Raw genomic sequence first — 93,173 nt, forward strand, 5'->3', positions numbered from 1 at the left:
AGGGATGGCTGTCGTAAGGTTTGCGGTCGCCGGTCAGTCGCGCGGCGAGGCAGCGGGCGTGGTCGGTGGCGTTCTGCACCGATTCCAGCCGCAGCGATCCGCCGAAGCGGGGGCTTGCGAACAGTGCGCAATCGCCGATCGCGGAGATGTCAGGGTCAGCCGTCGAAAGATATTCGTCGACAATGATCCCGGCGGCGACCGGCAGCCCGGCTTCCGCGGCAAGCTCGATGTTGGGCAGCACACCGACGCCGACCACGACGAGGCCGGCGGGCAGATGCCGACCGTCGCTCAGGGAGACCCCGGTGACCTTGCCGCCTTCTGCCTCGATCGAGGTCGCCTGCACGCCGAGATGGACGCGGATACCGGCCTCGCGATGGCGTTCCTGAAAATACTCCGACACCTCCGCCGTCACCGCCCGCGCCATCACGCGCGGGGCGAGCTCGAGCACGTCGACCTCGAGGCCCTTGATCCGCGCGGTGGCGGCGAATTCCAGGCCGATGAAGCCGGCGCCGATCACCACGACCCGTGACTTCGAGGGCATGATCGCACGCAGCGCCTCGCTCTCGTCGAGGATGCGCAAATACTTCACGTCGGGCAGATTCGCATTCGGCAGATCAAGCAGCCGGTTGCGCGCGCCCGTCGCCAGCACGAGATGACCGTAGGCCAGCGTCTCGCCCGAGGCGAGCAGCACCTTGTGGCCGGCGCGGTCGATCGACACTGCACGGCCCGCGATCAGCTCGATCTTCTGGTCCTGATAAAATTTCTCCGGCCGGAACATCAGGCTCTCCGGCCCGGCCGAGCCCTTGATATAGGCCTTGGACAAAGGCGGCCGCTGATAGGGCAGATGCGCCTCGTCATTGATCAGGCAAATGCGCTGCGAAAAGCCCGCCTGGCGCAGCGATGCCGCGACCTGATAGCCGCCATGGCCGGCACCGACGATGATCACCCGACCGTCGCTCATTGGACAGCCCATTTCCGGAAGACACGAGCGTGACCCATGCCGTCTCCTCTCTCGCTGATTTTGGTTGCTGGCCTTACGAGGAGCCGGCGCTCGTGTCCGTCCCTTGGCAAAGGCAGCCCCATTTGAGCCTATCGTTTCGCCCCGCGCAAGGGCGGCGGTCGGGGATTGTCACCCCTGCCCTTCTGCGATTTAGTTGCAGCAACCACCTCCTGCCGGAGACTCTCTCAGATGCCAGCTCCCATCTCCCAGCCCGATGATCCCGCCCTGCTGCGGATCGACGGCCCGATCGCGACCATCACGCTCAACCGTCCCGCCGCGTTCAACTCCATCAATCTCGCCATCGCGCAGAAGCTAGAGCAGCTTGCGGCCTATCTCGAAGGCGACGACGACATCAAGGTCGTCGTGCTCGAAGGCGAAGGCCGTGCGTTCTCGGCCGGCGGCGATCTGCAGACGATTGGTGCCGCCGCCGAAGCGGGCACGGTGACGCCTGTTGTCGGCGAGCTCCTGAAGCACTATCACGCCTTCATCGAAATCATCCGGCGCATGCCGAAAATCTCGTTGTCCAGCGTTCACGGCTCGGCCGCCGGTGCCGGCATGGGCCTGGCCTTCGTCACCGATCTCTGCATCGCCGCGGACGACGCCAAATTCACGCCGGCTTATGCCAAGATCGGGGTGTCGCCGGACGGCGGCTCGACGGTCGGCATCGTCGGCACGGTCGGCTCCCGCCGGGCGCTGCAGATCTTTCTCGCCGAGGACAATTTTACCGCGCAGCAGGCCTATGAATGGGGCCTCGTCGCCAAGACGGTTCCGGCCGCCGAACTGAAAGCGGCCACACGAAAACTCGCGGAGCGTCTGGCGCAGAACCCGCCGGCGGCGATATCAGGCACCAAATCGCTGGTCTATCAGGCCGCCACCACGCCGGTGAAGCAGCAGCTCGATGCCGAGGAGCACAAGATTATCATGGCGATGAATACGGAGGAATTTCGCAGCGCCGTGAAGAAATTCACGAGCAAGTCGAAGTGACGACACCAGCGCGTACGTTCTACGGCCTTCGCCACGGCGCGACCGACTGGAATCGCGAGGGACGATTCCAGGGGCGGACCGACAATCCGCTGAACGAGGACGGCCTCAGGCAGGCGCACGAGGCCGCGGGCATGCTGCGCGGCGCAGGCATCAGCCGCATCGTCGCAAGTCCCTTGGCCCGCGCGGCGCGAACGGCCGAGATCATCGCGGCCGCGATCTCGGTGCCGCTGGCGATTGACGACGGCATCATCGAGTTCGACTTCGGGAGCTTTGAAGGCCTGCCAGTTCGCGACCTCATGATCAAGCACGGGGTCAAGTCGGCGACGGGCCTCGTCTCGATCCTGCCGGCCGACGGCGAGAGCTGGGACGCCATGACGAAACGGTCGCTGGCTTGCGTCTCGGCGTGGCTCGACCGTCATCCCGGCGACGATCTCCTGTTCGTCTGCCATGACGCGGTGATGCAGGGGATGGCCAACGCGCTGTGCGGCAGTTACTTCAAGAATAGCCATGGCACGCCGTTCCGTTACCTGCGCGAGCAGGCCCAATGGCGCGTCGAGCAAGTCGTTACTTCGGACAGATATAGCCCGTCCCCGCCGGCGACTTGAAGCAGCCGACCGATTCCGGCAGCACCTTCTGCGGCAGCCACAGCACCACGCTCGGAAAGTAGATCGCGAATGCGATCGTCCCCAGGAACACCAGATAGATCGGCAACGCAGCGCGTAGCGCTTTCGCGAAACTTATGCCGACGAATTTCGAGGCCATCAGCAGCACCAGCCCGTAAGGCGGCGTGATCAGGCCGAAGGCCAGCGTGGCGATCAGCACCACGCCCATATGGACGCTATTGATGTCACCCGCCTCCGTCAGTGTGTTGACCAGCGGCATGAAGATGATGATGGTCGGCACCGGCTCGATGAAGTCGCCGACCACGGTGAAGAGCAGCACCATCAGCAGCATGATCAGGTGCGGATCGTTACCTGCCATCGAGGTGATGATTTCGGCGATGTAGCTCGCCCCACGCAGATAAGCGAGCATCCAGCCGAAGGCATTGGCTGCGCCGATGGTGACCAGCGGCAGCGAGAAGATCAGTCCGGCAATGCAGAAATCGTAAGGGATATTCTTGATGTGCCCGCGATTGAGCGCGGGGATCACGACAAAGACGATCCAGACGACGGCGACCACGCCGGCTTCCGTCGGCGTGAACCAGCCGGTCAGGATGCCGCCGAGCAGGATCACCGGGATCATCAGCGGCAGCGCCGCATCGCCGGCGGCGAACACCACCTGCCGAAGCGGCGCGCGCGGCTTGCGCAGGCCGGAGGGGCCGAAGAAGTAGCAATAAAGCATCAGACCGAAGCCGATCATCAGGCCGGGCACCACGCCCGCCATGAACAGGCCCGCGATCGAGACGTTGCCGACCGCGCCATAGACCACGGCGGTGATGCTCGGCGGCACCAGCGCGGCGATTGTGGAGGCCGAGGCAATGATGGCGGCGATGAAGGCCGGCTCGTAACCCTCTCGCTTCATCGGTCCGCCAAGCGCGCGGCTCATCACGGCGACGTCGGCGGTGGTCGAGCCCGACATCTCCGAGAAGAACATGCTGAAGACGACGACGACCTGCGACAGCCCGCCCCTGATATGCCCGACCAGCGACACCGAGAGGTTCGCGATCCGCACCACCACATTCGCCGAGCTCATGAGCTCGCCGACCAGCAGGAAGAACGGGATCGCCAGCAGCGCCTCGGAATCGACGCCGTCAAAGATCTTCTGGATGATGGCCGCGAGCGAAACGTCGGAGAGGATCGCGCCGATGAAAACGCCGGCCATCAGCGAGAACGGCACGGGCACGCCGAGATAGCCGAACGACAGGAAGCAGATCGTCATCAACGCCAGAACAACAGGTGCGCTCATAGCTGCGCCCTCGCCTGCGCGTCGGTGACGATGGGCGTTCCATCCTCCTCTGGCGGCTCGGGATGATCGAAGCCGTTGCGCAGCCCGTTGACCAGCTGCTCGATGGTGAACAGGCCGATCAGCACGCCCGACAGCGGGATGATCGCATAGAGCGAGGCGATCGGCGTACCTGACGGCAGGCGAAAGCTGCCGAAGCCGCGCAGATAATTCTGATAGCCGTACCAGATCAGGCAGAAGGCGACACCGAGCACGACGAGGCGGATGATCAGCTCGACGATCAGCCGCGAGGTGCCGTGCAAGGCCTCGGAGATCGCGGTGAGATAGAGGTGGTCGTTGCGGCGCGTCGCAGCGGCCGTGCCGATGAAGATCGCGTAGATGAACAGCGTCGAGGTGACCTCCTGCAGCCACAGCCAGGGATGACCGATGGTCCGGGTGACGATGTCCGCGGTGACCGACAGCGAGAAGCCGAAGCAGAGCACGCCGCAGAGGATCATCAGCGCCAGCTCAAGCCAGTCGAGCCAGCGCCATTTCAGGTGGCGTTGGCGATGCACAAGCAGTTTGTCGGCGATGGCCATTAGTCCCCCGTCCCAAAGCTATCGGATGAGACAGCTGGGAAGCTGCCGATCACGCTCGGCCTGCATGGTTCGAGACGCCCGCTTCGCGGGCTCCTCACCATGAGGGTCTAAAATCTCGCCGCGAAACGAGACCTCATCCTGAGGGCCCGCCGCAAGGCGGGCGTCTCGAAGGATGGCCGCAAGCGACCTAATTGATTGACCGGATCAAGTCCTTGATCTTCTCGGCGTGCGGCCCGAGCTCCTTGGCGAGCTTGTCGAGATAGGGATCGGCGACCGCAACAAAGCTCTTCTTGTCGACGTTATCGACGACCTTCACGCCCATCTTCTTCAGCTTTTCGGCGGCGGTGCGCTCCAGCTCGAACGCCTTCGCCGGCTCCTTGGTGCTGATCTCGTTGGCCGCCGTCTGTACCCAGCCCTTCTGCTCGGCCGACAGGCTCTGCCAGAGCTTGTCGGAGATGAACACCAGCGCGTTGTTGGCCTCGTGCTCGGTGATGTTGAGGACCGGCGCCACCTCGTAATGCTTGTTGACGAGGTAGACGTTGATGCTGTTCTCGGCGACGTCGACGACCCCGGTCTGCAAGCTGGTGTAAACGCTGCCGAACGGCATGTGCACGGTCTGGGCGCCATAGGCCGGGAACATGGTGTCCTCGGTCGCGGTCGCCTGCACGCGGACCTTTGCGCCCTTGATGTCGCCGACGTTGTGGATCTCCTTCCTGGCGTACATGTGGCGCACGCCCTGCGATCCGGTCGCGATCACGTGCAGCCCCTGCGTGGTCTCGTCGATCATCGTCTTGAGCGCTTCAAACACGCGGGGATCGGCCAGCCCCTTGACCACGTGCTTCTCGTCACGGAACAAATAGTGCAGCGACATCACGCCGGCCTGCGGCGAGATCGTCGCGGTGTTGGCGGAGGAGATGATCGAAAATTCGACGTCTCCGGCTTTCACGAGCTGGAGCACCTGCGGCTCCTGCCCGAGCTGCGCGCCCGGATACTGGTCGATGATCATGGTGCCTTTGCTCAACTCCTTGAGCTTTTCGGCAAAGATGTCGCCCGCGATGGAATAGCCGGTGTTGCGCGGCTGGTCGTAGGCGAAACGATAATGCTTCACCTCCTGCGCCCCCGCCCCGGTCACGAACAGCACGGCGGCCGCAGCCGCCAACCCATGTAAGAATCCTGGCATGGATCGTGCAATCATCGTTTCCCCCTATGTTATCGCCCGCCGCTTGTGCGGTCTGAGCGCTCGTCGTTCGGTCAGCTTGTCTCGGTCTTCCCAGTCCTCTGCATGAAATCGAAGTCGCAGCCCTCGTCGGCCTGCATGATGGTTTCGTTGAACAGCCAGGCATAGCCGCGCCGCGCCTCATCGGGCGCAGCCGCCGGCTTCAAGGCAGCGCGCCGGCGCTCCAGTTCGGCCGCATCGACCAAGAGCTCGATGCTGCGCTTGGCTACGTCCAGGCTGATCTTGTCGCCGTTCTTCACCAGCGCCAGCGGCCCGCCGACGGCGGATTCCGGAGTGATGTGCAGAACGATGGTGCCGAACGCGGTGCCGCTCATGCGCGCATCCGAAATGCGCACCATGTCCTTGGTGCCGCCGCGCGCGAGCTTCTTCGGGATCGGCAGATAGCCGGCCTCCGGCATGCCCGGCGCGCCCTTGGGGCCGGCATTGCGCAGCACCAGCACGTCGTCGGCCGTCACGTCGAGATCGGGATCGTCGACCCGCAAGGTCATGTCCTCGACGGATTCGAACACGACGGCCCGCCCGGTATGCTTCAACAGCTTCGGACTCGCGGCCGATTGCTTGATCACCGCGCCGCGCGGCGCGAGGTTGCCGTGCAACACGGCAAGGCCGCCCTCTTTCTTAATCGGATTGTCACGCGAGCGAATGGCGTCCTGACCGGGCACGTCCTCGGCATTGGCGACGACATCGCGCAGCGTCTGGCCCGAGATGGTCTTGGCGTCGAGATCGACGAGGTCGCCGAGTTGCGCGAGCAGCTTCGGCACGCCGCCGGCGTGATGGAAATGCTCCATATAGTGCTCGCCCGACGGCTTGAGGTCGACCAGCACCGGCACCTCGCGGCCGATCTGGTCGAACACTTCGAGATCGAGCCGATGCGGCGAGCGATGCGCCATCGCGGTGAGATGGATCAGGCCGTTGGTGGAGCCACCGATCGCCTGGAGCACGACCTGCGCGTTCTTGAAAGATGCGGGTGTCAAAAGCTCGCTCGGCTTCGGCCCCTTGGTCTTGGCCATCTCGGCGGCGACCTTGCCGCTCGCCTCGGCAAGGCGGAATCGTTCGGCATGCGGCGCCGGGATCGTCGCGCTCATCGGCAGCGACAGGCCCATGGCTTCGATCATACAGGCCATGGTCGAGGCCGTACCCATCACCATGCAGGTGCCGACCGACGGCGCGAGACGGCCGTTCACTGCTTCGATTTCGACATCGTCGATTTCGCCGGCGCGATACTTGCCCCATAGACGGCGGCAATCGGTGCAGGCGCCCAGCACCTCGCCCTTGTGATGGCCGACCACCATGGGACCGACCGGAATGACCACGGTCGGCAAATCGGCGCTGATCGCCGCCATCACCTGCGCCGGAAGGGTCTTGTCGCAGCCGCCGATCACGATCACCGAATCCATCGGCTGGGCCCGGATCATCTCCTCGGTATCCATCGCCATCAGGTTGCGCAGATACATCGAGGTCGGATGGGCAAAGCTCTCGGCGATCGAGATGGTCGGGAACACGAACGGCATCGCGCCCGACAGCATCACGCCGCGCTTGGCGGCTTCGATGATCTGCGGAACGTTGCCGTGGCAGGGATTGTAGTCGCTATAGGTATTGGTGATCCCGACGATCGGACGCTCCAGCGCGTCGTCGGAATAGCCCATGGCCTTGATGAATGCCTTGCGCAGGAACAGCGAGAAGCCGGCATCGCCATAGCTCGTCAGACCCTTGCGCAAACCACTCGTCATCATGCCACTCCTTCAGTTGCCATTGTGGTACAGCCTGACCCTCGATTGTCAATAAGCTTGAGCCATATTGTCGCATTTTCCGCAAAAAGGCGCTCTCTCCGGCACAAATTATTGACAATCCGTCCCTTCCCTGCTCCACAGGGCGAGCCGGCCAGACGCCGGGAGGCCGAGGGCATGTCCGACATTCGCACCGCAGACAGCATGCCGGTCCGGCACGACGATCCGGACGACGTCGTCGCGCGGCTGGAGGAGGACATCATCTTCGGCCGCCTGCCGCCCGGCGCGCGCCTCACCGAGGACGCGCTGATGTCGCGCTACGGCACCTCGCGCCACTTCGTGCGCCAAGCCTTGGTGGATGCCGAGCGCCGCGGCATCGTCCGCCGCGAGAAGAACGTCGGCGCCACCGTGCGGTTCTACTCGGCCGAGGAGGTTCGGCAGATCTACGAGGTCCGGGAGATGCTGACGCGACAGGCCGCGCTGATGATCCCGCTGCCGGCGCCGCAAGCCCTGATCGACGAGCTCTCCGCGCTGCAACGACAATATTGCGCGAGAGCCGATGCACAGGATCTACGCGGCATCCACGAAGCCAATGACGCCTTCCACCTCGCGCTGTTCTCGGCCTGCGGCAATCCCTACCTGGTGGGCTCGCTCCAGGACTACATGAACCTGACCCTGCCGATGCGCGCCAAGAACCTCGCCGACCGCGATGGCCTCGCGCAATCGCGGCGGCAGCATGAGATGATGGTCGAGCTGTTGAGGGGGCGCGACAGCTGGGCGCTGGCGCAGCTGTGTGTTGATCACATGCAGTTCAGCAAGAGGGATTATCTGGCGAGGATTGGTGATGGCTAGCGCGTAGACCGATCGAGCTGCCGTTGGAACGATGCTGAAGACCCGTTCAATACCGCCTCAACAGTCCGCGATCCACGCTAGCCTCGCCATAATCGGCGCAGGCCCTTTTCGGGTTTCTGATCAAGTCCGTGCGGATGCGCCTGAATGTCTTGCTGGCCGCATCCAACACCTCGGGACGGAATTTGCCGGGATCGTAGCTCACGCCGTCGCGGGCCTTGATGGCAGCGGCATAGGCGTCGATCATCGCCATTGCCGCATCGGGACTGCCAAGGAGTCGGGCGCCGAGCTGAACGCTGCCGCTGCCATCGACCTCGTAACCGTCGCATCGCTGTTCGAGCACCACGGATGCCGTGACCATCTGGTCGAGGAACGTCGCTTCGGCGTCGCTGAGCGCCGCGGCTCGCGTTGGCCCTGGCAAGATCGCCGCGAGCATCGCGACGACTGACAATTTGACTCTCATTGTCGTGGCTCTCGCTGCCGGCGGTCGAACTACGATCGCACTTATCGAGAGCCAGACGACGAGAGGAAGGTTGATCTAGATCAATGGACCGTCATGCCCGGGCTTGTCCGGCGCATGACGACAGGCGCTACCGCTCATTCCAATCGATAATCCGGCTCGGATCCGCATCGAACTCCATGCTGCAGAACGTGCCGCCCTGGAAATAATCGCCGACCGGATCGGGCTTCAGCTTGGCCTGCTCGGCCATCGCGTGCTCGCGGAAATCCTCGGCGCGCCCCGTGGGGCGGTAGCCGAATTCGTAGGCGCGGCTGTTGTCCCACCAGGCGCGCTCGTTGAGGGATGCGCCGTAGAAGATTTCGAAATGGATGTCGGGATGCTCGAGCCCGATGCGGCAGAGCTGCACGAGGTCGTCGGGCTTGAGCCAGATCGAGAGCCGGCGCTGGTCGAGCGGCATGTCGCCGAAATTGCCGATGCGCAGGCACGTCACCTTCATCCCGTGCTTGTCGGCATAGAGCGCGCCGACGGCTTCGCCGAACACCTTGCTGACGCCATAGCGACCGTCTGGGCGCGGGGTCACGTCGGTGCCGATCTTGTGGTGGCGCGGATAGAAGCCGACGGCGTGGTTCGACGAGGCGAACACCACGCGCTTGACGCCCTTGCGGTAGGCCGCCTCGAACAGATTATAGCCGCCGATAATGTTGGCCTGGAGGATCTGGTCCCAGGTGCCTTCGACCGAATAGCCGCCGAAATGAATGATGCCGTCGACGCCCTCGCAGATCGCCTCGCACTGCGCGAGATCGGCGAGGTCCGCTGCCTTGAACTTCTCGTTCGCGCCGAGATCGGCCGGCGGCTTGATGTCGGACAGCAGGAGATCCGAATAGATCGGCGGCAGCAGTCTTCGCAGGCTCGTGCCGATTCCGCCCGAAGCTCCCGTCATCAAAATACGCGGCATGTCTTCCCTCGCCGTTGGTGACCGATTTGCGGTCACGTGTCTCTAATGATAGCAGCATTGTCCAGAGGGAACGAAACGAGAGAACCGACATGAATGAGGCATCGTCCCACACCAAGGAGCGGCCAGGCTGGCGGCCGGCGACGTATTACCCCGACCCGGCCATTCGTGCACTCGATCCCCGGTTCGAAAAATACTGGCTGAAGCTGTCCGCGGTGGAGCGGCTCGCGACCGGCCTGCGCTGGGCCGAGGGTCCCGTGTGGTTCGGCGACGGGCGCTATCTCTTGTGCAGCGACATCCCGAACCAGCGCATCGTCAAATGGGAGGAGGAGACCGGCGCGGTCTCCGTGTTCCGCAAGCCTTCGAACTTCGCCAACGGCAACACGCGCGACCGGCAGGGCCGGCTCGTCACCTGCGAGCATGGCGGGCGCCGCGTGACCCGCACTGAGTATGACGGCAGCGTCAGCGTGCTGATGGATCAATTCAACGGCAAGCGGTTGAACTCGCCGAACGATGTCGTTGTTAAATCGGACGGCTCGATCTGGTTCACCGATCCGACCTTCGGCCTGCTCGGCAATTATGAGGGCTACAAGGCCGAGCCCGAGATCGAGCCGAATGTCTACCGGCTCGATCCCGAGACGCGCAAGGCGGCCATTGTCGCCGAGGGGGTGCTCGGGCCGAACGGGCTGTGCTTCTCGCCGGATGAGAAGATCCTCTATGTCGTGGAATCCCGCGGCGTGCCAAACCGAAAAATCCTCGCCTATGACGTCTCGGCTGACGGCACCGAGATTTCCAACAAGCGCGTCCACATCGATGCAGGTCCTGGCACGCCGGACGGCATGCGCTGCGACATCGACGGCAATCTCTGGTGCGGCTGGGGCATGGGAGATCCCGAGCTCGACGGCGTGGTGGTGTTCGCGCCCGACGGCGTCATGATCGGCCGCATTGCCCTGCCCGAGCGCTGCGCCAATCTCTGCTTCGGCGGCGTCAAGCGCAACCGCCTGTTCATGGCGGCGAGCCAGTCGATCTACGCGCTGTATGTGAACACGCAGGGTGCGGTGGGGGGATAGGCGCTCCACAAATGACGGTCTCGTAGGGTGGGCAAAGGAGCGTAAGCGACGTGCCCACCACCGCGCCGTCGCGGTCGCGAAGACGTGGGCACGCTTCGCTTTGCCCACCCTACGGAACCTCGCCTTGTCGCGACACGCCGCCCGAAACAAAAACGCCGGAGCGGTTGCCCGCTCCGGCGTCATTTGTTCACGCGCTAAAACTTACGCCGCGTTGAAACCGGCGACGGCCTTCACTTCGAGGAAGTCCTCGAGGCCGTACTTGCCCCACTCGCGTCCGTTGCCCGACTGCTTGTAGCCGCCGAACGGCGCGGTGCGGTCGTTCGGCACGCCCTGGAGGTTGACGTTGCCGGCGCGGATCTGGCGGCCGACGCGCTTGGCGTCTTCGACCGAGGCACCCGTGACGTAGCCGGCAAGGCCATACGGCGTGTCGTTGGCGATCTGCACCGCTTCGGCTTCGTCCTTGGCGCCGATGATGGTCAGCACCGGCCCGAAGATTTCTTCGCGAGCGATCGTCATGTCGGGGGTGACGTCGGCGAAGATGGTCGGACGGACATAGAAGCCCTTGTTGACGCCTTCGGGCAAGCCCGGGCCGCCGGCGACGAGCGTTGCGCCCTCGTCGATGCCCTTCTTGATCAGGCCCTGGATCTTGTCCCACTGGCCGCGGTTGACGACGGGGCCGATGGTGGTGCCTTCAGCGCGGGGATCGCCGGCCTTGGTCTTGTCGGCGACGGCCTTCGCGATCGCGGCGACGTCCTTCATCTTGGACAGCGGCACGATCATGCGCGAGGGCGCGTTGCAGGACTGCCCGGAGTTGTTGAACATGTGCATCACGCCGCCGGTCACCGCCTTCGTGAGGTCGGCGCCTTCGAGGATGACGTTCGGCGACTTGCCGCCGAGCTCCTGGCTGACGCGCTTCACGGTCGGCGCGGCGCGCTTGGCCACGTCGATGCCGGCGCGGGTCGAGCCGGTGAAGGAGATCATGTCGATGTCGGGGTGCTCGCTCATGGCGGCGCCGACCTCGGGGCCGAGGCCGTTGACGAGGTTGAACACGCCCTTGGGCACGCCAGCTTCATGGAGGATTTCCGCGAAGATCAGCGCCGAGGTCGGCGTGAACTCCGACGGCTTCAGGATCATGGTGCAGCCGGCGGCGAGCGCGGGCGCGACCTTGCAGGCGATCTGGTTGAGCGGCCAGTTCCAGGGCGTGATCATGCCGACCACACCGATCGGCTCGCGCAGCACCATGGCGGTGCCGACCGGCTCTTCGAATTGGTAGTTCTTGAGCACGTCGAGCGTGGTCATGAGATGGCCGAGGCCGGCGCCGGCCTGGAGCTTCTCCGCCATCGGCAGTGGTGCGCCCATCTCGTCGGAGACGGCCGCGCCGATCTCCTTGAGGCGGCCCTTGTAGACCTCGATGACCTTGGTGAGCAGCGCGACGCGCTCCTCGCGGCTGGTCTGGGAGAAGGTTGCGAAGGCGCGCTTGGCGGCGGCAACCGCCTTGTCCACGTCGGCCTTGGAGCCCAGCGCAACCTCGTACATCGCCTCTTCCGTCGCGGGATTGACCACGGCGGTGGACTTCTTGACGGCGGGATCGACCCAGGCGCCGTCGATGTAGAATTGCATGCGATTGACCATCGTTAACCTCTTCTTGGGGGCATGTGGGGGCGTTTCGGCAGGCATCCTTGCACGAAAGCACCGGCAATTGAACCCGCCATATGCGGGGCCAGCGTTGCGGCGGACGCGCGGAATATGGGCGGAGAGACGGAGCGGGGCAAGCGGCCTGGGTCCCGGCTCTGCGCCGCGACATTTCATGTCGCGCCTTGTCCGGGACACGAGATTGGAGCGAGTCCTGCCCCGGACGCAGCGCAGCTGCTATCCTGGCGATGCGAAGCATCGTCCAGAGCAGCGGTGCGTTGCAGAGCCGGGGCCCATGCGACCGGTTACCTCGACTACACCGCCATCTTCCGGTGCAGCACCGGCGCGCCGGTGGTGAGGCTTTCGGCCGCATCGATGATGGCGTTCGCGTCGATGCCGTAGTGCCGATAAAGGTCCGCGATCGTGCCGGTCTGGCCGAACTGCTCGACGCCGAGCGCCTCGACGCGGTGGCCGCGGACACTGCCGAGCCAGCCGAGTGCTGACGGATGGCCGTCGATCACGGTCACGATGCCGCAGTCGCGCGGCAGCGGCGCCAGCAGCTTTTCGATGTGGCTGAGATGCTGCACGCCGCGGCGATCCCGCCGCAATTTCCGCGCGGCGGTCCAGCCCGCATGGAGGCGGTCCGCCGAGGTGATCGCGAGCAGGCCGATATCGCGCCGGCTCTCGCCGATGAAGCCGGTCGCCTCGATCGCCTCAGGTGCCACCGCGCCGGTATAGGCGATCACGACTTCGGCATTCGGGCCCGGCTTGCGCAGCCAATAAGCGCCGTCGGTGATGCCCTGCTGCAGCTCCGGCGTCATGATCCGCTGCGCCTGCTCGATGCTGCGCGTCGACAGCCGCAGGTACACCGAGCCGCCCTCGCCCGCTTCGCGCTGCATGTGCTCAAACCCGAAAGCCATGATCACGGCGAGCTCGTCGACGAAGGCCGGCTCGAACGAGGCGAGCCCATCCTGCGCCATGCCGATCAGGGGCGTTGCGATCGACTGGTGCGCGCCGCCCTCGGGTGCGAGCGTGATGCCTGATGGCGTCGCCGCCACCATGAAGCGCGCGTCCTGGTAGCAGGCGTAGTTCAGCGCATCGAGCCCGCGCTCGATGAAGGGATCATAGAGCGTGCCGACCGGCAGCAGCCGCTCGCCGTTGATCTGGTGCGACAGCCCAAGCGCCGAGAGCATGATGAACAGGTTCATCTCGGCAATTCCAAGCTCGAGATGCTGGCCCTTGGGCGAAAAGTCCCAGTTGAACGTGGAGGGAATTTTCTCGCTGCGGAATAAGTCCGCCTTCTCGGCGCGCGCGAACAGGCCGCGCCGGTTCACCCACGGACCGAGATTGGTCGACACCGTGACGTCGGGCGAGGTCGTGACGATGCGCCTTGCCAACTCACTGTCGCTGCGCGCGATCTCGTTCAACACGAGGCCAAAGCCCTGCTGGGTCGACATCTGCGGTGACGGCTTGAACGCGAGCTGCTGGGGCACCTCGACGACGGGCGCGGTCAGCCGGCGGCCGTCCTGGTTGAACGGCACGCGCGCGAGGAACGCGTCGAGCTCGGCGGCGGATTGCGCGAGCCCTTCGTACCTCTCCCATTCGTGACCGGGCCGGATGTTCTGGCTGTCGCGATATTTCTCCATCTGCGCGACCGTCATCAGGCCGGCGTGATTGTCCTTGTGACCCTGGAACGGCAGGCCGACGCCCTTGATGGTGTAGGCGATGAAGCAGACCGGACGGTCGTGATCGATGGACTCGAACGCCTCCAGCATACTCGCCATGTCGTGGCCGCCGAGATTCGACATCAGCGCCAGCAATTCGTCGTCGCTGCGCTTGTCGATCAACCTGGTGATCGGGCCCTGGTCGCCGATCTCGTCATGCAGATGCTTGCGGAACGCGGCGCCGCCCTGGAAGCAGAGCGCGGCGTAGAGCGCATTCGGGCAATTGTCGATCCAGGTCTTTAGCGCCTCGCCGCCGGGCTCGGCGAAGGCCTCGCGCATCAGGCGGCCGTATTTCACGATGACGACGTCCCAGCCGAAATTGCGGAACATGGTCTCGAACTTTTCCCAGAGCCCTTCGCGCACGACGGCATCGAGCGACTGGCGGTTATAGTCGACCACCCACCAGGTGTTGCGCAGGCCGTGCTTCCAGCCCTCGGCGAGCGCCTCGAAAATGTTGCCTTCGTCCATCTCGGCATCGCCGACGAGCGCAATCATCCGCCCTTCGCGGCGATCCTTCATCCAGCCATGCGCCTTGACGTAGTCCTGCACCACCGAAGCGAAGAGCGTCTGCGCAACGCCGAGGCCGACCGAACCGGTGGAGAAATCGACGTCGTCGACGTCCTTGGTCCGCGAGGGATAGGACTGCGCGCCCTTGAAGCCGCGAAAGTTCTCCAGCTTCTCGCGGCTCTGCCGGCCGAACAGATACTGGATGGCGTGGAACACCGGGCTCGCATGCGGCTTCACCGCGACGCGATCCTCAGGGCGCAGCACATGGAAATACAGCGCCGACATGATGGTGGCGAGCGAGGCGGACGAGGCCTGATGTCCCCCAACCTTCAAGCCGTCGGCATTGGGGCGGATGTGGTTGGCGTGGTGGATGGTCCAGGACGACAGCCACAGCGCCTTGCGGCTCAGCGCGGTCAAGGTGTCGAGGCGGGCGGTATCGACGGGCATGGCAAGGCTCCCGGGAACAGGTGGCGCGATGATACGCCCGTGGGAGGCGCCAAACTTCTCAATTCTTCGCGCAATACGCGCCGATATTGGGATACCATACTAATAATTGCCCGAAATTTGAAGGTCTATCCCAATGCCAGAGCTCGATGCCATCGACCGTAAAATCCTCGCGCTGCTTCAGGCCGACAGCCGGCTAACCATGCAGGAACTCGCCGACAAGGTCGGGCTCTCGGTCTCGCCCTGCCATCGCCGGGTCAAGCTGCTGGAGGAGCGCGGCGTCATCAGCCGCTATGTTGCGACCGTGGATCAGAAGGCGCTCGGCCTGCATGTCAGCGTCTTCATCTCGATCAAGCTGGCGCGGCAGAAGGAGGAGGATCTCAACCGCTTCGCGCGCGCGATCTCGAAATGGGACGAGGTGCTGGAATGCTATCTGATGACCGGCAACCGCGACTATCTGCTCCGCGTCGTTGCGGCCGATCTCGCTTCCTATGAGACCTTCCTGAAGACCAAGCTGACCCGGCTCGACGGCATCGCCTCGATCGAGTCCAGCTTTGCGCTGAGCCAGGTGAAATATTCGATCGCGCTGCCGGTGTGACCTGCCTCCGCAGGACAGAGCGGCTGTCACATGGACGCAACAAACCCCGCCGATGGTCGTTGGTAACACTGGCACCCCAGCCGAGAGAAGAAGCCCATGACCGCATCCGACCGCACCTTCCAAACCGCCAAGCGCGAGCGCATCATTCAGGAGATGGCCGACGACCTCGACGAGGAGCTGGAGATGGAGCTCGATGACACGAGGCTCGACGAGCTCCTGGACGAAACCGACACACCGGGTCCGACGGTCGATCGCAAGCTCTATTTCCGGGAGCTGCTGCGGCTCCAGGGCGAGCTGGTCAAGCTGCAGGACTGGGTGCAAAGCGAGCGCAAGAAGGTTGTCGTGCTGTTCGAGGGCCGCGACTCCGCCGGCAAGGGCGGCGTCATCAAGCGTATTACCCAGCGCCTCAATCCGCGCATCTGCCGCGTCGCGGCGCTTCCCGCCCCGAGCGAGCGCGAGCGCACGCAATGGTACTTCCAGCGCTACGTGTCGCACCTGCCGGCCGGCGGCGAGATCGTGCTGTTCGACCGCAGCTGGTACAACCGCGCCGGCGTCGAGCGCGTGATGGGCTTCTGCTCGGAGGAGGAGTACCAGGAATTCTTCAAGACGGTGCCCGAGTTCGAGCGCATGCTGATCCGCTCCGGCATCATCCTGGTCAAATACTGGTTCTCGATCACCGACGACGAGCAGCAGTTCCGCTTCACCATGCGCATCAAGGATCCGCTCAAGCAGTGGAAGCTGAGCCCGATGGACGTCGAGGCGCGCAGCCGCTGGGAGGCATACACCAAGGCCAAGGAGACGATGCTCGAGCACACGCACCTGCCGGACTCGCCGTGGTGGATCGTCGATGCCGTCGACAAGAAGCGCGCGCGGCTCAACTGCATCGCGCATCTCCTCAGCCAGATCCCGTATCAGGAGGTCGCTCGCGCGCCGGTGATGCTGCCGCCGCGCGTCCGCCACCCCGACTATCAGCGCGGCCCGGTTCCGCCGGAGATGTACGTGCCGGAGAAGTATTGACGGGGGCCAACGAATTCGGCCTGCATGGGTATGGACTCAGGTCTCGTAGGGTGGGCAAAGCGAAGCGTGCCCACCATGTGCGTTTGAATCGGGAAAGATGGTGGGCACGGCGCTTTGGGCCTTTGCCCACCCTACGAGACCGTCACCGCCACGGCTGCACGATGATCTTGGTGTGGGCTTCAGGATTGGCGAGATCGGCGAACGCCTTGGCGACGCCGTCGATGCCGACCTCGGCCGTGACCATCGCCGCCGCATCCACCTGCCCTTCCGCGATCAGCCGAAGTGACGCGGCGAATTCCTCCGGCGTATAGCCGAGCACGTATTGGACGTTCAGCTCCTTCATGATGCCGAGCATGGGTTCGCTCTTGTCGGTCTCCATGCAGACACCGACCACCACGATGCGCGCGTCACGCGGTGCACCTTCGAACACCTGCTGCAGCAGGCCTGGCACACCCACGCATTCGAAGATGATCGCGGGCTTCAGCGCCGGCAGCATGGCCTGGAACGGCGGCCTCGCCGCCTTTTCGGCGTCCGACATCTGCGCGTGCTCGGCCCAGGTCGCATAGGGCTGCGACACCCTGGGATCGACGACGACGTCGGCGCCGAGCTTTGCCGCGAGCGCGCGCCGCGCCGGTGAATAGTCGGCGGCGACGATCGGGTGCAGCCCCTTGATCTTCATCGCCGCGATCACCGCGAGCCCGACAGGGCCGCAACCGATGACGAGCGGCACTTCGCCGCCCCGGATATTGGCCTTTGCCACGGCGTGAATGCCGACTGCGAGCGGCTCGGTCAACGCCGCATGTTCCGGCACAAGACCGTTGGGCACTTCGAGCAGGAGCGGCTCGCTCAAAATCATCTGCTCCGCATAGCCGCCGACGAAGTCGTTGGAGTAGCCGATCCCCTTGATGCCTTCCGGCGTCACCAGCGCAGGCAGCGAGCAGACATGCGTCCCCGGTTTGAACTTGCGTTCCGTGCCGGGGCCGTAATCGACGATCTCGCAGCAGAATTCGTGACCGAACACGACGTCACGCGACAGATCCATCGGCGTGCGACCGGTCTTCCTGGCCATCTCCACCATCCGCGGCGCATGCTGGCGCGCATGCAGGTCGGAGCCGCAGATGCCGCAGGCGAGCGTCTTGACCAGCACCTGGCCGGGGCCCGGCTTCGGCTCGGCCATCCTGTCGACGACAATCTCACCGTTCCTGAAAATCGCAGCGCGCATCCGGCTCCTCCCGTATTGTTGGAGCCGTTGATAGCACGTAACGGGGCGCGCGAACTTGCGTCAGGGGTTCGGGGAACGCTCTTCCAGCACCAGCAGCTGGGCGCGGCGGATACGCTCGCGATGGGCGATGTAGAGACCGCTTGCGACAATGAAGGCGGCACCGACGACCGTCCAGAGGTCGGGGACCTCGCCGAAGATGAAGAAGCCAAGAATGCTGACCCACAGCAACTGGGTGTAGGAGAACGGCGCCAGCACCGAGGCATCGCCATAGCGATAGGCCAGCACGATGATCCACTGGCCGACGGTCGAGGCGACGCCGATCACGATGCCAAGCCCGATCGCGGTCCAGCTCGGCGTGACCCAGACGAACGGCACCATCACGGAAAGGATCGCAACGCCCGTGAGCGCGGAATACGCCATCGTGGTGAGCACGGCTTCACGTCCGCTCATCATGCGCGTCAGGATCAGCGCCGCCGCCCAGCAGAACGCCGAGATGATCGGGAAGAACGCGGCGGCGTGGAACGCGCTGGTGCCCGGCCGCAGGATGATCAGCACGCCCGTCAGGCCGATCCCGGTCGCGATCCAGCGTCGCAGGCCCACTTTCTCGCTCAGGAAGACGATCGACAGCGCAGTGACGAACAGCGGCGAAACGAAGCCGGTGGCGGAAGCTTCCGCGATGGGCAGGAAACTCAGGCCGGTGATGAAGAACAGCGAGGAGCCGAGCAGCGCGACGCCGCGCATCAGCTGCAGGCCGAGCCGCTCGGTGCGCATCGCATGCAGCGGCGAGCCCGGCAGCATCACCGGCGTGAACATCAGCGCGAACGTGACGAAGCGGATCCAGGTGATCTCGATCGACGGCAGGCTGGTCGAGAGATATTTCGCGGTGGTGTCGGAGCAGCCGAGGAAGATCGTCGACAGCAGCACCAGCGCAATGCCCTTGAAGGGATGGTCGACGCGCGCAGGCGCACGGCGAGCCGTCTGCTTCTTCTCCGGCGCGGGCATGGGAATACTGTCGAGCCTTGCGGCTGCGGCGGGCGGCGGTGTCACGGCTGGAACCCGGGAAAATGCGAATCGAGAACAGTTGTAAAAAACGACAAATGCGGCGCGTTCACAACTTCCGAAAACAGGATGCCGATATGCGCGAGCCGCCGCGCGCGTCAATGCTCCGTTAATAATGGCCGTTTGTGCGTTACAGCATGGGCAGGCTGCGCGGCTTCGCCCCGCGCGGAAACGCCGCATCTAACGCCGAAATCTCGTCTTTCGTCAGCACGAGATCACCGGCCGCCGCATTCTCGCCGGCATGTTCGGCGGACGAGGCCTTCGGAATCGCGAACACCGTAGTCGCACGGGTGAGGAAGCTGAGTGCGACCTGACGCGGCGTCACGCGACGAGCCTCTGCGATGCGCGCCAGCACGGCACCGCCCTTGCTGCGCGCATCAGGGAAATCGTCATGACCGAACGGGGAATAGGCGACCACAGCGACACCATGCCGCTCGCACCACGGGATCACCGCGTGCTCGATCGCGCGTTCCCTCAGATGATACAGCACCTGATTGCAGGCGATACGATCCTCGCCGGCGACATCGAGAATCTCGTCGAGATCGTCGGCGTCGAAATTGGAAACGCCCCAGGATTTGATCTTGCCTGATTTCACCAGCTCCTCGAACGCGGCGACGGTGTCTTCGAGCGGATAGGAACCGCGCCAGTGCAGGAGATAGCAATCGAGACGGTCGGTCTTCAGCCGCTTCAGCGACCGCTCGCAGGCGGTGATGGTTCCGCCGCGCGACGCGTTGCTCGGCAACACCTTGGAGACGAGAAACACTTCATCACGACGACCCGTGATCGCATCGGCAATGACGAGCTCGGCATCGCCATACATCTCGGCGGTGTCGATGTGCGTCATGCCGAGATCGAGCCCGCGCTGGAGCGCCGCGATCGCGCGCTTGCGATCGCCATGGTCGAGATACCAGGTGCCCTGCCCGATGACGGAGACGTTGGCACCGGTCTTGCCGAAAGGGTTTGTGTTCATGTTCGTCTCCGCTGTCGCTCTTCCGCTCGGGCAACTGCCACGAAGCTCAGGAGTTCAATCCGCTGATATCAGCAACCAGCACGCTGCCGGTCGATGACTCCGTGATATAGAGACGGTCCTTGCTTTCGCCACCGATCGCGACATTGGTGCAATTCGGCCCCGCACATGACTTGATCCGCGCAATCAGCTCGCCGTTCGGCGCGAACACGAAGACGTGGCCGAGCGAGGCATGACCGACGAACAGGCGGCCCTTGGCGTCCATGGTCAGGCCATCGGGACCGCTGGTGCCGAACAGCGAGCAGAAGCGGCCGACCTTGGACACACTGCCGTCCTTCATGAACGGCAACCGCCACACCGCGTTGTCGCGCGTCATCGCGACGAACAGCACGGTTTCTGTTGGGTCGAGCACCAGGCCATTCGGGCTGATACCGGTGTCGATCAGGCAATCGAGCCGGCCATTCGATGCGAGACGATAGACGCGACCGCTGGGGTCGTGCAGGCCGGTCTGGCCCTGATCGGTGAAATAGATGTCGCCGTTGGAAGCAAGATGCAGATCGTTGCAGCCGCGAAACGATTCCGAATTGCGCGCAGTCAGGATGGGCTTGATGCGGCCAGCCTTGGCGTCGAGCTCCATGATGCCGTGCCTGTAGTCGGCCACCAGGATGCGCCCGTCCGCGGCGATCTTCAGTCCGTTCGGCCAGCCCTCATATTCGACGACCTGCGACCACTCACCGTCAGGCGCGATGCGAAAGATGCGGCCGAAGGGAATGTCGACGATGTAGAGATTGCCGTCCGTGTCGAAAGACGGTCCTTCGATGAAGCTATCGGTCGGCACGTTCGGCCGGTTGGCATCGGCCCAATCCGTCCGCACGCCCTTGCGGCGGAACTTTTCGGGCATGGTGGAAAAGATTTTCGTCTCGATCAGGCGCGGCGGCGTTTCCAGGTACATCATTGTTGTTTTGGACGTGTTGAGGGGGAGCGCGCAGCATAGGGCACAATCGACGGCGCGTCGATTGAGGCGGAGGCATGGCGCCTCGCCCTCACTGTCATTCCCCGCGAAAGCGGGGAATCCAGTACGCCGCGGCCTCACCGCTTCATCACAGATGTCTCGGCGTACTGGATCGCCCGGTCAAGCCGGGCGATGACAGCCGAGCCTATGCGACGACCTTCGCCTGCTTCACCGGCGCCACGTCCGTCGTCGCGATCAGGCGCTTCAGTTCCGGAATGCAGGAGCCGCAATTGGTGCCGGCCTTGAGCTTGGCACCGATCTCGGCAGCCGAGCGCGCGCCGGCCGCGATGGTGTCGCAGATGGTGCCGCGGCCGACACCGAAGCAGGCGCAGACGATCGGCCCGGTCGAGGCGGCGCCCTCGCCGGACTTGCCTGACAGCAACATGCGGCGCTGATCGTCGCTGACGTGGTCGGCCACGAACAGGCTCTTCACCACCTCCCAATCGCCGGCATCATGCGCGGGACCGACGAACAAGCAAGTTTCGATTTGATCACCCGCGAACGAGGCCGCACGATAGACCCCGCCGCCGAAATCACGGTAGTCGGCGACGTCCTCGCCGGCGACGCTCTCGACCCAAGCCGGCCAGCGCGAAAGGTCGGCGTTGTCGGCGAAAAGATAGCCGAAACCGCCGGTGACCGTGACGCGGGTCCACAACAGGTTCGGCGGCAGATCGAGCTGCTTCCGCGACAGCGCAAAGCCGCGGAAGACGAATTCGTAAGGCGCGATCGCAGCCGGCGTCGCCTTGGATTCCGGCTGCCCCGAGAACGGATCGGTGAAGGACTGAACCAGTGCTCCGACGCGGCCATGCGAGGCATTCATCGCGCTCCAATGGATCGGTGCGAACAACGTGCCACGCTGAGTGCCGTCACTGACGACGACCTTCAGGATGCACTGACCGTAATCGGTGGTAACGCGGGCATAGCCGTCGTGAACGATGCCGTATTTGCCGGCATCATCGGGATGGATCTCGACGAAGGGTTCCGGCAGATGCGCGCCCAGCCGCTGGCTGAGACCCGTGCGCGTCATGGTGTGCCACTGGTCGCGGATGCGTCCGGTATTGAGCCTGAGCGGGCGCGAGGCGCCGGTCTCGCCGCGCAGCGACGGCACCTCCGGCGCGACGAAGCGGCCCTTGCCGTCATTGGTGAAGAAGCCGCCCTTTGTAAAGAAGCGCTCGCTGGACGTCTCGCCTTCGCGCACCGGCCACTGCACCGGCTTCAAGGCGTCGAAGGCCTCGTTCGACAGCCCGGTGAGCGCGCCGATGTCGAAATCGCGGCTACCGTCGTTCTCGAACGCCGAGAGCGCAGCATGCTCGCGGAAAATCTCCGCGGCGGATTTGTAGTTGAAGCTGTCGCCGAAGCCGAGACGCTTTGCCGTCTCGCTCAGGATCCACCAGTCCGGCCGCGCCTCTCCCGGAGCCGGCAGGAATGAGCGCTGGCGCGAGATGCGGCGCTCGGAATTGGTCACGGTACCCGACTTCTCACCCCAGGCGAGCGCCGGCAGCAGCACATGCGGACCGGCATCGACCGTGTCGTTGGAGAGCACGTTCTCGGAGACCACGAACAGCTCGAGCTTCTTCAACGCCTCGCGCACGAAGTCCGCATCGGGCAGCGACACCGCGGGATTGGTGCCCATCACCCAGAGCGCCTTGACCTCGCCGCGATGGATGGCCTCGAACAGCTGCACCGCCTTCAAGCCCTCATGGGTGGCGATGCGCGGCGCCTTCCAGAACCGCCTGACACGATCGATGTCGGGCGGCGTGAAGCCCATATGCGCGGCGAGCATATTGGCGAGACCGCCGACCTCGCGGCCGCCCATCGCGTTGGGCTGGCCGGTGAGCGAGAACGGCGAGGCGCCGGGCTTGCCGATGCGTCCCGTCGCGAGGTGACAGTTCAGGATCGCGTTGACCTTGTCAGTGCCCTGTGCCGACTGGTTGACGCCCTGCGAATACAGCGTGACGACGCGGTCCGTGTCGCGGAACATCTTGAAGAAGGTGGCGACGTCCTGCTCGGAGAGGCCCGTCGCGAGCGCCGTCGCAGTGACGCTGCCGGCGATGCTGCGCGCACGCGTCAGCGCATCGTCGAAACCGCTCGTGTTCTGCGCGATGTAGTCCTGGTCCAGCGCGCCATTGTCGGCGAGATGGACGAACAGGCCGGAGAACAGCGCGGTATCGGTGCCGGGCTTGAGGCCGAGGAACAGATCGACATCGCTCGCAGTGTCGGTGCGGCGCGGGTCGATCACGATCATGCGCGCACCGCGCTCCCCACGGTTCTTCAGCATGCGCTGGAACAGCACCGGATGGCACCAGGCCGCGTTCGAGCCGACGAAGACCAGCAGATCGGCCTGGTCGAGATCCTCGTAGCAGCCGGGGACTGTGTCGGCGCCAAAGGCGCGGCGATGGCCCGCGACCGAGGACGACATGCAGAGCCGTGAATTGGTGTCGACATTCGCCGTGCCGACAAAGCCCTTCATCAGCTTGTTGGCGACGTAATAATCCTCGGTGAGGAGCTGACCGGAGAGATAGAACGCGACCGCGTCGGCGCCGTCACGCGCCACGATGTGCTGCATGCGATGGGCGACGTGATCGAGCGCATCGCTCCAGGCGACGCGTTCGAGCACGCCCTTGCAGCGGATCATTGGATAGAGCAGACGGCTTTCGAGGCCAACGGTCTCGCCGAGCGCTGAGCCTTTCGAGCACAACCGGCCGAAATTGGCGGGATGGTCGGGATCGCCAGCGATCGCCGCACCGCCCTTGCCATCCGGCGTCGCCAGCACGCCGCAGCCGACGCCGCAATAGGGACAGGTCGTCTTGGTGGCACGAAGCGCGGGATCGATCGCCGTCATATCAAGCTGCCTTGTCACGCCGGCTCTATCAAGCCGCCTCGGAAGAACGCGCAAGCGCGCGGCCGAACATCATGTCGGTGCGGATCGCCGCCACCTTGTCGCGATTGCGGATCAGCTCGAGATACCAGAGCGCATCGACGGTATCGCCGATCAGCACCGCGCCGGTGAGCCGGCCGTCGGCGATCACGAGCTTCTTGTAGGTGCCGCGCCTGCGGTCGGTCAGCACCAGGCTCTCGCTGCCCTCCCCGCCCATGAAGTCGCCGGCGGAGAACACGCTGACGCCGGAGACCTTCAAATTGGTCGAGACCACGCTGCCCTGATAGGCGGCGGGCCGGCCGGCCAGATGCCGTGCCAGCACCCGCGCCTGCTCATAGGCGGGCTCGACCAGGCCATAGCAGGTGCCGCGATGCTCGGCACATTCGCCGAGCGCGAAGATGTCGGGCGATGCCGTCTGCATCACATCGTTGACGACGATGCCGCGGTTGACCGCGATTCCGGCGTCCTTGGCAAGCGCCACGTTCGGCTTGATCCCGGCGGCGAAGATCACCGCATCGGCCTCGATGCGGCTGCCATCGGCAAGCTCGACGGCCTCGACATGACCATCGCCATGGATGCGGGCCGTCGAGGCATTGAGCAGGATGCGGATGCCCTTGCGCTCGACCAGCGTCTTGAGCAGGTCGGCGGCCGGCCCATCGAGCTGACGCTCCATCAGCCGGTCCATCAGATGCAGCAGCGTCACCGGCGCACCGGCCTTGGCAAGGCCGTAGGCTGCCTCGAGCCCGAGCAGGCCGCCGCCGACCACGACGACGCGCTTCTTCGCAGCGGCCAGCGTCAGCAAAAGGTCGACGTCGCGCGTATCGCGAAACGTGTGCACGCCGGCGAGATCGGCACCCGGCAAATTGAGCCGCAGCGGCGTCGACCCGGTGGCGAGCACGAGCTTGGAATATTCCATGCTCTCTTCGCCTTCGATCTTGAGCTCGCGGCGGCCGGTGTCGATCTCGGTGACGCGATAGCCGTAGCGCACCGTGACGCCGCGATGGCGCCACCAATCGGCCGGCCGGAGCTCGATCTCGTGCGAGCCGGTCTCGCCGGCCAGCACGGATGAGAGCAGCACGCGATTGTAAGCGAGCCGCGGTTCCTCGCCGATCACGGCGACCGCGTAGCGGCCGAGTGCGGACTTGGCGAGCTCGTCGACCAGACGCGCGGCTGCCATACCGTTACCGACGATGACCAGCGGTTCACTCACGAGGCATCTCCTATTCAGCGGCCTGCGCTTGCGCGCCATAGGCCTCGGACATCATGTAGCCGGACAGCACGCCGTAAGCGTCGGTCCAGGCGTTTGCCAATTCCGGCGTCCAGGCGTCGCCAAGACCCTTCTCAAGGGTCCACAGCAGGGTCGCGCCGACCACGGGGTAGTGCTCGGCGGTGGCGCCGTAGGCGACGTGGCGCTTGGCGAGCGCGGAGGCCGCGGGAAGAATCGTCTCCAGGTTCGAGAGGCCGCTGACGACGGCGGCGAGCATGCCCATCAGCTTCTTGCGCTGCTCGGTCATGTCTTCAGGGAACATCGCACGCACGGACGGCGCCACTTCGAACAGACGATCGTAGAACAACACGGAGGCAGCTTGCGAAATCGGCGCGACCTTGGCGAAGCTCTGCTGGATGAGGGTGATCTGTTCTGGCGTCATGATGTTCTCCTGCCTGTTGGGTTTGCCTTGGTGCGCGCCATTGCGAACCAGGTTCATGGTCAAACTGTCGGGCAATGCTTCTCCCCGCGTACGGGGAGAAGCGAGATTCGTACCAAGTGTCAGACTCGCGCCTCCGCGAGGCTTGACGCGCCCTCACCCTGCGGGCCGCGACGCAGGTAGAACCACCACGTCAAGCCGAGGCAGCTGGCGTAGAAGCCGAGATAGATCGCGAGCGCGAGCTGGGGGCCTCCGGTCAGGGCGATCGACTTGCCGAAACCAGTCGGGATCAGGTAGCCGCCAACGGCGCCGATCGCGCCGATGAAGCCGACCGCCGCACCACTCTCGATGCTCGCCGTCTTCAGCGCGAGCGCGCGCGCCGCATCGCCCTTGCCGCGCACCTTGAACAGGTTCTCTTCGCGGAAGATCGAGGGGATCATGCGATAGGTCGATCCGTTGCCGATGCCCGTCGTCACGAACAGGATCAGGAACATCGACAGGAAGCCGATGAAATCCTTTTGCCCGACGAAGTAGAGCACGCCGACCGTTGCGCCCGCCATCACGATGAAGTTCCAGAAGGTGATGACGGAGCCACCGATCTTGTCGGCAAGCCAGCCGCCGAGCGGCCGCGACAGCGAGCCGACCAGCGGCCCCAGGAACGCGATCGCAATCGTGATTTGCGGGAACTGGGTCTTGATCAGCAGCGGAAACGCAGCCGAATAGCCGATGAACGAGCCGAACGTGCCGATATAGAGATACGCCATGATCCAGGTGTGCTTGCGCTTGACGATCGCAAGCTGGTTCTTCACCGACGACTTCGCCGTGGTCAGGTTGTTCATGAAGAACACGGCACCGAACACCGCGATCGCGATCGGCAGCACCCACATCAGGCCGGCGTTCTGCAGGAAGATGCCGTCGACCGGCGTCGCCTGGAACAGGTTGAAGACGGCGAGCGTCATCAGGATCGGGGTCAGGAGCTGCACGCTGGAGACGCCGATATTGCCGCCGGCCGCGTTCAGGCCGAGCGCCCAGCCCTTCATCCGGTCGGGGAAGAAGAAGGAGATGTTGGTCATGCTGGAGGCGAAGTTGCCGCCGCCGAGACCCGCGGTCGAGGCGATCAGCAGCATCAGCCAGAACGGCGTATCGGGCTGGCTCACGAAATAGGCAAGCGACAAGGTCGGAATGAACAGGATCGCCGCGCTGAAGATGGTCCAGTCGCGACCGCCGAACGTGGTCACCGCGAAAGTGTAGGGAAAGCGCATCAGGGCGCCGATCAGCCCCGGCACCGCGATCAGCTGGAACAGCTGGTCGGTCGAGTAGTGAAAGCCCGCCTGCGGCAGCTTGGTGGTGACGATGCTCCAGATCAGCCAGACCGAGAAACCGATATGCTCGGCCACGATCGACCAGATCAGGTTGCGTCGCGCGATAGTCTTGCCAGTCGCATTCCAGAACGCCTCATCTTCGGGGCGCCAGTCTGAAATCCAAGTAGGATTCTTCGTCATTGAGTATCCCTTCCAGGCTCACCGCTGCGTCGTTGCAGGCTCTGCCTCACATGGAGGCGCGCTCCGAGGCTTCACCCCGGTGGCGAGTTCACGATGCTGATTGATGATGTTGAGGGACGTCGTCGTTGGCGTCGCGCAAAGACACTTCAATTTCCGTGCCAGTTGCGCGCACGCTGGAAATACAGGGATTTCAGGACGTTATTCGTATTGCCAGAAATGTCTGCAGGGCTTTTTCGCACGCAAAATTTGCGATTCGCTCAATCCTTGTGCGACGCACAAGGATTGAGCGGGATGTCGATTATTTGTGCGCAGGCATCCGCTTGCGTTAACTCTTCGTTACGCGGCTTCGACGAAGCGATGACGCTCATAGAGGAATTCGAGCACGCGCTGGCGGCACTTCAGATAGGTGGTGTTGGTGGCGAGCTCGAGCCGCTTGCGCGGGCGCACCAACGGCACCTCCAGCACCTCGCCGATGCGCGCGCTCGGCCCATTGGTCATCATCACGATGCGGTCGGACAGCAGCACGGCCTCGTCGACGTCGTGAGTGATCATCAAAATGGTGTTGCCGAGCTTCTGATGCAGCGCCATCACCGAGTCCTGCAAGTGAGCACGGGTCAGTGCGTCGAGCGCGCCGAACGGCTCATCCAGCAGCAGCACCTTCGGCTCCATCGCCAGCGCCCGCGCAATGCCGACGCGCTGTTTCATGCCGCCGGAGATTTCGGAAGGACGCTTGTCCTTGGCATGGGCCATCTGCACCAGATTGAGATTGTGCATGACCCAGGCGTCGCGCTCGGCACGGGACTTGGTCCTGGCAAAGACCTTGTCGACGCCGAGTCTGACGTTCTCGTACACGGTGAGCCACGGCAGCAGGCTGTGGTTCTGGAACACCACGGCGCGGTCGGGCCCCGGCGAGTTGACCTCGCGATTCTCCAGCAGCACGCCGCCGGTGGTGGCGTTGGTCAGCCCCGCGATGATGTTGAGCAGGGTCGACTTGCCGCAGCCGGAATGGCCGATGATCGAGACGTATTCGCCCTTCTCGATCGTGAGATTGATCTCCTTCAGCACCTCCGTGGTGGCGGCACCGCGGGTGAAGACCTTGTCGATGTGGTCGAGCTTCAGATAGGCGGTCATGTGCTCTTCTCCTTCAGTTCAGCGCGGTGCCGCGGGTGACGACCTTGCCGAGGCCCGCGATCACGCGGTCCAGCACGAAGCCGACGATGCCGACATAGAACAGCGCCAGGATGATCTCGCTGATATGCGAGGAGTTCCAGGCGTCCCAGATGAAGAAACCGATGCCAACACCGCCGATCAGCATTTCCGCCGCGACGATCGCCAGCCACGACAGGCCGATGCCGATGCGAAGGCCGGTGAAGATGTAGGGCGCGGCCGCCGGGATCATGATCTTGGCGAAGAATTCCAGCGGATTGAGCTGCACCACCGCGGCGACGTTGCGATAGTCCTGCGGGATGTTGCGGATGCCGACCGCAGTGTTGATGATGATCGGCCAGATCGAGGTGATGAAGATGACGAAGATCGCCGAGGGCTGACCGTCGCGGAAGGCCGCGAGCGACAGCGGCAGCCAGGCCAGCGGCGGAATCGTGCGCAGGACCTGGAATAGCGGATCGAGCCCGCGCATGGCCCAGACCGACTGTCCGACCAGGACGCCGAGCGCGATGCCGGCGATCGCCGAGAGCGAATAGCCCAGGGCAACGCGCTGCAGACTGGCGGACAGATGCCAGAACAGGCCCTTGTCGATGCCGCCATGGTCGAAGAACGGATCGAGGATCAGCTCCTTGGTGTCCTTGAATACTTTCGACGGCGGCGGCAGTGCCGAGCCGGCGCGGCGGCAGACCAGTTCCCAGACCAGCGTCAAAAGCGCGATCACGACCAGCGGTGGGATCACGCGCACGGCAGTTTCCCGCGCCATCCGTGCATAGGCTTCCGTGCGCGGCGGGCGCTTCGGCGTCAGCGCGACGACCGGCGCGGCAACGGCCGCAGGCGACGCGATCTCAAGCTCAATCTTGGTGGCAGGCATGTTCATCGAAAATCCCTCTCCGGCTTCAAAGGACGAAGCGGCCGCCTGACGGCGGCCGCAGGCTCCATCAGACTTCGACGCGCTTGATCGCGAGCGACTTCAGATAGGCTGCCGGATTTTCGGGATCGAACACCTTGCCGTCGAAGAAGGTCTCCTTGCCACGCGAGGTGGAGGTTGGAATTTCCGCGGCGGCGACGCCCAGAGTCTTGGCCGCATCGCGCCACATGTCCTCGCGATTGACCTTGGCGATCAGCGCCTTGGTGTCGAAGCCAGGCTCGTACTTGCCCCAGCGGATGTCCTCGGTGAGAAACCAGAGGTCGTGGCTCTGGAACGGGTAAGAAGCGAAGTCGCGCCAGTACTTCATGATGTGCGGCGAGTTTTCGACCACCTTGCCGGGGATGCCGTAGTCGAACTTGCCGGCGCTGCGATCGAGCACGTCCTCGACCGGGCAGTTCATCCACTGCCGTTTGCCCATGATGGCGGCGAGCTCGGCCTTGTTCTCGGCCTTGTCGGCCCATTGCTGGGCTTCCATCACGGCCATCAGCAGCGCCTTGGCGGCCTTCGGATATTTGTCGACGAAGGCGGCGCGCATGCCGAAGGACTTTTCCGGATGCTTGTTCCAGAGCTCGCCGGTGTTGACCGCGGTGTAGCCGATCTTCTGATTGATCAGCTGCAGATTCCAGGGCTCGCCGACGCAGAAGCAGTCCATGGTGCCGACCTTCATGTTGGCCACCATCTGCGGCGGCGGCACCACGATGGTCTCGATGTCCTTGTCGGGATCGATGCCACCGGCGGCGAGCCAATAGCGGATCCAGAGATCATGCGTGCCGCCGGGGAAGGTCATCGCGGCCTTCACGGCCTTGCCGGAGGCTTTCTTCTTCTCCAGCGCCGCCTTGAACGGCGATGCGTCGACGCCGAGCTTGAGATCGGCATATTCGTTGGCGACCGAAATGCACTGACTGTCGAGGTTGAGCCGCGCCAGGATGTACATCGGCGTCGGCTGGTTGTTCTGCGTCACCTTGCCGGCCGAGATCAGGTAAGGCATCGGGGTCAGGATGTGCGCGCCGTCGATGCCGTTGCCTTCGGAGCCGAGCACGAGATTGTCGCGCGTGGTGCCCCAGGAGGCCTGCTTCTGCACGTCGGTGTCGGGCATGCCGTATTTGGCGAACAGGCCCTTGTCCTTGGCGACGAAGAGTGGGCCGGCATCGCTCAGCGCGATGAAGCCGAGCTTGGCACCCTTGACCTCGGGGCCTGAATCCTGCGCGAAAGCGCCGGCGGGGAAATTCAGTTTTGCGGCGGCGAGAAGTGCGGCGGTCGAGCCGGTGGCCTTCAACAATTGACGGCGGCTGAGGCCACTCTCCGAGGGCCGGCGGGTGCGCTTGGTCATAGGCTGTATCGTCCTTTGCGTCGTTGCAGAATTGATGGCGTCAGTGCACACGAGCAGCCCGTCCGTCCGGCGGCGCCGTCTTTGGCGCATGCGAACGCACGACGGGGGGACCCCCGTCTGGTGGCGTCGGCAAGTCGGATGAGAAGTCTCGCGGGACGGCTTCAATGGCGTCGGCATGGAACTATTCAAGCTTCATGCCAAGCCCGCAACAGCGAAAACTTATTATAGATCAGTACATTAAAGAGACTGCGCGCGACTGTCGCAGGTCCAGCCCGCATGCGAAAGTTGCGGCCTGCTTAATTCTTGTGCGGCGCACAAACCTTGTGCAACCGATCAAGCAACAGGCCGCCAAGTGCTGTGACGCCGGATCGGGCCGAGATCCATGCTATTGATGTGACTATATTTTTCTTGCCGGACGGCGCGGCACGCAACTTGCTTCTCTATGGACGTCAACGAAGACTGCGGCTCGCCGCATTGTGCAGCCTCTGGCGGCTGCATCCGGAAGCTCAACTGCCTCGCGGCCCTTCCCGGCTTTAGTCCTCGTGACGCGATTCCCAAGGCTTCCAGACCTTCCATAGCCCTCGTGCGCGGCAGGCCAGCCGGCACGGCCCATGACGTTGCAGCCGCGCTCCCGGGCGCGTCGATCTCTCTTACGAAGCAAAAGGAACCATTGATGTCGTATCTCGCGCCTTCGGAATTCGTCACCAAGATGGTGGATGCGGGCGAGTCCAAGATCTTCATGTCCACCCGGGATACCATCATCCGCGCCTACATGGCCGGCGCCATCCTCACGCTCGCCGCATGGTTCGCCGTCACGATCAACGTCAACACGGGTCAGCCGCTGGTCGGCGCGCTCTTGTTTCCGGTCGGCTTCGTCATGTTGTACCTCCTCGGCTTCGACCTCCTGACCGGCGTGTTCGTGCTCTCGCCGCTTGCCCTGATCGACAAGCGTCCTGGCGTCACGATCGGCGGCGTGCTGCGCAACTGGGGCCTTGTCTTCATCGGTAATTTCGCCGGCGCGTTCACGGTCGCCTTCATGATGGCCTTCGTCACCACCTTCGGCTTCACGCAGCCGCCGGACAAGGTCGGCACCGCCATCGGAATCATCGGCGAGAGCCGGACGCTCGGCTACGCCGCGCACGGTGCGGCCGGCATGGCGACGCTGTTCATGCGCGGCATGCTCTGCAACTGGATGGTCTCGACCGGCGTCGTCGGCGCCATGATCTCGACGTCGGTCCCCGGCAAGGTCATCGCGATGTGGATGCCGATCCTGGTGTTCTTCTACATGGTGTTCGAGCATTCCGTCGTGAACATGTTCCTGTTCCCGTCCGGCCTGCTGCTCGGCGCAAAGTTCTCGATCCTGGACTATCTGATCTGGAACGAGATCCCGACTGTGCTCGGCAACCTCGTCGGCGGCCTCGCCTTCACCGGCATGACCCTTTACGCCACGCACGTCATGACCCTGCCGAAGCGGCAGGTCGACAAGGCCGCGAAGCCCCGCGTTGCGGCCTGATCAAACACGTCTCGACAGGGGAGCCTCGCCCAGCCAAGGTGAGGCTCCTCTCTCCTGGTGATGACGATGACCCGCGGACTCCTGATCTCGGTGGGCCAGCACTCCGACAAGGGCCGCAAGCCGGTCAATCAGGATTTCCACGGCGTCCTGATTCCGGAGGAGCCGCTGCTCGGCCTGAAGGGCATCGCGGCGGTCCTCGCCGACGGCATCTCCTCTAGCACGGTGAGCCAGATCGCCAGCGAGTCGGCGGTCAAGAGCTTCCTGATGGACTATTACTGCACGTCGGAATCCTGGACGGTGAAGACGTCCGCCCGCCGCGTGCTGGATGCGACCAATTCCTGGCTGCACGCGCAGACGCGCAAGAGCCAATACGCCTATGACCGCGACAAGGGTTATGTCTGCACGCTGAGTGCCATGGTCATCAAGGCGACCACAGCGCACATCTTCCATGTCGGCGACTGCCGCATCTACCGCGTCGCGGGCAAGGCGCTCGAGCAGCTGACCGACGATCACCGGATCATCGTGTCGTCGGAGCAGACCTATCTCGGCCGCGCGCTCGGCATCAATCCGCAGCTCGAGATCGATTACCTGGCGTTCGAGGTCGAGGCCGGCGACACGTTCCTGCTGGCGACCGACGGCGCCTACGAGTTCGTCGACGCGCGCTTCATCACGAGCGCGCTGAACGAGCACGCAGGCGAGCTCGACGGAGCGGCCAAGGCGATCGTCGACGAGGCCTACCGGCGCGGCAGTGACGACAACATCACCGTCCAGATTATCCGCATCGACGCGGTGCCGCAGCGCGAGCCGGCCGGCATCTTCAATCAGACCTCACAATTGCCGCTGCCTCCGCTGCCGGAGCCGCGCGCGATGTTCGACGGCTACCGCATCGTCCGCGAGATCCACGGCAGCAGCCGCAGCCACATCTATCTCGCCGTCGACGTGGAGACCGAGGAACCGGTCGCGCTCAAGCTGCCGTCGGTCGATTTGCGCGACAATGCCGCCTATCTCAAGCGCTTCCTGATGGAGGAGTGGATCGCGCGCCGGATCGACAGCCCGCACGTGCTGAAGCCGCTGTCACAGTCCCGGCGCCGCAATTATCTCTATGTCGCGACCGAGTTCGTCGAGGGGCAGACCCTGAAACAGTGGATGACCGACAATCCGCGCCCCGATCTCGAGACGGTGCGTGGCATCATTGAGCAGATCGCCGCGGGCCTGCGCGCCTTCCACCGCATGGAGATGCTGCATCAGGATCTCAGGCCCGACAACATCCTGATCGACAAGACCGGCACCGCGAAGATCATCGACTTCGGATCGGTCAGGGTCGCGGGCGTCGCGGAGGCTGCGCCACGGGACGAGGCCGACGAGATCCTGGGCACGGTCCAGTACACGGCGCCGGAGTATTTTCTCGGGCAAGGCGGCTCGCCGCGCTCCGACATGTTTTCGCTGGCGGTGATCTGCTACCAGATGCTGACGGGAAAGCTTCCCTACGGCGCCCAAATTGCCAGGATCCGGCGTAAGGCGGACGTGCGGAAGCTCAAATATCGCTCCGCGGACGACGACCGCAGCGTGCCGGCCTGGATCGACGGCGCGCTCCGCCGCGCGCTTCATCCCGATCCCTACAAGCGGCACGAGGACCTGTCCGAATTCGTCTTCGAGCTTCGTACGCCCAATCCGGCCTATCTGGACACGCGGATCACGCCGCTATTGGAGCGCAGCCCGCTGATGTTCTGGAAGCTGACCTCGGCCGCTCTCGCCTGCGCCGTCGTCGTGCTGCTGGCGCTGCTGCACGCCCGCTAGGGCCGAAGCGTCGACTCTTGACGGTCATGCGGGAACTTTATCGAGCTCTCCCTAGATCAATCTTTTGTCGGACGCGTCCATCGGCGCCGATTATCCGCCAGCGTGATAGCGCCTGCAGCCACTAGGACAATGATGATGACCGTAGCAAGCGCCTCCACTGACGCCAGGGTGTCGTACCAGCTGTTCCAAAGCTCAAGCATGCGCTGACCTCTATCGAGCGCCGCCCATCAGCGATAGAATACACTTTCTCAAAAGGACGCGCCTTCGCGCGCAAGTACAATGCTGCGTTTCGTCGCGTGCCTTTTGATCGCGCGGCAACGTGACCCATGCCGGGGCCGGAATAACGAGCGAACGTAGTCTGCGGTCGCCGCGTAGTGAGATGGGCCGCGGCTATGTCGAAGATGTTGACCAACTGTGAAGTGGTTTACATCCTTGGGTCTTGGCTCGAGCTAAAGTGACGAAGGCTTCTTGCTTTGAAGGAGGCATCCAATGCTCGCGGCAATCAAATGGAACTCCCGATATAACGCTCGCGAATGGGTGATGAAGGCTGGGGCGCTCGTCGTCCAACTCCGCGCACCGAATGCAAACCGACAGAGCGGTGAGAGTAAGTCAAGGCGGCCACTCTGGAAACAGTTCGACGACACCCATCATTGGGACTCAACCGCGGAGGAATGGGTCCCAAACCCTGATCGGTGATCGTGCAACGCATCGTGCGCGCACCGGCCGAATTCCGAGACTTCAAGATCCCCGTCGCTGACGGGCCCATCTAGCGGTGAGGCCGCGTCTTGAGTTTTGTTTGCACATCCGTATCACGGACAGACGCAGTCGGCCCTACGGGGCTTGATCGTAGGCCTGCAGGATCCTGACAAAATCAGCCATGCTGGATCGATCATGGTTTTCAGCGATAGCCGCAATCTGAGTATTGGACGCGGGTCGGCTTCCCTGCCAGAACCGCATCAGGAGATCGGCGATGTTTCTCATGGCGTACTCTCTGCACCAACCATGGCAATCAGCAGCAATTGAGCGGCAAAGCGCCGGTTAGTTCGGGAGAAGGGCCGGCGGGCGCTACGCCGCCGGCCTTGTCCCGCAACTGCCGGCTCGCAGACCGGTTCCGTTGCTTTTCACTCTGGATGCATCGGTACCACCAAGCACCTGGTCGGCGCCATCGCGCGCAGGTATGAAGTGACCATACCTAGGTAGACTTGGGTGAGTGACTCGGGATCAGTCGACCAAGTGCCGGCTTAATCTCTGGTAGGTTGACGACTTCCATGGATGGCCCAACTCCGAACGCTCAGGTCCGTTATTGTGCCGCTATCGGAAACACAGCGGACGTCGTACGCGCCCGGAGTGCCGCAGCATCCCGGCGGGCCATCAGGCCCGCTCCACAGCCTTCACACCAAGCGGCGTCGGCGCCATGCCGCCACCGGGCTTGAGGTGGAATTCATAGCGCATCAAATGCCACTGACCGTCCGCCTTGGAGCCGTCAGGCATCGCGGGATTGTTGCGCGGCTCGACCTTGGCGACGAGATCATCCTTGACCCCGAACACCACGTCGGAATCCAGATATTTGTCGCCGTCCATGAAGACGTGCGTGATCAGCGGCTCGTATCCCTTCGCGTTGACCAGGAAGTGCACATGCGCCGGGCGCATCGGATGACGCTTGGTCTGCATGATCATCTCGCCGACCGGGCCATCGGTCGGGATCGGATAGCTGCATGGCAAGATGGTACGGAAGAAGAAGCGGCCGTCGTCATCGGTGATGAAGCGCGCCCGCGCCGAAGCGCCGACCTCGTCATAGTTCGGCTTCTGGGAATCGTAGAAGCCGTCGTCATCGGCATGCCAGACGTCGACGGGGACATTGGCCAGCGGCTTGCCCTTGAGATCGGTAACGCGGCTCTGCACGAACATCCGCTCGCCGGTTTGATTGTTCGGCGAGATGTCGGTGCCGTGCGCGGTCACCTTGTGCTCGCCGACATAGAACGGGCCGAGCACGGTTGTCTGGGTGGCGCCCTCGCGGTCGCGATGGTTGACCGCGTCGACCAGCATGGAGACACCGAGCACGTCGGACAGCAGGATGAACTCCTGGCGGGTGTCGGTGCATTTCTGCCCGGTGCGGGTCAGGAAATCGATGGCGTAGTCCCATTCTTCGAAAGTGAGACCCGTCTTGCTCACGTAATCGTGCAGCGACTTCACCAATTCCTGGAGCAGGAATTTCGCGCGCGGATCGGGCGTGCTGTCGAAGCTTTTGACGACGGCCTGGGTGAGATCAGTCTCGTTGAACTGGGTCATGATGGTTTGCCCTGCGTTTTCTCATTGGCCCCGGGGGGGCCTGGAGGCGTTCCAGGGGCCAGCCTACACCAGCCGGCCCGCTCGCGTTAAGCGCGAGCGGCTTGGAATGGGGCCGTCATTTGGCTATCAACGGACCGACAAAACTGCCCGGAGGAACTGATGCTCGCCCCCACCCCCGCCTCGCCCGAATCCGTCGGCATGTCCAAGGCCGCGCTCGACCGCATCGATGCGCATCTGAAGAACCGGTACATCGATGCCGGCCGCTTCCCGGGCACGCATCTTCTGGTCTACCGCCGCGGCAAGGTCGCGCACAGCTCGGTTCAAGGCTTTGCCGACGTCGAGCGCAAGCTGGCGGTCAAGGACGACACCATCTACCGCATCTATTCCATGACCAAGCCGCTCACCAGCGTCGCCTTCATGATGCTGGTCGAGGAAGGCCTGGTCGCGATCGACGAACCCGTCGCCAAATTCATTCCGGAATGGAAGGATCTCGGCGTGTTCGTCGCCGGCACTTCGCCGGCCTTCCTGACCCGTCCGCCGTCCCGGCCGATGCTGATCGTCGACCTCCTGCGCCACACCTCCGGCCTCACCTACGGCTTCCAGCAACGCTCCAATGTCGATGCCGCCTACCGCGCCGAGAAAATCGGCGAGGTCGAGAAGTCAGGCACGCTCCAGACCATGATCGAGAGCCTCGCAAAAATCCCGCTGGAGTTCTCACCGGGCGAGGCCTGGAACTATTCGGTCTCGACCGACGTGCTCGGCTATCTCATCGGCAAGATCTCGGGAATCCCCTTCGAGCAATTCCTGAAGCAACGCGTTCTCGACCCGCTCGGCATGACCGACACCGATTTCCACGTGCCTGCTTCCAAGGCCCACCGGTTCGCCGCCTGCTACTCGGCCGACCCCGGTGGCGGCATGACCTTCCATGCCGGCCAGCGGCGCGAGGGCCTGACGCTTCAGGACGACCCCGCAACGAGCTCATTCCTCACCCCGCCCTCGTTCATCTCCGGGGGCGGCGGCCTCTGCTCGACAGTGGCAGACTATCTCACCTTCTGCCGTGCCTTGCTCAATGGCGGCGAGCTCGGCGGCGTCAGGCTGATCGGGCCGAAGACGCTGGCGCTGATGACCAGCAACCACATTCCGGGCGGCGGTGCCCTGCCCGAAGTGTCGCGCTCGCTCTTCTCCGAGGCCACCTATAACGGCATCGGCTTCGGCCTCGGCTTCGCGGTGACCATGCGCCCGTCCGAAACGCTGATCGCCGGCAGCCCCGGCGAATACAATTGGGGCGGCGCAGCCACGACCTCGTTCTGGATCGATCCGGCCGAAGAGCTGATCGCGATCTTCATGACGCAGGTGCTGCCGTCAAGCGCCTACCCGATCCGGCGCGAGCTGCGCAGCATGGTCTACGCCGCGATCACCGAGAGCAATCTGTAACCAATCCAACCGATCCCGCGGCCCACCGCCGCGGGATCGCGCCATCAGACGCTCATTTAAGCATCTCCGGCACGATCAGACGCGGCAGGAACAGCGACACGCTGGGCCAGACGATGACTGCCGCGAGCACGAGCAGCATCGGAATCAGCATGATGACCGTGTCCTTCAGCGCATAGCGCAGCCGCACGCCCGCGATCGAGCAGGCGATCATCAGACACAGACCGTAGGGCGGCGTCACCAGTCCGAAGGCCAGCGATACGATGGAGATGATCGCGAACTGGACCGGATGGAGATCGACCGACTTGGCGAGCGGCTCCAGCACGGTGCCGACGATGATAATGGCCGGGATGGCGTCGAGAAAGCAGCCGACCACCAGAAAGCAGAAGGAGATGAAGAAGCCGGCCGCAACAGCGCCCATGCCCCATGTCGAGACATTGGCCAGCAGTTCGTGAGGGATCTTGTAGTAGGCGAGCAGCCAGCCAAACGCACTTGCGGTGCCGACGCAGAACAGTGCCACGCCGGCGAGGCGCCCGGTATCGAGCAACGCCTTGTACAATTCGCGTAGACCCGTCTCGCGATAGAAGAATGCTGAGAGCACGACAGAATAGAGCACCGCAACACAGGCGGACTCGGTCGCGGTGAACCAGCCGAGCAGGATGCCGCCAACGATGATGAACGGCGTCATCATGGCCGGTATCGACTGCCAGATGGCGCATCGCATCTCGACCCAGGTCGCCTTCGGATAGGTCGGGTAGCCGCGGCGCACGGCATAGACATGCACCGTCGCCATCTGCGCACCCGCGATCAGCAGGCCCGGCACGATGCCGGCCAGATACATCGCCGCAATCGAGGTCGAGATCAGCCCGCCCCAGACGATCATCAGGATCGACGGCGGGATGATTACCGCCAGAACCGCCGACACCGCCGTGATGGCAATGGAGAACGAGAGGTCGTAGCCCTCCTTGGTCTGCGCATCGATGAAGATCTTTGACTGGCTCGCCGCGTCGGCGGTCGAGGAGCCGGAGATACCGGCAAAGAACACCGATAGCACGACGTTGATTTGCGCCAGCGACCCCGGCCAGTGACCGACCATCGAGCGCGACAGCGCAACCAGGCGGTCGGTGATGCCGCCGATGCTCATCAGGTTCGCCGTCAGCAGGAAGAACGGCACCGCCAGCAGGATGAATGAATTGTACGCATTGAAGGTCTCCTGCGCGAGCGTCATCAGCGACAGATGCGGCTCGATCAGCAGGATCGGCACGCAGGCAAGGCCGAGCGCGAAGGCCACCGGCACGCGCGCGATGAGCAGGCCGATGAAAACCCCGAACAGCACCATCGCGGCCTGTCCGGCGGAGAGTACATTGCCGCTCATCGCCCTGCCCCAACCAGAATGCGCATTTCATCGACGATCTGTTCACCCGCGAAAACGATCCACGTGACTCCGGCAACGGGCCAGGCGACGTGAATCAGCCAAAGCGGCAGATCGGCCAGCTCCGACGTTCTGTTCCAGGCAAAGCGGGTGAACTCGAGGCCGGCCGACACGAACACCAGCGCCAGCGCCAGCACGCCGAGACGCGCGAGGATTCGCACTGCAGCCTCCGACCGCCGCGACAAATCGGGCCACACATCGACCTCGAAATGCTGCGCTTCGCGCACGCCGACCATGGCACCGATCATGATCGTCCAGACGAACAGGAAGCGGGCCATCTCCTCCGTCCAGATGTAGGACGGAATGAAGGGCGTGTAGCGTGAGATGATTTGCAGCGTGACCGGAACAACCAGGACGCCGACGCAGACGGCCAGCAGGAATTCCAGCAGCTTCGCATAGGCCGCCGAGACGCGACGCCACAGCGACGGTGTGGACGGGACGGGCATTTCAGACATTGGGGCTCCGTGCAGCAACTCATCCGCCAGCTCCGGGCAAGAAGCGGGGCTTGCCCGGAGATGCTGTCGGCGGACGCAAAGACCTCAGACGACGTTGATCTTCTCGAAAATGCCCTCCGCACCGATTTCCTTGGCGTAGGTGGCCATCACGGGGTCGGCGAGCTTCTTCATGGCGTCCCGCTCCTCGAAGGGAACGCGCTTGAGCTTGCCGGCCTTCTCGAGCGTGTCGAGCTTGACGACCTCTTCGCTCGACTCGAGCTGACGGCCGTAGTCGCCGGCCTCCTTGCCGGCCTTCATGATCGCGTCCTGCAACTCCTTCGGCAGGGTCTTCAGCGTCTTCACCGAGAAGCAGATCGGCCGGATCGACACGGCGTGCTGGGTCAGGTTGAGATGCGGAGCGACTTCGTAGAACTTCATCGCCTCGACGCCGGCCGCCTCGTTTTCGCCGGCCGATATCACGCCGTTCTGGATCGCGTTGTAGATCTCGTTATAGGCGATCACCGTCGGGCTCATGCCGACCGCCGCAAAGGTCTTCGACCAGATCGGTGCGCCCTGCACGCGAACCTTGAGTCCCTTGAGATCGGCGAGATTCTTGAGCGGCTTGTTGGCGAAGATGTTGCGGATGCCGCCGCCGGCATAACCGATCAGGACGACCTCGGCCTTCGCCGCGACCTCGTCAGCGATCGGCGCCAGGATGTTGGCTTCGACGACCTTGTTCATGTGCTCGATGCCCTTGAACACGAAGGGCGCGTCGATGAAGGGGGCCGCCTTGGCGAAGGTCGACATGTGAGCCGGCGAGACGATGCCGTAATCGACCGCCTTGCCCTGCGACATGTACTCGAAATACTGCTTCTCGAGGCCGAGCGAGGAGTTCCTGTGCAGCGTGAAGTTGACGGGCTTGCCGTAATACTTCTTCACCAACTCCTCGAACCGGAGCAGTGCTCGGTTGAAGGCGTGGTCGTCGTTGAACTGGACCGCGCCGTTCAGCGAGATCGGCGCTTGCGCCCTGAGGATCGACGGCATCCCAATCGTAGCCGCCGCAGTGGTCGCACCGATACCAGCGAGAAATGACCTTCGCTTCATCGTCTCCCCTCCCTTTTGATGCTCCGGCCCTGTAGCCGGGCCGTGAGCGCAGCCGGTATGCGGCTGGCGAAGGGGAAGCGTATGAAAAACGTCGGCCGGACGGAAGTCATTTCGCGTGCGCTGGAGGTATTCTTCGTCGCAGGGCTACGCCCGGCACACCTGCTGCACTGCAACTCGCGCTCCTGCCGGCGCGGCCAGTCCGCATGGGCGCAGTAGCACTCTCGCAGGAGGCGGACCAAGAGCGGACCTGTGCGCTGCCCGCACGGACCCGCTCGCCCGCACAGCCCACAAGATCAATACTGGCATTTGTCATCCTCCTCAGTTTGACGTGCAGACCTTCACTTCGCGCAATCCACCGTGGTGACCACCACCGGAACCGATCACGCGGCAGCGGTTCAGATCGAGCCGCAATACCGGACCAGGATCAAATCCTACGTCACCGAGCATCACCTTCGCCCGATCACGACAAAGGAAAAGATCATCGTCGGCGCGACAGTGCCGGGCGACGTCGAGCTGGAGGCCGTGCCGTCCGATTGGGGTCCCTCGCTCACCAAGTATCGCTACGTGTATTCCGGCGATCGCGTGATGCTTGTGGACCCAGGCTCGCGCACAGTGGTTCAGGAAATCGATTGATCAAGTCGTGAGGCGGCCGTCTTGAAGGCGGTCGCCAACCCGGACTTAACCCGCATTGAGAGGCCCGGATCGCCACTCCTGACCGCACTCCGCATGAGCTGAAGTGCGGGTATCCCGGACTGCGCTGCAACATCTCGTTGCTCGCCAACTGCGAAAAGCATGGCGCCGCGCAAGTCCCGCACGTATGGTCTGCCCAAAATCATAATCCGGCGCCGCTGCGCCGGAACCGGGACGCCCGCGTTTGTCAAAGCTCACCCTGCCGGTCCGGCTCGCTCTTCTGGTGACGGGAACGATGTTGCCGCTGATCGTCTTTGCGGTTGGCATTGTGCTCTACAATTACAAACAGGATCGAAGCGACGCGACCCGCCGGGTGCTGGAGAACGTGCGTAGCATGCGCCTCGTGCTCGACTCCGAGGTGCAGCGGATGACCGGCGGCTTGCAAGTCCTTGCATTGACGAATTCGTTGCGTAACGACGACTTCCAGAACTTCCGCCGCATCGCGCTCGGCTTCGTCGACCAATATGGCAAGGGCGGGTTGGTGCTGATCTCCGATCGCAAGGGCCAGCTGCTGTTCTCCTCCGCAACGGAAGACACCGCAAGCCTGCCGCCACGCGGCCATCTCGAGATCATCGAAAAGGTCTTTGCGACTAGGTCGCCGCAATATTCCGACCTGTTCACCGGCGCGATCAACGGGCGGCAGGTGCTCACCGTCGAGGTTCCGGTGTTCCGCGACGGCGAGGTGATCTACGACCTCTGCTTCAGCCCGCCGATCAGTATCTTTCAGGAGCTGGTGGAGAAGCAACGGCCCGACCCGCTCTGGACCGTGACTCTGCTCGACACCAAGGGCATCGTGTTTGCGCGCGCGCCGAACCCCAGCGAGACTTTTGGCAAGCGCGCCTCGCCCTCGCTCTATGCCGAGATGTTTCGCCGCAGCGAGGCATCGCTCCCGACGGTGTCACTCGACGGCGTCGCTCTGGCCGCGGCCTACACACGATCGCGGCTGACGGGCTGGACGATCGCCGCCGGCGTCGACGAAAGCTCGCTGATCGCGCCGCTCTGGCGCAACATCGCGATCACCAGCCTGATCGGCGGCATCCTGCTACTGACCGGCCTGACCTTCGCGGTCAGGATGGCGACCACGATCGCGCGCGGCGAGATGCTGCACAATCTCCTGATCGATGAGCTCAACCATCGCGTCAAGAACACGCTTGCCTTGATGCAGGCGATCGCCGTGCAGACCTTCCGCAGCGCCAGCCGGGACGAGCGGATGAAATTCGAGGGACGGCTTGGCGCACTGGCCGAAGCGCATAATTTGCTGAGCCAGGAGAAATGGGCGGGCTCCGAGCTGCGGGAGGTGATCGCCCGCGCGCTTCAGCCGTTCCTGATGAACAGTCCCGACCGCATCCGCATGGCCGGACCCGCCGTACCGCTGTCGCCGCGGCTCGCCGTGGTGCTGTCGATGATCGTGCACGAGATCGCCACCAACGCCGCGAAATATGGCGCGCTGTCCAACGAGACCGGCCGGGTGACGCTGGACTGGGAGATCGTCGCCGATGCTCCGAAACCGCGGCTGCGCCTGATCTGGACCGAGATCGGCGGACCGCCGGTGACCGCGCCGGTACAGCGCGGCTTCGGCTCGCGCCTGATCGAGCGCAGCGCACGCGACCAGCTCGGCGGCGAGGCCACCGTCGATTTCCTGCCGCGCGGCGTGGTCTGCACGGTGGTCTGTACGCTGGACGAGGCGCGGTAGCCGCTCCGGGCCCGGGCCATATCGCAGCGCAATACGACCCATCCTGCGACAATTGCGCTCGCCCCACGCAATCATCCGATGTTAAACATCGGATGAATGTGAAGCTGCCGGCGGCAGCCAGGACAAATGAACCGGCCGGGACAGGCCGGCGGGGAGAAACAAACCGGTGGCAAGAGCGCGGCCGAGCCCAGCCGACAAACTGATCAAGCCCGGCCGCATCCGCGCCGTGCTGACGACGCTTGGCCGCGAGATCGCCCAGGATCTCATTCCCGTCGGCACCACCCTGCCGCCGGAGCCGGAACTCGAAGCCCGTTTCGGCGTCGGGCGCGGCGTGGTGCGCGAGGCGATCAAGACGCTCGCCGCAAAGGGCCTCGTCAGCGTGCGGCCGCGCCACGGCACGCAAGTGCTGCCGCGCCACGAATGGAGCCTGCTCGATCGCGACGTGCTGAGCTGGCTCGTCGGCCAGGACGAACCGGATCGCGACCTCCTGCTGGCAATCCAGGAGGTGCGCTCGATCATCGAGCCTGCAGCCGCAGCGCTTGCGGCCGAACGCGCGACCAGGAACGATCGCTGGCGGATCGATACGGCCCTGGCCGCGATGCAGACCGCAAAGGACCAGGCCAGTGCCCTGGCGGCCGACAAGGCCTTCCATCTTGCCATCCTTGATGCGACCCACAACCCGGTACTGCAGGGCTTTCGCAGCGCGATCGACACCATCCTGAGCACCGTCTTCACCGTTGCCGTCGGAAGCCCCGGCGGCTGGTTCAAGGACAATTTGCCGAACCACGTGGCGGCGGCGCGGGCCATCGAGAGCGCCAACCCGGAGAAGGCGCGCGCCGCGATGGAACGCCTGCTCGGCTACACCCGGTTGAAGCTCTCGAACCGGAAGACAGTCATCGCCGCGGCAACTCGGAAAACGGACGGATCGGCCGTGCGCGCGACCAGGACGTCGAGCGTCAAGAGCAGGAGGCAACGTCGTGGACCATGACAGGAAGGGCTCGTCCCACATCCTCGCTCCGCCCGAGGTCGCGGTCGTGGCAACCGACGGGCAACCGCGATCGCGCGAGACACGGCGACGATGTTAGGAATGATCAGCGTGAAATGCCGGCACAGGCATAGCTGAACGTCAGGGAGGTCAAATGCAGGTGACGGGCAGTCTGAAAGGTCGATCGTCGCGATTGATCCGCAGCGTCAATTCGCTGGCGGGCGCTGCGATGTTCGTCGCACCGCTGCTTGCGCTGGTGGCGATCTGGGCGATCGTGGTCCCGCTGTTCAACGTCAATCCGCGCGTGTTTCCCTCGGTCGGTGCGGTCGGCGCGGCCGCCATGGAGTCGATCCGCGACGGCACGCTGTTCGCCCATGTCGGCGCCAGCCTGCTTCGCGTCGGCCTCGGCACGCTGATTGGCATCGCCACCGCCGTACCGCTCGGCATCGCCATGGGCGTGAGCCCGACGGTGGCGGCTTTTCTCACGCCATTATTCCGCTTCTTCTCGGTGCTCGCCGGCATCGCCTGGATCCCGATCGCAACCTTGTGGTTCGGCTACGGCTTCGGCGCGATCGTCTTCGTGATCTTCAACGCCGTGTTCTTCGTCGTCGCCTACAACACCCTGCTCGGCGTCAGGACCATTCCACACACGCTGCGCAATGCTGCCGCCTCGCTCGGCGCCGGCCGCTGGGCGCTACTGACCGAAGTGCTGCTGCCGGGCGCGCTGCCCAACATCGTCACCGGCATCCGCACCGGCCTGGGCTTTGCGTGGCGCGGCCTGATCGCCGCCGAGATGATCGCGACCAATGTCGGGCTCGGCTACATGCTGTTCGTGGCGCGCGACTTCTACCGCACCGAGGTGATCGTGTTCGGCATGATCGTGATCGGCGTGCTCTGGCTACTGATCGACCGTCTGCTGCTGGTCCCGCTGGAACGGGCGACCATCGAACGCTGGGGCTTGGTGAGGCGCGCATGAACCTGCTGCTGCAAATCTGGGGCGGCTACACCCGCCTGACCCGGCGCTGGCCGGGGATCGCCGCCATCATTCCCTTCATCCCGGTGCTCGCGCTGTGGACCGCGGTCAGCGAGGCCGGGGTGTTTCCGCGCGCGTTCTTCCCGGGCCCCGCCGACGTAGTACGCGCGTTCTTCACGCTCACCTACAAGGGGATCCTGCCCGACTATCTCCAGGACAGCCTGATCCGGCTCGCGACCGGCGCCGCCCTCGGCATGGCGCTCGGCATTCCCTTGGGCATCCTGATCGGCACGAGCCGCTGGGCGCACCGGATCTGCTGGCCGGTGCTGCTGTTCTTCCAGGCGATCGGCGACATCGCCTGGCTGCCGATCCTCTTGATCTGGTTCGGCTTCGGACTGACGACGATGACCTTCGTCATCGTCTACACTGTGCTGTTCCCGGTCGTGCTCAACACCGTGCTCGGGGTCGAATCCGTGCCGCGCGACCTCGCGCGCGCCGCCCTGAGCCTCGGTGCCTCGCGCGCGCGGGTGCTCTGGGAGGTGACGCTGCCGGGCGCGCTGCCCAACATCATCACGGGCCTGCGCAACGGCCTCGGTTATGGCTGGCGCGCGCTGATTGCAGTCGAGATGATCGTCGGCACATCGGGCATCGGCTTCATGATGTTCGATGCCCGCCGCGCCGGCTCCACCGTCGAGATTCTGCTCGGCATGATCATTCTCGGATTGCTCTGGTACATCGTGGACGCCTGGGTCCTCGCGCCGCTCGAGCGCGTGACCGGCCAACGCTGGGGATTGGTGACATCATGAAGACGCTTTCGCTGCGCAATCTCGGCAAGACCTATTTCGATCCTTACGCAGGCGCGCATGTCACCGCCGTTCACGACGTCTCGCTGGACGTCGAACCCGGCGAGTTCATCTCCGTGGTCGGCCCGTCCGGCTGCGGCAAGACGACGATCCTCAACATGATCGCCGGCTTCATTCCCTATTCGAAGGGCGACATCCTGCTCGACGGCAAGCCGGTGCACGGGCCCGGCCCCGAGCGTGGCGTCGTGTTCCAGTCGTTCGCGCTGTTTCCCTGGAAGACGGTGCTCGACAATGTCGGCTTCGGCCCGAAGATGCGCGGCGTTCCGAAGGCCGAGCGCGACCGCATCGCGCGCGAATATCTCGCGCTGGCGGGGCTGTCGCATGCGGCGCACCGCTATCCCAACGAGCTCTCCGGCGGCATGCAGCAGCGCGTCGGCGTGGTGCGCGCGCTCGCCAACAATCCCGACGTCCTGCTGATGGACGAACCGTTCGCCAGCGTCGACGCGCAGACGCGCATGACGCTCCAGGAGGAGCTGACCCGGATCTGGCAGGAGCGCAAGCCGACGGTGATCTTCATCACCCATGACGTGCCGGAAGCGGTGTTTCTCGCCAACCGCGTGGTCGTGCTGTCGAAGGGACGCGTGCTCGACGAGATCGCGGTCGACCTGCCGCGTCCCCGCGTCTGGGACGACCTCGTCAAGGACGACCACTTCAAGCAGCTCTCGGCGCGCGTGCTTCAGATGGTGCGCGCGGCATGAGCATCGCTTCCGACGCCCTGCGCTCGCCCAAGGGCCGCATCGTGCTCGGCGCGATTGCCGCATGGGCGCTGTTTCAACTCTGGTTGACGGTCGCCGCGCCGGGAAAGATCTCGCCGGAGCTAACGGGAACCTCGGAAAAAGTGAACGTGCAGATCGAGCTGCCGTTCACGCCGGAGCGCTTCCACGTACTCGCATTCCAGCAATATGGACGCGTCTCGGGAACAGACGAGCATTCGATCGAACTGCGCGGTGTCAAACGAACGGACCTCAACGCCGTCGCCCGCCCCTATTGGGTGACGGCGGTGGGGCCGATAAAAGAGGGAGGCTGAGAATATGAAACGACTCTTGCTGCTCGGAATCGCGCTCTTGGCCGGCATGGTGCCGGCGAGCGCCCAGACCCCGACGAAACTGAAGGCCGGCATGGTCACCGGCATCGACCAGATCGGCCTGCCGATCGCACTCGAGCGCGGCTTCTTCGAGAAGTACGGGCTCGATGTCACGATCGCACGCCCCTACGCGACCGGCGTCGACGCGCTGAACGCATTGCAGGCCGGCGAGAGCGAGATCGTGCAGGTCGGCGTGCCCATGATCGGCGCCGTGCTGCGCGGCATGGACCTTGTCGCACTCGGCAATTACAGCGGCAACGCCACCAAGGCCGGCTCCGATGCCACCATGGCGATCATTGCGCGTGAAGGTTCAGGCATCGTCAAGGGTGACCTCTCGACGCTCAAGGGCAAGAAGATCGCGGCCTCCTTCGGCACGATCAACCACCTCTACATCCTGGCGACGCTGGAGAAGGCCGGGCTGAAGCCCGATGACGTGACGCTGGTCAACACGCCGCCGCCGGACATGACCGTCGCCCTGCTCGCGAAGGGCATCGACGCGTTCTCGGGCTGGGATCCCTGGCCGATCGTTGCAGGCAAGGATGTGCCCGGCGCGGTCGAGATCATCAGGGGCGGCGACGTGATCTCCTATATCGGATTCAACGTCGCGCTTCGCCCCTGGGTGCAGGCCAACGGCGAGACCATCGAGAAATTCCTCGCCGCGGTCTCCGAAGCCGATCAATGGATGCGCAAGAACCCGAAGCAGGCGGCGCAAGTCGCCACGCGCTGGATTCCGGGGCTGAAGCAGGACGTCGCCGAGGCTGCGATGCAGTTCAACATCCAGCAGGCGGACCGCCGGCTGTCGGCGAACAATTACCGCGCGCTGTGGAGCGCCGAGGATCGGCTCTCCCGCCTCGGCATCCTCAAATCGACCTTCGACGTCAATGCGCATATCGAGCCGAAGCACATTCTCAAGGTCATGAAGGATCGTCCCGAACTGTTCGCCGATCTGCCGCCGATCCCGGAGACGGCGGCGATCTCGCCGGGCTACGTGTTCAAACCCTAAGCAGTTGCACACGACGAGGCCGGCGCGATCAGCGCGCCGGCATTTTCCGGATTGCGCCCTACCCGATGGTCTGCAGCGCCGGGAACGTCTCCAGCAGCCAGATGCTCACATTCGAGACCGCGCCGGTGAGAAAGCCGATGCCGGTGATCACCATCAGGACGCCCATGGCGCGCTCGACATTGACGAGATGGCCCTTCATGCGCGCGAACAGCGCGGAGAACTGCTCGATCATCAGCGCGGCGATCAGGAAGGGAATGCCGAGACCGGCCGAATAGACCGCGAGCAGGCCCGCGCCCTTCGCCACCGTGGCCTCAGCGGCGGCGATCGACAGGATCGCGGCGAGGATCGGGCCGATGCAGGGCGTCCAGCCGAAGGCGAAGGCGAGCCCCATGATATAGGCGCCCCAGAGGCCGACCGGCTTGGGGATCGGCAGCCGTCCCTCGCGCATCAACAGGCCGATGCGGGTCAGCCCGAGGAAGTGCAGGCCCATGATGATGATGACGATGCCGGCGAGGATCGACAGCTCCGCCGACCAGGCACGGATCAGCCCGCCGATCAGCGAGGCGCTGGCGCCGAGGGCGACGAACACCGTGGAGAAGCCGAGCACGAACAGGAGCGCCGACATCATGATCGCGCGCTTGGAGGCCGAGCCCGGCTCGTCGCTCTCGACATGCTCGATCGTGGCGCCCGTCAGGTAGATCAGATAGGGCGGGACCAGGGGCAGGACGCAGGGCGAGAGGAAGCTGACGAGGCCGGCAATCAGCGCCGCCGGGATCGAAACATTTTGCATGATGCCGTCTGAGCCATCTCAGGCACCGGTGCGGCGCGCCGGGAATGCGCGCGGCCAGGAGCCGAACCGGCTCTGGTGTAACCGATGCCGGAGAATGCGCAACAGAGGCGCACCAAACCAGGGCTCCTCCCGATGCCGCCTGCGATCACAGGTGCGGCATCGGGACGCGCACAAACCTCGCCAAAAAGCGAGATTCGGCGGCGTGGCTACTTCACCACGCGGAGCAGCGGACGCCGGGGCTGGTCCTGCGTCTGCTTGGAAGGGGACGGCGGCTCGCTCGCAGCGCTCCGCAACATTTCGTCGCACAGTGCCTTGAGTTCGGCACTGTCAATTCCTTTGAGTTTCATCCTGACGTCGAGGATGACAATCGACAGCAGCTCGGCCGACTCACGGCTGTCGCACGCGTTGAGAACCCTGCGGCACCCCTCGAGCGTTTCCAGCACCGACTGCAATTGTTCGTCTGAATGCGACACCGGCGTTCTTTCCGTTAATTCGGCCTGCGAGACGTGTTGGTGACGACCCCTTCGGCCCCCATGGAATACGGAGGATAGCACGAGGCCACAGCGCCTCTGAACCTGATTTCAGTGGGTTTCTGCCGCGGAACAGCGGTTCTGGCTAACTTCGCCGCGCTGCGCCGTTGGCCGCGATCGAAGCAGTCCGAGAGCAAACGCCCGGCCCGCTGTGATTGATCCATTGAAGGAGACGGCGCCGGCTTTCGCGCAAGCACATTCATTACGGACAGCGCCTGCAATCCCGCAGCCATTTCACGGCTCGCAACGGAACTCACGCCACACCCCTCATCCGGGCGATGGTCCGCCCGATTCCCAGCCTTGGCAGCATTCAGATACCACCCACGACGTAGTAAGGATGACGTTCAAAACTCATCATCCCCCAACTCGCAGTAGTTGTGGTTTGCGCCAGATTCTGCCAGTTTAGCCACCCGAAGGAAATTGTATGCACTCCTTGGCGGAAAGGGGCGTTCCTGTGGCGGAACGCCCAAAGACAAATCTCAGCGGCCTCTCTGATTGGGATGCCGCTCGCATATTCCTTGAAGTCGTCCGATGCGGAAGTTTCCGATCGGCGGCTGAGCGCCTGTCGCTGTCGATCAACGCCGTGCGCCGGCGAATCGACGATTTCGAACGCCAGACCGGCACCACACTGTTCACGCGTGACGTCCACGGCACCCATCTGACCGATGAAGGCGCGCTGGTGGTCTCCGCCGTCGAGCGCATGGAGGCCGCCACCTTCGACGTGCTGCGCGCCAGCGATTCGATGGCCAACGCCCTGTCCGGCGAGGTGCGCGTCGCCGTCACCGAGGGGCTCGGCACGTTCTGGCTCGCCCCGCGCCTGGTTGAATTCCAGCAGGCCTATCCGAAGATCCTGGTCGACCTGCATTGCGCGATGCGCTCGGCCGACGTCTCGCGCCACGAGGCCGACGTCGCCATCCATCTGTCGCGTCCCTCCGCGCTCGACATCAAGCTGGTGCGGCTCGGCCGCATGCACCTGATGTTTTGGGCCTCCGAGAAATACATCGAGAAGCATGGCGCGCCGCGCACGGCGGCGGAATTGATCAAGCATCGCCTGGTGCTGCAATTCGCCGACCAGCTTGCCGCCAAGGAATCCTTCGAGAGCTTCTTCCCGGGCGTGTCGGAACGTGACCTTCTGGTCATGAAGACCAACGTCTCAAGCGCCAACTACTGGGCGGTCGCGAATGGCGCCGGCATCGGCGTCTTTCCGAGCTACGCCATTGCGCTTGGCGGGAAGTTGATTCCACTGGAGGTCGAGTTGAACCGACCGCTGGATATCTGGTTGTCCTACCATCCCGGTAGCGGCCGTATTCCGCGCGTGCGGCACATGATTGATTGGCTGATCGAAGCTTTCAGTCCAGCTCGCTTCCCGTGGTTTAAGGAAGAGTTCGTGCATCCGCATGAATTCAAGGACTCGTATATGGGCGAACCCCTGACCCAGCTCTTCGGGGGATTTTCAACCGAAGAACAAAGGTGAAAACGAAGATGAAAGCAGCGGCGAAAAGAATGAAGCAGCGCAGCGCTGGCAAGCCGGACATCGAGCTTGGCAAGCGGATTCGTCTGCGGCGCGTCGAGATGAAGATCTCGCAGGCCGAGCTCGGCGAGAAGCTTGGCGTCAGCTTCCAGCAGGTCCAGAAATACGAGAAGGGCGTCAATCGCGTCGGCGCGGCTCGTCTGCAGCAGATCGCTTCCGCCCTCGACGTGCCCGTGACCTTCTTCTACGACGGTGACAACAAGGCGCGCGAAGTCGAGAGCCTGCTGTTCCTCGATTCGGCCTTCAGCCTCCGCTTGCTGCGCGCGTACAGCAAGATCAAGGACCAGACCGTGCAGCGTCAGCTGGTCTCGCTGATGGAATCGATCGCGGCGAACGAGAGCTGAGACCGGTCGACGGTCTGGCCTTTACGGCCGATCTTCAATCCGCCGCGTCGCGGGGACGCGGCCGGATTGAACGATCATATTCCGGCTCGCGCGCTTGCGCGCGGCCTTTGCGGGGCGGCACGACCGCCCCTTTTCTTTGCACGCGCGACACTCGGGACGACGCGCCATGCAATCCCGGTACAGGCGGATGCAGACTCGCCCACCCTGCCGCGGTTGACCCCGGAAGCGCCACCGCAGCACATTGCCCCTCGCACATGACGAGCGAGCGCGCGATGTCCGACATATTCAGCACGACCGGTACCCCCTACGCGGACGGCAAGATTTTCCAGCACACCACCGACGGCGTCGGCGTGATCACCTTCAACAATCCCGACAAGCGCAACGCGATGTCGCTGGAGATGTGGGAGGGATTTGGCGAGGCGCTGACCGCCTTGCGCGACGACGAGACGGTGCGCGTCGTGGTCCTGCGCGGAGCCGGCGGTAAGGCCTTCGTCTCCGGCGCCGACATCAGCCAGTTCGAGAAGACCCGGCACAACGCGGCGGCCTCTGAGGAATATGCCAGGCGCAGCGCCGCCCAGCGCGCACTGCTCGCAGACTATCCCAAGCCGACGATTGCCTGCATCGAGGGTTTTTGCCTCGGCGGCGGCATGCAGGTCGCGATGCTCGCCGACATCCGCATCGCCGCGCACGGCAGCCAGTTCGGCATTCCCGCGGCCAAGCTCGGCATCGCCTATGGCTTTGACGGCCTCCGCCACCTGGTGTCGCTGGTCGGCCCGTCCTGGGCGCGGCTCCTGATGTACACGGGCATGCGCATCGATTCCGCCGAAGCGCTGCGCATTGGCCTTATCGAGCGCGTGTTCCCGGTCGACGAGCTCTGGGGCGAGACCATGACGATTGCCGAGACGATCTCGCAGAACGCCCCGCTCGCGATCAAGGCCGCCAAGATCACCATCGCACAGGTGCTGAAGGATGAGAGCCAGCGCGACATGGACGCGATCAAGGCGATCGGCAACGCCTGCATGGATTCCCGGGATTTTCGCGAGGGCCGGCAGGCCTTCATGGAAAAGCGCAGACCGCAGTTCCAGGGGCGTTGAAGCTGAACCGACGTTCAGGAAGATTAAATTCCTCGTGCAACTCCGCGCGGTTGCAACCAGTTGATCTGACGAAAGTTCTCCCGCCACAACGAGGGAGATCGCGATGACACTGAAATCTGCTGTTCTTGCTCTGGTTGCCATCGGCGGTGTGACGCTCGCGTCGGGCGAGGCGCTCGCGGCCATGCCGAATGGCATCCCGCAGGCGGACAAGATTGCAAGCGGTCCGGCCGCTGACGTCGATCAGGTGCGCTGGGTATGCAACCCCTGGGGTCGCTGCTTCTGGCGTCCGAACTATTACGGCGCCTACGGCTATTACGGCGGCCCGCGACGCTTCTACGGCCCGCGCCCGTGGGGCTGGGGCCATCGCCACCATCATTGGCGCCGCTGGTGAACGACAAAGGGGCCGCGAGGCCCCTTTTTCTTTTGAGATGAACTGGCGCCGCGACTCGGCTGCTTCTCAGAGCGCCCCTAGCACCGCCTTCGTGATATCGGCGGTGCCGTTGTTGCCGCCGAACTCCATCGGCTTGATGCCGCCGGCATAGATCTGATCCACCGCACGCTCGATCGTCTCGCCGGCTTCCGCCGCACTCTCGACGCCGTGCTTGTCGGCGAGCCAGTCCAGCATCATCGCTGCCGACAGGATCATGCCGGTAGGATTGGCCTTGCCCTGCCCCATGATGTCGGGCGCGGTGCCGTGGCAGGGCTGGAACACGGCATATTTGTCGCCGATGTCCGCCGACGGCGCCATGCCGAGGCCGCCGATCAGGCTCGCGGTGATGTCGGAGACGATGTCGCCGAACATGTTCTCCATCACCATCACGTCGAAATCCCAGGGCCGCTTCACCAGCATCGCCGAGCAGGCATCGACATAGAGCCGGTCGGTCTTCACCTCCGGATGCTTCTTCGCGATCTCGTCGAAAATGCCGCGAAAGAACGCGAACGCCTTGAACACGTTCGCCTTGTCGACGCAGGCAAGCGCGCCGGGCTTGCCGCGCGCCTTGCGCCGCTCGGCGAGGCGAAACGAGAAGTCGAACAGGCGCTCGGATGTCCTGCGTGTGATCACCATGGTCTCGCGCGCGTCCTCATGGGTGACGACGCCCTTGCCCATCGAGGCGAACAGGCCTTCGGTCGATTCCCGGATCACGACGAGATCGATGCCGCGCGCATCAGCGCCGACGATCGGGCTCGGCACGCCCGGAATAAGGCGCGCCGGTCGCACGCCGGCATAGAGATCGAAGATGAAGCGCAGCTCGATCTGCGGCGCGATCTCGGTATTGTCGGGGTAGCGCACCGACGGCAGGCCGCAGGCGCCGAGCAGGATCGCATCCGCCTCCTCGCACAGCTTGATGGTCGAGTCAGGCATCGACTTGCCAGAGGCAAGATAATTGTTGGCGCCGGCGGCTGCCTCGGTGAAGCGAAAGCGCAAATCCGATTTCTGCTCGATCTTGCGCAGCACCTCGAGGGCCGGCGCCATGACTTCGGGACCGATGCCGTCACCGGCGAGCACGGCAATGTGGAAGGCGTTGTTTGCGGACATTTAGGGCCTCAAGGAAAGGAGCTAGCCAAGTCGTCATTGCGAGCGAAGCGAAGCAATCCAGAAATCCATCCGCAGAGGCAGTCTGGATTGCTTCGTCGCTTCGTTCCTCGCAATGACGGAGGAGAGAGTGTTCACTACGGCGTCAGCACTGTGCGCCCGACCACCGCGCCCTGCTGCAATTGCACCAGCGCGTCGTTGGCCTTGGCGAGCGGTGCCGTCGTCACCGGGATCGGCGGCACCTTCTTGGTGCGGACGAGATCGAGCAATTCCTGCGTCTCGCGCAGGTTTCCGACATAGCTGCCCTGAATCGTCACTGCCTTGATCGGAATCAGCGGCAGCGCCCAGGTCGCCCCGCCGCCGAACAGGCCAACGATCACGAGCTTGCCGCCCTTGGTCAGGCAGTCGAATCCAAGCTGCGTCGTCGCGGCATTGCCGACGAGGTCGATCACGGCGCGGATCGGCCCGCCCGCCTTCTTGGCAAGCTGCTCCAGCGCATCCGGCGCCTTGGGGTCGACGGTGGCGAGCGCGCCGGCCTTCTCCGCCGCCTCACGCTTCCTGGCATCGATATCGACCATGATAGCGCCCTTGCCGCCCATCGCCTTCAGCAGCGACAGCGCCATCAGGCCAAGCCCGCCCGCGCCGAACATCACGATCGGGGTGTCGAAATGCTGCTCGACCTTCTTGAGCGCGCTGTAGGTGGTGACGCCCGAGCAGGCATAGGGCGCGGTCGTCGCCGGGTCGAGCCCTTTCAGATTGAGCAGGTAGCGCGGATGCGGCACCAGCATGTGATCGGAATAGCCGCCGTCGCAATAGACGCCGAGCGAGCGCGGCGTCAGGCACATGTTCTCGTCACCGGCCAGGCACGTCGCGCATTTGCCGCAGCCGATCCAGGGATAGACCAGGCCGACTTCGCCGGGCTTGAGGTCGCCCTGGTCGGTCGGTTTCACGTCGGGGCCGAAGGCCAGGATTTCGCCGACCGTCTCGTGACCCATGGTCAGCGGCAGGTTGATGCCGCGGTCCTTCAGCGACAGCGGCTTGCGGCCGTGGCCGAGATCGTAGCCGCCCTCCCAGATGTGGAGGTCGCTGTGGCAGACGCCGGCGGCCTTTACCTTGATCAGCACCTGCGTGCCCGACGGCTGCGGCGTCGCCTCGTCGAACTCCTGCAGCGGCGCCTTGAAATCGGCAACCTTGAAACTCTTCATCGGCGTTCTCCCGCATTCTTCTTGTCGCCGCGCCACCATGCCATGGCCGGCAAGGCGAGACAAACCGGTCTTAGTTCAGGCCAGCGGATGATGGCAAGCCGCGAACTGGCCGGGTGCGATTTCGCGCAACTCCGGTATCTCAGCGCTGCATCGCTGGTCGGCCCGCGGGCAACGGGTGCGGAAGCGGCAGCCGGACGGCGGCGCAATCGGCGATGGTGGCTCACCCGCTGCCACACTCTCGGCGGGACGCATATCCGGATCGGGCACCGGGATCGCCTGCAACAAGAGCCCGGTATAGGGATGCGCCGGATTTGCAAACAATTGCTCCGACGGACCTACCTCGCAAAGCCGGCCGAGATACATCACCGCGACGCGGTCGCTGACCGCTTTGACCACCGCGAGATCATGCGCGATGAACAACAGCGTCAGGCCGAAGCGCGCTTTCATCTCCTCCAGCAAATTGAGGATTTGAGCGCGGATGGAGACGTCCAGCGCCGAGACCGGCTCGTCGCAGACGATGAACTCGGGGTTAAGCACCAGCGATCGCGCGATACAGATGCGCTGGCACTGCCCGCCGGAGAACTCATGCGGCAGGCGGCCCGCGACGAGATCAGGATCGAGCCCGACCGCAGAGAGCACCTCGTAAACCCTACGCTTGCGCTCGGCGGCATCCCTGACGCCGGCGATGATCAGCGGTTCGGCCACGATGTCGCCGATGCGACGGCGCGGATTGAGCGAGGCGATCGGATCCTGAAAAATCAGTTGCACGCGGCGCCGCATCTTGCGCAGCGCCTCGCCCTCCATCGCGGTCAGGTCCTCGCCGTCGAACAGCACCCGGCCGGATTTGGCGCGGCGCAATTGCAGCACGGCGCGCCCCAGCGTCGACTTGCCGCAGCCGGATTCTCCGACCAGCCCGAGCGTCTCGCCGCGCGCGACCTGGAGGCTGACGCCGGAGACGGCGTGCACCGTCTTGTTGCCGAGGCCATATTCGACGACGAGATTGTCGACGTTCAGCAGCGGCTCGACGCGCGCGGCAAGCTGCATCATGCGCCGATTCCTTCCGCCATCTGGATCGGATGGAAGCAGGCATAGAGATGATCGGGCCTCTCAGCGCTTTTCAGGTCGGGCTTGGCCTCATGACAGCGGCTAGCGGCATAGCGGCAGCGCGGCGCGAAGGAGCAGCCCTTGGGCGGTCGTGTCGGATCGGGCGGACGGCCGGAGATCGCCGGCAGCGGCGTATGCGGCGCGGCATCCAGCTTCGGGATCGCCGCCAGCAGCGCTTCGGTGTAGGGCATGTGCATACGCTTGAACAAGGCTTGCGTCGGCGCGCGCTCCACCACCCTGCCCGCGTACATCACCGCGACCTCGTCGGCCCGGCCGGCGACGACGCCGAGATCGTGGGTGATGATGATCATGGCCATGTGGCGGCGGCGCTGCTCGCGCGCGAGCAGATCGAGGATCTGCGCCTGGATGGTGACGTCGAGCGCCGTGGTCGGCTCGTCCGCAATCAAGAGCTTCGGCTCGCAGGACAGCGCGATCGCAATCGCAATGCGCTGGCGCATGCCACCGGAACATTGATGCGGATATTGCGCGAGCCGCTGCTCCGGCGCGGGAATGCCGACGGCCGCCAGCAGCTCGATGCTGCGCTTCCGTGCCGCGGAGACGTCAAGCTCGAGATGCTCCTGGATCGTCTCCATCAACTGCGTGCCGATGGTCAGCACCGGGTTGAGCGAGGTCATGGGGTCCTGGAACACGACTGCGAGATCGCGCCCGCGCAAGCGACGCAAGCGTTCCGCATCGAGTCGCACCAGGTCCTGGCCGTCGAACATCACGCGTCCCGTGAGCCTTGCTTTTTTCGGCAGCAGTTGAAGCACCGCGCGCGACAGCATGGTCTTGCCGCAACCGGATTCGCCGACGATCCCGAGCGTGCGGCCCGCCTCCAGCGACAGGTCGACATGATCCACGGCGCGCAGATTGCCGCGAGGCGTCGGTAGCTCGACTGCAACGTCCTCGATGGTCAGCAGCGCAGCGCTCACAGCGCCCCCTGACGCGGGTCGGTCAGTGCCCGCAAGGTGTCGCCGACCAGATTGAAGGCCAGCACGGTGAGGAACAGTCCGGCCGCCGGCAGGAACGCCAGCCGCGGCGCGACGTCGAGGCTGTCGCGCCCCTCGCCGATCATGCTGCCCCAGCTCGCCATCGGCGGCGGCACGCCGAGACCGAGGAAGGACAGCGCACCCTCGACCACGATGGTGACGGCGACGCCGAGCAGGAAGAAGGCCAGCAGCGGCAGGATCACGTTCGGCAACAGCTCGCGCATGAGGATGCGCGCATGGCTGGCACCTAATGCCTCGGCCGCGATCACGAACTCGCGGCGAGCCAAGCTCAGCGTCGCCGCGCGCGCCACGCGCATAAACGCGGGAATGCCGAGCACACCGAGAATCAAGGTGAGGTTGGGAACGGACTGGCCGAGATAGGCGGTCACGGCGAGCGCGAAGATCAGCGGCGGAAAAGCGAGCAGCACGTCCATGCTGCCCACCACCAATGTCTCGAACCGGCCACGGAAATAGCCGGCGAGCAGCCCAAGCGCGCCGCCGAGCGTAAGGCCGATCATCGGCGCGATCAGCCCGACAGTCAGCGACACCCGCGCCCCGAAAATCAGGCGGGAGAGCTCGTCGCGGCCGAGCCCATCGGTGCCGAGCCAGTGCTCGGAAGAGAACGCCGCACGGCGCTCCAGCATGTCCATGTCTACAGGGTTCTGCAGCGGCAGCACCGGCGCGAGGATCGCGAGCGTCAGGATGATCGCGAGCCAGGCACTCGCGATCCAGAACAACAGGCCGAGCCTGCGCTTGCGGCCGACCGGCACGGGCACCGCCTCGTCCTGCATCGAGAGCTCAAGCGTGGCCATGGCGGATCCTGGGGTCGAGCACGGCGTAGAGCATGTCGACGATGAAATTCACGATGACGAAGCCGCAGGCGACCAGCAGCACCACGCCCTGGAGGATGACGAGGTCGCGGGTATAGATCGCCCCGACTAGAAGTCGGCCGATGCCCGGTAGCGCGAAGATCGATTCCACGATCAGCGTGCCGCCGAGCAGGCGGCCGATATTGATGCCTGTGACCGTCACCAGCGTCAGCGACGAGGGCTTGAGCGCATGCACGAACAGGATACGCGCGGGCTTGAGACCCTTGGCCTTGGCGAGCGCGATATAATCCTCCTGCAAGGTCGCGATCATGTCGGAGCGCAGCACCCGCATGATTCCCGGCCATTCCGCCAGTGCCAGCGTCAGTGCCGGCAGCACGAAGAAGCGCAGATTGCTGAGCGGCTCCTCGGTGAACGGCACGTAGCCGGTCGCCGGCAGCCAGTGCAGCTCGACCGCGAACAGATAGATCAGCAGGATCGCCACCAGGAACGACGGCATCGACAGCATCGCAAACGCACTGCCCGTCATGAAGCGGTCGAACGCGCCGCCGGCGCGCGCGGCGCAGGCGATCGCAACTGGGACGCCGATCAAGAGGCCGATGAACTCGGCCATCAGCATCAATTGCAGCGAGACCGGAATGCGCTCGGCGACCGCCTGAAGCACCGTCTGCCCGGTACGGAACGAGCGGCCGAGATCGCCCTGCAAGACGTGACCGAGCCAGCTCAGGTAACGCCACCACAGCGGCTGGTCGAGCCCCATGTCCCGGCGTAGCGCCGCGACATTCTCCGGCGTCGCCTGATCGCCGAGGATGACGAGAGCGAGATCACCCGGCAGCAGCGAGGCGATCAGGAATGTCAGCAGCGAGACGGCGAGCAGCACCGGCAGCATGGCAAGCAGCCGCCGAACGACGAAGTTCAGCATCGCGCCATCATTCCAGCCAGGTCGTCGAAACGTCGATCACGCCATTGTAGATCTTCGGGAAGCCCTTCAGCTTGGCGCTCGATAGCGCGTAGTAAGTATTCTGGAAGGTCCAGAACCAGATTGCCTCCTTGTTGATCAGGCGGCTGATGGCGCAGTAATCCTCGGTGCGTTGGCCGAGGTCGGCGGTGACGCGCGCGTGGTCCAGCAGCTTGTCGAGCTCGGGATTCGAGAAACCGGCCAGTGCCAGCGGGCTGCCGCTGCGAAAATTCGCGTACATCTGCGGGTCGGGATCGGCGAGATCGACGATGCGCCATGGCGTCATCTGGAACTGGCGTGTAAAGGCGCGCGAGGGAATGGTGGCCTGATCGACCTGCTCGATCTCCATGCTGGCGCCGACGCGCTTCCAGAATTGCTGGAGCACCTGGCCGATCATGCGGCCGCGCGGCGTCGCGGTCACCAGCATCTTGAACTCGACCGGCTTGCCGTACTCCTTGATCAGCGCCTTGGCCTTCTCGACGTCGAACGGCAGCGCGCCGTCGTCCTTGCATTTGACCCAGGAGCCATCGCCATAGGGATTGGTCGCGGGCCGGCTCAAGCCGTTGCTGATCGCCTGCGACATTTTCGGGCGGTCGAGCGCCATCACCAGCGCCTGACGCACGCGGACATCGTCGAACGGCGCGACCTTGGTGTTGAAGGCGTAGACCTGGGCGCCCGAGCCCTTGTAGGTGTGCACCGTGAGCTTGGAGTCCTTCTGCGCCCTCATGATGTTGTCGGCGTCGTTCTCGTCGTCCCAGATGATGTCGGCCTCGCCCGATTGCAGCGAGGCGAAGCGCGATTGCGCGTCAGGCAACGGCTTCAGGATGATGCGATCGAGATAGGGCCGGCCCTTGTCCCAGTAATTGGGATTCTTCTCCAGCACCATGCGGTCGCCTGCGGTCCATGATTTCAGGATGTAGGGACCAGTGCCGACGGGATTGCGATTGTAGTCGTCACCCTTGGTCTTCCACGCGGTCGGCGAATGAATGACGTTGTTGGAGCTCTGGATTGTGATCACCGCCGGCCAGTTCACCGAGGGATCGGTCAGATTGAAGACAACGGTGGTTTCGTCCGGCGCCAGCACTTCCTTGACGTTGGTGATGTAGAAGGCACAGCGGCACTTGTTGGCGGGGTCCTTCTGTCGGTCGAAATTCTCCTTGAAGGCCTGCGCATTGAACGGCGTGCCGTCGTGGAATGTCACGCCCTGGCGCAACTTGAAGGTCCAGCTCTTGTAATCGTCGGAATGAGTCCAGGACATCGCGAGCTTTGGCGCGGCTTCGCCCTTGTCGTCGAGCGTGGTCAGCGTATCGAAGATCGCGGCGGCCGCGGTGAAGGTGGAGGTGTCGTAGACGCCGACCTTGAGCGGATCGAAGCCCGCAATCTCCAGCTCCTGGCCGACTGTGATGCTGCCGCCCGGCTTCTGTGCCTGCACCGGCCCGGCCAGCGGAAGGAGGGCAAATGCCGCAACAAGGAAAATCGGCGCGTGTTTGCGCGCTGCGGCAGCGATGTTCGTCATGGTTCCTCCCGGGATCCCTCGTCCGATGTTTCGGATCGTTGAATGACTGAGGACGAGATTGGCGACAAAAGCTCGCCACGGCAAGAGGAACGCGCGACAGATCACACGCCGCACGTGCGGGCGTAATGGTGCTCAGCCTGTCGCGGCAGTTTTGCCTGTCGGAATTGATGCATCATCGCCGAGGCTGATCTCCTCGCGCAGCGCATCCGTATGCTCGCCGAGCACGGCCATCGTCTTGGCCGGCGTGATGTCGGCACCCGACATCCGGAATGGCAGGTTGAGCACCTGAAAGGAGCCGCCCTCGTCCCGCACCTCGGAGAGCGCCTGCCGGTGCGCGAGCTGCGGATCGGCCAGCGCCTCGGACACGGTGCGATAAGCCGACGCCGGCACGCCGGCAGCCCCTAGCGCTGCGAGACACGCATCGGTCGTGAGTTCCCGCGACCAGGCTTCGACGCCGTCCATCACCTCCGCCCAATTCTCGCGGCGCGCGGCATAGGTCGCAAAGCGCGGATCGGAGATCCATTCGGGGTGACCGATAACGCCCATCAATCCCTGGAACGTCTTCTCGCTGGCGACCGTGATCATGACATAGCCGCTTGCCGTCTCGGTCGGGCCGAACATCGGGCGCGGCGGTGGCTTCACGGCGAATTGTGCGCTCTGCAATTCGGTCAGCGTCAGTGACAGCATCGATTCCAGCATGGACACATCGATGTGCTGGCCGAGGCCGGTCACGGTCCGCTGATAGAGCGCGGACGCGATCGCGCCGAAGCCATAGGTGCCGGTGACGACGTCGGCGTGATAGATGCCGCAATAATCAGGGCGATTGCGGCCAGGCTGGTAGGCCAGATGCGCCATATCGTAGCCCGAGGCGGCATGGATCACCGGGGCATAGGCCGGCAGCTCGGCCGAAGGGCCGGTCTGGCCGTAGCCTGAGATCGAGCAGTAGATCAGCCTCGGGTTGACGATGCGCAGGCTGTCGTAGTCGAGCCGCAGTCGGTGCATCACGCCGGGACGAAAGTTCTCGACCAGGATGTCTGACGTCGCGGCCAGACGGCGCACCGCCTCCTTGCCGTCCTCGGACTTGAGGTCGAGCACGACGCTCTTCTTGCCGACATTGAGCTGGCCGAACGCGGTGCTGCACCCCTTGCGCAGCGGCGGCCGGGTCCGCATCGTCTCCCCGCCGTCGGTCTCGATCTTGATGACCTCGGCGCCCATGTCGGAAGCATCCGCGCGCAGTGCGGGCCGGCGATGGTGGTCGAAAAATCCAGGACCCTGAGCCCGGCGAAGGCTTTTGTCGTCGTCCCCTCATGCTTATCTGCTAGCTGCATGCCTACTCACGTCCTTGGGTCTCAGGAACTCTCGAAGTTCTCTGTTGTTGATGCGGCGACCCTAGAGGGCGGCGGCCGAGTAGGAAAGTGTTTACCGAACCGATGCGCCGCGTAGGCGGGCTTTAAGAATTCCCGGACAACTGGACCCGTTCTTGCATAGCAAGCGAACGGGATCGACAGAGGGCAGCTGTTCTTGAGGGTCTTGTTCGTCACCACGGAGTTGGACGACTTCGTCCGCGTCGGCGGCCTTGGAGCCGTGTCCGCTGCGCTGCCCCGCGCCCTTCGCTCCTTTGCCGATATCCGGATCATGCTGCCCGGCTATCGCGACATCATCGAGCAACTCACGCATATTCAGATCGTTGGGCGCTGCCCGGCGCTCGCGGAGATGCCGGCCTGCTCGCTCGGACGGGCAGCGACCAAGGACGGCCTGCCGGTCTACGTGCTGCTCTGCTCGCAACTCTACGACAGGCCCGGTAACCCCTATGGCGACGAGTCCGGGCGTGACTGGCCGGACAACGACGTCCGCTTCGCGCGCTTTGCCTCGGCCGCCGCTGAGCTGGCCATGGGCAAGCTGGACAAGAATTGGGCAGCAGACCTGATCCATGCCAATGACTGGCAGGCCTCGCTCGTGCCGGCCTATCTCGCCTGGCGCGGCTCCAAGCTGCCCTCGATCCTGACCATTCACAACCTCGCCTACCAGGGCCTCTTCCCGAAGGACTCGTTGCGGCGGATCGGCGCACCGGAAAGCTCTTTCCACATCGACGGCGTCGAGTTCTACGACCAGCTCTCGTTCCTCAAGGCCGGCCTCGTCTACGCCTCGCACCTCACCACCGTGAGCGGCACCTATGCGCGCGAGATCACCACGGCCGAATTCGGCTGCGGCCTGGAGGGCCTGCTCCGCCTGCGCTCGGACGCATCCGAGCTCACCGGCATCCTCAACGGCATCGACGAGAGCTGGGACCCGCGCTCCTGCGCCCAGCTCGCCCAGCAGTTCGGCGCCGGCGACTGGGTCGGCAAGAGGGCCAATGCGGATTACGTCCGCAAGCAGTTCGGCTTAGCGGTGTCGCGCGGCCCCATGTTCGGCATCGTCGCGCGTCTCGTGCATCAGAAGGGCATCGACCTCGTGCTGTCAGCGGCCGACGAGATCGTCGATGCCGGCGGACAGATCGTGGTCACCGGCTCCGGCGAGCTGGCGCTCGAGCAGGCTCTGATCGACGCGCATCGCCGCCGACCAGATGCCATCGGCGTGGTGATCGGCTTCAACGACGCCCAGGCCCGCCGTATCTTTGCCGGCAGCGATTTCACCCTGATGCCCTCGCGCTTCGAGCCGTGCGGGCTTAGCCAGATGTACGCCCAGCGCTTCGGCTCGCTGCCGATCGGTCACCAGACCGGCGGCCTTGCCGAAACCATCACCGACGGCGAGACCGGCTTCCTGTTCTCGAGGCCCTCGCGCGAGTCCTTCCTTGGCGGTGTCCGCCGGGCTTTCTCCGCTTTCATGGCCCAGGACCAGCTCGACACCATGCGCCGCAGCGCCATGGGACGGTCGTTCTCCTGGAGCATCTCGGCGGGGAGCTACAGCGCGCTGTACCGGAAGCTGGCTTCGGTGTGAGAGAGGCGCTTCCGCACGCTCGGTCATTGCGAGGCTTATCTCTCCCCGTCACCCTGAGGTGGCCGCTTCTTCAGCGGCCCTCGAAGGGCGACGGCCCGGCTGCAGCAGCGGGGCCGTGCATCCTTCGAGGCTCCCGGCGCGATGCTTTTGCATCGCGCCATTCGCACCTCAGGATGACGGGGCTAAAGGCAGCGAACCTCACCCTCTCCCGCGCACATCCATTTGCGGCCGCCCGATCCACGCCCTGTTGAGACAGCGCGTCATCCAGTCCGGCTGCGCTTCGCCTCGCAGCCGCGCCTGCGCTTCCTGGTAGGGGCCGACATAGCGCAGCCGGTCCGGCAATGTCGGATAGATGCGCCGGATCCATCGCAGCGCGTTGTCGGCCGATCTGACCTCCCGCTCGCCGAGCTCAAACCCGAAGCCGGCGCGCAATCGTTCCGGCAACAGGCTCGCCGTGAGCGCGCGATACCATCGCGGCGGCCGCAACCACGGACGCGCGCCGTCAAAAATCTGCGCCGCGATCTCGCGCGCCGCCGGGCTCACGGTCAGCGTATCCGACTGCGCCATCGCCGCGGTGTAGGCCGTAAAGCCGGCCCAGTCCGCGGGCAGATCATCCGCCGTCAATCCAAACAACGCACCGAACATCCGGCTCTCGGTCCAGTAGCGCTCGCGCTCCTCCACCGCGAATGGCGGTAGAACCAGCTCGTGCGCCATCAGTGCCGTCTCGACCAGCGTCGCATGGACCCAACGCAGCGAGGGGATATCGTTGGCGCAGTAGCGCGAGCCTGCCGCAAAGGGGCCGACCGTCTCGGGCATCTCTCCGACGATCATGCCGTGCCGCCGGTGCAGCTGCCGGGACGAGCGCAAGGCACGGTCGAGCGAGCCGAACACCATGGCAAAGACGATATCGAAGGTGCGATGGAAGCGGCCGATCGGATCGGCCAGGGTTTTCGAATGCTCGGCGATGGCGGCGGCGACCCAGGGATGCGCCAGTTGCAGCAACAACGCGCGGCCGGCGCCGAGAAAGATGACGGCCTCCCGGTCGATCCGCCAGGTCAGCGTATCAGGACCGAACACGCCCGCCACCGGCCCCGCCGCGTTGGCGCGGACCAGATCGAGCGTTGCCTCGAGATCCTTTTCAGCGACCAATTGCAAGCCTCGCGACGAAGACGGCGCAACAATAGCCCAGACCGCTCCGCCGGGAAATCGTCACTGCGCCAGACAATAACGCGCAAGGCCCTCACTCCGCCGCAATCGGCATCTCCTCCATATGCTCGTGCAGCACCACGCCGGCGAGCGGGTCGAATTCGCCGATCCAAGGCTTGCGCGCAAGCACCGACTTCGTGTGCGCATAACCAGCGTGCCAGCGCCGCGTGATTCCCGACGGGCTGAAGTCGATATCCTTGGTATGGGTCTCGCGCTCGAGCTGCGGCGCGAGCAGCCGCACCACGTGCATGCGGGTCGGACAGCCGTAGCTCGTCAACTCCCTCACAGCAGGATCGTTGCGCTCGGCCTCCGAAAGCCGTGCCGCGAGCTGGTTGATGACATGACGCAGACGATGGGCCTGCTGCTGGCGCGCAATCTGGCTCGAAATTCGGCTGGAATACTGCACGTCCTTGTGCCGGTTCAGCACCTCCGCCATGGTGCTCGGCTCGGCCCCGACGGGATTCCACAAATGCACCGAGAAGATCAGCGAATCCCTGCGCGGGTTGTCATCGAACACCGCTTCCGTCGGCGTGTTCGACAGGATGCCGCCGTCCCAGTAGAGCTCGCCGTCGATGCGCACCGCCGGGAAAGCCGGCGGCAACGCGCCCGACGCCATAATATGCTTGACCGTCAATTCGCCGTCGCGGCTGTCGAAATAGCGCATTTCACTGGTCCCGACATGGGCCGCACCGACCGTCAGGCGCGGCGCGCAGCGATTGGCGAGGTCGAAATCGACCAGCTCGCGCAGAGTCTTCTCCAGCGGTACGGTCGAATAATAGCCCGCATTGTCGGCACCGAGCGGGTAGGAATCGCCGGCATGCGCCAGCGGGTTGGGTCGAAAGAAACCTGGAATGCCGTGAGTGACCGTCGACCAATAGGCCAGCTTCTCATTGAAGCCTGGAAACGCGGCGCGCCAGTCCCAGACTGGATTTTGCTCCATCCGCTTCCAGAATTCCCTCAAGCGCGCGACCCGATGCTCCGGTGCGTTGCCTGCGATGAGGCTCGCATTGATGGCACCGATCGAGGTGCCGATGACCCAGTCCGGCTCGATGCCGGCCTCATGCAGCGCCTGGTAGACACCCGCCTGATAGGAGCCAAGCGCACCGCCGCCTTGCAGCACGAGGACGACCTGACCCGGCAGGTCGTGGCTCTCGCCTCGTGCGTTGTCCTGTGTGCCGTTCATATCTCGCTCCTGATGAGCTTGCATTGGCTGAAGATTCGACTTGTTGCGCTGGCTCATGTCAATGGGCGGTCCAGCCGCCGTCGACTGGCAGCGCAACGCCGGTGATCGAAGCCGCCGCATCCGTCGACAGGAACACCGCGAGCCCGCCGAGCTCCTCGACCGTGGCAAAACGCTTGTTCGGCTGCTGCGCCAGCAGCACGTCGCGGATCACCTGATCGCGGGAGATGCCGTGCGCCTTGGCCTGCCCGTCGATCTGCGCTTCGACCAGCGGCGTATAGACGTAGCCGGGACAGATTGCGTTGCAGGTGATGGCTTCTTCAGCAGTTTCGAGCGCCGTCACCTTGGTCAGGCCGACGATGCCGTGCTTGGCCGCGACATAGGCGGCCTTGAACGGCGAGCCGACCAGGCCATGCGCCGAGGCGATGTTGATGATCCGGCCAAAACCGGTCTGGCGCATCGCCGGCAGCGCGAGCCGCGTGGTGTGGAACGCCGAGGACAGGTTGATCGCCAGGATCTGGTCCCATTTCTCGACCGGAAACTGGTCCAGCGGCGCGACATGCTGGATGCCGGCATTGTTGACGAGGATGTCGAGCCGACCGGATTGGGCGATCGTCGCAGCGACCATCTCGGCGATCGATTTCGGCCTCGTCATGTCGGCCGGCGAGTAGCTTGCTTTGACGCCGAACTCGGCGGCGATCTGCTCGCGCGTCCGGCCGATCTCGCTGGCAACCCCGAGGCCGTTCAGCACGATGTGGGCGCCGGCCGCCGCCAGCGCATGTGCGATGCCGAGACCGATGCCGCTGGTCGAGCCCGTGACGAGCGCCACCTTGCCGGCTAGCACGCGTGACGAAGCGGGCGCCTGCGTCTTGATGGGGATATTCATGATCCAGACCTCTTCTGGGAGCGATACCGCGCCGTGATTGGAGCGAAATCTGCGGGATCATCCCCTTTCACGGAAATGCCAGTTGGCTTCCGACTCCATACGTCCGCGCTATCGCCGCCGGGATGTCATTTCCCGCTCCGATCGGTTAGATTTGGGCCGATTTCGCCGGGAGCCGATCCATGGAAATGCATCAGGTCCGCTATTTCCTCGCGGTGGCGCAGCTGCTCAATTTCACGCGCGCGGCGGAGGAGTGCAACGTCACGCAACCCTCGCTCACGCGCGCGATCAAGCAGCTCGAGGCCGAGCTTGGCGGCGACCTGTTCCGCCGCGAGCGGCCGGCCGCGCAACTGACCGAGCTCGGCCAGCGCATGCATCCGCTCCTGAAGCAATGCTTCGACGCCGCCGCCGGCGCGCGCTCGCTCGCCTCTTCGTTCAAAAGCGGAGAGGTCGGCGCGCTCCGTATCGCTCTGACGCATTCGATCGATCTGGCATTGCTCATTCCCCACCTCAACGAGATCAGGCGGCAGTTCAACCGGCTCGAGCTGCGCTTCCTGCGCGGGACGAGCCGCGAGGTCGGTGAATTCCTCAAGAAGGGCGAGGCCGAGCTCGGCATCGCCGCCGAGATCGACGAGGCCTGGGACCGGCTCGACGCCTGGCCGCTGTTCACGGAGAGCTTCGAGCTCGTCGTTGGCGACGGGCATCGGCTGGCCGGGCGCAGCAGCATCGAACTGGACGATCTGCGCTCGGAGCAATTGCTGGGCCGGACCTTCTGCGAGCACTCGCGCCGCATCTCCGCCAGCCTGCGCGAGCACGGCATCGAGCATGGCCACGAGATTTCGAGCGAGCGCGACCTGATCGAGCTGGTCGAGGCCGACATCGGCGTCGCCATGATTCCGCACACCTCGCCCCTGCCGCAGACACTGACGCGTGCCACGGTCACCGGGCTCGACGCCCGCCGCACCGTCAGCCTTTACGGGGTCGCCGGGCGGCAGCGCACGGCGGTCGCCAACGCCGTGATGCGTATGCTGCGCGGCGCCGACTGGCGGGAAACTGCAGGATAAGCCCGCGTCGCGAGCGCTCAGTTCTCCCTGCCCGCGCTCTCCAGCGCTGCGAGCAGATCATCGATCTCCATGCGCTTGCGGAAATCGGGATCGACGAAGCGGGCCTTCACGATCCCGTCGCGGCCGACCACGAACACGGCCGGGATCGGCAGCATCCAGCCGTCATTGCCGTGGAACTTCGCCATGTCCTGGTAGGACAACAGGTCCTGGATCTCGGCGCCGAGCCAGATCGCGAGATTGAGCGACAGCGCATAGCCGTTATCGAGATCGGTCAGGATCGGAAACGGCGCGCCGGATTCAGACTTGAGCTGCCTCGTGTATTCCTGCGTCTCCGGCATCACTGCAACGATCTGCGCACCCATGGCCTCGATGCGATCGAGCGCCTGAACCACCGCGCGGACATTGAGCCGGCAATAGGGACACCAATGGCCGCGGAAGAACATCACGGCGAGCGGACCGCGCTCCAGCAGCGACGCCAACGTGACGAGACGCCCGGACTCGTCCGGCAGCATGAACGGCGGCATCGCATCGCCCGGGCGCGGCGCGGTTTCACCACCGCCGTTCCCGCCCAATCTCGCCACCAGTCGATCGACGGCCTCACCATACGCCGGAAAGACCTCACGGCTGGCATCGGCATAGGCGCGGAGCTGATCGTTCAGCGTACCGTCCATGTCGCGGCAGCGCTGGAAGGCAAGCCTGAGCTGTTCCGCGTCGGCTGGCGAGAGAGCTGTCATCTTTCTGCTCCGGCATTCCCTTCGGCGAATATTAGTTTCCCGGTTCGGCCGCCCGCAAGGGGGCGGCCACGATGCCAGGGCCGTTCAGTTCACGTAGAAATTGCCGGTCGGATCGAGCCGTCCCGAGGTGGTGTACATCGACCCATTGCTCATGAAGAAGACGGTGTTGTCGGGCACCTTCTTGGCGTTCTTCATCATCGCCTCGTGGTTCTTCTCGGCCGGCGCCATGGCCATCGCCGACATCTTGCCGGGGCCGCCATAGACATAGGCCATCCCGGCCTTGAAGTCCCAGGCGGCCTCCGAAAAGGCCGAGGTGGCGATGACCGCAAACGCGGCGGTGGCGATCAGGGTCTTGGACAATTTCGGCATGGGGTGCTTCTCCGGATTGACGTGAACGCCCGCCAATCGGGCGCCCTGTCATCGGACGCCGAATGCCGCGAAAGCGGAAATGCCATTGCCCAATCGGATCGATAGCCGCTGCGCATCGACATAGCGCGCCGCTATCGCATCGAGAGCAAGCCGGCATTTCAGGATGGACGCGATCTCGATGAAGCTCCCGTCATCGCCGGCGACCAGCGGGGTTGCGGCCAACACAGGAGACCTTTCCATGTCCAAGAGCCATGCCTTGTCGCGTCTGATCTGGCCGGGCCTTGCCATCGTCGGCGCGCTGACGCTCTCGGCGCAGCCGGTCGTTGCCGGCGAATGTCCGGCCGGCAAGATCAAGCCGAACGCCCAGCAGATGGTCGACTACAAACCCGTCGGGGTGACCGACGTCACACTGGGCGCGATCGACCTCGGCAAGCAGCCGGCGCATATCGAGGGCCGCGAGTTGCGCTTCCGCAAGCTGACCATCGAGCCCGGCGGCATCGTGCCCTGGCATAGCCATGACGACCGCCCCGCTCTCATTTTCGTGCAACAGGGCGAGATCGTCGAATACGCCTCCAACTGCGTCGATCCGATCGTGCACAAGGCCGGCGACATCCGCCCCGAGGTTCACGGCACCTCGCATTGGTGGAAGAATCTCGGCAAGGAGACCGTCATTCTCTATGTCGGCGACGTCCGCAAGGATCCCAACGACCACCACATGTAACCGAGTGCCCCCCGGCCCCATCGCATTTCGTTACGAGAGGTGGCGCCCGGACTTTCCCCGAGCGCCGCATCCCTACAGGACAATCGCCATGACCGATCTTTCCGCGCCGATCAAACCGGCCGCCATGACGATGGAGGCGCAGGCGCCGGGTCTGGCGCTACGCTCGCTCGTGATCGGCCTCACCGCGTTCCTGACCGTCGTCGATCTCTTCGCAACGCAGGCGATCCTGCCCTCCCTGGCGCGCCATTACGATGTCACGCCCGCAGCGATGAGCTTTGCCGTCAACGCCAGCACGTTCGGCATGGCCGCAGCCAGCCTCGTGATTGGCTTTCTTAGCCCGCATATCGACCGCCGGACCGGCATCCTGCTCAGCCTGGCGCTGCTCGCGCTTCCGACCGGCCTGCTGGCGATCGCGCCAAATCTCGCCGTCTTCACCGCCCTGCGCGTCGCGCAGGGCCTGTGCATGGCCTCTGCCTTCGCGCTGACACTGGCTCATCTCGGCGAGCAATGCAGCGCGATAGATGCGGGCGGCGCTTTTGCCGCCTACATCACCGGAAATGTCGCCAGCAACCTCGTCGGCCGGCTGATCTCGGCCGCAATTGCCGACGGCCTGGGCCTCGCCTGGAATTTCTATCTGTTCGCAGCGCTCAATCTCGCCGGCGCAGTGCTGGTCTATTTCACGATCAGGCGCGTGCCGCCGATGCATGCGGCGGCGCCGGCGGCATCGCCGCTGGCCGCCACGATGGCGCATTGGCGCAATCCGCGATTGCGCGCGGCCTACGGCATCGGCTTCTGCATTCTGTTCGCCTTCATCGGCACCTTCACCTTCGTCAATTTCGTTCTGGTCCGGCCGCCGCTGTCGCTCGGGATGATGGATCTCGGCCTCGTCTACCTGGTGTTCCTGCCCTCGGTCGTCACGACATTGCTGGCGGGGCGGATTGCCTCACGCATCGGAGCACGCCCGACGATCTGGGGCTCGCTCGCCGTTGCCGGCATCGGGCTGCCACTGATGCTGACTGGACAGCTACCCGAAGTGCTCACCGGGATGGTGCTGGTCGCGGTCGGAACCTTCTTTGCGCAAGCGGCAGCGACCGGCTTCGTCGGACAGACGGCGACCGAGCGCCGCGGCGTCGCAAGCGGCATCTATCTAGCGTGCTACTTCTGTGGGGGGCTCGTCGGCACCGCCGTGCTCGGCCGACTGTTCGATGCCTTCGGCTGGCACGCTTGCGTGACTGGCGTGGGCATAGCCCTTGTGGCCGCTGGCCTGCTCGCACTGAACTTGAAGCGCTAGCGCTTGGCAGGCACTTCCTGCGGCGGTTCGTCGTCGGCGATGGCGCGCCAGGCGGCGCCGTCGAGATCATCGTACTGGCCGCTTCTGAGCGACCACAGGAAGGCGACGAGACCGGCGCCGCCGAGCATCAGCGCCAGCGGGACCAGGATGACCAGGATCTCCATCACAATATCTCCCGCGAGGCGCTACGCGCGCGCAGCGAATTCAGCATCACCAGGATCGACGATCCGCTCATGGCCGCAGCCGCGATCAGGGGCGTCACGACGCCGCTGATCGCAACCGGCACCGCGAGCACATTGTAGCCGATCGCAAGCCAGAGATTCTGCCGCATCAGATGCAGCGCCTTGCGCGAGGCGTCGATGGCGGCAACCACCGGTGCCAGCGGCCGGCCGAGGAAGACGAGATCGGCGGTGGCCTGGCTCAAATGCGCCGCCGAAATCGGCGACATCGAAACATGGGCTGCCGCCAGCGAAGGCGCGTCGTTCATGCCGTCGCCAACCATCAGCACCTTGGCGCCGCGCCGCTTCAACTCCTCGATCCGTGCGATCTTGTCGGCCGGCGTGACGCCGGCACGCCATTCCGCGATGCCAAGCGCATGGGCCGCCGCGATCACTGCCGGCTCCCGATCGCCGGATAGAATCTCGATGCCGATGTTGCGCGCCTTCAGCGCCGCGATCACGGCCTGCGCATCCGGACGCAGGCCCTGGCGGACCGAGAGGATGAACCTTTCGCTGCCCTTGCTGAAAGCGACGATGGAAGCTTCGGGATCGACAACGGCGCTTCCAACCAACGCCTCGGCACCGCAGAAGGAGGGGCGGCCGAGGCGAAGCTCGACGCCCTCCACGGTCGCACGGACGCCCTGCCCGGCCTCTTCGACCGCACCGACAACAGGCGATCTGGCGCCGGCCGCCTGCGCCACGGCGGCGGCGACCGGATGATGGCTCGACAGCGCGAGCCGGCCGGCGAGCTCGAAGATGTCGGCGGGGATGTTGGCGGCATTCATCACTTCGAGATCGGGCAGCGTCAGCGTGCCGGTCTTGTCGAAGATGACATGATCGGCTTCGGCCAGCCGCTCGATCGCATCGCCGGAATTCAGCAGCACGCCGGATTTGAACATCGCGCCGGAGGCGACCGTCTGCACGGTCGGAATGGCGAGCCCCAGCGCGCAGGGACAGGTGATGATCAGCACGGCAACGCCTGTCACGATCGCATCATGCCAGGACGCGCCGGCGATGACCCAACCGAGGATGGTCAGAAGCGCGGTCGCATGCACCACCGGCGCGTAGAGACGCGAAGCACGGTCGGCAAGCCGCATGTAGCGCGAGCGCGCCTGCAGCGCGTTGTCGAGCAGCCGCGTGATCTCGGCGAGCAGCGTCGCCTCGGACGCCGCCGAGACCCGCACCCGCAACGTGCCAGAGATGTTCATCGAGCCCGCATAGACCGGCGTGCCCTGCCCGGCCGTGACATAGAGCGTCTCGCCGGTGATCAGGCTCTGGTCGATCTCCGAACGGCCCTCGATCACGGTGCCGTCGACCGCACAGCGCTCGCCGGGCCTGAGCAGCACGATGTCGCCCGGATGGATCGCGGCCACCGGCACCTGCGAGATCTCGTCGGAGCCAACAAACTTCGCGGCCGTCTCCGCCTTCAGCGCCGCAAGATTGCCCGCGACCGCGCGGGTCCGCCGCCGCATGTTCTGGTCGAGGAAGCGGCCGACGAGCAGGAAGGTCAGCAGCATGATCGCCGCGTCGAAATAGGCGTGCTCGGCGTGGTGGATGGTCTCGACTACGGACATGCCGAGCGCGAGGATCACGCCGATCGAGATCGGCACGTCCATGTTGGTCGTCTTCGCCGACAGCGCACGCCAGGCCGAGCGAAAGAACGGCTGGCCGGCATAGGCTGCCGCCGGCAATGCGATCAGCGCCGACAGCCAGTGGAAGAAGTCGCGCTGCTCGGGCAGCATGTCCGAGACGTTGCCCGACCACACCGGGATCGACAGCATCATCACGTTCATGGTGGCAAAGGCGGCGACCCCGAGGCAGCGCAGCAGGAAACGCGATTCGGCGACCTCGGACGCTTCCGCGCTCTCGGTCTCGAACGGATAGGCCTTGTAGCCGAGCTCCTCGAGACGATCGATGAAGCGGCCGGGGTCGAGCGTGCCCGCCTTCCATTCCAGCGCGACGCGGCGGTCGGTGAGGTTGACGCGCGCCAGCGTGACGTCAGGAATGGCGGACAGGCCGCGTTCGATCTTGGCCATGCATCCGGCGCAGTGAACGCCTTCGACCGCGAGATCGATGTGCTGGACGCCCTCGCCCGCAGCCCGGACGTAGTGCGAAAAGTCCCGCGTGACGTGCATGTCGAAATCCTTCAGTTCAGGATCACGCGATTACGCGACAGGAACACGCGCGTCCCCCGCGCCTCGCCCTCGATCACCAGATCCCATTGCCCGGGCGCGACGGAGGCGGCATTGCCGCGATAGAGGCCGATGCCGGTTTCGGTGAGCTCGACGGCGAGATCGGCGCGCTTGTCGGTCGGCCGCTCCAGCCGGCCGCCGAATTTAAGTCCGGCGATCGGCTGGCCGCCGGCATCGCGTGCTTCGACCTGAAGCAAGGCACCGCCGTCGTTGCGGCGCTCGATATGGGCGTTGACCTTCCATTTGCGCGCGGTCTGGTCCTGCGCTGCCGAGATCTCGCGATCATAGGTCAGTCCCGCGGCATAGGGGCTGTCGACCTCGGTGCCGGGCAGCGTCGCGATCGCGAGCTTCATCATGGTGACGTTGACGCCGATCACGAGGCCGAAAAAGGCGACCAGCATCAGGAAGACTTTGGTTCCGGTCAGCGGCTTCGGGGCGGATGCCATGATAGTCTCCTGGATCTACGGCGCGACGAAATTGTCGACGGCGCTCGCGGCGACGCCGAGGCCAATGTCCATGACGTGAAAGCGGACCGGAATCGACTTCTCCGGATTGTTCTCGGCCGGCGCGGTGACGAGCAGCCGCAGCTCGCTGGTGGCATCGCGCGGAATCACGATGATCGGCCTATCAGGCGTCACCGAATCGACGCCGACGACATGCATCGTGGGGTTGGCTGGCCCCTCCACGTCGATGGCGATGGCGCGGTCGTAGCCGCTCTTGTTCAGCAGGCGCACCGTGTAGGCGTTGCGGATCGAGCCGTCGCTGAGCTTGACCGCAACCGGATTGCGATCGTGCAGCACGTTGACGTCGAGCAGGCGGCGCGTCGCCAGCGTGTAGACCATGAAGCCGCCGATGGCCGCGATGATCGCGCTGTAGACGATGGTGCGGGGCCGGACGATCCGGTAGATCGGCGCCTTGCCCTCCTGGCGGCGATGGATGTTGATGTCGTTGTCGTAACCGATCAGTCGCTTCGGCCGGCCGATCTTGGTCATGACGTTGTCGCAAGCGTCGATGCACAGGCCGCACTGGATGCATTCCATCTGCGGTCCGTTGCGGATATCGATGCCGGTCGGGCAAACCGCGACGCATTGGTAGCAATCGACGCAATCGCCAACCTGCTCGCCGAGCGCGCGCAGTTCGGCGGCCTTCTTGACCGAGGTGCGCTTCTCGCCGCGATCGTAGCGGTAGGTGACATTCAGCGCCCATTCGTCGGTGAGCGCGGCCTGGATGCGCGGCCACGGGCACATATAGGTACAGACCTGCTCGCGCATGTAGCCGGCGAGCAGATAGGTCGTCGCCGTGAGGATTCCGATCCAGACATAGGCAATCATCGGGCCCTGGAAGGTGACGAGCTCCTTCACCAGGGTTGGCGCGTCGTTGAAGTAGAGCACCCAGGCGCCGCCGGTCCACCAGGCGATCATGAGCCAGATCGAATGCTTGAGCACGATCTCGGAGATCCGCTCGAGCTTCAACGGGTCGGACGATTTGTCCTTCTTCATCCGCTCGCGCCGGTCACCCTCGACCAGGCGTTCGACGGCATAGAACAAGTCGGTCCAGACCGTCTGCGGACAGAGATAGCCGCACCAGATGCGACCGCCGACCGAGTTCATCAGGAACAGCGCCACCGCGGCCACGATCAACAGGCCGGTAAAGTAGTAGACCTCCTGCGGCCACAGCTCGATGAAGAAGAAGTAGAAGCGGCTATTGGGAAGATCGATCAGCACCGCCTGGCTGGGGGCGCCGAGACCGCGGTTCCAGCGCACGAACGGCAGGAAATAATAGACGCCGAGGCAGATCGCCATCAGGCTCCATTTGATCCGGCGGAACGTGCCGGAGACGCTCTGGGGATAGACCTTCTTGTGGGCTGCGTAGAGCGGCCCGACGTCATCTTCCGATGTGAGGTCTTTGGGGTTCACGGTCTTGTTCATCGCCTGGAGCTTCTCGAAAAGGTGCGATTGAACCTAGACCCGACACCGCCGCGTCAGTTGATCCAGCGCAAACGGGGGCATTTTTGTTCACCCCCGTCTGCAGCGAGATCTGCTATTTTCCACCGCCCAGCGAGTGGACGTAGACCGCCATTGCCTTGATGGTGGCGGGATCGAGCCGCCCTTCCCAGGCCGGCATCACGCCGGCGCGGCCCTGGCTGATGGTCTCGATCAGAGCCGCTTCGTCGGAGCCGTAGAGCCAGATCTTGTCGGTGAGGTTCGGGGCGCCCATTTCCAAATTGCCCTTGCCGCCGTCGCCGTGGCAGGCGACGCAATTCTCCGCAAAGATCTTCTCGCCCTTGGCGGCATCAAAGCCGTTGCGGGTCGAAAGGCCCGACAGCGACCGCACGTAGTTGGCGACCGTGACGATCTCGTCGGCCTTCAGCACGCCGTCCTTGCCGAAGGCGAGCATCTGGCCCTCATGGGTCTTGGCATGACCGGAGCGCGCGCCGAACTGGATGGTCTGCATGATCTGGTCGAGCGTGCCGCCCCACAGCCAGTCGTCGTCGTTCAGGTTCGGATAGCCCTTGGCGCCGGCGGCGCCGGAGCCGTGGCAAGGCGCGCAATTGTCGCCGAACACGGTCTTGCCCTTGGCGCGGGCGAGCGCCAGCAAGGCTGGGTCCTTCTCGATGTCGGCGAGCGAGGCGACGCCCAGCGCCGCCATCTTGTCACCTCGGATCTTCTCGAGGTTGGCGAGCTCGACCGCGACGTCGGCGCGCGAGGAGTAGCCGAACATGCCCGTGGTATTGCTGGAGATCAGCGGCCAGGCCGGATAGACGATCCAGTAGCCGATCGACCAGATGATGGTGAGGTAGAACGAGATCACCCACCAGCGCGGCAGCGGTGTGTTGAGCTCCTTGATACCGTCCCACTCGTGTCCAGTCGTGGACTTGCCGGAGACGGAGTCGATGTCGCTATGATGATCGGTCATGGTCTCTCACTCCTCCCGCAACGGCAGGTGCGCTGCTTCGTCGAAGACAGGCTTGTTACGGGGCCAAAATGCGTAGGCGATGATCGCGAGAAAGATCGCGACGAACACCGGGGTCCAGATCGTCGTCACGAGCTCGGACGCTAGATTATGGACTGACAGGATAGCTTTCATCGTTCATGCCTTCTCAGCGAAGATTGGCTTTCTCGTTGTAGATCTTGAAGTCGACCAGCGTGCCGAGCATCTGCAGGTACGCGACCAGCGCGTCCATCTCGGTCGGCGTGCCGGCCTTGCCGTCGAAATTGCGCACGACGGCTTTGGCGTAGCGCTTGTTGAAGGCGTCGCCGCCGGAATTGTCCGGGTCGGCCTGGGCCTTCATGTCGGCGCCCGCGTTGGCGATCTGGTCGTCCGTATAAGGCGTGCCGACGGCCTTCAGCGTGCGCATGTGGTCGGAGATCGTGTCCGGATCGACCTCGGTCTGGCTGAGGAACGGATAGCCCGGCATCACCGACTGCGGCACGATCGCGCGCGGGTTGGTCAGATGGGTGACGTGCCAGTCGTCGGAATACTTTGCGCCGACTCGGGCAAGGTCGGGACCGGTGCGCTTCGAGCCCCACTGGAACGGATGGTCGTACATGCTCTCCGCGGCGAGCGAGAAGTGGCCGTAGCGCTCGACCTCGTCGCGCAGCGGGCGGACCATCTGCGAGTGGCAGAGATAGCAGCCCTCGCGGACATAGACGTTGCGGCCCGCCAGCTCCAGCGGCGTGTAGGGCCTGACCCCGTCGACCTTCTCGATCGTGCTCTTGAGGTAGAACAGCGGGGTGATCTCGACGAGCCCGCCGATCGCGATCACCAGCAGAATGCCGACGATCAGGATGATCGAGTTCTTTTCGAAGATTTGGTGGCGTGTCCAGAACGACATGGTGGAGCTCCTCATTCCGCCGGCTGAAGAGCGACGGGCATCTGGACTTCCGCCTCGCCGACGCGAACGGTCATCCAGAGGTTATAGGCCATGATCAACGAGCCGATCAGGAACAGCCCGCCGCCGGCGGCGCGGATGATGTAGAAGGGATGCATCGCCTCGACGGTCTCGATGAAGGAATATTCGAGGAAGCCGAGCGAGGTGTAGGCGCGCCACATCAGGCCCTGGAGGATGCCGGACACCCACATCGCCGAGATGTAGAGGACGATGCCGAGGGTCGCGACCCAGAAGTGCCAGTTGACGAGCTTCAGGCTGTAGAGCCCCTTGCGGTTCCAGGCCCACGGCACCAGGCAGTAGAGCGCGCCGAAGGACACGAAGCCGACCCAGCCGAGCGCGCCGGAGTGCACGTGGCCGATGGTCCAGTCGGTGTAGTGGCTGAGCGAGTTGACCACCTTGATCGACATCATCGGGCCTTCGAAGGTCGACATGCCGTAGAAGGCGACGGAGACCACGAGCATGCGCAGCACGGGATCGGTGCGCAGCTTGTCCCAGGCACCCGACAGCGTCATCAGGCCGTTGATCATGCCGCCCCAGGAGGGCATCCACAGCATGATCGAGAAGGTCATGCCCAACGTCTGCGTCCAGTCCGGCAGCGCCGTGTAGTGCAGATGGTGGGGACCTGCCCAGATGTAGAGGAAGATCAGCGCCCAGAAGTGGATGATCGACAGCCGGTAGGAATAGATCGGCCGCTCGGCGCGCTTCGGGATGAAGTAGTACATGATGGCGAGGAAGCCGGCGGTCAGGAAGAAGCCGACCGCGTTGTGGCCGTACCACCACTGGAACATGGCGTCCTGGATGCCGCCCCAGGCGACGTAGGACTTCGAGCCGAACACCGAGACGGGAAGCGCCGGGTTGTTGCCGAGATGCAGCACCGCGATCGTCACGATGAAGGCGAGATAGAACCAGTTCGCGACGAAGATGTGCGGCTCCTTGCGCTTGATGACGGTGGCAAGGAAGACGAGCAGATAGACGACCCAGACGATGGTCAGCCACAGGTCGGCATACCATTCCGGCTCGGCATATTCCTTCGATTGAGTGACGCCGAGCAGATAGCCGGTGCCGGCGATCAAAATGAAGAAATTGTACCCCACCACGACGAACCAGGGCGCGAGGTCGCCGGCGAGGCGCGCGCGGCAGGACTTCTGCACCACGTAGAAGGAGGTCGCGATCAGCACGTTGCCGCCGAAGGCGAAGATCACGGCGGAGGTGTGCAGCGGCCGCAGGCGGCCGAAGCTGGTCCAGGGCAGGTCGAAGTTCAGCGCAGGCCATGCCAGCTGCGAGGCGATGATGAGGCCGACGAGGAAGCCGGCAATGCCCCAGAACATCGCCATGAAGGAGGAGAATTTGATCGGGCCCATGTTGTAGTTCGGGCGCCCGTTGATCTCCTGTGGCGGCAGCGCCACCGGACGGTCGAGGTAGCGGTTGACGATGACGAACACCGCAGCAAGGCTCGCCGCCGCGCTGAGCGCGGCGTGGAAGGCGAACGGCGCATCGAGCGCCTTGGCCGAAGCGACCACGCAGAGGAAAGCGGTGACTGCGAACACGACAGCCAGGCCGCTTTCACCGATGGTCATGGATTTGGAGATGGAGGGCTGGCTCATGCGGATTCTCTCTGAAAGAACACAGCGCCAGAAACCACATTCATCCTCACTCGGAATTGATTGAAATCAAGAGCGGCATTTAAGTTCTTCGGAGCAGGCGATCCCGCTGGTTCCCTTCAAAATCTCGACGCACGAGCAGGCCGCCCGGCGTGACGCCGCAAGCGGGAATAACCTCCGTATGATCACGGAGGCGACAATGAAATCGATCAGGGATAGTGCGTCAGTCGCGCGCCGTCGCCTTCAGCGCCGCGATGACATCCTCACGGGCGATGATTCCGACCAGCTTCTGCGCACCATCGAGCACGATGATGCTCCTGATGCGGTGCTCCACCATGATCTGGAGCACGCGCGTCAGCCGCGTGTCGGGGCTGACATAGATGAACTCGGGCGTCATGACGTCGCCGATCTTGCGGCTCATCAGGTCGTGATAGCGCGGCAGCATCTGGCTCGGCGTGAAGGCGAAGCACTTCAGGATGTCGAATTTGGTGACGATGCCGACCACCTGCCCATCGTCCTCGACCGGATAGGAGTTGAAATCGTCGGTTTCGAACATCTGGCTGAGCTCGAGCAGGTCACGGTCGCGCTGCACCGCCTTGACGTTGCGCGTCATGTAGCCGTCGACGGTCTGTTCAAGAAATCTGTACACGGCGCGTCCTCCTCGATTCGATTCTGGCCGGCCGTCAGTGCGACAGCAGCACGCTGCGGGCGGTCTGCGTGACCAGATATTGGGTGACGCCTCCCAGGATCAATTCACGAAACCTCGAATGACCATAGGCACCCGCAACGATCAGTCCGGCATCGACGTCGCCGGCGACTTTCTCCAATTGCGCGGCGGCGGTTTCGTTCCGGGCGCCTTCGCAGATCCGCGCGGCCGCGGTGACGCCGTGGCGGGCGAGCCAGGCGGCAACGTCGGTGACGCCGGCCATGACGACCGAACGGTCGTCGTCGCGCTCCGGAATTGTGGCGATGGTGACGTCTCTTGCCTTGCGCAGCATCGGAAGCGCATCGGCCACCGCCCGCCGCGCCTCCGGCGTGTCCTTCCACGCCACCAGCACATTCCGCAGATCGAGCCAGTTGATTCGATCAGGCACCACCAGCAACGGTCGGCCGACCTGCATCACCAAGTCCCTGGGGCTTGCGAGCGAAAAGGCATCGGAGAAGGCCGGACTCTGCCCGCCGCTGACGATGATGTCGGCGCAGCGCGCCTGAGCCAGGACGAACCGCGTGGGAAAATCCGTGGCGCAGCGCCATTCCACGCGCCCGCCGCGAGTCCGGGTCGCGGCGCGGAATTCCGCCTCCAGATCGCCCAGACACCGCTTGACTGAGGCCTCCTCCTGATCGATCAGGCGCTGGGCCTCCGCACCGTCGGTGAAATAAAGCGGCGGCGTAAACCGGGCTGCAGCAACCCCGACGAGCGTGGCCTCGAATCGTTCGGCGAGTTCGCCCGCGACCTGAAGACGCGCTTCGTTGGACTGGTCGAGCGCCAGGCTGACCATCACCGTCGCGTATGTCATCGGTATTCTCCAGTGCAAAGACTTTGGTAAAATTTACGCCTGCCTCCGCACATCGGGATGAGATAGATCAAGGAGGGCGCCGGCGCCCGACTTGCCGTCAATCGGCAAGCCGACAGAACTTGCCTCCGGCCCGGCCTTAGGCGACATTAGGGGAGCGGTAACCGCGTCCGGAGCCGCCGCATCAGGATGAGGAACATCATTTGTCGCCGACCCGCGTAACGCACTCGCAGGACGACGGTGGGGGCGAACGTTTTCGCGTTCGGATCGAAGGGTTTGGCGTCGGCACCTGGGATCTCGACCTCGCGACACGGGAATTGGATTGGTCCGATACCGCCAGAGCCCTGCTCGGCGTCGAGCCGGGTCAGCCGGCGAGCTACGATCTCTTCCTGTCGCGGCTTCAACCGACGGACAGGGAGCGGGTCGAGAGCGCAATCAAGCGCGTTTCCGAGCGTGGCGGCAGCTTCGACGTGTCTTTCAAGGTCGCGAACACCTCAGGCAACGGGCAATGGATCCGCGCCCGGGCCGGACTCATTCGGGACGAAGCCGGCACGGCGCGTCATCTCAGCGGCATCTTTCTCGACATCGACGAGGAAAAGCAGGTCGAGGAGGCGCTGCGCACGCGCGAGACCCACCTCCGCTCGATTCTCCATACTATTCCCGACGCCATGATCGTCATCGACGGCCACGGCATCATGCAGCTGTTCAGCACGGCTGCGGAGCGCCTGTTCGGCTGGTCCGAGCACGAGGCAATCGGTCAGAACGTCAGCATTCTGATGCCGGAGCCCGATCGCACCCGCCATGACGGCTACATCGCCCGCTACCGCTCCACGAACGATCCGCACATCATCGGCATCGGCCGCATCGTGACCGGCAAGCGCCGCGACGGCACGACCTTTCCGATGCACCTGTCGATCGGAGAGATGGAATCCGCCGGCGAGCCCTATTTCACGGGATTCGTCCGCGACCTCACCGAGCACCAGCAGACCCAGGCCCGGCTCCAGGAATTGCAATCCGAGCTGGTCCACGTCTCGCGACTGACCGCGATGGGCGAAATGGCCTCCGCGCTCGCCCACGAGCTCAACCAGCCGCTGGCCGCGATCAGCAACTACATGAAGGGATCGCGGCGGCTGCTCGCCGGCAGCACCGACGCGAACACGCCGAAGATCGAAAGCGCGCTGGATCGCGCTGCGGAGCAGGCCTTGCGCGCTGGTCAGATCATCCGGCGTCTGCGCGACTTCGTCTCGCGCGGCGAGTCGGAGAAGCGGGTCGAGAGCCTGTCCAAGCTGATCGAGGAGGCCGGCGCGCTCGGGCTCGCCGGCGCGCGCGAGCAGAACGTGCAGCTCCGCTTCAGCCTCGATCCCGACGCCGATCTCGTCCTCGCCGACCGGGTGCAGATCCAGCAGGTGCTGGTCAATCTGTTCCGCAACGCGCTGGAGGCGATGGCGCAGTCGTCGCGCCGCGAGCTCGTCGTCGCCAACACCCGCGTCGCCGACGACATGATCGAGGTGGAGGTCTCCGACACCGGCTCCGGCTTCCAGGGCGACGTCATTCCAAACCTGTTTCAGACCTTCTTCACCACAAAGGAAACCGGCATGGGCGTGGGACTGTCGATCAGCCGCTCGATCATCGAGGCTCACGGCGGCCGCATGTGGGCCGAGAGCAATGCATCGGGCGGCGCGACATTCCGCTTCACCTTGCCGGCGACCGCCGAGAACTGACTGACGAGAACCAATTCATGACCACCAAGGGACATATCTACGTCATCGACGACGATGCGGCGATGCGGGATTCGCTGAACTTCCTGCTGGATTCCGCCGGCTTCGGCGTCACGCTGTTCGACAATGCGCAGAGCTTCATCGACGCCCTGCCCGGCCTCGCCTTCGGCTGCGTCGTCTCCGACGTGCGCATGCCGGGACTCGACGGGATCGAGCTGCTCAAGCGGATGAAGGCGCAGCAGAGCCCGTTTCCGATCCTGATCATGACCGGTCATGGCGACGTGCCGCTCGCGGTCGAGGCGATGAAGCTAGGGGCGGTCGACTTCCTGGAAAAGCCGTTCGAGGACGACCGCCTCACCACCATGATCGAATCGGCGATCCGCCAGGCCGAGCCCGCCGCCAAGAGCGACGCCGTCACCCAGGACATCGCCGCCCGCGTCGCCTCCTTGAGCCCCCGGGAGCGCCAGGTCATGGAGGGGCTGATCGCGGGCCTGTCCAACAAGCTGATCGCCCGCGAATACGACATCAGCCCGCGCACCATCGAGGTCTACCGCGCCAACGTCATGACCAAGATGCAAGCCAACAGCCTGTCGGAGCTGGTCCGCCTCGCAATGCGCGCCGGCATGCTCAACGATTGAGGCACGTCGGATAGGGGCAAACGGGATTGAGCCAAGTCAAGGCCCCTTCCCGGCGCCGTGCTAGCCAAGCAGCATGATCGAGGTCGGTTCACATCACGAGCGGCCGTCGTCCTCAGCGCTCCCCACCGTCTACGTGGTCGATGATGATGCCGCCGTCCTGGGCTCTCTGCGGTTCCTGCTGGAAACCGACGGCTTTGCCGTGCGGACCTTCAGGAGCGGCACCGCGCTGCTCAACGCCGGCGGCGCGCGCGGGGCGGACTGCTACGTGATCGACTACAAGATGCCCGACATCAACGGCATCGAGCTTGCGGGCCGCCTGCGCGAGGCCGACCGCGGCGCCCCCGTGATCCTGATCACCGGCTATCCGGACGAGAACATCTCGACCCGTGCGGCTGCGGCGGGCGTCAAAGACGTGGTTTTGAAGCCGCTTCTCGACGAAACCCTGATCAAGCGCATTCGCCGCGCCATTCAGGACCGCCCCCGCTCGTGACCTACGGGATTCTACGTAGGTAGACCCCCTTAAGATATCGCTCGAAATTTTCGAAGCCCCCGATACCGCGTACCAAAGCGTCATCACAACGGAGATGGCGCAGATGCTCACCCAGACCCTCAACACCCAGGCGATCAACACCCAGATTGTTGGCAAGATCGCCCCCGGCCATCCCGTTACCGACCAGTTCGGCGCCATCACCGGCCATGTCGGCCTCGTCGCCACCGAGTTCTCCTACCGCAAGGACGAGGAGATCTATGGCGAGGACGAGCCGGCCGAATATGTCTACCAGGTCGTGTCCGGCGCAGTGAGCAGCTACAAGCTCCTGTCCGACGGCCGCCGCCAGATCGGCGCCTTCCATCTTCCCGGCGACGTATTCGGCCTCGAATCCGGTCCCGCTCACCGCCTTGCTGCCGAAGCCATCATCGACACCACCGTGCGTCTCGTGAAGCGCGCCAGCCTCGAGAAGGCCGCAGGCACCGACGTCCAGGTCGCCCGCAAGCTCTGGGCCATGACCGCCTCCGAGCTGCGCCATGCCGAGGACCACATGCTGCTGTTGGGCCGCAAGACCGCGATGGAGCGTGTTGCGACCTTCCTGCTCGAAATGGACCGCCGCCTCGCCGTTGCCGGCATGATGGCGCTGCCGATGTGCCGCCGCGACATCGGCGACTATCTCGGCCTCACCCTCGAAACCGTGTCGCGCGCGCTGTCGCAGCTCCACGCCCAGGGCATTCTGGGCTTCTCCGGCGCCCGCCAGATCGTGCTGCGCAACCGCCAGCGCCTGCAACATCTCGACGCCTGAGCTTCGCCTGATCTTCCTCCTCCTACCCACTTGGCCGGCCGAACGCGTTTCGGCCGGCCTTTTTCTTTCGGCCTCGAGTCATGCCGTGCGCCGCGTCTCCGGCATCACGAAGAGAATCAGCAAGAGCCCGGTCGCGGCCACACCCGACAGCCCGATGAAGGCGGTCGCATTGCCGAACTTGTCGCTGACATAGCCTCCGAGCACCGTGCTCAGCGACGCGCCGATGCCGGTTGCGGTGCCGACGATGCCCTGCGCCAGGTTGAAATGGCCGCTGCCAAAGGCGACGTCGGCCACGATCAGCGGAATCATCACCGCGAACACCGCCGCGGTGATGCCGTCAAACACCTGCACGGCGACCAGCAGATACGGATCGCGCACGGTCGCAAACAACAGGCCGCGAATCGCCAGCGCACCGAACCCGATCAGCAGCAGCGGCCGCCTGCCCCACGCTTGCGCCTTGCGGCCGACCGTCGGTGACAGCAGCGCCACGATCGCTTGCGGAACGACGATGCAAAAGGCGACGAGCACTGTCGCCCATTGGGCGGACCGCGCCGTCACTGCACTCGCCATCAGTGGCATCATCGCGGCATTCGCGAGTTGCAGCAGCAGCACGCTGAGCGCGAAGACGATGAGCGGACGCTGCCGGATCAGGTGCCAGATGTTGGTGTCGCCGCGATCCGCCGATTCGCGCGGCATCTCGCCATGACAGCGGGCGATGTCGACCTCATTCTCACGGATGCGCGAGAGCGCGATCAGGGTGGGGATCGCGAGCAGGAAGGTGACCAGGAAGACCGAGCGGCTCGACAACAGATAGCCCGCGGTACCCATCACCGCCGCGGCAACGCCGTTACCGAGGGAGGCAAAGCGCGCGTTGCGGCCGAGCCGCTCGCCGATCGCGAACGGGCCGACCAGACCAAGGCTGATCGCCGCAATCGCCGGCCCCAGCACGCAGCTCGCCGCCGCGTGCAAGGTGGCCGCGGCCACCACCACGGGAAAGATCGGCATCGCCGCATAGGCCAGCGCGCAAGCGCCGATGGTCGCGATCGCGAGGGCGGCGACCAGTCGCTCCGATTTCGCGGCATCGATGATCGCCCCGCCCGGCATCTGCCCGATCAACGCGACGATACCACCGATCGACAGCACGAGGCCGATCTCGACCTGGGTCCATTTCTGGGTCGTCAGATAGACCGCGATGAAGGGACCGAATCCGGTCTGCACGTCGGCGAGGAAGAAGATGAACCAGTCGAGGCCGCGCAGGCTCTGGCGCGACGGCGCAGGAATGCCCGCGGCCGATGGCGCGGCGACGTTGTCCTGCTCGGCGCGGCCGTCACGATCTGCATGGTTCGGCTTCCTCGACAACAGCACAGGCGGTCAGCCCTCCCGGCACCTCACTGGATCGCTTGCAGCGGTTGAAGGCTGCCGGATGCGCCGAGCACGACGATCGGCGTGTCTTCCTTGTATTCGGGCGCGGCCGCGACCTGCGCCTTGGTCAGTTCCAGCGTGATGCTGTCTTTCTTGTTGGCAATCTTGCCGAAGCGCAATGCGTTCCAATCCACCACGATCTTGCGGCTGCCGACGCCGAGAAATCCGCCGAAATCGATGGCTGCGGCGCGGACATGGCCGCCGCGGTCGACGATGACGTCGACGATGCGGCCCATGTCTTCATCCGCGGCGCTACGCACGTCGCGGCCGAGCACGCCATGGGCCTCGCTCGCGCCGATGATGGTCACCGACGGCGGCGGCGCGGCGTCCTTCGGCGTGACAGGGACGGCCGACGTCGGCGACGGTGCCGTCGGCGCTTTCGCCTCGCTCTGCCCTGCAGGCGGCTCCTCTGCAGCGCGCGACGTGGCCGCCGCCAGGCCCGCGACGATGGCTATGCCAAGGAACAACGCTCCGATCGCACGCATGACACTCTCCCCGCGCGCCGCTAGCGCGCCAGCACGATCGACACCTGGATCTGGCCGCGCGTGCGCAAGACTTCCAGCGCCACGTCGTCGCCGTGGCGGCTGACGCGAAGATCGACGCTGGAATCGCCGAGCCTGAGATCGCGCAGGATCACCTCGTTGAGGAACGCCGGCAGATGCGGGTTGCGCAGGCGAATCTCGCTGCGCGCCACGTCGAACTCGATGCCGAGCGCCGCCTCCAGCAGCGTGAACGGCGTCGCGCTGGCCCAGGCCTGCGGCGCGCAGGCGACCGGATAGAGCGTCGGGCCGCGCCGCTTCTCGCGCCGGAAGCCGCAGAACAATTCGGGCAACCGGCGCAGGTCCATATAGGTGGCCGCGTCGAACAGCCCCTTGAAGACATGCGCGACCGAATGCTTCAGGCCGTAGCGCGCGAGCCCGAGCGCGATCAGCGCGTTGTCGTGCGGCCAAATCGACCCGTCATGATATGACATCGGGTTATAGCGCACTTCGCCCTGCGCGACGGTGCGGATACCCCAGCCCGAGAAGAAATGCGGCCGCATCAGATCGGCGGCGACGAGGCGGGCACGGTCCTCGCGGATCATGCCGCTGAACAGCACCTGGCCGGCGTTCGAAGTCCGCACCTTGCAGGGCCGCTTCCTGCCGTCGAGGGCGAGCGCGTAGGTGCCGAGCTCCTCGCACCAGAATGCCTTCTCGAAGCGCTCGGCCAGCGTCCTGGCTTCGGCCTCGAGCTTGCGCACGCGGTCCGGCTTGCCGAGCCGCAGCGCGCAACGCGCGGCGAGCAGCTTGGCGGCGTAGACGTAGCCCTGGACTTCGGCGAGCGCGATGTTGCCTTCCGCAAGCTGGCCGTCGGCATGGAAGATCGCGTCGTAGGAATCCTTCCAACCCTGGTTGGCGAGTCCCTTCTCTGTGGCGCGCTGGTATTCGACGAAGCCGTCCTGGTCGGGATCGCCGGGACCGTCGATCCAGGCCAGCCCCGCCTCGATCGCCGGCCATAATTCGATCAAGGTCTTCTCGTCGCCGGTCCGTTCGAAATAGCTCCCGGCGAGCAGGACAAACAGCGCGGTCGAATCGACGCTGCCGTAATATTGCGCGAACGGCACCTCGCGCAGCGCCGCCATCTCGCCGCCGCGCATCTCATGCAGGATCTTGCCCGGCGCGGCATCGGCGAGCGGATCTGTCGCCTTGGCCTGGAAATGCGCGAGCCGGCGCAAGACGCCCTTGGCGACGCGCGGATCGACCCACAGCATCTGGAGCGCGGTGATCAGGCCGTCGCGGCCGAACGTCGTCGAGTACCAGGGAATGCCGGCATAGGGATAACGCCCCTGCGGCGTCTCCGTCATCAGCATGTTGAGGTCGGCCATGGCCTGGCACAGCACCTCGTTGAAGATGTTATTAGAGGTCTCGATGCTGGCGGCGCCCATCGTGGACCGGCGCATCTCGCGGCGATGGGCGAGCAAGCCCCTGAAGAAGCGTGCGGGCTTCTCGGCGACCGGACGGTTGCAGGATACGGCTACGAACAGCGATTTCGATTCATGAGGGTCAAGCTCGAGCTGCCAGGTCGCGGCATTCACCGACAGCCGCGTCGGACGCGGGTCGAAATGCAGGCCCGTAGTGCGCTCGGTGTCGTCGAGGCCGCGATATTCGAACAGCACGTCGGTCGGCCCGAGCAATTTGCTCGTGCCGGTCCCGCGGCGCGGACGGCGCTCGCCGCGGACCTCGAACAGATCGGCAAAGTCGTTGTCGAACAGCAGCGTCAGCTCGAAACTGGCGCGGCCGTCGCCGTGGTTTTGCACGCCGATGCGCTGATAGGCCGTGCCGCGCCACAGGAAAATCGTGCGCACGATGTGCAGCAGGTCCTTCTGGAAGACGAGGCGGCCCTGCCGGTAGATGTCGGGATTGGTGAGATCGACGGTGAGCGCCGAATTGTCGTCGCGCAGGTTGGAGCCGAGCAACAGCGGCTGGAGATCGTCGAGCACGAGCTCCAGCCGCGCCAGATAGCGGGTGTCGTAGTGAAACAAGCCGTCCGGCCCGCCGGCCGACGCGCCGATGTCGCCATGGCTGTCGAGCACGATAAAGGTGTCGTCATGTTTCAGGGACCGCCGCGGCCGCGCGGCGGGCCCCGTCATCGGAATGTAGAACGTCTGCTCCGCGACGGCCTCCACCGTCTGCGATACGGAGATGATCTTGGTTACGGCTTCGGCTGCCATGAGCTGCTCCCCTGCGCCTTGTTTCGAAACGCAACCAACGCGAACGCGACTGTTGGGTTTACGCGGCGAACTTCGCGAGCCGGCTCATCTCCTGCGTCACCAGCTCACGGTAGGGACCGTGACCCTGCATCAGTCGGTCGGGCGCGCCGTCCTCGATGATCTTGCCAGCCCTCAGCACCACCACGCGGTCGAAATTGCGCAGCGTCGCCAGCCGATGCGCGATCGCGATCACCGTGCGGCCGCGCATCAGGCGGGACAGCGCCTCGCGGATGGCCTCCTCCGATTCGCTGTCGAGCGCGGCGGTCGCCTCGTCCAGCAGCAGGATCGGCGCATCCTTCAAAAACGCGCGCGCGATGGCGATGCGCTGGCGCTGGCCGCCGGACATCTTGACGCCGCGGTCGCCGACCATGGTGTCGAGGCCATCAGGCAGGCTCTCGACGAAATCGCAGCGCGCCGCGATCGCCGCGCGCAGTACCTCGTCATCGGTCGCGTTCGGCCTACCATAGCGGATGTTCTCGCGGATGGAACGGTGGAACAGGGAAATATCCTGGGGCACCACGGAGATCGCCTCGCGCAGGCTGAGCTGCGTGACCTTCGAAATATCCTGTCCGTCGATCGTGATGCTGCCTTCATCGGTGTCGTAGAAGCGCTGCAGCAGCGTGAACAACGTAGACTTGCCGCCGCCGGATTGACCAACCAGGCCGACGCGCTGGCCGGGCTGGAGCCGCAGGCTGAAGCGCTCGAAGATCTTCTCGCCGCCGGGATAGCCGAAGGTAACATTATTGTATGCGATCGCCGCGCCGCTCTTCACCAGCGGCTCGGCGTCGGGGTGATCGCGCAGATCGTGCGGCACCAGCAGCGTGGCGATCGCCTCGGTCAGTCGCGCAACGTGCTGGGTGACGTCGACCAGCGCCACCGCAAGGTCGCGCGTCGCGCTCAGGATGGAAATACCGAGCGTACAGACCAGCACCACGTCGCCGGTCGTCGCCTCGCCATGCTGCCAGAGCGTGACTGCCCAGGCCATCAGCGCGATCGTCAGAAGCACGGTCACGGCGGCATGCAGCAGCCGCAGCTTTTCCAGATAACGCAGGCTGCGGCTCCGCGCGGTCAGTTCCCGGTTCACCGTCGCGTCGAACCGCTCGTGCTCGTGGCCGATACCGCAGAAGGCACGGACCAGCGGCATGTTGCTGATGACGTCGATCATCTCGCCGTCAACCACGGCGGCCTTGTCGGCGAAGTCGTCGTGCAGCGGCTTGCCCGCCGCGGCGAGACGGAACATCGCAACCACCATGCCGCCGGCAATCACGATCAGGCCAAGTGCCATGTAAGGACTGACGGTTCCAATCAGGGCGATTGCCGCAATGGTGGCAATGCAGGGCGGCAACACGTTCCAGACGAACATGTTCTCGACCGTGAACACCGCGTTCGACGTCGCGGTGATGCGGCTCGTCAGCATGCCGGGCATCCGGTCCGAGAAGTAGCTGGGCGCGTGTCCGGTCAGATGACGAAATATGTCACGCCGTAAATCACCCGTGACACGAACGAAGGTGAAACTCGCCGTCCAGCTCGCGATCCGCCACAGGAAGTTGTCGGCGGCGATCAGCGACATGAGTAAAATGAATGCCAGCCATACGCCGCCGCCTTGCGAAGGACCCGCTGACAAGGCGTCGACGAGGGATTTGACTCCGTATTGGGTGCCTACGGAGCAGGCAACCGCTGCAACGACCGCGGCCAGGATCACCAGATGCGATGCGATTCGCATCCGAAGATAGCGCAAGACAAAGGCAAATGGCCTGCGCGCGTATCCAGAAAGATGATCCATATGGCTATCGCCCCGTTATGCTGATTTTCGTTTTGTTACTGATCGACTGAACATCGACCTCGTCGCCTCGGTTCCCGGGCCGGGCGATCACGACATGCGGATGCGGACGATCTGAGAAGATGTCGTGGCAGCATCGAGACGACCCGCGGACGTGTCGAAGATGTAACGTTCGGAGGAAGGAACTTCGCAAGTGCGGGAACGTTCCCTTGTCTGGCATGCCGGTGCCGTACTGGCGGGGGGTTTCAACCTTTATGATCGCAAGGAGATGGTGAGATGCGCATCGCGCAGGTAGCTCCGTTGACGGAGGCTGTTCCACCCAAGCTGTATGGCGGCACCGAGCGGGTGGTGCATTGGTTGACGGAAGAGTTGGTAGCCCTTGGGCACGACGTGACTTTGTTCGCCAGCGGCGATTCACAGACCTCGGCCAAGCTGGATGCACTGTGGCCGAGGGCGCTCCGTCTCGACGGTTCCGTGCGCGATCCAAACGCCCTGCACATGGTGCTGCTGGAGCGCGTGCGGCAAAAATGTGACGACGAGGAGTTCGACTTCCTCCACTTCCATCTCGACTATTATCCGTGGTCGTTGTTCCACCGCCAGCCGACGCCGTTCCTGACCACGCTGCACGGCCGGCTCGACCTGCCGGAGCATCAGCCCGTGTTCAACACCTTCTCCAAGATGCCCGTCATTTCGATCTCCAATGCGCAGCGACGGCCGGTGCCGCAGGCGAACTGGGTGACGACGATTCATCACGGTCTTCCGGAGAATTTGCTGACGCCGAAGCCGGCGAAACAGGAATATCTCGCCGTGCTCGGCCGCATCGCGCCCGAGAAGGGCGTCGACCGCGCCATCAAGATCGCGACCCATTGCGGCATTCCGCTGAAGATCGCGGCCAAGGTCGATCGTGCCGACCAGGATTACTACGACGAGCTGATCCGGCCGATGATCGAGAACAATCCGCTGGTGGAGTTCATCGGCGAGATCAGCGATCACGAGAAGTCGGACTTTTTGAGCGGCGCGCTCGGCCTTCTGCTGCCGATCGACTGGCCGGAGCCGTTCGGCCTCGTGATGATCGAAGCCATGGCCTGCGGAACGCCGGTGGTTGCCTTCAACCGCGGCTCGGTGCCGGAGATCATCGACGAGGGGCTGACCGGCTTCGTCGTCGAGGACATCCTCAGCGCAGCCGGCGTCGTCAATCGCCTTCCGCAACTCGACCGCACCGCGATCCGCAAACAGTTCGAGACGCGTTTCACGGCGCGGCGAATGGCGCTGGATTACCTCGCCGCCTACCGCAGCCTCGCCGAGGAACAGTCGCCGCGGATCAAGCTGGTGAGCAGCGCGGAGTAAGCTAGCCAACCAACGGCGTCGCAGACCGACCAACAGTGTCGTCCCCGCGTTCGCGGGGACGACAGCGGAGTGTGACGTCCTCGGCGCGTCAACACGGCCTTCCCTACCTCATCACCGCCCGCTTCGGCTCCACGATCTCGAACATGCGCGGGAATTCGTCCATCAGGCCCATCAGCTCGGCGAGTTTCATCGGGTTGCCCGACAGCTTGACCCTCCCTGCAGCGACGGCTTCCGGAAAGCTCGTCAGCTTGGCGATCACCTCGTCAAGCGTTGCGCGCGTCAGCGTGAAGCTGGCATCGGCGCCCTCCACCTGCACGCCCTCGGTGTAGGTCAGCGCGCAGTTCTCCAGATTGAGCACGAAGGTCTCGCCGGTATCGGAAAAACTCCAGTTCAGCACGATGTGCTTGCCCTCGGCCTTGGGGCCGTTGAGGCGGATGCCGAGCACGTCCCAGAGCTGCGAGGTGCGCAGCGCCGCCAGCGTCTCGCGCGGCATCGGCGGGCGCGCCGGCACCTTCGGCATGCCCTGGCGCAATTCCTGCGCACCGAACAGATAGGCGTTGCGCCAGGTCGCGCTTTCGGCGGCGTAGCCGAGCTGCTCCAGCGTGTCGGCGAGCAACGCGCGCGCCGCCACATGATCGGGCTCGGCGAAAACGAGATGGCCGAGCACTTGGGCGACGAAGCGGAATTCACCCTTGTCGAAATCCGCACGTGCCCGCGCCAGGATCGCATCCGCCCCGCCCATATACTCGACGTATTTCCTGCCTGACTCCACCGGCGGCAGCGGATCGAGATTGACCGGGTTGGCATCGTACCAGCCGAGATATTTCTGGTAGATCGCCTTCACATTGTGCCGGATGTGGCCGTAATAGCCGCGGCCGTGCCAGGCGCCCTCCAGGCTCTTCGGCAGCTGGATCGTCTCGGCGATCTCGGCCGCGGTGAGGCCGTGATTCATCAGGCGGATGGTCTGGTCGTGCGCGAATTTGTAGAGGTCACGCTGCTGCCGGATCATCGTGCCGATGCGCTCAGCTCCCCACACCGGCCAATGATGCTGGCCGCACATCGCCTCCGCCTTGCCGTCCCAGAGCTGCAAGGCCTCGCCCAGATATTTTGACCAGGCCAGCGCGTCGCGCACGTCGGCACCGCGGAACGGCAGCAGATTGTGGAAATTGTGCGTGCAGTTCTCGGCGAGGTTCAACAGCTTGTAGCGCGGGATGAAGAAATGCATCTCCGCCGGCGCTTCGCTGTTCGGCGCCATCTGAAATTCGAATTCGACGCCGTCGATGACGCGCCTGTCGCCGGTCGCCATGATCAAATCGGTCGGGCGCAGCAGCGCGACGGAGCCTGCCGCCATCGACTTGCCGAGCCCGCAATCGACCTGCCCCCGCGTCCCCTTGGCGAGCAGCGGCCCGAACTGGTACTGCGCCCGGCGCAGCATCGCGGGGCCCGCGATGATGTTCTCGGAGACGGCGTGCTCCATGAACAGGTTCGGCGCGATGATCGGCACGCGGCTAGTAGCGAGTGCGTCTTCCTCCAGCACGCCGCGCGCGCCGCCCCAGTGATCGGTGTGGGTGTGGGTGAAGATGACGGCGGCGACCGGCTTCAGGCCGCGATGCCTAAAATAGAGATCGAGCGCGGCGCGGGCACCTTCGATCGAGGTCAGCGTGTCGACGATGATGACGCCGCTGTCGCCCTCGATCAGCGTCATGTTGGCGATGTCGAGCCCGCGCACCTGGTAGACACCGGGCACGACCTCGAACAGGCCGTGCTGCATGTTGAGACGCGACTGCCGCCACAGGCTCGGATTGACCGTGGGTGGCGCCTCTTCGGTGGACAGGAAGCCGTAAGGCGCGAGACTCCAGACCGTCCGCCCTTGCGGGTTCGTGATCGTCGCATTCTCGATCGTGCCGAGGAAGCCGCGCGCGGCGTCGTCGAAATCCCGCGTGTCGGAAAACGGCAGCGCGTTCAGCATCGCCGCTTGCCGGGCGATGACGGACGGCGTCGCGTCCTTTGGCTCGCTGCTGGGTTCTGTCATGCTTGCTCCTCCCCGCCGGTTGCGCGGCATCTAACCGCATCTGGCGGGTGATTGCCATCGCCGGCGGCAACACGGATGCTGTCCCCTTCTCCCCCTGTGGTAGAAGGTGGCGCGAAGCGCCGGATGAGGGGTATCTCTCCGCTCGCGAGAGCGTCCGCGAGGATAGATACCCCTCACCCGTCTCGCCGCTGCGCGACGAGCCACCCTCTCCCACAAGGGGCCTGTTGCGTTATCGGTCTTGGAGGCTGAGGACATGAGGAGAGAGGGGCGCGGTCACGGCAATTGCCAGCG

The 93,173-nt window shown here is 64.5% G+C and carries 85 protein-coding genes and 1 pseudogene (1 of these 86 only partly in view); 30 read left to right on the forward strand and 56 right to left on the reverse strand.

The genetic code is table 11. From position 1 onward, the window contains the following. Positions 1 to 961, reverse strand: the 5' portion of a protein-coding gene (locus GGD67_RS35915; RefSeq protein WP_179739495.1) for an NAD(P)/FAD-dependent oxidoreductase. It extends 260 nt beyond the left edge of the window; only the first 961 of its 1,221 coding nucleotides appear in the window; the start codon lies at positions 959 to 961; the stop codon falls past the left edge of the window. A 228-nt stretch (positions 962 to 1,189) separates the two neighbouring features. Between GGD67_RS35915 and GGD67_RS35920 the strand changes: the two genes are divergently transcribed. Together GGD67_RS35920 and GGD67_RS35925 are read left to right on the forward strand one after the other, a co-directional pair. Beyond that, positions 1,190 to 1,984: an enoyl-CoA hydratase/isomerase family protein gene (locus tag GGD67_RS35920; RefSeq protein ID WP_179739498.1), complete on the forward strand. Its 795-nt coding sequence runs from the start codon at positions 1,190 to 1,192 to the stop codon at positions 1,982 to 1,984. Next, positions 1,981 to 2,589 (forward strand): histidine phosphatase family protein, encoded by a 609-nt coding sequence (locus GGD67_RS35925; RefSeq protein ID WP_179739501.1) that lies wholly within the window; start codon positions 1,981 to 1,983, stop codon positions 2,587 to 2,589. Before GGD67_RS35920 ends, GGD67_RS35925 begins: the two co-directional genes overlap by 4 nt. Here the strand turns inward: GGD67_RS35925 and GGD67_RS35930 are convergent. The 4 genes from GGD67_RS35930 to GGD67_RS35945 all read right to left on the reverse strand — a co-directional run bounded on the left by GGD67_RS35930 (position 2,549) and on the right by GGD67_RS35945 (position 7,431). Next, positions 2,549 to 3,889, reverse strand: a complete 1,341-nt coding sequence (locus GGD67_RS35930) for a TRAP transporter large permease (RefSeq protein WP_179739504.1) — start codon at positions 3,887 to 3,889, stop codon at positions 2,549 to 2,551. The two genes, GGD67_RS35925 and GGD67_RS35930, sit on opposite strands and share 41 nt — an antisense overlap. Further along, a complete protein-coding gene (locus GGD67_RS35935) occupies positions 3,886 to 4,464 on the reverse strand; it encodes a TRAP transporter small permease (protein ID WP_018322810.1) in 579 nt (192 codons plus the stop codon). Before GGD67_RS35935 ends, GGD67_RS35930 begins: the two co-directional genes overlap by 4 nt. Positions 4,465 to 4,651: 187 nt before the next feature. Beyond that, positions 4,652 to 5,659 carry a TRAP transporter substrate-binding protein gene (locus tag GGD67_RS35940; RefSeq protein WP_018322809.1) on the reverse strand — a complete coding sequence of 336 codons (1,008 nt, stop codon included), beginning with the start codon at positions 5,657 to 5,659 and terminating at the stop codon, positions 4,652 to 4,654. A 56-nt stretch (positions 5,660 to 5,715) separates the two neighbouring features. Further along, entirely contained in the window at positions 5,716 to 7,431 is a 1,716-nt protein-coding gene (locus tag GGD67_RS35945) for an IlvD/Edd family dehydratase (RefSeq protein ID WP_049815121.1), read from the reverse strand. 174 nt (positions 7,432 to 7,605) lie between these two features. Between GGD67_RS35945 and GGD67_RS35950 the strand changes: the two genes are divergently transcribed. Beyond that, positions 7,606 to 8,280, forward strand: a complete 675-nt coding sequence (locus tag GGD67_RS35950; protein ID WP_179739506.1) for a GntR family transcriptional regulator — start codon at positions 7,606 to 7,608, stop codon at positions 8,278 to 8,280. A 46-nt stretch (positions 8,281 to 8,326) separates the two neighbouring features. Here GGD67_RS35950 and GGD67_RS35955 read toward each other — a convergent pair whose 3' ends face one another. Next, the gene (locus GGD67_RS35955) at positions 8,327 to 8,740 is read right to left on the reverse strand and encodes a hypothetical protein (RefSeq protein ID WP_179739509.1); all 414 of its coding nucleotides are present in this window, start codon (positions 8,738 to 8,740) and stop codon (positions 8,327 to 8,329) included. Positions 8,741 to 8,867: 127 nt separating this feature from the next. Next, the gene (locus GGD67_RS35960; RefSeq protein ID WP_179739512.1) at positions 8,868 to 9,692 is read right to left on the reverse strand and encodes an NAD(P)-dependent oxidoreductase; all 825 of its coding nucleotides are present in this window, start codon (positions 9,690 to 9,692) and stop codon (positions 8,868 to 8,870) included. An 89-nt stretch (positions 9,693 to 9,781) separates the two neighbouring features. Between GGD67_RS35960 and GGD67_RS35965 the strand changes: the two genes are divergently transcribed. Further along, positions 9,782 to 10,759: an SMP-30/gluconolactonase/LRE family protein gene (locus tag GGD67_RS35965; RefSeq protein ID WP_179739515.1), complete on the forward strand. Its 978-nt coding sequence runs from the start codon at positions 9,782 to 9,784 to the stop codon at positions 10,757 to 10,759. Positions 10,760 to 10,960: 201 nt separating this feature from the next. Here the strand turns inward: GGD67_RS35965 and GGD67_RS35970 are convergent, their stop codons facing one another. Both GGD67_RS35970 and GGD67_RS35975 read right to left on the reverse strand, forming a co-directional pair. After that, positions 10,961 to 12,391 carry an aldehyde dehydrogenase family protein gene (locus GGD67_RS35970; protein ID WP_179739519.1) on the reverse strand — a complete coding sequence of 477 codons (1,431 nt, stop codon included), beginning with the start codon at positions 12,389 to 12,391 and terminating at the stop codon, positions 10,961 to 10,963. 314 nt (positions 12,392 to 12,705) lie between these two features. Beyond that, positions 12,706 to 15,069 (reverse strand): transketolase, encoded by a 2,364-nt coding sequence (locus GGD67_RS35975; protein ID WP_179739521.1) that lies wholly within the window; start codon positions 15,067 to 15,069, stop codon positions 12,706 to 12,708. A 133-nt stretch (positions 15,070 to 15,202) separates the two neighbouring features. On the opposite strand from GGD67_RS35975, the gene GGD67_RS35980 reads away from it, so the two are divergent. Together GGD67_RS35980 and ppk2 are read left to right on the forward strand one after the other, a co-directional pair. Then, complete coding sequence (locus GGD67_RS35980) at positions 15,203 to 15,664, forward strand: Lrp/AsnC family transcriptional regulator (RefSeq protein ID WP_028144303.1); 462 nt, start codon at positions 15,203 to 15,205, stop codon at positions 15,662 to 15,664. A 96-nt stretch (positions 15,665 to 15,760) separates the two neighbouring features. Next, positions 15,761 to 16,681: a polyphosphate kinase 2 gene (ppk2, locus tag GGD67_RS35985; RefSeq protein ID WP_179739524.1), complete on the forward strand. Its 921-nt coding sequence runs from the start codon at positions 15,761 to 15,763 to the stop codon at positions 16,679 to 16,681. Between the two features lie 142 nt (positions 16,682 to 16,823). Here the strand turns inward: ppk2 and GGD67_RS35990 are convergent, their stop codons facing one another. From GGD67_RS35990 to GGD67_RS36040, 11 genes are all read right to left on the reverse strand, one after another. After that, the gene (locus GGD67_RS35990; protein WP_179739527.1) at positions 16,824 to 17,903 is read right to left on the reverse strand and encodes a zinc-binding dehydrogenase; all 1,080 of its coding nucleotides are present in this window, start codon (positions 17,901 to 17,903) and stop codon (positions 16,824 to 16,826) included. A gap of 60 nt (positions 17,904 to 17,963) precedes the next feature. Further along, a complete protein-coding gene (locus GGD67_RS35995; protein ID WP_179739634.1) occupies positions 17,964 to 18,905 on the reverse strand; it encodes a DMT family transporter in 942 nt (313 codons plus the stop codon). 187 nt (positions 18,906 to 19,092) lie between these two features. After that, positions 19,093 to 19,932 carry an aldo/keto reductase gene (locus GGD67_RS36000; protein WP_179739530.1) on the reverse strand — a complete coding sequence of 280 codons (840 nt, stop codon included), beginning with the start codon at positions 19,930 to 19,932 and terminating at the stop codon, positions 19,093 to 19,095. A gap of 46 nt (positions 19,933 to 19,978) precedes the next feature. Further along, positions 19,979 to 20,881, reverse strand: coding sequence for an SMP-30/gluconolactonase/LRE family protein (locus tag GGD67_RS36005; RefSeq protein ID WP_179739637.1), 903 nt, complete (start codon positions 20,879 to 20,881; stop codon positions 19,979 to 19,981). 205 nt (positions 20,882 to 21,086) lie between these two features. Continuing rightward, positions 21,087 to 23,783, reverse strand: coding sequence for a nitrate reductase (locus GGD67_RS36010; RefSeq protein ID WP_179739640.1), 2,697 nt, complete (start codon positions 23,781 to 23,783; stop codon positions 21,087 to 21,089). 28 nt (positions 23,784 to 23,811) lie between these two features. After that, entirely contained in the window at positions 23,812 to 25,029 is a 1,218-nt protein-coding gene (locus GGD67_RS36015; protein WP_179739532.1) for an NAD(P)/FAD-dependent oxidoreductase, read from the reverse strand. Between the two features lie 10 nt (positions 25,030 to 25,039). Beyond that, on the reverse strand, positions 25,040 to 25,468 hold the full coding sequence (locus GGD67_RS36020) for a globin family protein (RefSeq protein WP_179739535.1): 429 nt from the start codon (positions 25,466 to 25,468) through the stop codon (positions 25,040 to 25,042). Between the two features lie 119 nt (positions 25,469 to 25,587). After that, the gene (locus tag GGD67_RS36025; RefSeq protein WP_179739538.1) at positions 25,588 to 26,967 is read right to left on the reverse strand and encodes an MFS transporter; all 1,380 of its coding nucleotides are present in this window, start codon (positions 26,965 to 26,967) and stop codon (positions 25,588 to 25,590) included. Positions 26,968 to 27,303: 336 nt separating this feature from the next. Further along, the gene (locus tag GGD67_RS36030) at positions 27,304 to 28,098 is read right to left on the reverse strand and encodes an ABC transporter ATP-binding protein (protein ID WP_018322789.1); all 795 of its coding nucleotides are present in this window, start codon (positions 28,096 to 28,098) and stop codon (positions 27,304 to 27,306) included. A 13-nt stretch (positions 28,099 to 28,111) separates the two neighbouring features. Then, positions 28,112 to 29,008 carry a nitrate ABC transporter permease gene (gene ntrB / locus GGD67_RS36035; RefSeq protein ID WP_179739540.1) on the reverse strand — a complete coding sequence of 299 codons (897 nt, stop codon included), beginning with the start codon at positions 29,006 to 29,008 and terminating at the stop codon, positions 28,112 to 28,114. A gap of 61 nt (positions 29,009 to 29,069) precedes the next feature. Continuing rightward, the gene (locus GGD67_RS36040) at positions 29,070 to 30,389 is read right to left on the reverse strand and encodes a CmpA/NrtA family ABC transporter substrate-binding protein (protein WP_179739543.1); all 1,320 of its coding nucleotides are present in this window, start codon (positions 30,387 to 30,389) and stop codon (positions 29,070 to 29,072) included. Between the two features lie 673 nt (positions 30,390 to 31,062). Here GGD67_RS36040 and GGD67_RS36045 point away from each other — a divergent pair. Both GGD67_RS36045 and GGD67_RS36050 read left to right on the forward strand, forming a co-directional pair. Beyond that, the gene (locus GGD67_RS36045; RefSeq protein WP_092259682.1) at positions 31,063 to 31,902 is read left to right on the forward strand and encodes a formate/nitrite transporter family protein; all 840 of its coding nucleotides are present in this window, start codon (positions 31,063 to 31,065) and stop codon (positions 31,900 to 31,902) included. Between the two features lie 60 nt (positions 31,903 to 31,962). Continuing rightward, complete coding sequence (locus GGD67_RS36050) at positions 31,963 to 33,699, forward strand: bifunctional protein-serine/threonine kinase/phosphatase (RefSeq protein WP_179739643.1); 1,737 nt, start codon at positions 31,963 to 31,965, stop codon at positions 33,697 to 33,699. An 831-nt stretch (positions 33,700 to 34,530) separates the two neighbouring features. Here GGD67_RS36050 and GGD67_RS36055 read toward each other — a convergent pair. Both GGD67_RS36055 and GGD67_RS36060 read right to left on the reverse strand, forming a co-directional pair. Then, positions 34,531 to 34,680, reverse strand: coding sequence for a hypothetical protein (locus GGD67_RS36055; protein WP_179739546.1), 150 nt, complete (start codon positions 34,678 to 34,680; stop codon positions 34,531 to 34,533). 390 nt (positions 34,681 to 35,070) lie between these two features. Next, positions 35,071 to 35,988, reverse strand: coding sequence for an intradiol ring-cleavage dioxygenase (locus GGD67_RS36060; RefSeq protein ID WP_179739548.1), 918 nt, complete (start codon positions 35,986 to 35,988; stop codon positions 35,071 to 35,073). A 159-nt stretch (positions 35,989 to 36,147) separates the two neighbouring features. On the opposite strand from GGD67_RS36060, the gene GGD67_RS36065 reads away from it, so the two are divergent. After that, positions 36,148 to 37,422, forward strand: coding sequence for a serine hydrolase (locus tag GGD67_RS36065; RefSeq protein WP_179739551.1), 1,275 nt, complete (start codon positions 36,148 to 36,150; stop codon positions 37,420 to 37,422). A 52-nt stretch (positions 37,423 to 37,474) separates the two neighbouring features. Here the strand turns inward: GGD67_RS36065 and GGD67_RS36070 are convergent, their stop codons facing one another. The 3 genes from GGD67_RS36070 to GGD67_RS36080 all read right to left on the reverse strand — a co-directional run bounded on the left by GGD67_RS36070 (position 37,475) and on the right by GGD67_RS36080 (position 40,389). Beyond that, positions 37,475 to 38,794 (reverse strand): TRAP transporter large permease, encoded by a 1,320-nt coding sequence (locus tag GGD67_RS36070; protein WP_179739554.1) that lies wholly within the window; start codon positions 38,792 to 38,794, stop codon positions 37,475 to 37,477. Continuing rightward, positions 38,791 to 39,306 (reverse strand): TRAP transporter small permease, encoded by a 516-nt coding sequence (locus GGD67_RS36075; protein ID WP_179739648.1) that lies wholly within the window; start codon positions 39,304 to 39,306, stop codon positions 38,791 to 38,793. The genes GGD67_RS36070 and GGD67_RS36075 overlap by 4 nt, the downstream gene beginning before the upstream one ends. An 84-nt stretch (positions 39,307 to 39,390) precedes the next feature. Further along, positions 39,391 to 40,389: a TRAP transporter substrate-binding protein gene (locus tag GGD67_RS36080; protein WP_092259690.1), complete on the reverse strand. Its 999-nt coding sequence runs from the start codon at positions 40,387 to 40,389 to the stop codon at positions 39,391 to 39,393. A 360-nt stretch (positions 40,390 to 40,749) separates the two neighbouring features. Here GGD67_RS36080 and GGD67_RS39640 point away from each other — a divergent pair, with 360 nt between their 5' ends. The 8 genes from GGD67_RS39640 to GGD67_RS36120 all read left to right on the forward strand — a co-directional run bounded on the left by GGD67_RS39640 (position 40,750) and on the right by GGD67_RS36120 (position 47,680). After that, positions 40,750 to 41,022, forward strand: a complete 273-nt coding sequence (locus GGD67_RS39640; protein ID WP_312013840.1) for a DUF1236 domain-containing protein — start codon at positions 40,750 to 40,752, stop codon at positions 41,020 to 41,022. 292 nt (positions 41,023 to 41,314) lie between these two features. Continuing rightward, entirely contained in the window at positions 41,315 to 42,772 is a 1,458-nt protein-coding gene (locus GGD67_RS36090; RefSeq protein WP_049815119.1) for a sensor histidine kinase, read from the forward strand. Between the two features lie 166 nt (positions 42,773 to 42,938). Further along, positions 42,939 to 43,760: a FadR/GntR family transcriptional regulator gene (locus tag GGD67_RS36095; RefSeq protein WP_018322775.1), complete on the forward strand. Its 822-nt coding sequence runs from the start codon at positions 42,939 to 42,941 to the stop codon at positions 43,758 to 43,760. Between the two features lie 151 nt (positions 43,761 to 43,911). Then, positions 43,912 to 44,733, forward strand: coding sequence for an ABC transporter permease (locus GGD67_RS36100; protein WP_038947001.1), 822 nt, complete (start codon positions 43,912 to 43,914; stop codon positions 44,731 to 44,733). Next, positions 44,730 to 45,536, forward strand: coding sequence for an ABC transporter permease (locus GGD67_RS36105; protein WP_018322773.1), 807 nt, complete (start codon positions 44,730 to 44,732; stop codon positions 45,534 to 45,536). Before GGD67_RS36100 ends, GGD67_RS36105 begins: the two co-directional genes overlap by 4 nt. After that, positions 45,533 to 46,291 carry an ABC transporter ATP-binding protein gene (locus tag GGD67_RS36110; RefSeq protein WP_028143059.1) on the forward strand — a complete coding sequence of 253 codons (759 nt, stop codon included), beginning with the start codon at positions 45,533 to 45,535 and terminating at the stop codon, positions 46,289 to 46,291. Before GGD67_RS36105 ends, GGD67_RS36110 begins: the two co-directional genes overlap by 4 nt. Continuing rightward, positions 46,288 to 46,620 carry a hypothetical protein gene (locus tag GGD67_RS36115; RefSeq protein ID WP_104462951.1) on the forward strand — a complete coding sequence of 111 codons (333 nt, stop codon included), beginning with the start codon at positions 46,288 to 46,290 and terminating at the stop codon, positions 46,618 to 46,620. Before GGD67_RS36110 ends, GGD67_RS36115 begins: the two co-directional genes overlap by 4 nt. 4 nt (positions 46,621 to 46,624) lie before the next feature. Then, positions 46,625 to 47,680 (forward strand): ABC transporter substrate-binding protein, encoded by a 1,056-nt coding sequence (locus tag GGD67_RS36120; protein ID WP_091965682.1) that lies wholly within the window; start codon positions 46,625 to 46,627, stop codon positions 47,678 to 47,680. Between the two features lie 58 nt (positions 47,681 to 47,738). On the opposite strand, the gene GGD67_RS36125 is transcribed toward GGD67_RS36120, so the two are convergent. Then, on the reverse strand, positions 47,739 to 48,470 hold the full coding sequence (locus GGD67_RS36125) for a cytochrome c biogenesis CcdA family protein (protein WP_018322769.1): 732 nt from the start codon (positions 48,468 to 48,470) through the stop codon (positions 47,739 to 47,741). A gap of 206 nt (positions 48,471 to 48,676) precedes the next feature. Then, positions 48,677 to 48,943, reverse strand: a complete 267-nt coding sequence (locus GGD67_RS36130; protein ID WP_018322768.1) for a hypothetical protein — start codon at positions 48,941 to 48,943, stop codon at positions 48,677 to 48,679. Positions 48,944 to 49,424: 481 nt separating this feature from the next. Between GGD67_RS36130 and GGD67_RS36135 the strand changes: the two genes are divergently transcribed. The 4 genes from GGD67_RS36135 to GGD67_RS36150 all read left to right on the forward strand — a co-directional run bounded on the left by GGD67_RS36135 (position 49,425) and on the right by GGD67_RS36150 (position 52,360). Further along, positions 49,425 to 50,474, forward strand: a complete 1,050-nt coding sequence (locus GGD67_RS36135) for a LysR family transcriptional regulator (RefSeq protein ID WP_018322767.1) — start codon at positions 49,425 to 49,427, stop codon at positions 50,472 to 50,474. 29 nt (positions 50,475 to 50,503) lie between these two features. Beyond that, positions 50,504 to 50,875, forward strand: coding sequence for a helix-turn-helix domain-containing protein (locus GGD67_RS36140; RefSeq protein ID WP_020608151.1), 372 nt, complete (start codon positions 50,504 to 50,506; stop codon positions 50,873 to 50,875). Between the two features lie 272 nt (positions 50,876 to 51,147). Beyond that, the gene (locus GGD67_RS36145; RefSeq protein WP_179739559.1) at positions 51,148 to 51,969 is read left to right on the forward strand and encodes an enoyl-CoA hydratase; all 822 of its coding nucleotides are present in this window, start codon (positions 51,148 to 51,150) and stop codon (positions 51,967 to 51,969) included. Between the two features lie 103 nt (positions 51,970 to 52,072). Further along, entirely contained in the window at positions 52,073 to 52,360 is a 288-nt protein-coding gene (locus GGD67_RS36150) for a hypothetical protein (RefSeq protein ID WP_179739562.1), read from the forward strand. 66 nt (positions 52,361 to 52,426) lie between these two features. On the opposite strand, the gene GGD67_RS36155 is transcribed toward GGD67_RS36150, so the two are convergent. From GGD67_RS36155 to GGD67_RS36190, 8 genes and pseudogenes are all read right to left on the reverse strand, one after another. After that, positions 52,427 to 53,506: an isocitrate/isopropylmalate dehydrogenase family protein gene (locus GGD67_RS36155; protein ID WP_179739565.1), complete on the reverse strand. Its 1,080-nt coding sequence runs from the start codon at positions 53,504 to 53,506 to the stop codon at positions 52,427 to 52,429. Between the two features lie 134 nt (positions 53,507 to 53,640). Further along, a complete protein-coding gene (locus tag GGD67_RS36160; protein ID WP_179739568.1) occupies positions 53,641 to 54,708 on the reverse strand; it encodes an alcohol dehydrogenase in 1,068 nt (355 codons plus the stop codon). A gap of 75 nt (positions 54,709 to 54,783) precedes the next feature. After that, complete coding sequence (locus GGD67_RS36165; protein ID WP_179739584.1) at positions 54,784 to 55,755, reverse strand: ABC transporter ATP-binding protein; 972 nt, start codon at positions 55,753 to 55,755, stop codon at positions 54,784 to 54,786. Further along, positions 55,752 to 56,744, reverse strand: coding sequence for an ABC transporter ATP-binding protein (locus tag GGD67_RS36170; RefSeq protein ID WP_018322760.1), 993 nt, complete (start codon positions 56,742 to 56,744; stop codon positions 55,752 to 55,754). The genes GGD67_RS36165 and GGD67_RS36170 overlap by 4 nt, the downstream gene beginning before the upstream one ends. Further along, positions 56,741 to 57,613 (reverse strand): ABC transporter permease, encoded by an 873-nt coding sequence (locus tag GGD67_RS36175; RefSeq protein WP_018322759.1) that lies wholly within the window; start codon positions 57,611 to 57,613, stop codon positions 56,741 to 56,743. The genes GGD67_RS36170 and GGD67_RS36175 overlap by 4 nt, the downstream gene beginning before the upstream one ends. Beyond that, a complete protein-coding gene (locus GGD67_RS36180) occupies positions 57,600 to 58,550 on the reverse strand; it encodes an ABC transporter permease (RefSeq protein ID WP_018322758.1) in 951 nt (316 codons plus the stop codon). Before GGD67_RS36180 ends, GGD67_RS36175 begins: the two co-directional genes overlap by 14 nt. A gap of 7 nt (positions 58,551 to 58,557) precedes the next feature. Then, positions 58,558 to 60,102: an ABC transporter substrate-binding protein gene (locus GGD67_RS36185; protein ID WP_018322757.1), complete on the reverse strand. Its 1,545-nt coding sequence runs from the start codon at positions 60,100 to 60,102 to the stop codon at positions 58,558 to 58,560. 132 nt (positions 60,103 to 60,234) lie between these two features. Next, positions 60,235 to 61,430, reverse strand: a pseudogene (locus GGD67_RS36190) (CaiB/BaiF CoA transferase family protein). Between the two features lie 193 nt (positions 61,431 to 61,623). Here GGD67_RS36190 and glgA point away from each other — a divergent pair. Beyond that, positions 61,624 to 63,039 (forward strand): glycogen synthase GlgA, encoded by a 1,416-nt coding sequence (glgA, locus tag GGD67_RS36195; RefSeq protein WP_179739587.1) that lies wholly within the window; start codon positions 61,624 to 61,626, stop codon positions 63,037 to 63,039. Between the two features lie 198 nt (positions 63,040 to 63,237). Here glgA and GGD67_RS36200 read toward each other — a convergent pair whose 3' ends face one another. The 3 genes from GGD67_RS36200 to GGD67_RS36210 form a co-directional block, all read right to left on the reverse strand. Continuing rightward, on the reverse strand, positions 63,238 to 64,188 hold the full coding sequence (locus GGD67_RS36200) for an oxygenase MpaB family protein (protein ID WP_179739590.1): 951 nt from the start codon (positions 64,186 to 64,188) through the stop codon (positions 63,238 to 63,240). A gap of 91 nt (positions 64,189 to 64,279) precedes the next feature. Beyond that, entirely contained in the window at positions 64,280 to 65,428 is a 1,149-nt protein-coding gene (locus tag GGD67_RS36205) for a patatin-like phospholipase family protein (protein WP_179739592.1), read from the reverse strand. A gap of 58 nt (positions 65,429 to 65,486) precedes the next feature. Beyond that, a complete protein-coding gene (locus tag GGD67_RS36210; protein ID WP_179739595.1) occupies positions 65,487 to 66,311 on the reverse strand; it encodes a 3-hydroxybutyrate dehydrogenase in 825 nt (274 codons plus the stop codon). Between the two features lie 179 nt (positions 66,312 to 66,490). Here GGD67_RS36210 and GGD67_RS36215 point away from each other — a divergent pair, with 179 nt between their 5' ends. Beyond that, a complete protein-coding gene (locus GGD67_RS36215; RefSeq protein WP_179739598.1) occupies positions 66,491 to 67,372 on the forward strand; it encodes a LysR family transcriptional regulator in 882 nt (293 codons plus the stop codon). Positions 67,373 to 67,389: 17 nt separating this feature from the next. Here GGD67_RS36215 and GGD67_RS36220 read toward each other — a convergent pair whose 3' ends face one another. The 3 genes from GGD67_RS36220 to GGD67_RS36230 all read right to left on the reverse strand — a co-directional run bounded on the left by GGD67_RS36220 (position 67,390) and on the right by GGD67_RS36230 (position 68,700). Then, positions 67,390 to 68,106, reverse strand: coding sequence for a peroxiredoxin-like family protein (locus GGD67_RS36220; protein WP_179739601.1), 717 nt, complete (start codon positions 68,104 to 68,106; stop codon positions 67,390 to 67,392). Between the two features lie 84 nt (positions 68,107 to 68,190). Then, positions 68,191 to 68,475: a hypothetical protein gene (locus GGD67_RS36225; RefSeq protein WP_026202807.1), complete on the reverse strand. Its 285-nt coding sequence runs from the start codon at positions 68,473 to 68,475 to the stop codon at positions 68,191 to 68,193. Between the two features lie 48 nt (positions 68,476 to 68,523). After that, positions 68,524 to 68,700 (reverse strand): hypothetical protein, encoded by a 177-nt coding sequence (locus GGD67_RS36230; protein ID WP_179739604.1) that lies wholly within the window; start codon positions 68,698 to 68,700, stop codon positions 68,524 to 68,526. A 13-nt stretch (positions 68,701 to 68,713) separates the two neighbouring features. Here GGD67_RS36230 and GGD67_RS36235 point away from each other — a divergent pair, with 13 nt between their 5' ends. Then, a complete protein-coding gene (locus GGD67_RS36235) occupies positions 68,714 to 69,196 on the forward strand; it encodes a cupin domain-containing protein (protein ID WP_026202806.1) in 483 nt (160 codons plus the stop codon). Positions 69,197 to 69,284: 88 nt separating this feature from the next. Beyond that, positions 69,285 to 70,487 carry an MFS transporter gene (locus GGD67_RS36240; RefSeq protein ID WP_179739605.1) on the forward strand — a complete coding sequence of 401 codons (1,203 nt, stop codon included), beginning with the start codon at positions 69,285 to 69,287 and terminating at the stop codon, positions 70,485 to 70,487. Here GGD67_RS36240 and ccoS read toward each other — a convergent pair. From ccoS to GGD67_RS36290, 10 genes are all read right to left on the reverse strand, one after another. Beyond that, entirely contained in the window at positions 70,484 to 70,651 is a 168-nt protein-coding gene (gene ccoS, locus GGD67_RS36245; protein ID WP_018322747.1) for a cbb3-type cytochrome oxidase assembly protein CcoS, read from the reverse strand. The genes GGD67_RS36240 and ccoS overlap by 4 nt on opposite strands. Then, the gene (locus GGD67_RS36250; protein WP_179739608.1) at positions 70,651 to 72,840 is read right to left on the reverse strand and encodes a cation-translocating P-type ATPase; all 2,190 of its coding nucleotides are present in this window, start codon (positions 72,838 to 72,840) and stop codon (positions 70,651 to 70,653) included. The genes ccoS and GGD67_RS36250 overlap by 1 nt, the downstream gene beginning before the upstream one ends. Positions 72,841 to 72,851: 11 nt before the next feature. Continuing rightward, positions 72,852 to 73,343 (reverse strand): FixH family protein, encoded by a 492-nt coding sequence (locus GGD67_RS36255; protein ID WP_179739611.1) that lies wholly within the window; start codon positions 73,341 to 73,343, stop codon positions 72,852 to 72,854. 15 nt (positions 73,344 to 73,358) lie between these two features. Next, positions 73,359 to 74,825, reverse strand: coding sequence for a cytochrome c oxidase accessory protein CcoG (ccoG, locus tag GGD67_RS36260; RefSeq protein WP_179739613.1), 1,467 nt, complete (start codon positions 74,823 to 74,825; stop codon positions 73,359 to 73,361). Between the two features lie 112 nt (positions 74,826 to 74,937). Then, positions 74,938 to 75,813, reverse strand: a complete 876-nt coding sequence (gene ccoP / locus GGD67_RS36265) for a cytochrome-c oxidase, cbb3-type subunit III (protein ID WP_018322743.1) — start codon at positions 75,811 to 75,813, stop codon at positions 74,938 to 74,940. A gap of 6 nt (positions 75,814 to 75,819) precedes the next feature. Next, positions 75,820 to 75,984, reverse strand: coding sequence for a cbb3-type cytochrome c oxidase subunit 3 (locus tag GGD67_RS36270; protein WP_179739616.1), 165 nt, complete (start codon positions 75,982 to 75,984; stop codon positions 75,820 to 75,822). Between the two features lie 13 nt (positions 75,985 to 75,997). Then, on the reverse strand, positions 75,998 to 76,732 hold the full coding sequence (ccoO, locus tag GGD67_RS36275; protein WP_179739619.1) for a cytochrome-c oxidase, cbb3-type subunit II: 735 nt from the start codon (positions 76,730 to 76,732) through the stop codon (positions 75,998 to 76,000). An 11-nt stretch (positions 76,733 to 76,743) separates the two neighbouring features. Continuing rightward, positions 76,744 to 78,393 (reverse strand): cytochrome-c oxidase, cbb3-type subunit I, encoded by a 1,650-nt coding sequence (gene ccoN / locus GGD67_RS36280; RefSeq protein WP_018322740.1) that lies wholly within the window; start codon positions 78,391 to 78,393, stop codon positions 76,744 to 76,746. 220 nt (positions 78,394 to 78,613) lie between these two features. Further along, a complete protein-coding gene (locus GGD67_RS36285) occupies positions 78,614 to 79,039 on the reverse strand; it encodes an HPP family protein (protein ID WP_092259746.1) in 426 nt (141 codons plus the stop codon). Between the two features lie 34 nt (positions 79,040 to 79,073). Continuing rightward, the gene (locus GGD67_RS36290; RefSeq protein ID WP_179739622.1) at positions 79,074 to 79,907 is read right to left on the reverse strand and encodes a universal stress protein; all 834 of its coding nucleotides are present in this window, start codon (positions 79,905 to 79,907) and stop codon (positions 79,074 to 79,076) included. 200 nt (positions 79,908 to 80,107) lie between these two features. Between GGD67_RS36290 and fixL the strand changes: the two genes are divergently transcribed. From fixL to GGD67_RS36310, 4 genes are all read left to right on the forward strand, one after another. Beyond that, positions 80,108 to 81,625 (forward strand): sensor protein FixL, encoded by a 1,518-nt coding sequence (gene fixL / locus GGD67_RS36295; protein WP_018322737.1) that lies wholly within the window; start codon positions 80,108 to 80,110, stop codon positions 81,623 to 81,625. 17 nt (positions 81,626 to 81,642) lie between these two features. Beyond that, a complete protein-coding gene (fixJ, locus tag GGD67_RS36300) occupies positions 81,643 to 82,260 on the forward strand; it encodes a response regulator FixJ (protein ID WP_018322736.1) in 618 nt (205 codons plus the stop codon). A gap of 73 nt (positions 82,261 to 82,333) precedes the next feature. After that, positions 82,334 to 82,750, forward strand: coding sequence for a response regulator transcription factor (locus GGD67_RS36305; protein ID WP_179739625.1), 417 nt, complete (start codon positions 82,334 to 82,336; stop codon positions 82,748 to 82,750). Between the two features lie 103 nt (positions 82,751 to 82,853). Further along, the gene (locus GGD67_RS36310; protein WP_026202804.1) at positions 82,854 to 83,552 is read left to right on the forward strand and encodes a helix-turn-helix domain-containing protein; all 699 of its coding nucleotides are present in this window, start codon (positions 82,854 to 82,856) and stop codon (positions 83,550 to 83,552) included. A 78-nt stretch (positions 83,553 to 83,630) separates the two neighbouring features. Here GGD67_RS36310 and GGD67_RS36315 read toward each other — a convergent pair whose 3' ends face one another. Genes GGD67_RS36315 through GGD67_RS36330 form a run of 4 tightly spaced genes read right to left on the reverse strand, consistent with a single transcriptional unit; the run spans position 83,631 to position 89,506 of the window. Next, positions 83,631 to 84,917, reverse strand: a complete 1,287-nt coding sequence (locus tag GGD67_RS36315) for an MFS transporter (RefSeq protein ID WP_018322733.1) — start codon at positions 84,915 to 84,917, stop codon at positions 83,631 to 83,633. A gap of 23 nt (positions 84,918 to 84,940) precedes the next feature. Further along, positions 84,941 to 85,459, reverse strand: a complete 519-nt coding sequence (locus tag GGD67_RS36320) for a PRC-barrel domain-containing protein (RefSeq protein ID WP_018322732.1) — start codon at positions 85,457 to 85,459, stop codon at positions 84,941 to 84,943. Positions 85,460 to 85,479: 20 nt separating this feature from the next. Next, a complete protein-coding gene (locus GGD67_RS36325) occupies positions 85,480 to 87,684 on the reverse strand; it encodes an amylo-alpha-1,6-glucosidase (RefSeq protein ID WP_179739628.1) in 2,205 nt (734 codons plus the stop codon). 58 nt (positions 87,685 to 87,742) lie between these two features. Continuing rightward, positions 87,743 to 89,506, reverse strand: a complete 1,764-nt coding sequence (locus tag GGD67_RS36330) for an ABC transporter ATP-binding protein (protein WP_092259756.1) — start codon at positions 89,504 to 89,506, stop codon at positions 87,743 to 87,745. Between the two features lie 273 nt (positions 89,507 to 89,779). Between GGD67_RS36330 and GGD67_RS36335 the strand changes: the two genes are divergently transcribed. Next, positions 89,780 to 90,850: a glycosyltransferase family 4 protein gene (locus GGD67_RS36335; RefSeq protein WP_018322729.1), complete on the forward strand. Its 1,071-nt coding sequence runs from the start codon at positions 89,780 to 89,782 to the stop codon at positions 90,848 to 90,850. Between the two features lie 103 nt (positions 90,851 to 90,953). Here GGD67_RS36335 and GGD67_RS36340 read toward each other — a convergent pair whose 3' ends face one another. Further along, entirely contained in the window at positions 90,954 to 92,882 is a 1,929-nt protein-coding gene (locus GGD67_RS36340) for an alkyl/aryl-sulfatase (RefSeq protein WP_179739631.1), read from the reverse strand. Positions 92,883 to 93,173 lie beyond the last annotated feature (291 nt).

It is taken from the genome of Bradyrhizobium sp. IAR9 (genome assembly GCF_013408065.1).
Taxonomy (GTDB): Bacteria; Pseudomonadota; Alphaproteobacteria; order Rhizobiales; family Xanthobacteraceae; genus Bradyrhizobium.

Bases quoted from the DNA above. Each gene is read 5' to 3' on its own strand.
- GGD67_RS36220 (WP_179739601.1), bottom strand. From the start codon at position 68,106: ATGACAGCTCTCTCGCCAGCCGACGCGGAACAGCTCAGGCTTGCCTTC.
- GGD67_RS36120 (WP_091965682.1), top strand. From the start codon at position 46,625: ATGAAACGACTCTTGCTGCTCGGAATCGCGCTCTTGGCCGGCATGGTG.
- GGD67_RS36250 (WP_179739608.1), bottom strand. From the start codon at position 72,840: ATGCACGTCACGCGGGACTTTTCGCACTACGTCCGGGCTGCGGGCGAG.
- GGD67_RS35955 (WP_179739509.1), bottom strand. From the start codon at position 8,740: ATGAGAGTCAAATTGTCAGTCGTCGCGATGCTCGCGGCGATCTTGCCA.
- GGD67_RS35990 (WP_179739527.1), bottom strand. From the start codon at position 17,903: ATGCGCGCTGCGATTTTCAGGAACGGTGAGATTGTCGTCGACAGGATG.
- GGD67_RS36215 (WP_179739598.1), top strand. From the start codon at position 66,491: ATGGAAATGCATCAGGTCCGCTATTTCCTCGCGGTGGCGCAGCTGCTC.
- GGD67_RS36030 (WP_018322789.1), bottom strand. From the start codon at position 28,098: ATGACCGCCTATCTGAAGCTCGACCACATCGACAAGGTCTTCACCCGC.
- GGD67_RS36140 (WP_020608151.1), top strand. From the start codon at position 50,504: ATGAAGCAGCGCAGCGCTGGCAAGCCGGACATCGAGCTTGGCAAGCGG.
- GGD67_RS36330 (WP_092259756.1), bottom strand. From the start codon at position 89,506: ATGGATCATCTTTCTGGATACGCGCGCAGGCCATTTGCCTTTGTCTTG.
- GGD67_RS36020 (WP_179739535.1), bottom strand. From the start codon at position 25,468: ATGACGCCAGAACAGATCACCCTCATCCAGCAGAGCTTCGCCAAGGTC.
- GGD67_RS36050 (WP_179739643.1), top strand. From the start codon at position 31,963: ATGACGATGACCCGCGGACTCCTGATCTCGGTGGGCCAGCACTCCGAC.
- GGD67_RS35950 (WP_179739506.1), top strand. From the start codon at position 7,606: ATGTCCGACATTCGCACCGCAGACAGCATGCCGGTCCGGCACGACGAT.
- GGD67_RS36225 (WP_026202807.1), bottom strand. From the start codon at position 68,475: ATGCCGAAATTGTCCAAGACCCTGATCGCCACCGCCGCGTTTGCGGTC.
- GGD67_RS36210 (WP_179739595.1), bottom strand. From the start codon at position 66,311: ATGAATATCCCCATCAAGACGCAGGCGCCCGCTTCGTCACGCGTGCTA.
- GGD67_RS36110 (WP_028143059.1), top strand. From the start codon at position 45,533: ATGAAGACGCTTTCGCTGCGCAATCTCGGCAAGACCTATTTCGATCCT.
- ccoS (WP_018322747.1), bottom strand. From the start codon at position 70,651: ATGGAGATCCTGGTCATCCTGGTCCCGCTGGCGCTGATGCTCGGCGGC.
- GGD67_RS35970 (WP_179739519.1), bottom strand. From the start codon at position 12,391: ATGGTCAATCGCATGCAATTCTACATCGACGGCGCCTGGGTCGATCCC.
- GGD67_RS36025 (WP_179739538.1), bottom strand. From the start codon at position 26,967: ATGACGAAGAATCCTACTTGGATTTCAGACTGGCGCCCCGAAGATGAG.
- GGD67_RS35995 (WP_179739634.1), bottom strand. From the start codon at position 18,905: ATGCCCGCGCCGGAGAAGAAGCAGACGGCTCGCCGTGCGCCTGCGCGC.
- GGD67_RS36000 (WP_179739530.1), bottom strand. From the start codon at position 19,932: ATGAACACAAACCCTTTCGGCAAGACCGGTGCCAACGTCTCCGTCATC.
- GGD67_RS36270 (WP_179739616.1), bottom strand. From the start codon at position 75,984: ATGAAAGCTATCCTGTCAGTCCATAATCTAGCGTCCGAGCTCGTGACG.
- GGD67_RS35975 (WP_179739521.1), bottom strand. From the start codon at position 15,069: ATGCCCGTCGATACCGCCCGCCTCGACACCTTGACCGCGCTGAGCCGC.
- GGD67_RS36075 (WP_179739648.1), bottom strand. From the start codon at position 39,306: ATGTCTGAAATGCCCGTCCCGTCCACACCGTCGCTGTGGCGTCGCGTC.
- GGD67_RS35935 (WP_018322810.1), bottom strand. From the start codon at position 4,464: ATGGCCATCGCCGACAAACTGCTTGTGCATCGCCAACGCCACCTGAAA.
- GGD67_RS35965 (WP_179739515.1), top strand. From the start codon at position 9,782: ATGAATGAGGCATCGTCCCACACCAAGGAGCGGCCAGGCTGGCGGCCG.
- ccoG (WP_179739613.1), bottom strand. From the start codon at position 74,825: ATGAACAAGACCGTGAACCCCAAAGACCTCACATCGGAAGATGACGTC.
- GGD67_RS36010 (WP_179739640.1), bottom strand. From the start codon at position 23,783: ATGACGGCGATCGATCCCGCGCTTCGTGCCACCAAGACGACCTGTCCC.
- GGD67_RS36305 (WP_179739625.1), top strand. From the start codon at position 82,334: ATGATCGAGGTCGGTTCACATCACGAGCGGCCGTCGTCCTCAGCGCTC.
- ntrB (WP_179739540.1), bottom strand. From the start codon at position 29,008: ATGAACATGCCTGCCACCAAGATTGAGCTTGAGATCGCGTCGCCTGCG.
- GGD67_RS36040 (WP_179739543.1), bottom strand. From the start codon at position 30,389: ATGACCAAGCGCACCCGCCGGCCCTCGGAGAGTGGCCTCAGCCGCCGT.
- GGD67_RS36320 (WP_018322732.1), bottom strand. From the start codon at position 85,459: ATGCGTGCGATCGGAGCGTTGTTCCTTGGCATAGCCATCGTCGCGGGC.
- GGD67_RS36005 (WP_179739637.1), bottom strand. From the start codon at position 20,881: ATGTACCTGGAAACGCCGCCGCGCCTGATCGAGACGAAAATCTTTTCC.
- GGD67_RS36235 (WP_026202806.1), top strand. From the start codon at position 68,714: ATGTCCAAGAGCCATGCCTTGTCGCGTCTGATCTGGCCGGGCCTTGCC.
- GGD67_RS36180 (WP_018322758.1), bottom strand. From the start codon at position 58,550: ATGCTGAACTTCGTCGTTCGGCGGCTGCTTGCCATGCTGCCGGTGCTG.
- GGD67_RS36150 (WP_179739562.1), top strand. From the start codon at position 52,073: ATGACACTGAAATCTGCTGTTCTTGCTCTGGTTGCCATCGGCGGTGTG.
- GGD67_RS36240 (WP_179739605.1), top strand. From the start codon at position 69,285: ATGACCGATCTTTCCGCGCCGATCAAACCGGCCGCCATGACGATGGAG.
- GGD67_RS36045 (WP_092259682.1), top strand. From the start codon at position 31,063: ATGTCGTATCTCGCGCCTTCGGAATTCGTCACCAAGATGGTGGATGCG.
- ppk2 (WP_179739524.1), top strand. From the start codon at position 15,761: ATGACCGCATCCGACCGCACCTTCCAAACCGCCAAGCGCGAGCGCATC.
- GGD67_RS36340 (WP_179739631.1), bottom strand. From the start codon at position 92,882: ATGACAGAACCCAGCAGCGAGCCAAAGGACGCGACGCCGTCCGTCATC.
- GGD67_RS36060 (WP_179739548.1), bottom strand. From the start codon at position 35,988: ATGACCCAGTTCAACGAGACTGATCTCACCCAGGCCGTCGTCAAAAGC.
- GGD67_RS35980 (WP_028144303.1), top strand. From the start codon at position 15,203: ATGCCAGAGCTCGATGCCATCGACCGTAAAATCCTCGCGCTGCTTCAG.
- GGD67_RS36335 (WP_018322729.1), top strand. From the start codon at position 89,780: ATGCGCATCGCGCAGGTAGCTCCGTTGACGGAGGCTGTTCCACCCAAG.
- GGD67_RS36155 (WP_179739565.1), bottom strand. From the start codon at position 53,506: ATGTCCGCAAACAACGCCTTCCACATTGCCGTGCTCGCCGGTGACGGC.
- GGD67_RS36125 (WP_018322769.1), bottom strand. From the start codon at position 48,470: ATGCAAAATGTTTCGATCCCGGCGGCGCTGATTGCCGGCCTCGTCAGC.
- GGD67_RS35930 (WP_179739504.1), bottom strand. From the start codon at position 3,889: ATGAGCGCACCTGTTGTTCTGGCGTTGATGACGATCTGCTTCCTGTCG.
- GGD67_RS36310 (WP_026202804.1), top strand. From the start codon at position 82,854: ATGCTCACCCAGACCCTCAACACCCAGGCGATCAACACCCAGATTGTT.
- GGD67_RS36255 (WP_179739611.1), bottom strand. From the start codon at position 73,343: ATGGCATCCGCCCCGAAGCCGCTGACCGGAACCAAAGTCTTCCTGATG.
- GGD67_RS36105 (WP_018322773.1), top strand. From the start codon at position 44,730: ATGAACCTGCTGCTGCAAATCTGGGGCGGCTACACCCGCCTGACCCGG.
- ccoN (WP_018322740.1), bottom strand. From the start codon at position 78,393: ATGAGCCAGCCCTCCATCTCCAAATCCATGACCATCGGTGAAAGCGGC.
- GGD67_RS36185 (WP_018322757.1), bottom strand. From the start codon at position 60,102: ATGACGAACATCGCTGCCGCAGCGCGCAAACACGCGCCGATTTTCCTT.
- GGD67_RS35945 (WP_049815121.1), bottom strand. From the start codon at position 7,431: ATGACGAGTGGTTTGCGCAAGGGTCTGACGAGCTATGGCGATGCCGGC.
- GGD67_RS36290 (WP_179739622.1), bottom strand. From the start codon at position 79,907: ATGACATACGCGACGGTGATGGTCAGCCTGGCGCTCGACCAGTCCAAC.
- GGD67_RS35940 (WP_018322809.1), bottom strand. From the start codon at position 5,659: ATGATTGCACGATCCATGCCAGGATTCTTACATGGGTTGGCGGCTGCG.
- GGD67_RS36160 (WP_179739568.1), bottom strand. From the start codon at position 54,708: ATGAAGAGTTTCAAGGTTGCCGATTTCAAGGCGCCGCTGCAGGAGTTC.
- GGD67_RS36135 (WP_018322767.1), top strand. From the start codon at position 49,425: ATGCACTCCTTGGCGGAAAGGGGCGTTCCTGTGGCGGAACGCCCAAAG.
- GGD67_RS36065 (WP_179739551.1), top strand. From the start codon at position 36,148: ATGCTCGCCCCCACCCCCGCCTCGCCCGAATCCGTCGGCATGTCCAAG.
- ccoO (WP_179739619.1), bottom strand. From the start codon at position 76,732: ATGTCGTTCTGGACACGCCACCAAATCTTCGAAAAGAACTCGATCATC.
- GGD67_RS35960 (WP_179739512.1), bottom strand. From the start codon at position 9,692: ATGCCGCGTATTTTGATGACGGGAGCTTCGGGCGGAATCGGCACGAGC.
- GGD67_RS36175 (WP_018322759.1), bottom strand. From the start codon at position 57,613: ATGGCCACGCTTGAGCTCTCGATGCAGGACGAGGCGGTGCCCGTGCCG.
- GGD67_RS36165 (WP_179739584.1), bottom strand. From the start codon at position 55,755: ATGATGCAGCTTGCCGCGCGCGTCGAGCCGCTGCTGAACGTCGACAAT.
- ccoP (WP_018322743.1), bottom strand. From the start codon at position 75,813: ATGACCGATCATCATAGCGACATCGACTCCGTCTCCGGCAAGTCCACG.
- GGD67_RS36055 (WP_179739546.1), bottom strand. From the start codon at position 34,680: ATGAGAAACATCGCCGATCTCCTGATGCGGTTCTGGCAGGGAAGCCGA.
- GGD67_RS35920 (WP_179739498.1), top strand. From the start codon at position 1,190: ATGCCAGCTCCCATCTCCCAGCCCGATGATCCCGCCCTGCTGCGGATC.
- fixJ (WP_018322736.1), top strand. From the start codon at position 81,643: ATGACCACCAAGGGACATATCTACGTCATCGACGACGATGCGGCGATG.
- GGD67_RS36100 (WP_038947001.1), top strand. From the start codon at position 43,912: ATGCAGGTGACGGGCAGTCTGAAAGGTCGATCGTCGCGATTGATCCGC.
- GGD67_RS36145 (WP_179739559.1), top strand. From the start codon at position 51,148: ATGTCCGACATATTCAGCACGACCGGTACCCCCTACGCGGACGGCAAG.
- GGD67_RS36205 (WP_179739592.1), bottom strand. From the start codon at position 65,428: ATGAACGGCACACAGGACAACGCACGAGGCGAGAGCCACGACCTGCCG.
- GGD67_RS36070 (WP_179739554.1), bottom strand. From the start codon at position 38,794: ATGAGCGGCAATGTACTCTCCGCCGGACAGGCCGCGATGGTGCTGTTC.
- GGD67_RS36325 (WP_179739628.1), bottom strand. From the start codon at position 87,684: ATGGCAGCCGAAGCCGTAACCAAGATCATCTCCGTATCGCAGACGGTG.
- GGD67_RS36080 (WP_092259690.1), bottom strand. From the start codon at position 40,389: ATGAAGCGAAGGTCATTTCTCGCTGGTATCGGTGCGACCACTGCGGCG.
- GGD67_RS36115 (WP_104462951.1), top strand. From the start codon at position 46,288: ATGAGCATCGCTTCCGACGCCCTGCGCTCGCCCAAGGGCCGCATCGTG.
- GGD67_RS36090 (WP_049815119.1), top strand. From the start codon at position 41,315: ATGTTGCCGCTGATCGTCTTTGCGGTTGGCATTGTGCTCTACAATTAC.